The organism is Streptomyces sp. NPDC059355 (genome assembly GCF_042752335.1).
GTDB lineage: Bacteria > Actinomycetota > Actinomycetes > Streptomycetales > Streptomycetaceae > Streptomyces.
On the sequence record NZ_JBHYXN010000006.1, the window covers coordinates 112408 to 224676 of the forward strand.

Annotated in this window: 108 protein-coding genes, 1 tRNA gene and 1 pseudogene (2 of these 110 cut by a window edge); 44 read left to right on the plus strand and 66 right to left on the minus strand. The window is 72.0% G+C overall.

Annotated elements, in window-relative coordinates; all coding sequences use genetic code 11:
- The 6 genes from ACFXGI_RS08215 to ssd form a co-directional block, all read right to left on the minus strand.
- Positions 1 to 52 carry the 5' end (the start) of a TadE family type IV pilus minor pilin gene (locus tag ACFXGI_RS08215; protein WP_384704643.1) on the minus strand. It extends 326 nt beyond the left edge of the window, so the window shows 52 of its 378 coding nt (coding positions 1-52); its start codon is at positions 50 to 52; the stop codon falls past the left edge of the window.
- A complete protein-coding gene (locus ACFXGI_RS08220; RefSeq protein ID WP_107048229.1) occupies positions 39 to 236 on the minus strand; it encodes a DUF4244 domain-containing protein in 198 nt (65 codons plus the stop codon). Before ACFXGI_RS08220 ends, ACFXGI_RS08215 begins: the two co-directional genes overlap by 14 nt.
- Positions 237 to 354: 118 nt before the next feature.
- Entirely contained in the window at positions 355 to 1131 is a 777-nt protein-coding gene (locus ACFXGI_RS08225) for a type II secretion system F family protein (protein WP_384704644.1), read from the minus strand.
- Positions 1131 to 2006, minus strand: coding sequence for a type II secretion system F family protein (locus ACFXGI_RS08230; RefSeq protein ID WP_384704750.1), 876 nt, complete (start codon positions 2004 to 2006; stop codon positions 1131 to 1133). The genes ACFXGI_RS08225 and ACFXGI_RS08230 overlap by 1 nt, the downstream gene beginning before the upstream one ends.
- A 5-nt stretch (positions 2007 to 2011) precedes the next feature.
- The gene (locus ACFXGI_RS08235; protein WP_384704645.1) at positions 2012 to 3160 is read right to left on the minus strand and encodes a TadA family conjugal transfer-associated ATPase; all 1149 of its coding nucleotides are present in this window, start codon (positions 3158 to 3160) and stop codon (positions 2012 to 2014) included.
- Positions 3157 to 4299 (minus strand): septum site-determining protein Ssd, encoded by a 1143-nt coding sequence (gene ssd, locus ACFXGI_RS08240; RefSeq protein ID WP_384704646.1) that lies wholly within the window; start codon positions 4297 to 4299, stop codon positions 3157 to 3159. The genes ACFXGI_RS08235 and ssd overlap by 4 nt, the downstream gene beginning before the upstream one ends.
- A gap of 572 nt (positions 4300 to 4871) precedes the next feature.
- Between ssd and ACFXGI_RS08245 the strand changes: the two genes are divergently transcribed.
- The gene (locus ACFXGI_RS08245; RefSeq protein ID WP_030152694.1) at positions 4872 to 5708 is read left to right on the plus strand and encodes an HAD family phosphatase; all 837 of its coding nucleotides are present in this window, start codon (positions 4872 to 4874) and stop codon (positions 5706 to 5708) included.
- Between the two features lie 433 nt (positions 5709 to 6141).
- On the opposite strand, the gene ACFXGI_RS08250 is transcribed toward ACFXGI_RS08245, so the two are convergent.
- Positions 6142 to 6963 (minus strand): oxidoreductase, encoded by an 822-nt coding sequence (locus ACFXGI_RS08250; RefSeq protein ID WP_384704647.1) that lies wholly within the window; start codon positions 6961 to 6963, stop codon positions 6142 to 6144.
- 109 nt (positions 6964 to 7072) lie between these two features.
- Between ACFXGI_RS08250 and ACFXGI_RS08255 the strand changes: the two genes are divergently transcribed.
- Positions 7073 to 8092 carry an ATP-binding protein gene (locus tag ACFXGI_RS08255; RefSeq protein ID WP_384704648.1) on the plus strand — a complete coding sequence of 340 codons (1020 nt, stop codon included), beginning with the start codon at positions 7073 to 7075 and terminating at the stop codon, positions 8090 to 8092.
- On the opposite strand, the gene ACFXGI_RS08260 is transcribed toward ACFXGI_RS08255, so the two are convergent.
- Complete coding sequence (locus ACFXGI_RS08260; protein ID WP_384704649.1) at positions 8046 to 9353, minus strand: hypothetical protein; 1308 nt, start codon at positions 9351 to 9353, stop codon at positions 8046 to 8048. The genes ACFXGI_RS08255 and ACFXGI_RS08260 overlap by 47 nt on opposite strands.
- Before the next feature lie 232 nt (positions 9354 to 9585).
- Between ACFXGI_RS08260 and ACFXGI_RS08265 the strand changes: the two genes are divergently transcribed.
- The 5 genes from ACFXGI_RS08265 to ACFXGI_RS08285 all read left to right on the plus strand — a co-directional run bounded on the left by ACFXGI_RS08265 (position 9586) and on the right by ACFXGI_RS08285 (position 17478).
- Positions 9586 to 12105: a SulP family inorganic anion transporter gene (locus ACFXGI_RS08265; RefSeq protein ID WP_384704650.1), complete on the plus strand. Its 2520-nt coding sequence runs from the start codon at positions 9586 to 9588 to the stop codon at positions 12103 to 12105.
- Positions 12106 to 12317: 212 nt separating this feature from the next.
- Positions 12318 to 14315, plus strand: coding sequence for an acetate--CoA ligase (gene acs, locus ACFXGI_RS08270; RefSeq protein WP_384704651.1), 1998 nt, complete (start codon positions 12318 to 12320; stop codon positions 14313 to 14315).
- A 228-nt stretch (positions 14316 to 14543) separates the two neighbouring features.
- Positions 14544 to 15977, plus strand: a complete 1434-nt coding sequence (gene nhaA / locus ACFXGI_RS08275) for a Na+/H+ antiporter NhaA (protein WP_384704652.1) — start codon at positions 14544 to 14546, stop codon at positions 15975 to 15977.
- Positions 15978 to 16063: 86 nt separating this feature from the next.
- The gene (locus ACFXGI_RS08280) at positions 16064 to 16522 is read left to right on the plus strand and encodes a phage holin family protein (RefSeq protein WP_384704653.1); all 459 of its coding nucleotides are present in this window, start codon (positions 16064 to 16066) and stop codon (positions 16520 to 16522) included.
- Positions 16519 to 17478 (plus strand): alpha/beta fold hydrolase, encoded by a 960-nt coding sequence (locus ACFXGI_RS08285; RefSeq protein WP_384704654.1) that lies wholly within the window; start codon positions 16519 to 16521, stop codon positions 17476 to 17478. Before ACFXGI_RS08280 ends, ACFXGI_RS08285 begins: the two co-directional genes overlap by 4 nt.
- 350 nt (positions 17479 to 17828) lie before the next feature.
- On the opposite strand, the gene ACFXGI_RS08290 is transcribed toward ACFXGI_RS08285, so the two are convergent.
- From ACFXGI_RS08290 to nth, 3 genes are all read right to left on the minus strand, one after another.
- A complete protein-coding gene (locus ACFXGI_RS08290; protein ID WP_384704655.1) occupies positions 17829 to 19031 on the minus strand; it encodes a MarP family serine protease in 1203 nt (400 codons plus the stop codon).
- A 13-nt stretch (positions 19032 to 19044) separates the two neighbouring features.
- Positions 19045 to 19803 (minus strand): NUDIX hydrolase, encoded by a 759-nt coding sequence (locus tag ACFXGI_RS08295; RefSeq protein ID WP_384704656.1) that lies wholly within the window; start codon positions 19801 to 19803, stop codon positions 19045 to 19047.
- A 146-nt stretch (positions 19804 to 19949) separates the two neighbouring features.
- Positions 19950 to 20837, minus strand: coding sequence for an endonuclease III (nth, locus tag ACFXGI_RS08300; protein ID WP_384704751.1), 888 nt, complete (start codon positions 20835 to 20837; stop codon positions 19950 to 19952).
- A gap of 256 nt (positions 20838 to 21093) precedes the next feature.
- On the opposite strand from nth, the gene ACFXGI_RS08305 reads away from it, so the two are divergent.
- Positions 21094 to 21768, plus strand: a complete 675-nt coding sequence (locus tag ACFXGI_RS08305) for a Crp/Fnr family transcriptional regulator (protein WP_003981529.1) — start codon at positions 21094 to 21096, stop codon at positions 21766 to 21768.
- Positions 21769 to 21923: 155 nt separating this feature from the next.
- On the opposite strand, the gene ACFXGI_RS08310 is transcribed toward ACFXGI_RS08305, so the two are convergent.
- The 5 genes from ACFXGI_RS08310 to ACFXGI_RS08330 form a co-directional block, all read right to left on the minus strand.
- Positions 21924 to 22214 carry a hypothetical protein gene (locus ACFXGI_RS08310; protein WP_384704657.1) on the minus strand — a complete coding sequence of 97 codons (291 nt, stop codon included), beginning with the start codon at positions 22212 to 22214 and terminating at the stop codon, positions 21924 to 21926.
- Positions 22211 to 23056 carry an MBL fold metallo-hydrolase gene (locus ACFXGI_RS08315; protein WP_384704658.1) on the minus strand — a complete coding sequence of 282 codons (846 nt, stop codon included), beginning with the start codon at positions 23054 to 23056 and terminating at the stop codon, positions 22211 to 22213. Before ACFXGI_RS08315 ends, ACFXGI_RS08310 begins: the two co-directional genes overlap by 4 nt.
- Positions 23053 to 23952, minus strand: coding sequence for an NUDIX hydrolase (locus tag ACFXGI_RS08320; protein WP_384704659.1), 900 nt, complete (start codon positions 23950 to 23952; stop codon positions 23053 to 23055). Before ACFXGI_RS08320 ends, ACFXGI_RS08315 begins: the two co-directional genes overlap by 4 nt.
- A 236-nt stretch (positions 23953 to 24188) precedes the next feature.
- Positions 24189 to 24659 carry a RidA family protein gene (locus ACFXGI_RS08325; RefSeq protein ID WP_030866174.1) on the minus strand — a complete coding sequence of 157 codons (471 nt, stop codon included), beginning with the start codon at positions 24657 to 24659 and terminating at the stop codon, positions 24189 to 24191.
- Entirely contained in the window at positions 24656 to 24817 is a 162-nt protein-coding gene (locus tag ACFXGI_RS08330) for a DUF4177 domain-containing protein (protein ID WP_007264966.1), read from the minus strand. The genes ACFXGI_RS08325 and ACFXGI_RS08330 overlap by 4 nt, the downstream gene beginning before the upstream one ends.
- A gap of 72 nt (positions 24818 to 24889) precedes the next feature.
- Here ACFXGI_RS08330 and ACFXGI_RS08335 point away from each other — a divergent pair, with 72 nt between their 5' ends.
- Both ACFXGI_RS08335 and ACFXGI_RS08340 read left to right on the plus strand, forming a co-directional pair.
- Positions 24890 to 25870 (plus strand): ArsA family ATPase, encoded by a 981-nt coding sequence (locus ACFXGI_RS08335; RefSeq protein WP_384704660.1) that lies wholly within the window; start codon positions 24890 to 24892, stop codon positions 25868 to 25870.
- Complete coding sequence (locus tag ACFXGI_RS08340; protein ID WP_384704661.1) at positions 25867 to 27177, plus strand: ArsA family ATPase; 1311 nt, start codon at positions 25867 to 25869, stop codon at positions 27175 to 27177. The genes ACFXGI_RS08335 and ACFXGI_RS08340 overlap by 4 nt, the downstream gene beginning before the upstream one ends.
- Positions 27178 to 27206: 29 nt before the next feature.
- On the opposite strand, the gene ACFXGI_RS08345 is transcribed toward ACFXGI_RS08340, so the two are convergent.
- Positions 27207 to 27575, minus strand: coding sequence for a WhiB family transcriptional regulator (locus ACFXGI_RS08345; RefSeq protein WP_384704662.1), 369 nt, complete (start codon positions 27573 to 27575; stop codon positions 27207 to 27209).
- A gap of 397 nt (positions 27576 to 27972) precedes the next feature.
- Between ACFXGI_RS08345 and ACFXGI_RS08350 the strand changes: the two genes are divergently transcribed.
- Positions 27973 to 30297 carry a transglycosylase domain-containing protein gene (locus tag ACFXGI_RS08350; protein ID WP_384704663.1) on the plus strand — a complete coding sequence of 775 codons (2325 nt, stop codon included), beginning with the start codon at positions 27973 to 27975 and terminating at the stop codon, positions 30295 to 30297.
- A 107-nt stretch (positions 30298 to 30404) separates the two neighbouring features.
- On the opposite strand, the gene ACFXGI_RS08355 is transcribed toward ACFXGI_RS08350, so the two are convergent.
- On the minus strand, positions 30405 to 30866 hold the full coding sequence (locus ACFXGI_RS08355; protein ID WP_384704664.1) for a GatB/YqeY domain-containing protein: 462 nt from the start codon (positions 30864 to 30866) through the stop codon (positions 30405 to 30407).
- Between the two features lie 67 nt (positions 30867 to 30933).
- On the opposite strand from ACFXGI_RS08355, the gene ACFXGI_RS08360 reads away from it, so the two are divergent.
- Complete coding sequence (locus ACFXGI_RS08360; RefSeq protein WP_384704665.1) at positions 30934 to 31872, plus strand: metallophosphoesterase; 939 nt, start codon at positions 30934 to 30936, stop codon at positions 31870 to 31872.
- 102 nt (positions 31873 to 31974) lie between these two features.
- Positions 31975 to 32048: transfer RNA gene (locus ACFXGI_RS08365), tRNA-Pro, on the plus strand.
- A gap of 119 nt (positions 32049 to 32167) precedes the next feature.
- Here ACFXGI_RS08365 and ACFXGI_RS08370 read toward each other — a convergent pair.
- From ACFXGI_RS08370 to ACFXGI_RS08415, 10 genes are all read right to left on the minus strand, one after another.
- The gene (locus tag ACFXGI_RS08370) at positions 32168 to 33685 is read right to left on the minus strand and encodes a tyrosine-type recombinase/integrase (protein WP_384704666.1); all 1518 of its coding nucleotides are present in this window, start codon (positions 33683 to 33685) and stop codon (positions 32168 to 32170) included.
- A 766-nt stretch (positions 33686 to 34451) separates the two neighbouring features.
- Positions 34452 to 35993 carry a YfjI family protein gene (locus ACFXGI_RS08375; RefSeq protein ID WP_384704667.1) on the minus strand — a complete coding sequence of 514 codons (1542 nt, stop codon included), beginning with the start codon at positions 35991 to 35993 and terminating at the stop codon, positions 34452 to 34454.
- Positions 35994 to 36300: 307 nt separating this feature from the next.
- The gene (locus ACFXGI_RS08380) at positions 36301 to 37218 is read right to left on the minus strand and encodes a bifunctional DNA primase/polymerase (protein ID WP_384704668.1); all 918 of its coding nucleotides are present in this window, start codon (positions 37216 to 37218) and stop codon (positions 36301 to 36303) included.
- 143 nt (positions 37219 to 37361) lie between these two features.
- Complete coding sequence (locus ACFXGI_RS08385) at positions 37362 to 38039, minus strand: hypothetical protein (protein ID WP_384704669.1); 678 nt, start codon at positions 38037 to 38039, stop codon at positions 37362 to 37364.
- Between the two features lie 10 nt (positions 38040 to 38049).
- On the minus strand, positions 38050 to 38220 hold the full coding sequence (locus ACFXGI_RS08390; RefSeq protein ID WP_384704670.1) for a hypothetical protein: 171 nt from the start codon (positions 38218 to 38220) through the stop codon (positions 38050 to 38052).
- Positions 38221 to 38329: 109 nt separating this feature from the next.
- Positions 38330 to 38485 (minus strand): hypothetical protein, encoded by a 156-nt coding sequence (locus ACFXGI_RS08395; protein WP_384704671.1) that lies wholly within the window; start codon positions 38483 to 38485, stop codon positions 38330 to 38332.
- 17 nt (positions 38486 to 38502) lie between these two features.
- Positions 38503 to 38958 carry a hypothetical protein gene (locus ACFXGI_RS08400; RefSeq protein ID WP_384704672.1) on the minus strand — a complete coding sequence of 152 codons (456 nt, stop codon included), beginning with the start codon at positions 38956 to 38958 and terminating at the stop codon, positions 38503 to 38505.
- The gene (locus tag ACFXGI_RS08405; RefSeq protein ID WP_384704673.1) at positions 38955 to 41114 is read right to left on the minus strand and encodes a hypothetical protein; all 2160 of its coding nucleotides are present in this window, start codon (positions 41112 to 41114) and stop codon (positions 38955 to 38957) included. Before ACFXGI_RS08405 ends, ACFXGI_RS08400 begins: the two co-directional genes overlap by 4 nt.
- A gap of 13 nt (positions 41115 to 41127) precedes the next feature.
- Positions 41128 to 41520: a hypothetical protein gene (locus ACFXGI_RS08410; RefSeq protein ID WP_384704674.1), complete on the minus strand. Its 393-nt coding sequence runs from the start codon at positions 41518 to 41520 to the stop codon at positions 41128 to 41130.
- A 16-nt stretch (positions 41521 to 41536) separates the two neighbouring features.
- Entirely contained in the window at positions 41537 to 42007 is a 471-nt protein-coding gene (locus ACFXGI_RS08415) for a hypothetical protein (RefSeq protein ID WP_384704675.1), read from the minus strand.
- Positions 42008 to 42044: 37 nt separating this feature from the next.
- On the opposite strand from ACFXGI_RS08415, the gene ACFXGI_RS08420 reads away from it, so the two are divergent.
- Positions 42045 to 42215 carry a hypothetical protein gene (locus ACFXGI_RS08420; RefSeq protein ID WP_384704676.1) on the plus strand — a complete coding sequence of 57 codons (171 nt, stop codon included), beginning with the start codon at positions 42045 to 42047 and terminating at the stop codon, positions 42213 to 42215.
- A gap of 427 nt (positions 42216 to 42642) precedes the next feature.
- Here the strand turns inward: ACFXGI_RS08420 and ACFXGI_RS08425 are convergent, their stop codons facing one another.
- From ACFXGI_RS08425 to ACFXGI_RS08460, 8 genes are all read right to left on the minus strand, one after another.
- Entirely contained in the window at positions 42643 to 42858 is a 216-nt protein-coding gene (locus ACFXGI_RS08425; protein WP_384704677.1) for a hypothetical protein, read from the minus strand.
- Position 42859: 1 nt separating this feature from the next.
- Positions 42860 to 43483, minus strand: coding sequence for a hypothetical protein (locus ACFXGI_RS08430; protein ID WP_384704678.1), 624 nt, complete (start codon positions 43481 to 43483; stop codon positions 42860 to 42862).
- 38 nt (positions 43484 to 43521) lie between these two features.
- Positions 43522 to 43764, minus strand: a complete 243-nt coding sequence (locus ACFXGI_RS08435) for a hypothetical protein (RefSeq protein WP_384704679.1) — start codon at positions 43762 to 43764, stop codon at positions 43522 to 43524.
- A gap of 26 nt (positions 43765 to 43790) precedes the next feature.
- Positions 43791 to 44120 carry an RRQRL motif-containing zinc-binding protein gene (locus ACFXGI_RS08440; protein WP_384704680.1) on the minus strand — a complete coding sequence of 110 codons (330 nt, stop codon included), beginning with the start codon at positions 44118 to 44120 and terminating at the stop codon, positions 43791 to 43793.
- Positions 44117 to 45121, minus strand: coding sequence for a hypothetical protein (locus ACFXGI_RS08445; RefSeq protein ID WP_384704752.1), 1005 nt, complete (start codon positions 45119 to 45121; stop codon positions 44117 to 44119). Before ACFXGI_RS08445 ends, ACFXGI_RS08440 begins: the two co-directional genes overlap by 4 nt.
- A 56-nt stretch (positions 45122 to 45177) precedes the next feature.
- Positions 45178 to 45450, minus strand: coding sequence for a hypothetical protein (locus ACFXGI_RS08450; RefSeq protein WP_384704681.1), 273 nt, complete (start codon positions 45448 to 45450; stop codon positions 45178 to 45180).
- Entirely contained in the window at positions 45447 to 45716 is a 270-nt protein-coding gene (locus ACFXGI_RS08455) for a DUF6284 family protein (RefSeq protein ID WP_384704682.1), read from the minus strand. The genes ACFXGI_RS08450 and ACFXGI_RS08455 overlap by 4 nt, the downstream gene beginning before the upstream one ends.
- 467 nt (positions 45717 to 46183) lie before the next feature.
- Complete coding sequence (locus ACFXGI_RS08460) at positions 46184 to 46981, minus strand: GntR family transcriptional regulator (RefSeq protein ID WP_384704683.1); 798 nt, start codon at positions 46979 to 46981, stop codon at positions 46184 to 46186.
- Between the two features lie 29 nt (positions 46982 to 47010).
- Between ACFXGI_RS08460 and ACFXGI_RS08465 the strand changes: the two genes are divergently transcribed.
- The 13 genes from ACFXGI_RS08465 (at position 47011) to ACFXGI_RS08525 (ending at position 62559) form a co-directional block, all read left to right on the plus strand.
- Positions 47011 to 47454 carry an NUDIX domain-containing protein gene (locus ACFXGI_RS08465; RefSeq protein WP_384704684.1) on the plus strand — a complete coding sequence of 148 codons (444 nt, stop codon included), beginning with the start codon at positions 47011 to 47013 and terminating at the stop codon, positions 47452 to 47454.
- A gap of 219 nt (positions 47455 to 47673) precedes the next feature.
- Entirely contained in the window at positions 47674 to 48807 is a 1134-nt protein-coding gene (locus ACFXGI_RS08470; RefSeq protein ID WP_384704685.1) for a helix-turn-helix domain-containing protein, read from the plus strand.
- A gap of 38 nt (positions 48808 to 48845) precedes the next feature.
- Entirely contained in the window at positions 48846 to 49736 is an 891-nt protein-coding gene (locus tag ACFXGI_RS08475; protein WP_384704686.1) for a hypothetical protein, read from the plus strand.
- Positions 49737 to 50714: 978 nt separating this feature from the next.
- Entirely contained in the window at positions 50715 to 51311 is a 597-nt protein-coding gene (locus ACFXGI_RS08480; RefSeq protein WP_384704687.1) for a DUF4352 domain-containing protein, read from the plus strand.
- A 945-nt stretch (positions 51312 to 52256) separates the two neighbouring features.
- Positions 52257 to 54440: an asparagine synthase (glutamine-hydrolyzing) gene (asnB, locus tag ACFXGI_RS08485; protein WP_384704688.1), complete on the plus strand. Its 2184-nt coding sequence runs from the start codon at positions 52257 to 52259 to the stop codon at positions 54438 to 54440.
- A 26-nt stretch (positions 54441 to 54466) separates the two neighbouring features.
- A complete protein-coding gene (locus ACFXGI_RS08490) occupies positions 54467 to 55168 on the plus strand; it encodes a class I SAM-dependent methyltransferase (RefSeq protein WP_384704689.1) in 702 nt (233 codons plus the stop codon).
- Positions 55168 to 56022, plus strand: a complete 855-nt coding sequence (locus tag ACFXGI_RS08495; protein WP_327132970.1) for an isocitrate lyase/phosphoenolpyruvate mutase family protein — start codon at positions 55168 to 55170, stop codon at positions 56020 to 56022. The genes ACFXGI_RS08490 and ACFXGI_RS08495 overlap by 1 nt, the downstream gene beginning before the upstream one ends.
- Positions 56019 to 57131 (plus strand): phosphonopyruvate decarboxylase, encoded by a 1113-nt coding sequence (aepY, locus tag ACFXGI_RS08500; protein WP_384704690.1) that lies wholly within the window; start codon positions 56019 to 56021, stop codon positions 57129 to 57131. The genes ACFXGI_RS08495 and aepY overlap by 4 nt, the downstream gene beginning before the upstream one ends.
- Entirely contained in the window at positions 57128 to 57892 is a 765-nt protein-coding gene (locus ACFXGI_RS08505) for a metallophosphoesterase (protein WP_384704691.1), read from the plus strand. The genes aepY and ACFXGI_RS08505 overlap by 4 nt, the downstream gene beginning before the upstream one ends.
- Before the next feature lie 67 nt (positions 57893 to 57959).
- Complete coding sequence (locus tag ACFXGI_RS08510) at positions 57960 to 59285, plus strand: biotin carboxylase N-terminal domain-containing protein (protein WP_384704692.1); 1326 nt, start codon at positions 57960 to 57962, stop codon at positions 59283 to 59285.
- 6 nt (positions 59286 to 59291) lie between these two features.
- The gene (locus ACFXGI_RS08515) at positions 59292 to 60227 is read left to right on the plus strand and encodes a TauD/TfdA family dioxygenase (protein WP_384704693.1); all 936 of its coding nucleotides are present in this window, start codon (positions 59292 to 59294) and stop codon (positions 60225 to 60227) included.
- Entirely contained in the window at positions 60224 to 61273 is a 1050-nt protein-coding gene (locus ACFXGI_RS08520; RefSeq protein WP_384704694.1) for a methyltransferase domain-containing protein, read from the plus strand. Before ACFXGI_RS08515 ends, ACFXGI_RS08520 begins: the two co-directional genes overlap by 4 nt.
- A gap of 50 nt (positions 61274 to 61323) precedes the next feature.
- Positions 61324 to 62559 carry a GNAT family N-acetyltransferase gene (locus ACFXGI_RS08525; RefSeq protein WP_384704695.1) on the plus strand — a complete coding sequence of 412 codons (1236 nt, stop codon included), beginning with the start codon at positions 61324 to 61326 and terminating at the stop codon, positions 62557 to 62559.
- A 42-nt stretch (positions 62560 to 62601) separates the two neighbouring features.
- On the opposite strand, the gene ACFXGI_RS08530 is transcribed toward ACFXGI_RS08525, so the two are convergent.
- The 16 genes from ACFXGI_RS08530 to ACFXGI_RS08605 form a co-directional block, all read right to left on the minus strand.
- Positions 62602 to 63831 carry an MFS transporter gene (locus ACFXGI_RS08530; RefSeq protein ID WP_384704696.1) on the minus strand — a complete coding sequence of 410 codons (1230 nt, stop codon included), beginning with the start codon at positions 63829 to 63831 and terminating at the stop codon, positions 62602 to 62604.
- Positions 63831 to 64514 (minus strand): thymidylate kinase, encoded by a 684-nt coding sequence (locus ACFXGI_RS08535; protein WP_384704697.1) that lies wholly within the window; start codon positions 64512 to 64514, stop codon positions 63831 to 63833. The genes ACFXGI_RS08530 and ACFXGI_RS08535 overlap by 1 nt, the downstream gene beginning before the upstream one ends.
- 8 nt (positions 64515 to 64522) lie before the next feature.
- Entirely contained in the window at positions 64523 to 65062 is a 540-nt protein-coding gene (locus ACFXGI_RS08540) for a hypothetical protein (protein WP_384704698.1), read from the minus strand.
- Positions 65062 to 67014: an FAD/NAD(P)-binding protein gene (locus ACFXGI_RS08545; protein ID WP_384704699.1), complete on the minus strand. Its 1953-nt coding sequence runs from the start codon at positions 67012 to 67014 to the stop codon at positions 65062 to 65064. The genes ACFXGI_RS08540 and ACFXGI_RS08545 overlap by 1 nt, the downstream gene beginning before the upstream one ends.
- The gene (locus ACFXGI_RS08550) at positions 66992 to 68563 is read right to left on the minus strand and encodes a glutamine synthetase family protein (protein WP_384704700.1); all 1572 of its coding nucleotides are present in this window, start codon (positions 68561 to 68563) and stop codon (positions 66992 to 66994) included. Before ACFXGI_RS08550 ends, ACFXGI_RS08545 begins: the two co-directional genes overlap by 23 nt.
- Entirely contained in the window at positions 68560 to 70050 is a 1491-nt protein-coding gene (locus ACFXGI_RS08555; protein ID WP_384704701.1) for an amidase, read from the minus strand. The genes ACFXGI_RS08550 and ACFXGI_RS08555 overlap by 4 nt, the downstream gene beginning before the upstream one ends.
- Positions 70040 to 71776 (minus strand): hypothetical protein, encoded by a 1737-nt coding sequence (locus ACFXGI_RS08560; protein WP_384704702.1) that lies wholly within the window; start codon positions 71774 to 71776, stop codon positions 70040 to 70042. Before ACFXGI_RS08560 ends, ACFXGI_RS08555 begins: the two co-directional genes overlap by 11 nt.
- Before the next feature lie 78 nt (positions 71777 to 71854).
- Positions 71855 to 72259, minus strand: a complete 405-nt coding sequence (locus tag ACFXGI_RS08565; protein WP_030152790.1) for a GNAT family N-acetyltransferase — start codon at positions 72257 to 72259, stop codon at positions 71855 to 71857.
- Positions 72246 to 73553: an adenylosuccinate lyase gene (purB, locus tag ACFXGI_RS08570; RefSeq protein WP_384704703.1), complete on the minus strand. Its 1308-nt coding sequence runs from the start codon at positions 73551 to 73553 to the stop codon at positions 72246 to 72248. Before purB ends, ACFXGI_RS08565 begins: the two co-directional genes overlap by 14 nt.
- A gap of 82 nt (positions 73554 to 73635) precedes the next feature.
- A complete protein-coding gene (locus ACFXGI_RS08575) occupies positions 73636 to 75642 on the minus strand; it encodes a BTAD domain-containing putative transcriptional regulator (RefSeq protein ID WP_384704704.1) in 2007 nt (668 codons plus the stop codon).
- A gap of 64 nt (positions 75643 to 75706) precedes the next feature.
- A complete protein-coding gene (locus ACFXGI_RS08580) occupies positions 75707 to 76045 on the minus strand; it encodes a PqqD family protein (protein ID WP_384704705.1) in 339 nt (112 codons plus the stop codon).
- Positions 76045 to 76827 (minus strand): hypothetical protein, encoded by a 783-nt coding sequence (locus ACFXGI_RS08585; protein ID WP_384704706.1) that lies wholly within the window; start codon positions 76825 to 76827, stop codon positions 76045 to 76047. The genes ACFXGI_RS08580 and ACFXGI_RS08585 overlap by 1 nt, the downstream gene beginning before the upstream one ends.
- Positions 76828 to 77409: 582 nt before the next feature.
- Positions 77410 to 78018 (minus strand): DUF5956 family protein, encoded by a 609-nt coding sequence (locus tag ACFXGI_RS08590; protein ID WP_384704707.1) that lies wholly within the window; start codon positions 78016 to 78018, stop codon positions 77410 to 77412.
- Between the two features lie 109 nt (positions 78019 to 78127).
- Complete coding sequence (gene codA, locus ACFXGI_RS08595) at positions 78128 to 79423, minus strand: cytosine deaminase (RefSeq protein WP_384704708.1); 1296 nt, start codon at positions 79421 to 79423, stop codon at positions 78128 to 78130.
- Between the two features lie 9 nt (positions 79424 to 79432).
- Positions 79433 to 79666 carry a hypothetical protein gene (locus ACFXGI_RS08600; RefSeq protein ID WP_384704709.1) on the minus strand — a complete coding sequence of 78 codons (234 nt, stop codon included), beginning with the start codon at positions 79664 to 79666 and terminating at the stop codon, positions 79433 to 79435.
- A 93-nt stretch (positions 79667 to 79759) separates the two neighbouring features.
- Positions 79760 to 79927 (minus strand): hypothetical protein, encoded by a 168-nt coding sequence (locus ACFXGI_RS08605; RefSeq protein ID WP_384704710.1) that lies wholly within the window; start codon positions 79925 to 79927, stop codon positions 79760 to 79762.
- Positions 79928 to 80034: 107 nt separating this feature from the next.
- On the opposite strand from ACFXGI_RS08605, the gene ACFXGI_RS08610 reads away from it, so the two are divergent.
- Together ACFXGI_RS08610 and ACFXGI_RS08615 are read left to right on the plus strand one after the other, a co-directional pair.
- Positions 80035 to 81828 carry a prolyl oligopeptidase family serine peptidase gene (locus ACFXGI_RS08610; RefSeq protein WP_384704711.1) on the plus strand — a complete coding sequence of 598 codons (1794 nt, stop codon included), beginning with the start codon at positions 80035 to 80037 and terminating at the stop codon, positions 81826 to 81828.
- A gap of 55 nt (positions 81829 to 81883) precedes the next feature.
- Positions 81884 to 82753, plus strand: coding sequence for an SURF1 family protein (locus tag ACFXGI_RS08615; protein ID WP_384704712.1), 870 nt, complete (start codon positions 81884 to 81886; stop codon positions 82751 to 82753).
- Here ACFXGI_RS08615 and ACFXGI_RS08620 read toward each other — a convergent pair.
- From ACFXGI_RS08620 to ACFXGI_RS08635, 4 genes are all read right to left on the minus strand, one after another.
- Positions 82725 to 83813, minus strand: coding sequence for a hypothetical protein (locus tag ACFXGI_RS08620; RefSeq protein WP_384704713.1), 1089 nt, complete (start codon positions 83811 to 83813; stop codon positions 82725 to 82727). The two genes, ACFXGI_RS08615 and ACFXGI_RS08620, sit on opposite strands and share 29 nt — an antisense overlap.
- Positions 83810 to 84586 (minus strand): SigE family RNA polymerase sigma factor, encoded by a 777-nt coding sequence (locus tag ACFXGI_RS08625; protein WP_384704714.1) that lies wholly within the window; start codon positions 84584 to 84586, stop codon positions 83810 to 83812. The genes ACFXGI_RS08620 and ACFXGI_RS08625 overlap by 4 nt, the downstream gene beginning before the upstream one ends.
- 169 nt (positions 84587 to 84755) lie before the next feature.
- Positions 84756 to 85832 carry an aspartate-semialdehyde dehydrogenase gene (locus ACFXGI_RS08630; RefSeq protein ID WP_384704715.1) on the minus strand — a complete coding sequence of 359 codons (1077 nt, stop codon included), beginning with the start codon at positions 85830 to 85832 and terminating at the stop codon, positions 84756 to 84758.
- Positions 85829 to 87103 carry an aspartate kinase gene (locus ACFXGI_RS08635; protein WP_384704716.1) on the minus strand — a complete coding sequence of 425 codons (1275 nt, stop codon included), beginning with the start codon at positions 87101 to 87103 and terminating at the stop codon, positions 85829 to 85831. Before ACFXGI_RS08635 ends, ACFXGI_RS08630 begins: the two co-directional genes overlap by 4 nt.
- A gap of 243 nt (positions 87104 to 87346) precedes the next feature.
- Between ACFXGI_RS08635 and ACFXGI_RS08640 the strand changes: the two genes are divergently transcribed.
- Positions 87347 to 88261, plus strand: coding sequence for a hypothetical protein (locus ACFXGI_RS08640; protein ID WP_384704717.1), 915 nt, complete (start codon positions 87347 to 87349; stop codon positions 88259 to 88261).
- Between the two features lie 74 nt (positions 88262 to 88335).
- Here ACFXGI_RS08640 and ACFXGI_RS08645 read toward each other — a convergent pair whose 3' ends face one another.
- From ACFXGI_RS08645 to ACFXGI_RS08655, 3 genes are read right to left on the minus strand one after another with little or no spacing between them, the layout of a single operon-like run.
- A complete protein-coding gene (locus ACFXGI_RS08645; RefSeq protein WP_384704718.1) occupies positions 88336 to 89010 on the minus strand; it encodes a DUF5063 domain-containing protein in 675 nt (224 codons plus the stop codon).
- Positions 89003 to 89602, minus strand: coding sequence for a recombination mediator RecR (gene recR, locus ACFXGI_RS08650; protein WP_384704719.1), 600 nt, complete (start codon positions 89600 to 89602; stop codon positions 89003 to 89005). The genes ACFXGI_RS08645 and recR overlap by 8 nt, the downstream gene beginning before the upstream one ends.
- A gap of 40 nt (positions 89603 to 89642) precedes the next feature.
- Positions 89643 to 89987, minus strand: a complete 345-nt coding sequence (locus tag ACFXGI_RS08655) for a YbaB/EbfC family nucleoid-associated protein (protein WP_078621772.1) — start codon at positions 89985 to 89987, stop codon at positions 89643 to 89645.
- 267 nt (positions 89988 to 90254) lie between these two features.
- Between ACFXGI_RS08655 and ACFXGI_RS08660 the strand changes: the two genes are divergently transcribed.
- Positions 90255 to 91010 (plus strand): SLATT domain-containing protein, encoded by a 756-nt coding sequence (locus tag ACFXGI_RS08660; protein WP_384704720.1) that lies wholly within the window; start codon positions 90255 to 90257, stop codon positions 91008 to 91010.
- Between the two features lie 70 nt (positions 91011 to 91080).
- Here ACFXGI_RS08660 and ACFXGI_RS08665 read toward each other — a convergent pair whose 3' ends face one another.
- The 4 genes from ACFXGI_RS08665 to ACFXGI_RS08680 all read right to left on the minus strand — a co-directional run bounded on the left by ACFXGI_RS08665 (position 91081) and on the right by ACFXGI_RS08680 (position 96623).
- On the minus strand, positions 91081 to 91731 hold the full coding sequence (locus ACFXGI_RS08665) for a hypothetical protein (protein ID WP_030866298.1): 651 nt from the start codon (positions 91729 to 91731) through the stop codon (positions 91081 to 91083).
- Between the two features lie 201 nt (positions 91732 to 91932).
- Positions 91933 to 94464 carry a glycosyltransferase gene (locus ACFXGI_RS08670; RefSeq protein WP_384704721.1) on the minus strand — a complete coding sequence of 844 codons (2532 nt, stop codon included), beginning with the start codon at positions 94462 to 94464 and terminating at the stop codon, positions 91933 to 91935.
- A complete protein-coding gene (locus tag ACFXGI_RS08675) occupies positions 94461 to 95141 on the minus strand; it encodes a GntR family transcriptional regulator (RefSeq protein ID WP_384704722.1) in 681 nt (226 codons plus the stop codon). The genes ACFXGI_RS08670 and ACFXGI_RS08675 overlap by 4 nt, the downstream gene beginning before the upstream one ends.
- Before the next feature lie 99 nt (positions 95142 to 95240).
- The gene (locus ACFXGI_RS08680; RefSeq protein ID WP_384704723.1) at positions 95241 to 96623 is read right to left on the minus strand and encodes an aspartate aminotransferase family protein; all 1383 of its coding nucleotides are present in this window, start codon (positions 96621 to 96623) and stop codon (positions 95241 to 95243) included.
- 164 nt (positions 96624 to 96787) lie between these two features.
- Between ACFXGI_RS08680 and ACFXGI_RS08685 the strand changes: the two genes are divergently transcribed.
- The 10 genes from ACFXGI_RS08685 (at position 96788) to ACFXGI_RS08730 (ending at position 106717) form a co-directional block, all read left to right on the plus strand.
- Positions 96788 to 97471 carry a DJ-1/PfpI family protein gene (locus ACFXGI_RS08685; RefSeq protein ID WP_384704753.1) on the plus strand — a complete coding sequence of 228 codons (684 nt, stop codon included), beginning with the start codon at positions 96788 to 96790 and terminating at the stop codon, positions 97469 to 97471.
- Positions 97464 to 97952, plus strand: a complete 489-nt coding sequence (locus tag ACFXGI_RS08690) for a MarR family winged helix-turn-helix transcriptional regulator (protein ID WP_384704724.1) — start codon at positions 97464 to 97466, stop codon at positions 97950 to 97952. The genes ACFXGI_RS08685 and ACFXGI_RS08690 overlap by 8 nt, the downstream gene beginning before the upstream one ends.
- Positions 97953 to 98128: 176 nt before the next feature.
- Positions 98129 to 98752, plus strand: a complete 624-nt coding sequence (locus ACFXGI_RS08695; RefSeq protein WP_384704725.1) for a LysE family translocator — start codon at positions 98129 to 98131, stop codon at positions 98750 to 98752.
- Between the two features lie 334 nt (positions 98753 to 99086).
- Positions 99087 to 100100, plus strand: coding sequence for an alpha/beta hydrolase (locus ACFXGI_RS08700; protein ID WP_384704726.1), 1014 nt, complete (start codon positions 99087 to 99089; stop codon positions 100098 to 100100).
- Complete coding sequence (locus ACFXGI_RS08705; RefSeq protein ID WP_384704727.1) at positions 100093 to 101316, plus strand: acyltransferase; 1224 nt, start codon at positions 100093 to 100095, stop codon at positions 101314 to 101316. Before ACFXGI_RS08700 ends, ACFXGI_RS08705 begins: the two co-directional genes overlap by 8 nt.
- Entirely contained in the window at positions 101309 to 102646 is a 1338-nt protein-coding gene (locus tag ACFXGI_RS08710) for a sensor histidine kinase (protein ID WP_384704728.1), read from the plus strand. The genes ACFXGI_RS08705 and ACFXGI_RS08710 overlap by 8 nt, the downstream gene beginning before the upstream one ends.
- A 9-nt stretch (positions 102647 to 102655) precedes the next feature.
- The gene (locus ACFXGI_RS08715; protein WP_384704729.1) at positions 102656 to 103336 is read left to right on the plus strand and encodes a response regulator; all 681 of its coding nucleotides are present in this window, start codon (positions 102656 to 102658) and stop codon (positions 103334 to 103336) included.
- A gap of 87 nt (positions 103337 to 103423) precedes the next feature.
- The gene (locus ACFXGI_RS08720) at positions 103424 to 104776 is read left to right on the plus strand and encodes a sensor histidine kinase (protein WP_384704730.1); all 1353 of its coding nucleotides are present in this window, start codon (positions 103424 to 103426) and stop codon (positions 104774 to 104776) included.
- Complete coding sequence (locus ACFXGI_RS08725) at positions 104773 to 105432, plus strand: response regulator (protein WP_384704731.1); 660 nt, start codon at positions 104773 to 104775, stop codon at positions 105430 to 105432. Before ACFXGI_RS08720 ends, ACFXGI_RS08725 begins: the two co-directional genes overlap by 4 nt.
- 88 nt (positions 105433 to 105520) lie before the next feature.
- On the plus strand, positions 105521 to 106717 hold the full coding sequence (locus ACFXGI_RS08730) for a cytochrome P450 (RefSeq protein ID WP_384704732.1): 1197 nt from the start codon (positions 105521 to 105523) through the stop codon (positions 106715 to 106717).
- Positions 106718 to 106742: 25 nt separating this feature from the next.
- On the opposite strand, the gene ACFXGI_RS08735 is transcribed toward ACFXGI_RS08730, so the two are convergent.
- Both ACFXGI_RS08735 and ACFXGI_RS08740 read right to left on the minus strand, forming a co-directional pair.
- Positions 106743 to 108326 (minus strand): ABC transporter permease, encoded by a 1584-nt coding sequence (locus ACFXGI_RS08735; protein WP_384704733.1) that lies wholly within the window; start codon positions 108324 to 108326, stop codon positions 106743 to 106745.
- Positions 108323 to 109252 (minus strand): ATP-binding cassette domain-containing protein, encoded by a 930-nt coding sequence (locus ACFXGI_RS08740; protein ID WP_384704734.1) that lies wholly within the window; start codon positions 109250 to 109252, stop codon positions 108323 to 108325. The genes ACFXGI_RS08735 and ACFXGI_RS08740 overlap by 4 nt, the downstream gene beginning before the upstream one ends.
- A gap of 75 nt (positions 109253 to 109327) precedes the next feature.
- Here ACFXGI_RS08740 and ACFXGI_RS08745 point away from each other — a divergent pair, with 75 nt between their 5' ends.
- The gene (locus ACFXGI_RS08745) at positions 109328 to 109831 is read left to right on the plus strand and encodes a GbsR/MarR family transcriptional regulator (RefSeq protein ID WP_384704735.1); all 504 of its coding nucleotides are present in this window, start codon (positions 109328 to 109330) and stop codon (positions 109829 to 109831) included.
- Between the two features lie 210 nt (positions 109832 to 110041).
- Positions 110042 to 110784, plus strand: a pseudogene (locus ACFXGI_RS08750) (alpha/beta hydrolase).
- An 11-nt stretch (positions 110785 to 110795) separates the two neighbouring features.
- Here ACFXGI_RS08750 and ACFXGI_RS08755 read toward each other — a convergent pair.
- A complete protein-coding gene (locus ACFXGI_RS08755; RefSeq protein ID WP_384704754.1) occupies positions 110796 to 111602 on the minus strand; it encodes a diacylglycerol kinase in 807 nt (268 codons plus the stop codon).
- Between the two features lie 184 nt (positions 111603 to 111786).
- Between ACFXGI_RS08755 and ACFXGI_RS08760 the strand changes: the two genes are divergently transcribed.
- Positions 111787 to 112269: the 5' end (the start) of an adenylosuccinate synthase gene (locus ACFXGI_RS08760; RefSeq protein ID WP_384704736.1), read on the plus strand. It continues 801 nt past the right edge of the window; only the first 483 of its 1284 coding nucleotides appear in the window; the start codon lies at positions 111787 to 111789; the stop codon falls past the right edge of the window.

Consider the following 112269-nt stretch of genomic DNA (forward strand, 5'->3'; position numbering starts at 1 on the left):
TCACATATCCCCGGTCGTCCGGACCCCGCCGCCTTTCCTCAGAACGGCACATCGAGCGCCTTCCCGATGGTCGACTGAAGTGCCGTGGAGACCACGTCACTCGTCACCACCTTGTACAGAACGGCTGCGAATGCACACGCCGCGATCGTGCCCATGGCGTATTCGGAAGTGGACATGCCCGCGTCGTTCGCACGACCGCCCATCGCCGACCGCAGACGAAACCAGATGATCCTCATGACAACCTCCTGTTGATTCGGTTCTTGACGTGATCTCAGTGATGATCCGACTGGCTTTTTCAGGCACCGAGTTGAGGGGCACCGTGAGAGACGAGTTGCCGGAGTTTCTGATGTGACTTCAGGTGGCGGAGAGAAGGCCGGAGGCCATTCCGATCACCACCGGAGCCACTCCGACCGCGAGAAACGCGGGGAGGAAACACAGCCCCACCGGAGCGGTCACGAGCACCGCCGCCCGCTGCGCCCGGGCACCGGCCTGCCGCGCCCGGTCCTCGCGCAGGGCCGTCGCCAGGCGGGAGACCGGTTCCGCGGCCGGGGCCCCCGTCCGGGCGGCCCGCTCCAGGCACTCCGCGAGGGCCCGGGCGCCCGGTATCTGCGCCAACCTCCCCCACGCGGCTCCCGGTTCTCCTCCGAGCCGCAGCTCGGCCCCGGCCAGCGCCAGCCGCTCGCCGACCGGACCGCCCAGTGATTCACCCACCACCTCGGCGGCTGCCACCGGCGCCGCCCCGGCCGCGAGGCACGCGGCCAACAGATCGGCCGCGAAGGGGAGCTGGCGCTGCGCCTCCCGCGGATCCACCCCGGCCGGCGGCCGCGCCCTCCGCAGCCAGCGCCACACCCCGATCGCCGCACCGCAGCCGGCCAGCACCCCCGGCACTCCGCCGACCAGTACCCATGCCGCGAGCAACGCCCCCGCCGGGCCCGCCCACACCGTCACCACCGCCCGTATCGCGGACCCGAACACCGGTGCCCGCCGCGCCGGTGCGACCGAAAGCAGCGCGGCGATCCTGCGCCGGGCCGCCCGCGCCCGGATCCGGGCCGCGACCGCCGAAGCCGCCCACAGCACCGCCACCGCGAGGCACAGCGCCGTCCCCAGCCTGTGGATCACGAAGTCACCCATCACCGCTCCCCCGCCCGTACGATCCGCCGGCACCACAGCAGCCCCAGCGCCTCCAGCACCCCGCCGGCCAGCAGGCAGCCCCAACCGACCGGGGTGTGCAGCAGCACGCGCAGCGGGTCCGCGCCGAGCCCGGTGCCGATCAGCAGGCCGACCAGCGGCAGCAGGGCCAGCACCGCCGTCGTCGACCTGGCCCCCGCCAACTGGGCCCGCAGGGACTCCTGCCGGTCCCGCTCGGCCCGCAACGCCCCCTCCAGCCGGTCCAGTCCGGCCGCGAGCCCCGCACCCCCGTCCACCGAGATCGACCAGCACGCGGCCATCCCGGCCAGCCCTTCCGCCCCGGGCTCCCGCGACGCCTGCCGCAACGCCGCGGGAACGTCCCCGCCGAACGCCGCGGCGGCCAGCACCCCCGCCTCCGCCGGGCCCGGACCGCCCGGGCCCGCGACCGTCCGCCGTATCGCCGCCGTCAGCGCCTGCCCCGGCTGGGCCCCCGCCCGCAGCTCGCCCACCACCGCCCCGCACAGCGCGATCACCCCGGCGGCCCGGGCGCCCCGCTCCCGCTCCCGTCGGCGGACCCGCAGCCACCGCCGCACCAGCGGCACCGCCGCCGCGCCCGCCGCCAGCGGGATCACCGACCCGCCGAGCAGCGCAACCACGAGCCCGACCCCGAGGCAGGACCACTCCCGCCACCGCACGGCCCGTACCCGGACCGCGCTCAGCAGCCGCTCACGGCACACCGGACCACGGGGCACCACGGGCCCGCCCCCGGCCAGCACCACCCGGGCCCGCCGGGACACCCGGTCTCCCCCGGCCAGCGCCCAGGCGGCCGTCCCCGCGCAGAGCACCCCGGCGAACAGCGGCACCGGCGCCGCGGCCACGCCGCTCACCGCGCACCCCGCAGCAGCGGACGCAGCCGCTCCCAGCCCCGCTCCCGCGCGAAGCCCCGGGCCGACCAGCGCAGCGCCGGTACGGTGACCACCAGCCCGGCGGCGTCCCGCTCCAGCACGTGCACCTCGGCCACCCGGCGCCGCCCGGCCCGGTCCCGGACCAGATGGACCACCAGGGTCAGCGCGGCCGCCAACTGGCTGTGCAGGGCCGCCCGGTCGAGCCCGGCGGAGGTCCCGAGGGCCTCCAGCCGGGCCGGCACGTGCGCGGCGGCATTCGCGTGGACCGTGCCGCAGCCTCCTTCGTGGCCCGTGTTCAAGGCCGCGAGGAGATCGGCCACTTCCGCGCCCCGGACCTCGCCGACGACCAGCCGGTCCGGGCGCATCCGCAGCGCCTGCCGGACCAGATCCGCCAGGGTGACCAGGCCCGCGCCCTCCTGGTTGGCCGGCCGGGTCTCCAGCCGCACGACATGCGGATGGTCGGGGCGCAGCTCGGCCGAATCCTCGGCCAGGACGATCCGCTCACCGGGGCCGACCAGCCCCAACAGGGCGCTGAGCAGCGTGGTCTTGCCGGTGCCGGTGCCTCCGGAGACGAGGAACGACAGCCGGGCCTCGACCATGTCCCCGAGCAGCCGCTGCCCGCCGGGCGGCAGCGTGCCCGCTTCGACCAACTCGTCCAGCGTGAACGCCCTCGGCCGCACCACCCTCAGCGACAGGCAGGCCGAGCCGACCGCCACGGGCGGCAGCACGGCATGCAGCCGGGTGCCGTCCGGCATCCGGGCGTCCACCCAGGGCCGGGCGTCGTCCAGGCGCCGACCGGCGACGGCGGCCAGCCGCTGGGCGAGCCTGCGCACGGCATCGGCGTCGGCGAAGGTCACCCCGGTCAACTCGAGCCCGCCCCCGCGGTCCACCCACACCCGGTCCGGGGCGGCCACCAGGACGTCGGTGACCTCCGGGTCGGTGAGCAGGGCTTCCAGCGGGCCGGCACCGACCAGTTCGGACCGCAACTCGGCCGCCACCCCCAGCACTTCCGCATCCCCGAGCAGCCGGCCCTGTGCCCGCAGGGCCGCCGCCACCCGGGCCGGGGTCGGCTCCGCCCCGCTCTCGGCCAGCCGCTGGCGCACCGCGTCCAGGAGTACGGCGCTCATGCCGTCACCCCCTGGGCGGGGCCGAGCGCCCGCCGCCAGAAGCCGTCGCAGAACCGGGCCAGCGCTCCGCGCCCCTGCCCGCCCGGCGGTTCCCCCTCGGCGACCCGCCCCGGGAGCCCCACCTCGACCGGTACCTCCCCGGCGAGCGGCACCCCCAGCAGCCCGGCCACCGCCTCGGCGTCGAGCCCGCCCGGACAGCGGCCCCGTACGACCACGCGGACGTCCCGGGCCACCATCCGCACCCCGGCCGCGACCCGGCCCGCCGCGGCCACCGCCCGCAACTCGCCCGGCACCACCATCAGCACCAGATCCAGCTGGGCCAGCGCCTCGGCCACGGCTTCGTCCACCCGCCGGGGCAGGTCGACGACCACCACCCCGCCCCGGCGGCGCGCGGCGGCCAGCACCGAGCGCATCGCCGCGGGCGGCACGACCACCCGGTCCCCGCGGTCCCAGCTGAGGACCCGCAGGGCGTGCAGCTCCGGCAGGGACTCCGCCAGCGCTCCGGCGCCCACCCGGCCCCGCGAGCCCGCGAAGTCCGGCCAGCGCAGTCCCTCGGCGCTCTCGCCCCCAAGCAGTACGTCCATACCGCCGCCGAGCGGGTCCCCGTCGATGAGGATGGTCCGCTCCCCGGCGCGGGCGGCCCGGAGGGCGAGGGCGCACGCGAGGGTGGAGGCTCCGGCCCCGCCGCTGCCGCCGATCACCCCGACGGCGAGGGCCGGTTTGCCGGCGCCCTCCACCACATCGGCGATGCGGTCGACGAGCCGGCTCTCGGCGTCGGGGAGCCGGAGCACCTCCTCGGCGCCGATCTCCACCGCCCGCTGCCACACGAGGGGATCGTCCGGATCCCGGCCGACGAGCAGCACCCCGCCCCGACGCGGAGCGCCGCGCACCCGGCGGGCGGCATCGTCTCCGACGAGCACGAGCGGCGCGGACTCCCATCCGACGCTCCCGCCCGTCTCCAGGGCGGCTCCGGAACCGCTCTCGCCCCTCCCGGCACCCCCGCCGCCACCGCCTCCGCTTTGCTCGGGCACCGCATGGTGCACATGCGGCTCGGCGCCCGCGGCCGCGCACAGCCGCAGCAGGTCGTCGAGCAGCAGCGGGTCCTCGGTGATGATCAGTGGCCGCCCGCCACCGGGCACAGCCCCGCCCGGAGCGCCCAATGGCCTGATTCCGCCTGCTTCCACGCGCTCCGGCAGTTCACACGACTTCGATCCAGCCACGATCTCCGCCCCCTTCTCACTGCAAATCCCGGCACCGCGGACTTCGCGGCCGGAATCACCGTGAGGCCATCCGGAAAAAGAAGTGGATCTTGCCCGAAAACTGTGGACAACAGGAGCCCTGTGAATAACTCCATCACCCCGACAGGTGAGTTCAGAGCGCGGCGGAACCATTACGCAGCGTCACGAGTCTGGAAGGGTGAGGGCCTTCGCCGCGCAGGGCCCGCCGAGGAAGGGGGGCCGCGGGAATGGTCACTTGGGGCCGAAGGCAGGGACGCAAACCGCGTCCGGACATGCGACGACCCCCGCCGGGGGGGAGAGCGGGGGTCGTCCCCACGGTCCGACTCGGGGGGGGAGGAGCCAGACCGGGTTAGCACGGTCGCGAACGATCCGTGACTTCCATGGTGTACCCGAGAGCCTTCTCAGGCAAACCCACGCGCCACACCTTACGCCGAATGGTGGGCGCATATGCTCGGGGCGTGGAAATCCAGCCCTTGCCGCACTCGTCGCCCCGCACCGCAGCCTTCTTCGACCTGGACAAGACGGTCATTGCGAAGTCAAGCACTCTGACGTTCAGCAAGTCCTTCTACCAGGGCGGCCTGATCAACCGCCGCGCCGTGCTGCGCACCGCCTACACCCAGTTCATCTACCTGGTCGGCGGCGCCGACCACGATCAGATGGAGCGGATGCGTGAGTACCTGTCCTCGCTCTGCAAGGGGTGGAACGTCCAGCAGGTGCGGGAGATCGTCGCCGAGACCCTGCACGACCTGATCGACCCGCTGATCTACGACGAGGCCGCCTCCCTGATCGAGGCCCACCACACGGCCGGCCGCGACGTGGTGATCGTCTCGACCTCCGGCGCCGAAGTCGTCGAGCCCATCGGCGAGATGCTCGGAGCGGACCGGGTCGTCGCGACGCGCATGGTCATCGGCGAGGACGGCTGCTTCACGGGCGAGATCGGGTACTACGCGTACGGGCCGACCAAGGCGGAGGCGGTGCGGGAGCTCGCGGAGTCCGAGGGGTACGACCTCGCGCGGTGCTACGCGTACAGCGACTCGGTGACGGACATCCCGATGCTGGAGGCGGTCGGGCACCCGCACGCCGTCAACCCCGACCGGGCGTTGCGGCGGGAGGCGGTGGCGCGGGAGTGGCCGGTGCTCGTGTTCAACCGGCCGGTGCGGTTGAAGCAGCGGCTGCCGGGGCTGTCCATGCCGGCGCGGCCGGCCCTGGTGGCCGCGGCGGCCGTGGGCGCGGCAGCCGCCACCGCGGGGCTGGTGTGGTACGCCAGCCGGCGACGGGCCAGCGCATTGGCCGCCGCCGCCTCCGCGTGACCGACTCGCGGCGGCGCCGCCCGGCGCCGCCGCCGGGATCGAACCGCCCCTGAGCTGCACGAACAACCCCTGTCCGGTTCGCCCCACAGTGTCCTGGAAAGTAAAAAAAGCGGGCAGGGGTTCCGCTTGTCAGCGAAGCGGAGTACAAAGGAGTCAACGGCCCGCGAGACCAAAGAACATCCGAGAGGATCATCTTTAAAACGCAGTAAGGCCCACGGACCGAAGCATGAACGCCGAGCACCCACGCGACGTCGACCCGTCGATTACGGGCCAGCCGCACCAGGTGACGGGCAAAGTTCCCGACCTGATGGGCAACCATCGAGGACGCTTGGTAACTGGGCGTGAATGCCAGCGGCGACACCAAAGCAAGACGGTGTCGCCGCAACCCTGCGCCCGGGCGGAACGCCGGGGCACAACGCCGCGGCGGAGCCGCTTAAGCCGCGCCGCGCTGCAGCGCCTCACAGACCGCCGTCGACTCGCGGACACCCAGCTCGATCGCGCGGCCGCAGTGCGCGATCCACGCCGCCATTCCCTCCGCCGTCCCCGAGACGTAGCCCTCGAAGGCCGCCAGGTACGCGTCCCTCCCCTGCTCCGCGTGGCCGACCTCCGCCGGGCAGATCGCCTTCGGGTCCAGACCGCTGTTGATCAGTACGATCCGCTCCGCGGCCCGCGCGACCAGCCCGTTGTACGAGCCGAACGGCCGCAGCGCCAGCAGCTCGCCGTGCACCACCGCCGAGGTGATCAGCGCCGGGGCCGAGCCGCCCGCGATGATCAGCCGGGACAGGCCGTCCAGCCGGCCCGCCACCTCCTGCGCGCTCGGCAGCGCCGCGGTGACGAACGGTTCGTCCACCGGCTCGCCCGCCAGTCGCGGGCGGCCCACCACGTCACCCTCGGCCGTCGACCCGGACGCCACCAGGTGCAGACGCGCCAGCACCCGCAGCGGCGACTGCCGCCAGATGCTCAGCAGCTGCCCGGCCTCCGCCGTCAGGCGCAGCGCCGCGCCCACCGTGCGGGCCTCCGCCTCCGCCCCGAAGTCGGTGCGGCGGCGCACCTCCTCCAGCGCCCAGTCCGCCCCGGACAGCGCCGCGCTCCCGCGCGCCCCGCGCAGCGCGGCCTCCGAGGTGATCTCCCCGCCGCGCCGGCGCATGACCCGGTGCCCGTAGACCCGGTCCACGGCCTTGCGTACGGAATCCACGGATTCGGCGACGCCCGGGAGCGAACCCAGGGCGGCCAGCGGGTCAGAAGCGCTACTCATAAGTAGGGAGCCTACGCACTGCAGGTCCGCAGCACCGACCCCTCCTTGGAGTGGTCTTCTTCACTTACAGGCACCACGCACAGCGACAAGGCCACTACTCTTGGTGAACATGAAGATCGCTTTCGTGGGAAAGGGCGGCAGCGGCAAGACGACCCTGTCCTCCCTCTTCATCCGCCACCTCGCAGCCAATGAAGCCCCTGTCGTCGCGGTGGACGCCGACATCAACCAGCACCTGGGCGCCGCGCTCGGACTCGGCGAGGACGAGGCCGCCGCGCTGCCCGCCCTGGGCGCACACATGCCCCTGATCAAGGAGTACCTGCGGGGCTCCAACCCGCGCATCGCCTCCGCCGACACGATGATCAAGACCACCCCGCCGGGCGCCGGATCGCGCCTGCTGCGCGTCACCGAGGACAACCCGGTGTACGAGGCCTGCGCGCGGACGCTGATGTTCGACGGGGAGCCCGTACGGCTGATGGCCACCGGCCCGTTCACCGAGTCGGACCTCGGGGTCGCCTGCTACCACTCCAAGGTCGGGGCGGTGGAGCTCTGCCTCAACCACCTGGTCGACGGCCCGGACGAGTACGTCGTCGTCGACATGACCGCGGGCTCCGACTCCTTCGCCTCGGGCATGTTCACCCGCTTCGACATGACCTTCCTGGTCGCGGAGCCGACCCGCAAGGGCATCTCCGTCTACCGCCAGTACAAGGAGTACGCGCGGGACTTCGGGATCGCACTCAAGGTCGTCGGCAACAAGGTGCAGGGCACGGACGACATCGAGTTCCTCCAGGACGAGGTCGGCGAGGACCTGCTCGTCACCGTCGGGCACTCCGACTGGGTGCGGGCGATGGAGAAGGGCCGCCCCGCTGCGTTCGACCTGCTCGAAGCGAGCAACCGGCTCGCCCTCCAGGCCCTCCAGGACGCGGCCGACGACTCGTACGCCGACCGCGACTGGGAGCGGTACACCGCGCAGATGGTCCACTTCCACCTGCGGAACGCGGAGAGCTGGGGCAACGCCAAGACCGGGGCCGACCTGGCCGCCCAGGTCGACCCCGATTTCGTCCTGCGGGAGAGCCCGGAGTTCCCTACTCCTCGCCCGACTCCTCTTCGGCCGGCTCCGCAGCCGGCTTGACCGCGGGGGCGGCCGGCTTGGCCGGCGGCCCCGCCGTCAGGAACTTCGTCCAGCCCTCCTTGGGCGCCTCGCCGACGTCGAGGCCGCGCATCCACTCCAGGGCCTTCGGGTCCTGGGCGTCCAGCCAGTCCACCAGCTCGCGGAACGGCACGCAGCGGACCTCCTTCTGCGTGCACATCGACTCGATCGAGTCCTCGACGGCCTTCATGTACGTGCCGCCGTTCCAGGACTCGAAGTGGTTGCCGATGATCAGCGGGGCGCGGTTGCCGGTGTAGACCCGGTCGAAGGCCTGCTGGAGGCCCTCGCGCATCTGCTCACCCCAGTACGCGTGCTGCGAGGGGTCGCCCTGCGTGGTCGTACCGGACTGGTTGACCAGGTAGTTGTAGTCCATGCTCAGCGTGTCGAAGGCACGTCCCGGCATGGGAACGAGCTGCAGCGGGACGTCCCAGAGCCCGTCCGTCTTCTTCGGCCAGATCTGCTTGCTGATGCCGCTGGAGTCGTAGCGGAAGCCCATGTCCTTGGCCGCCAGCATGAAGTTCTTCTGGCCTTCGAGACAGGGGGTGCGGGCGCCGATGAGCTCCTTGTCGTAGTCGAACGGGAGCGGCTCCAGACCCTTGAGGTCCGGCGTGTTCGTCTTCCAGCTCTTGACGAACGACTTGGCCTGGTTGATCTCGCTCTTCCACTCCGGCACGGACCAGGTGCCGACGCCGCCGTCGGGGCCGCAGAAGTGGCCGTTGAAGTGGGTGCCGATCTCGTTGCCTTCGAGCCAGGCCCCGCGGACCTGCTCGGCCGTGTCCTTGATGCCCTGGACATCGCCGAAGCCGATGTCGGAGCGGCCGGACTCGTGCTGCGGGGCCGTATAGAGGGAACGTTTCTCCTCCGGGAGCATGTACACGCCGCTCAGGAAGTACGTCATCCGGGCGTCGTACTTCTTGCCGACCTCGCGGAAGTGCGAGAAGAGCTTCTGGCTGTCCTCGCCGGCCCCGTCCCACGAGAACACCACGAACTGCGGCGGCTTCTCGCCGGGCTTCAGCTTCTGCGGCTTCCGTACGTTCGGCTGCGCACCCGTGTACGCCGTCGAGCCGTCGCCGATGGGCCGGTTGACGCTCCCGGGAGCGGCCTCCGGAGCCGCCGCGCCCTTCTTGCCGTTCGGGCTGCCGGGGGACGGCTTGGCGGGTCCCGAGGTGCTGCACCCGGCGACGCCCAGCACCAGCGCCGTGGCGACCAGGCCGCCGGCGATCTTCTTCGTGGCGGCGATCATCCGTCCACCTCTCCTCGCAGTTCCATCGCGGGTCTTCCGTGCCGCAACGTCCCATGCGGTCCGCCGTGAAGATGATGTGACAAGCCGTACAAAATGCTTAATCACCCCTGGGCGCTAATTTCTAGGCCATTTGCGCCCATTCCCTATCGCGATCCTTTACTCTCCATTACCTTTCATTTACTGAGTGTTGAGACTCCCGCCGCTTCATCCCTCCCTAGAGGAGACGGGACCTATGACAGCCACCTCCCCCAAGGCCGAAGGCGCGCCGCACAAGGGCCACCGCGCCGATCTCCACGCCGACCTGTCCGCATCCCTGACCGTCTTCCTGATCGCCCTGCCGCTCTCCCTCGGCATCGCGCTCGCCACCGGCGCCCCGCTCCAGGCGGGCCTGGTGGCCGCGGCCGTCGGCGGGATCGTGGCCGGGCGCCTGGGCGGCACACCGCTGCTGGTGAGCGGACCCGCGACGGGACTCACCGTCGTCACCGCCGAGTTGATCCAGCACTACGGATGGCGCACCACCTGCGCCATCACCGTGCTCGCCGGCTGCTGTCAGCTCGGGCTCGCCGCGCTGCGCACCGCCCGCTCCGCGCTCATGGTCAGCCCGGCCATCGTGCACGGCATGCTCGCGGGCGTCGGCGTCACGATCGCGCTGGCCCAGCTGCACATCGTCCTCGGCGGCACCCCGCAGAGCTCCGCCCTCGCCAACGTGCTGGGACTGCCGGGCCAGTTGGCGAACCTGCAGCCGGCCGCGGTCGGCATCAGCGCCCTGACCCTGCTCGTCCTGCTCGGCTGGCCGCGGCTGCCCGGGCGGATCGGGCTCGCCCTGCGCAAGGTGCCGGCCGCGCTGGCCGCCGTGGCCACGGCCACCGCGTTCGCCACGCTGTCCGGGCTGACCCTGCCCCGGGTGGACCTGCCGTCCTGGCGCAGCCACGCCCTGCCCGAGCTGCCCGAGGGCCCGGTCCTCGGCATCATCGCGGCCGTCCTGACGGTCACCCTGGTCGGCAGTGTGGAATCCCTGCTGTCCGCGGTCGCCACCGACAAGCTGATCGCCTCGCAGCGGCGTACGGGCCACCGCCCGCCGCGCGCCGACCTCGACCGGGAACTGCGCGGTCAGGGCACGGCGAACGTGCTCTCCGGACTGCTGGGCGGGCTGCCCGTCGCGGGCGGGGCCGTCCGCAGCGTGGCCAACGTCAAGTCCGGGGCCGTGAGCCGCCGGTCGGTCATGCTGCACGGGCTCTGGATCCTGCTCGCGGCCGCCCTTCTCGTCCCGGTCCTCGACCTGATCCCGCTCGCCGCGCTGGCCGCCCTGGTGATGGCGCTCGGCGTGCAGATGGTGAACGCCACGCATCTGCGTACGGTCACCCGGCACCGCGAGATCGTGGTGTACGTGACGACGATCGCGGCCGTGGTGCTCGGCGGGGTCCTGGAGGGGGTCGCCGTCGGCATCGCGGTGGCCGTCGCGATCGCCCTGCACCGGCTGGCCCGGACCCGGATCACGGTCGAGGTGCAGGACGGTGTCCACCGGGTGTGGGCGCGCGGGCAGTTGACCTTCCTCGCGGTGCCGCGGCTGAGCCGGGCGCTGAACCAGATCCCGCCCGGCGGGCGCGTGGTGGTGGAGCTGGACGGCTCGTTCATGGACCACGCGGCGTACGAGACGCTCCAGGACTGGCAGCACGCCCACCTGGTGCACGGGGGCTCGCTGGAGGTCACCGGCCGCTCCGCCACCCGGATGACCGGGGCGGACCGCGCCGACCGGGCCCACCAGGGACACCCGGCGCACCAGCCGCACCGCGCCGATCAGCGCTCCCACCACCGCGGGGCCCATCGCGGCGGGCACCAGTGCTGCCGCCCCTGGACCCCGTGGATGAACCACTGCGACCACCGGCCGGCGGCCGAGCCCACGATCCCCGGCGCGGCCGCGGCTCCCGACGCGCTGGAGGCCGTGGAGGCCCCGGCCCCTGCCCCGACCCCGGCCCCGCGCCGGCGGGGCGCCGGCCAACTGGCCAGCGGGATCAGCGCCTTCCAGCGGGACACCGCACCGCATGTCCGCGAGGAGCTGGCCCGGCTGGCCCGGGAGGGACAGCGGCCCTCCCAGCTCTTCCTGACCTGCGCGGACTCCCGCCTGGTGACCAGCATGATCACGGCCAGCGGCCCCGGCGACCTGTTCACGGTGCGCAACGTCGGCAACCTGGTCCCCCTGCCGGGCGCCGAGGCCACGGACGACTCGGTCGCGGCGGCCATCGAGTACGCGGTGGACGTGCTCAAGGTGGACAGCATCACGGTGTGCGGGCACTCGGGCTGCGGGGCCATGCAGGCGCTGCTGAACTCCACGCCCGGGGGCCCGATGACCCCGCTGCGCCGGTGGCTGCGGCACGGGCTGCCCAGCCTGGAGCGGATGGCCAGCCGCCACCACGCCTGGGCCCGGATCGCGGGCCGGCTCCCGGCGGACGCGGTGGAGCAGCTGTGCCTGACCAACGTGGTGCAGCAGCTGGAGCACCTACGGGCGCACGAATCGGTGGCCCGGCGGCTCGCGGAGGGCACGCTGGAGCTGCACGGGATGTACTTCCACGTGGGCGAAGCGCAGGCCTACCTGCTGTCGGAGGGCGAGGACTTCTTCGACTGCCGGGTCTTCGACAGCGTCGGGCACCAGGCCGGGGAGCACTCCGGACCGCATGCCGAACCGCAGGCCGGCCGGCACCTCGGGCAGCACGCCGGACACCACACCGGCCAGCACGTCGGGCAGCACGCCTGAAAGATGACCGAATGATGACCGAATCGCCGTGACCGGCGGATCCTGATCATGGACGCGAACGAACCGGTACCCTCCGATATCCGTGTCACAGAGTGGCCCCTTCCCGCACCCTGCAGCGGGAAGGGGCCACTCTGCACGTCCGCCCGGCCGTGATATAGGTCTAAACCAATTTTCGGCTACCCCTTGTCACCAGGGCCGCTGACTGATGAGCTATGCCCGGGGACACAACGGACACCCTGGGAAAGGGAGATGTCGTGAGCAACGAAAGCCTGGCCAACCTGTTGAAGGAGGAGCGCCGATTCGCTCCTCCCGCCGACCTGGCCGCCGCCGCCAACGTGACGGGGGCTGCGTACGCACAGGCCGACGCGGACCGGCTGGGCTTCTGGGCCGAGCAGGCCCGCCGCCTGACCTGGGACACCGAGCCGACCGAGACGCTCGACTGGACCAACCCGCCCTTCGCCAAGTGGTTCGCGGACGGCAAGCTGAACGTCGCGTACAACTGCGTGGACCGGCACGTCGAGGCCGGCAACGGCGACCGCGTCGCCATCCACTTCGAGGGTGAGCCCGGCGACAGCCGCTCGATCACCTACGCCGAGCTCAAGGACGAGGTCTCCAAGGCCGCCAACGCCCTGACCGAGCTGGGCGTCCAGGCCGGCGACCGGGTCGCGGTCTACCTGCCGATGATCCCCGAGGCCGTCGTCGCGATGCTCGCGTGCGCCCGCGTCGGCGCCGCCCACTCGGTGGTCTTCGGCGGCTTCTCCGCCGACGCCGTGGCCTCCCGCATCCAGGACGCCGACGCCAAGCTGGTCATCACCTCCGACGGCGGCTACCGCCGCGGCAAGCCCAGCGCCCTCAAGCCGGCCATCGACGAGGCCGTCGCCAAGTGCCCGCAGGTCGAGCACGTGCTCGTCGTACGGCGCACCGGCCAGGACACCGCGTTCACCGAGGGCCGCGACGTCTGGTGGGACGAGATCGTCGGCCGCCAGTCCGCCGAGCACGCCCCGCAGGCCTTCGACGCCGAGCACCCGCTGTTCATCCTGTACACCTCGGGGACCACGGGTAAGCCCAAGGGCATCCTGCACACCTCCGGCGGCTACCTCACGCAGGCCTCGTACACCCACCACGCCGTCTTCGACCTCAAGCCGGAGAGCGACGTCTACTGGTGCACCGCCGACATCGGCTGGGTCACCGGGCACTCGTACATCGTCTACGGGCCGCTCGCCAACGGCGCCACCCAGGTGATGTACGAGGGCACGCCGGACACCCCGCACCAGGGCCGGTTCTGGGAGGTCGTGCAGAAGTACGGCGTCACCATCCTCTACACCGCGCCCACGGCGATCCGTACGTTCATGAAGTGGGGCGACGACATCCCCGCGAAGTTCGACCTGTCGAGCCTGCGCGTGCTGGGCTCGGTCGGCGAGCCGATCAACCCCGAGGCCTGGATCTGGTACCGCAAGCACATCGGCGGGGACCACTGCCCGATCGTGGACACGTGGTGGCAGACCGAGACCGGCGCCATGATGATCTCCCCGCTGCCGGGCGTCACGGAGACCAAGCCGGGATCCGCCCAGCGCGCCCTGCCCGGCATCGGCGCCACCGTCGTGGACGACGAGGGCCGCGAGGTCCCGAACGGCGGAGGCGGCTACCTGGTCCTCACCGAGCCGTGGCCGTCGATGCTGCGCACCATCTGGGGTGACGACCAGCGCTTCGTCGACACCTACTGGTCCCGCTTCGAGGGCAAGTACTTCGCGGGCGACGGTGCCAAGAAGGACGACGACGGCGACATCTGGCTGCTGGGCCGCGTCGACGACGTGATGCTGGTGTCCGGCCACAACATCTCGACCACCGAGGTGGAGTCGGCCCTCGTCTCGCACCCGTCGGTCGCCGAGGCGGCCGTGGTCGGCGCCAAGGACGAGACCACCGGCCAGGCCATCGTCGCCTTCGTGATCCTGCGCGGCAGCGCCTCCGAGACCGACACCCTGGTCGGCGAGCTGCGCAACCACGTGGGCGCCACGCTGGGCCCGATCGCCAAGCCGAAGCGGATCGTCCCCGTCCAGGAGCTGCCGAAGACCCGTTCGGGCAAGATCATGCGGCGCCTGCTGCGCGATGTCGCCGAGGACCGCGCGGTCGGCGACGTCACGACCCTGGCCGACTCCTCGGTCATGGACCTGATCCAGAGCAAGCTGCCGTCCGCCTCCAGCGAAGACTGAGCACGACCCTCCCGGGACGGACACGAGCTGCACCGACCGAGTGAAAGGGGCATCCGGCGCGTCGCGCCGGATGCCCCTTTCACACATAAAGTGAAGATCGCCGGATACGTCCTCGCGCAACCCTGTAAAATATGCGAAGCGTAAAGATGCAAGTCCACAGGGTGCGCCGGGAAGTCTGGTCGGCAACGAGTTCCACCATGCCGTCCAACCCACCCGGAGGTGTCCCCCGTGGCCGCGCCCAGCCCCACCGACCGCCACAGCCGCAAGTTCCTCGGCAGGCTCTCCCTGCCCGAACGGCGCTTCGTGGCCGACGCCCTGCGCGCCGAGACCGTCGGCGGCGTGCTCCTGCTCGTGGCCGCCATCGCCGCCCTGCTGTGGGCGAACATCCCCGCCGTCTCCGGCAGCTACTCCGACGTCAGCGACTTCCACATAGGCCCCGCCTCCCTCGGCCTGGACCTCTCGATCCAGCACTGGGCGGCCGACGGACTGCTGGCGATCTTCTTCTTCGTCGCCGGCATCGAGCTCAAGCGCGAGCTCGTCGCGGGCGATCTGCGCGAACCCAAGGCCGCCGCCCTCCCGGTGATCGCCGCCGTCTGCGGCATGGCGATGCCCGCGCTGGTCTACGTACTGGTCAACACGGCGGGCGGCGGCTCGATGGACGGCTGGGCGGTCCCGACCGCGACCGACATCGCCTTCGCCCTCGCCGTCCTGGCCGTCATCGGCACCTCGCTGCCGTCCGCGCTGCGCGCCTTCCTGCTGACCCTCGCCGTCGTCGACGACCTGTTCGCCATCATGATCATCGCGGTGTTCTTCACCAGCGAGATCGACTTCCTGGCCCTCGGCGGCGCGGTCCTGGGCCTGGTCGTCTTCTGGTTCCTGCTCCGCAAGGGCGTCCGCGGCTGGTACGTGTACGTCCCGCTCGCCCTGGTCATCTGGGGCCTGATGTACAACAGCGGCGTCCACGCCACCATCGCCGGCGTGGCGATGGGCCTGATGCTCCGCTGCTCCCGCAAGGAAGGCGAGGAGACCTCCCCCGGCGAGCACATCGAGCACCTCGTGCGGCCCGTCTCGGCCGGCCTGGCCGTCCCGCTCTTCGCGCTGTTCTCCGCCGGGGTCTCGCTCTCCGACGACTCCATCGCCCAGGTCTTCACCCGGCCCGAGACCCTCGGCGTCGTCCTCGGCCTGGTCGTCGGCAAGGCCGTGGGCATCTTCGGCGGCACCTGGCTGGCCGCCCGCTTCACCAAGGCCGAACTCAACGAGGACCTGGCCTGGCCCGACGTACTCGCCGTGGCCTCACTCGCCGGCATCGGCTTCACCGTCTCGCTCCTCATCGGCGAGCTCGCCTTCACCGGTGACGAGACCCTCACCGACGAGGTGAAGGCCGCCGTCCTGTTCGGCTCCCTCATCGCCGCCGTCGTCGCGAGCGTCATGCTCAAGCTCCGCAACCGCACGTACCGGGCCCTCACCGAGGACGAGGAGCGCGACGAGGACCTCGACGGCATCCCGGACATCTACGAGCAGGACAAGCCGGAATACCACCTGCGGATGGCGAAGATCTACGAGGCGAAGGCCGCGGAGCACCGGCGCAGGGCCGAGGCGGCCACGGCCGCCGCGCTCGAAGCGGCCACCGGGTCCACCGCCGAGCGCGACCGTCCGGCATGATCTGAACTGACGCCGTGACGGGCGAAGGACAGCCGCCGCGCAGGGCGTCGACAGCAGACGACGGCAGATGACAGAGGGAGAGAGCGATGAGCGCAGTGGACCAAGGGGCGCAAGGAGCCGAGCGCACACTCGGCCAGCTGGTCGCCTCGGCCACCGCCGAGATGTCCGCCCTGGTGCACGACGAGATCGCCCTCGCCAAGGCGGAGATCCGCCAGGACGTCAAGCGCGTGGGCATCGGCGGTACCGCCATCGGGATCGCAGGGGTGTTCGCCCTGTTCTCCCTGCCCGTGCTGAGCTTCGCCGCGGCGTACGGGATCCACAACCTCGGGCTCGGGCTGGCCTGGTCGTTCCTCATCGTCGGCGTGGCGTTCCTGCTGCTCGCGGGCCTGCTGGCGCTGATCGCCGTATCGAAGTTCAAGAAGGTCAAGCCGCCGGAGAAGACCATCGCCTCCGTCAAGCAGACCGCGGCGATCGTCGGGACGGTCAAGCCGCACCCGCGGTCGGTGAGTGACCAGGCCGTGGGTGTGGCACGCTCGTCCTCATGACAGCGCCCTCACCGGACTCCAGCACTCCGCCCACCGCCGCGACGGCGGTCCGGATCGATGTGCCCGGCGGGAGGACGGTGACCCACCGGGACGTCGCGGCCAACGGGGCCCGGTTCCACGTGGCCGAGATGGGCGACGGACCGCTGGTCCTGCTGCTGCACGGCTTCCCGCAGTTCTGGTGGACGTGGCGGCACCAGTTGACCGCGCTCGCCGACGCCGGATACCGGGCGGTCGCGATGGACCTGCGCGGGGTGGGCGGCAGCGACCGCACCCCTCGCGGCTACGACCCCGCGAACCTGGCGCTCGACATCACCGGGGTCGTACGGTCCCTCGGCGAGCCGGACGCCGCCCTCGTGGGGCACGACCTGGGCGGCTACCTCGCCTGGACCGCGGCCGTGATGCGGCCCAAGCTGGTGCGCCGGCTCGTGGTCTCCTCGATGCCGCACCCGCGGCGCTGGCGCTCGGCGATGCTCTCCGACTTCGGCCAGACCCGGGCCAGTTCGCACATCTGGGGCTTCCAGCGGCCGTTCATCCCGGAGCGGCAGCTCGTCGCCGACGGCGGGGCGCTCGTGGGCGAGCTGATCCGGGACTGGTCCGGGCCCCTGCCGCCCGCGGCGGAGGACCTCGAGGTGTACCGGCGCGCGATGTGCATCCCGTCCACCGCGCACTGCTCGATCGAGCCGTACCGCTGGATGATGCGGTCCATCGCCCGGCCGGACGGGCTCCAGTTCAACCGCCGGATGAAGCGGCCGGTGCGCGTGCCGACGCTGCACCTGCACGGCTCGCTCGACCCGGTGATGCGGACCCGGAGCGCGGCCGGCTCCGGGGAGTACGTCGAAGCCCCGTACCGGTGGCGGCTGTTCGACGGCCTCGGGCACTTCCCCCACGAGGAGGATCCCGCGGCCTTCTCGACCGAGCTGGTGAACTGGCTGAAGGACCCCGAGCCGGACCGCTGACCCGACGGGATCTCAGCTGACCAACCATCAGTGCGACTGTCTTACGAACATTCAATTGCCTCGCGCATAGGCCAATTGGCCGCCCGGGACGGGGTTACCGACCTTGGGGCCCGGGCACAGCTCGTTGTATGGGCTGGACGCACGACTACGGTGACACCGCACGCGAACACCGCCCGGCAGCGACGCCGGGCACGCACGGGAGGACGGGCCGGGACGGCCACGACCCCCGACTCGGGATTCCACGCATCCTGCGCCGCCGGGCCCGCTGGGTCTCGGCACGCCTGCGGCATCCGCGGACGTAGCCGCGGCCGCGCCCCGTCCCGTACGGGCCCCCTGCGGACCCGTACGGATCAGAGGGCGCAGCCCTGGCTGTCGGCCCGCCGGTCGGAGACCTTCCCGATCCGGATGTCGTCGCGGACCTCGTCCGCCGTCAGCGCGTACCCGGTGTTCGGGTCGTCGAGCGACTTCGCGAAGACGACCCCGTACACCTTGCCGTCGGGTGTCAGCAGCGGCCCGCCGGAGTTGCCCTGGCGGACGGTCGCGTACAGCGAGTAGACATCGCGCCGGACGGTGCCCCGGTGGTAGATGTCCGGGCCGTTGGCGTTGATCCGGCCGCGGACGCGCGCCGCGCGGATGTCGTACGCGCCGTTCTCCGGGAAGCCGGCGACGATCGCGTCACTGCCGCTCGTCGCGTCCTTGTCGGTGAACTCCAGCGCGGGCGCCTTCAGCTTGGGCACGTCCAGGACGGCGATGTCGCGCTCCCAGTCGTAGAGCACGACCTTGCCGTCGTAGAGCTTGCCCTCGCCGCCGATCTGCACGGTCGGCTCGCCGACCCCGCCGACGACGTGCGCGTTGGTCATGACCTTGCCGGGCGCGAAGACGAAGCCGGTGCCCTCCAGGACCTTGCTGCAGCTCGGCGCGGTACCGACGACCTTCACGATCGAGCGCTTGGCCACGTCGGCGACGGGGCTGCGGGCGAGCGCCGGATCGGGTGCCTTCACCTCGGTGATCGGCTCGTTCGAGAACGGGCTGAAGACCTGCGGGAAACCACTGCGCGCGAGGGTGGAGCTGAAGTCCGAGAACCAGGTGTTGGCCTGGGCGGGCAGCACCCGCGAGACGCCCAGCAGCACCTTGGAGTTGCGTACTTCCCTGCCCAGCGTGGGAAGCGACGTCCCGGCGAGGGCGGAGCCGATCAGCCACGCCACCAGCAGCATCGCGACGACGTTGACCAGGGCCCCGCCGGTCGCGTCGAGGGCGCGCGCCGGCGACCACGTGATGTGGCGGCGCAGGCGGTTGCCCAGATGGGTGGTGAAGGCCTGCCCGATCGAGGCACAGACGATGATCACGACGACGGCGATGACCACGACCGTGGTGGACACCTGGGTGCCGTTGTCGGTCACCCGGTCCCAGACCAGCGGGAGCAGGGACACGGCGATGAGACCACCGCCGAGGAAGCCGATCACCGACAGGATGCCGACGACGAACCCCTGGCGGTAGCCGACGATCGCGAACCACACGGCGGCGAGCAGCAAAAGGATGTCCAGCACGTTCACGAGGGTCACCGTCTCATGCGCGCCAGTCGAGCGGGACTTGCCTCGATCGGTCCCAAGGCAGCTCCCACCCCGCGAAATGCAGGATCCGGTCGATCACTCCGGCGGTAAAACCCCAGACCAGAGCCGATTCGACGGTGAAAGCGGGCCCCAGGTGGCCGCTCGGATGGACGGCCGTGACCCGGTGATCGGGATCCGTGAGATCGGCCACGGGAACCGTGAAGACGCGGGCGGTCTCGGCCGGGTCCACGGCGCCGACGGGGCTGGGATCGCGCCACCAGCCGAGCACCGGGGTCACGACGAACTCGCTGACCGGGATGTACAGGCGCGGCAGGACGCCGAAGAGCTGGACGCCCGCGGGGTCGAGCCCGGTCTCCTCCTCGGCCTCGCGCAGGGCGGCCCGCAGCGGGCCGGTGGTGTGCGGATCGCCGTCCTCCGGGTCGAGGGCGCCGCCGGGGAACGAGGGCTGACCGGGGTGCGAGCGCAGGGTCCCGGCGCGCTCCATGAGCAGCAGCTCGGGGCCGCGGGGGCCCTCGCCGAAGAGGATCAGCACGGCGGACTGGCGGCCCCGGCCGTCCTCGGGCGGCAGGAACCGGCTGAGCTGGGTCGGCCGGACCGTCCGCACGGCCTCGACGACGGGACCGAGCCACCCGGGCAGGCCCTGGGTGCTGACGCGCAGAGCGCCCTGGTCCTCGTACGGGCCCTGCGGCCTGCCCCGCTGCGGCGGCGCGGCCGCCTGGGTCACACCGCTCTCGTCCCGCGCTCCGCGCGTCATAGGCACCCCTGCTCCCTGCCGTCGCCGACACCGTCGCCGTCCCGATACGGGGACAACGCGGCCCCGGGCCGGATTCGTTCCTCCGCGGGCCGCCGTGCGGCGGCCCGCGGCCGTGCTGCGTGCTTCTGCGTTCCCGCGTTCCGGTCTCAGGAGCCGGTCGAGGCCCCCTGGGCGGCCTCGGCGGCCCGGCCCGCGCCCAGCGGCAGGGCCGGGAGGCCCGGGTAGTCCGGCGGCGGGCTCAGCCGCTGGCCGGGCTGGCCGCCCTTCTCGTACTTGAGCAGCTTCAGCGCCTTCTCCGGGTCCGTCTCGCCCTCCCCGTACGCCGGGCAGAGCGGGGCGATCGGGCAGGCGCCGCAGGCGGGCTTGCGGGAGTGGCAGATCCGGCGGCCGTGGAAGACGACGCGGTGCGAGAGCATCGTCCACTCGCTCTTCGGGAAGATCGCGCAGATCTCCGCCTCGACCTTCTCCGGGTCCTCCTGCTCCGTCCACTTCCAGCGGCGCACCAGCCGGCCGAAGTGGGTGTCCACGGTGATCCCCGGGACTCCGAACGCATTGCCGAGGACCACGTTGGCCGTCTTGCGGCCGACTCCCGGGAGCGTCACCAGGTCCTCGATCCGGCCCGGCACGTTCCCGCCGAAGTCGTCCCGCAGGGCCTGCGAGAGGCCGAGGAGGGAGCGCGCCTTCGCCCGGAAGAACCCGGTCGGCCGGATGATCTCCTCCAGATCCTCGGGCACGGCCGCGGCCATGTCCTCGGGGGTCGGATAGGCGGCGAACAGGGCCGGGGTCGTCTGGTTCACGCGCAGGTCGGTGGTCTGCGCGGAGAGGACCGTGGCGACCAGCAGCTCGAAGGGATTCCGGAAGTCGAGCTCGGGATGGGCGTACGGATAGATCTCGGCCAGCTCGCGGTTGATGCGGCGGGCCCGGCGCACCATCGCCAGATGCGATTCCGGTTTCTTGGCCGAACTTTTGCCCTGGGGGCTCGGCGGGGCCTTCCGGCGCTTCCCGGACGCCTTCTCGGGGGCTTGTTCGCCCACAGCTGAATTGGGCCCGCCCGTCACTCCTGCGGACCCCTTGGCCTGTGCTCTCACCGGCTTGTTGGACACCCGGCCAGCCTAAGGCCGGGCGCCGACACCCGCCTGGACCTCAGGTAACACCACTCTGATTGGCCTCTCACCGCACAGCACAGGCGTACGTCCGGCATCCTTGGTAGTGATTGATCGCACTGTTTGAGCCGTCCGGCAAAATAGGGGACCAGGTCCCCCTGAGCCGGTCGACATAGGAGAGACACTCGTGGACGACGTTCTGCGGCGCGCCCCGCTCTTCGCGGCGCTCGATGATGAGCAGGCCGCGGAGCTCCGCGCCTCCATGGGCGAGGTGACCCTCGCACGCGGTGACGCCCTGTTCCACGAGGGCGACCCCGGCGACCGGCTGTATGTCGTGACCGAGGGCAAGGTGAAGCTGCACCGCACCTCCCCCGACGGTCGCGAGAACATGCTGGCCGTCCTCGGCCCCGGTGAGCTGATCGGCGAGCTGTCGCTGTTCGACCCCGGCCCGCGTACCGCCACCGCCACCGCCCTGACCGAGGTCAAGCTGCTCGGCCTCGGCCACGGCGACCTCCAGCCCTGGCTCAACGCCCGGCCCGAGGTCGCGACCGCGCTGCTGCGCGCGGTGGCACGGCGCCTGCGCAAGACCAACGACCAGATGTCCGACCTGGTCTTCTCCGACGTCCCGGGCCGCGTCGCCCGCGCCCTCCTGGACCTGTCGCGCCGCTTCGGCGTGCAGTCCGAGGAAGGCATCCACGTCGTGCACGACCTGACGCAGGAAGAGCTGGCCCAGCTGGTCGGCGCCTCCCGCGAGACGGTCAACAAGGCCCTCGCGGACTTCGCGGGCCGCGGCTGGCTCCGCCTGGAGGCCCGCGCGGTCATCCTGCTGGACGTGGAGCGACTGGCGAAGCGGTCGCGCTGACCGCGCTCCGGATGTGCGTGGAGGGGTCCTGCCCGGTCGGGCGGGGCCCCTCTGCCGTCTCCGGGTACGGCGGGGTCGGACCTCTGCGGTCAGACCCCGGCGGGTAGGCGGTCCGACCTCGGTGAGCACCGCGGTCGGACCCTGCGGGGAGGCGGTCAGACCTCGGTCAGGGCCTCGACCGCCTGCTTCGCCTCCAGCAGACCGGCCCCGGTGATCCGCCGGTAGACCTTGATGGCCTCCACGGTGCGGCCGTCGCGCACGAGCGCCCGGACCTCGTCCAGCCCCGCCGGCTCCGGCTCCTCGATGCCGAAGTGGTCCAGGAGCAGGCCCAGCCGGCGCTCCAGCCGCTCCGAGCGGCGCTCCAGGGCCTTCATGCGCAGGGTCACCGAGGAAGTGATCCACGAGGCCGTGGCCAACAGCGCGAGCAGCAGGAAAAGTGTGTTCATTCGGGTCCCCCCGGGATCAGTCCGTGATCTTGAAGGTACTCCAGCTGCGCCCGTACGGACCATTCCGCGGCCGGCCACAGCGAGCGGTCCACGTCCGCGTAGACGTGGGCGACCACCGCCTCCGGGCTCGTGTACCCGTCCTCCACGGCGGTCTCGACCTGGGCGAGCCGGTGCGCGCGGTGGGCGAGGTAGAACTCCACCGCTCCCTGTGCGTCGTCCAGGACCGGCCCGTGGCCGGGGAGCACCGTGTGCACGCCGTCGTCGACCGTCAGCGAGCGCAGCCGGCGCAGCGAGTCCAGGTAGTCGCCGAGACGGCCGTCGGGGTGGGCCACGACGGTGGTGCCGCGGCCGAGGATCGTGTCCCCGGTCAGGACGGCGCGGTCGGCGGGGAGGTGGAAGCAGAGCGAGTCGGCGGTGTGGCCGGGGGTCGGGACCACGCGCAGCTCCAGGCCGCCGGTGCGGATCACATCCCGGGCGCCGAGCCCTTCGTCGCCGAGGCGCAGGGCCGGGTCCAGCGCGCGGACCTTCGTACGGGTCAGCTCGGCGAACCGGCCCGCGCCCTCGGCGTGGTCGGGGTGGCCGTGGGTGAGGAGGGTCAGCGCGATCCGCTTGCCGGCCTGCTCGGCGGCCGCCACGACGGCCCGCAGGTGGGCCTCGTCCAGCGGGCCGGGGTCGATGACGACGGCTTCCGCGGAGCCGGGCTCCGAGACGAGCCAGGTGTTGGTGCCGTCCAGGGTCATCGCGGAGGCGTTGGGCGCCAGGATGTTGACCGCGCGGGCGGTGGCGGGCCCCGAAGTGACGATTCCGCGGGGCTGTCCGGGCAGAGCGGCGGCATCCGTCACGGGGTGCCTCCGAGTCGGACGTGCTTGGTGAACTCGTCGTGGCCGGGCCAGCTGAGCACCAGCTCCCCGTTCTCCAGCGTGGCCTCGGCCAGTACGGGGGCCAGGTCCTGGGCGGTGGCCGCGGTGAGGGCGTCCACCGCGCTCCCGTACGGCTCCAGGGAGCGCAGCGTGGAGATGGTGGGCGGCATCATCAGCAGCTCGCCCTTGTCGTACCCGGCGGCGGCGTCCGCGGGACGGATCCAGACGGTCCGGTCGGCCTCGGTAGAGGCGTTGCGGGTGCGCTGCCCCTCCGGGAGGGCGGCGACGAAGAACCAGGTGTCGTAGCGGCGGGGCTCGAACTCCGGAGTGATCCAGCGGGCCCAGGCGCCGAGCAGGTCGGAGCGCAGGAGCAGGCCACGGCGGTCGAGGAACTCGGCGAAGCTGAGCTCGCGGGCGACGAGGGCCGCGCGATCGGCCTCCCAGTCGTCGCCGGTCGTGTCGCCCACGACGGTGTCGGGGGATTCGCCGGCGAGCAGGACGCCGGCCTCCTCGAAGGTCTCGCGCACGGCGCCGCAGACGATCGCCTGGGCGGTGCGGGGGTCGGTGGCGAGGCGGGCGGCCCAGTCGTCCCGGCCCGGACCGGCCCAGCCGACGAGGTGGTCCTCGTCGCGGGGGTCGACCCCGCCGCCGGGGTAGGCGTACGCGCCGCCCGCGAAGGCCATGGAGGCCTTGCGGCGCAGCATGTGCACGGCGGGTCCGGCGGAGGTGTCGCGGAGCAGCATGACGGTGGCGGCCCGGCGGGGTTCCACCGGGACGAGGGAACCGTCCATGAGCGCGCGGATGCGGTCGGGCCACTCCGGCGGGTACCACTGGCCTCCGGCGGGGGGCTGCTGCTGACCGTGCTGACCATTCGGCATGTCGGGATGCTACGGGTATCCGGCCCGATGTTCGAGAGCCCCCCGGGGCGGGCCCGGGCGGGTGTCGGGTCGGGTGGAAGAGGACTCCGGGTCACGGAGGCCGGACGCGAACGGCCCCGGCGGGCCGCCGGACGGAGTCCGGCGCAGCGGCGCGAAGCCGGCGAGGCCCGCCAGGGCCGGAGCGCGCGAGCGGCGCGTCAAGAGGGGGTACGGCGCCCCAAGAAGGGCGCCTCGCGTCAGGAAGCGGAAACCTCGACCTGGAGCTCGACCTCGACCGGGGCGTCCAGCGGCAGGACCGCCACGCCGACCGCGCTGCGGGCGTGGACGCCCTTCTCGCCGAGCACCTCGCCCAGCAGCTCGCTCGCACCGTTCAGCACTCCCGGCTGGCCGGTGAAGTCCGGGGCCGAGGCGACGAAGCCGACGACCTTCACGATGCGCTCGATCTTGTCGAGGTCACCGATCACGGACTTCACCGCGGCCAAGGCGTTCAGCGCGCAGACCGCGGCCAGTTCCTTGGCCTGCTCCGGCGAGACCTCGGCACCGACCTTGCCGGTCACCGGCAGGCTGCCCCGGACCATCGGGAGCTGCCCCGCGGTGAAGACGTACGAGCCCGACCGCACGGCCGGCTGGTAAGCGGCCAGGGGCGGGACGACGTCCGGCAGGGTCAGGCCGAGCTCGGCCAGCTTCGCCTCGACAGCGCCGCTCATGCCTTCTCCCGCTTGAGGTAGGCCACGAGCTGCTCGGGGTTGTTGGGGCCCGGCACGACCTGGACGAGCTCCCAGCCGTCCTCGCCCCAGGTGTCCAGGATCTGCTTGGTGGCGTGGACCAGCAGCGGGACCGTCGCGTATTCGAACTTCTTGGTCATGGGGGCGAGCGTAACGCGTGAGACAGAGGGCTCATGCGCAGCCCGAAGGGCGAGTGGTTAGGCTCAGACGCTGTGAGCAGGCTCCAGGTGGTCAGCGGCAAGGGCGGAACCGGAAAGACCACGGTCGCCGCGGCACTCGCGCTCGCCCTCGCGCGCGAGGGCAGACGGACGCTGCTGGTCGAGGTCGAGGGCAGGCAGGGGATCGCGCAGCTCTTCGGGGCCGAGGCGCTCCCGTACGAGGAGCGGAAGATCGCCGTCGCCTCGGGCGGCGGTGAGGTCTTCGCCCTGGCCATCGACGCCGAGCGGGCGCTCCTCGACTACCTGCAGATGTTCTACAAGCTGGGCTCCGCCGGCCGCGCCCTCAAGAAGCTCGGCGCCATCGACTTCGCGACGACCATCGCGCCCGGACTGCGGGACGTCCTGCTGACCGGCAAGGCGTGCGAGGCGGTCCGGCGCAAGGACAAGGCCGGGCGGTACGTCTACGACCACGTGATCATGGACGCGCCGCCGACCGGGCGGATCACCCGCTTCCTGAACGTCAACGACGAGGTGGCGGGGCTGGCCCGGTTCGGGCCGATCCACAACCAGGCGCAGGCCGTCATGAAGGTGCTCAAGTCCCCGGAGACGGCCGTCCACCTGGTCACGCTGCTGGAGGAGATGCCCGTCCAGGAGACCGCCGACGGGATCGCCGAGCTGGAGCAGGCCGGACTGCCCGTGGGGCGGGTCGTCGTCAACATGGTGCGGCCGCACCACCTGGACGAGGACGCCCTGCGCGCCGCCGCCGGCGACCGCCGGGCCGACGTGGCGAAGGCGCTGTCCCGGGCGGGCCTGGGCGGCGCGCGCCGCGGCGGGCTCGCGGAGCGGCTGGTGGACCCCCTGCTCGCGCAGGCCGCCGAGCACGCGAGCCGGGTGGAGCTGGAGCGCGCGCAGCGCACCGTACTGGAGCAGCTGGACGTGGCGACGTACGAACTCCCGCTGCTCGGCGCGGGAATGGATCTGGCCGGGCTCTACGAGCTGGCCTCGGAGCTGCGGAAGCAGGCGGGCGAGGAATGACCGAGGCCACGACCGGAACGAAGGCCGGCGCCCGCATGGACGCGGCCCCGCGGCTGCCCGTGGACCGGCTGCTCGACGATCCCGGGACGCGGATCATCGTCTGCTGCGGCGCGGGCGGGGTCGGCAAGACCACGACCGCGGCGGCCCTCGGCGTACGGGCGGCGGAGCGCGGGCGGAAGGTGGTCGTGCTGACCATCGACCCGGCGCGGCGGCTCGCGCAGTCGATGGGGATCGACTCGCTGGACAACACCCCCCGCAGGGTGAAGGGGGTCGAAGGCGCGGACGGCGGCGAACTGCACGCCATGATGCTGGACATGAAGCGGACCTTCGACGAGATCGTCGAGGGGCACGCGGACGCCGAACGGGCGGAGGCCATCCTCGCCAACCCCTTCTACCAGTCGCTGTCGGCCGGCTTCGCCGGCACGCAGGAGTACATGGCGATGGAGAAGCTGGGCCAGCTGCGGGCCCGCGACGACTGGGACCTGATCGTCGTGGACACCCCGCCGAGCCGGTCCGCGCTGGACTTCCTCGACGCGCCGAAGCGGCTGGGGTCCTTCCTGGACGGGAAGTTCATCCGGGTGCTGATGGCTCCGGCGAAGGTGGGCGGCCGGGCGGGGATGAAGTTCCTCAACGTCGGCATGTCACTGATGACCGGCACGCTGAGCAAGCTGATGGGCGCCTCGCTGCTGAAGGACGTACAGACGTTCGTGGCGGCGATGGACACGATGTTCGGGGGCTTCCGCACCCGCGCGGACGCGACCTTCCGGCTGCTCCAGGCTCCGGGCACGGCCTTCCTCGTGGTCGCGGCGCCCGAGCCGGACGCGCTGCGGGAGGCGGCGTACTTCGTGCAGCGGCTGGCCGCGGAGAATATGCCGCTGGCCGGTCTCGTACTGAACCGGGTGCACGGCAGCGACGCCGACCAGCTGTCCGCAGAGCGGGCGTTGGCCGCCGCAGAGAATCTTGAAGAAGGCTGCATTGTCGATCAGAGGTCCGGGAATGCTGGACTTCGTGACTCGGCCGCGGAAGCCGACGGGGCAGCGGCCGACGCGGCGGACGCCGGTGCCGGCGACTCCGCGGACGCCGACGCGGACGCCGACGTGGACGAGATCACCGCGGGACTGCTGCGTCTGCATGCCGAGCGGATGCAGGTGATCGCGCGTGAACAGCGCACACGCGATCGCTTCACCTCGCTGCACCCCGAGGTCGCGGTGGCCGAGGTGGCCGCCCTGCCCGGCGATGTGCACGACCTCGCCGGGCTGCGGGCCATCGGAGAGCGACTCGCGGCCGGGGTGCCGGCCGGAGCGTAGGCGTTCGCAGGCCTACCCGTTCGTACGGCCTACCCGGCTGCCGCGTACGTCTCGTACGCGACGTCGATGTCCGCCATATCCGCCATGTCCGCATCGACATCCACGGTGAGGATGCCCGTACTGCGCTCGTACTCAGTGCGGGCGGTTTCGAGTAGCCGTCGCCACGAGGTGACGGTGGGACGCCGGCGCAGCAGTGCGCGACGCTCCCGCTCGGTCATTCCGCCCCATACTCCGAACTCGACACGATTGTCGAGCGCGTCGGCCAGGCACTCGGTCCGCACCGGACATCCGGTGCACACCGCCTTGGCCCTGTTCTGTGCCGCTCCTTGAACGAACAGTTCATCCGGATCGGTAGTGCGGCAGGCTGCCTGCGCACTCCAGTCGGTAACCCAGCCCATCCCGGCGCCGTCCTCTCCCGAATCGAGGCTCCCCCACGGCGGTAGCGGCATATTCACCGCTGCCAGTTGAGGACGTTACGGAAGGCGAGCACAGTGCAACACCCCCGACGGGCCCAATCTTGAATGGTCCGAACGGACTATGGGTAAGCGGCAGATCACCCGACGGAGTGATCCGGCGACATGCCCGACCATTCCGGCAATTCGGATGGAATCGGCGGACCATGGACGAGCGACCGTCAGAGTGAGGGGCGAGATTCGGACATATGTCCACCCCATTCGGGAAGGGTGAAAATCAAGCCGAGGGGTTGATGTCGCACCGCACTGCTGTGACAGTTGAGGACAGCTTAGGCCAAGGCATTCGCGCGTGTCCGGCGAATGAGAACGTAGGCTGCCCTCCATGGGAAAGAAGCGCTCGGGCGCCGGGCTCACGGGGCCGCAGCAGGCGGCCAAGTTCCTCGGGGTGTCCGTTCTCTGCGGAGTTGTGCTGGCCGGCATCGCGATCCCGGGCGCAGGCGCCCTGGGGCTCGCCGCCAAGGGAACGGTCGAGGGATTCGACGAGATCCCGGCCAATCTCAAGACACCGCCGCTGAGTCAGCGCACGACGATTCTGGACGCCGAGGGTGGCTTGATCGCCACGGTCTATTCACGGGACCGGCAGGTAGTGCCGCTGACGGCCATCTCCCCGTACATGCAGAAGGCGATCGTCGCGATCGAGGACTCGCGTTTCTACGAGCACGGCGCGGTCGACGCGAAGGGCATCCTGCGCGCGGTCAACCGCAACGCGCAGGAGGGCGGAGCCGCACAGGGCGCCTCCACTCTCACGCAGCAGTACGTGAAGAACGTGTTCGTCGAAGAGGCCGGCGATGACGAGACCAAGGTGCGCGAGGCCCAGGAGAAGAGCCTCGGCCGCAAGATCCGCGAGCTGAAGTACTCGATCCAGGTCGAGGAGGAACTCGGGAAGAAGAAGATCCTCGAGAACTACCTCAACATCACGTACTTCGGCCAGCAGGCATACGGAATCGAATCCGCCGCTCAGCGCTACTTCAGCAAGCCGGCCAAGGACCTGACCCTGGACGAGTCGGCGCTGCTGGCGGGCGTGGTGCAGTCGCCGAGCCGGTTCGACCCGGTGAACGACGCGCAGGAGGCGACGAAGCGCCGGAACGTCGTCCTCCAGCGGATGACCGACATGAAGGACATCTCGCAGGCCGAGGCGGACGAGGCGAAGAAGAAGCCGGTGACGCTGAAGGTGACGCGGCCGAAGAACGGCTGCATCACCGCGGTCAAGGGCGCGGGCTTCTTCTGCGACTACGTGCGCAACACCTTCCTGACCGACCCGGTGTTCGGCAAGACCCGCGAGGAGCGGGCCAAGCTCTGGAACCAGGGCGGCCTGACCGTGCGGACGACGCTGGACCCGCAGTCCCAGGAGTCCGTCAACGAGTCGATCAAGGACCACGTCAACCAGGACGACAAGGTCGCCACGGCCGTCACCCTGGTGCAGCCGGGTACGGGCCGGGTGCTCGGGATGGGCCAGTCCAAGCCGTACGGCTTCGGGAAGAACGAGACGCAGATCAACTTCTCGGTCGACAAGCGGATGGGCGGATCGAACTTCGGCTTCCCGACCGGTTCGACCTTCAAGCCCTTCGTCGCGGCCGCGGCCCTGGAGCGGGGCGTGGCGCCGGGCAAGACGTACCAGTCCCCGCACGACATGGAGTACCCGAGCCCGGTGCAGACCTGCGGCGACAAGCCGTGGGTCAACACCTCGCACGACCGGGTGGAGAACGAGTCGGAGTCCGAGGTCGGCCCGTACGCGATGAAGGACGCGATGGCCAAGTCGGTCAACACGTACTTCGTGGAGATGATCTCGGAGAACGGGCTCTGCCCCGTCACCGAGATGACCACCAAGCTCGGCGTGATCCCGGCCGACGGGACGAAGCTGCCGGAGGTCCCGGCGATCGCGCTCGGCACCGAGGGCATGTCCCCGCTGACCATGGCGAACGCGTACGCGACCTTCGCGAACCGCGGCGTGTACTGCACCCCGGTCGCCCTCGAGTCCATCACCGACGCGCACGGCAAGGCGCTGGCCGTGCCGAAGTCGCAGTGCGACCGCGTGATGAGCGAGAAGACCGCCGACACCGTCAACACGCTGCTGCTCGGCGTGATCGACTCCGGTACGGGTACGGCGGCGGGCCTGACCGACCGGCAGAGCGCGGGCAAGACCGGCACCACCGACAGCCGCTACAACGCCTGGTTCGTCGGGTACACGCCGAACATGGCGGGTGCGACGTGGGTCGGCTCGGGCGGCGCGAAGCAGGTCTCGATGGAGAACATCACCATCGGCGGCCAGTACTACGACAAGGTCTACGGCGGCGGGCTGCCCGGCCCGATCTGGAAGCAGGCGGTCTCGGGCGCGCTGGACGGCCGGGAGGCGGCGAACTTCGTCACGGTCGGCCTCGGACCGGAGACCGGTGTGCCGACGGGCGGCGGCCGGCCCACCACCCCGAACCCGAACCCGAACCCGAACAAGCCGGGGAAGCCCGGCAAGCCGGGTGGCGACAACAAGCCCGGCGGCCGCCCCGGCGGCCAGACGGCGGCGGGTGCCACCGGCGGTGCGACGGGCGGCGCGACAGCCGGTGCGACGGGTGGCGCCACGGGCGGTGCCACGGGCGGCAACCATCCGACCGACCCGTTCCCGGGCGGCGTGCTCGGCGGCCTCGAGGACTAGAGGACAAAGGACCAGAGGACCAGAGGACCGGCAGGCAGGACGGAAAGACAGAGGGCCCCGCCCGCGCATCGCGTGGACGGGGCCCTCTTGCGTGCTTGCGCGTCCTCTCAGGACAGGTGCTTCTTGACGGCGGCGGCGACGCGGCCGCCGTCCGCCAGACCGGCGACCTTCGGGTTCACGATCTTCATGACGGCACCCATGGCCCGGGGCCCCTCGGCACCCGCGGCCTTGGCCTCCTCGACGGCCTGCGCCACGATCGCGCCGAGCTCCTCGTCGCTGAGCTGCTTCGGCAGGTAGGTGTCGAGGAACTCGCCCTCCGCCGTCTCACGCGCGGACTGCTCGGGACGACCGCCCTGCGCGAAGGCCTCCGCAGCCTCGCGGCGCTTCTTCGCCTCCTTGGCGATCACCTTGAGGACCTCGTCGTCGGAGAGCACACGCGCCTCCTTGCCCGCGACCTCCTCCTTGGTGATGGCGGTGAGGGTCAGGCGCAGCGTGGACGAGTGCAGCTCGTCGCGCGCCCTGATGGCGGTGGTGAGGTCTTCCTGGAGCTTGGCCTTGAGCGTGGTCATGACCCGAGTCTGCCAGGTGGAGGGGCAGTGGCGCCCGCCGGTTTTCCGCGTCTGCGACGATGGGGCCATGCGTGCGCGTTACGGAGTACCCCTGAAGGTCACGGCGTCGATTGCGGCGGTGGGGGCCGCAGGTGTGGCTTATGCCGCCGGTTTCGAGGCGCGGTCGTTCCGGCTGCGCCGGATCACCGTGCCGGTGCTTCCGGCCGGGATGCGCCCGCTGCGCGTCCTCCAGGTCTCCGACATCCACATGGTCGGCGGGCAGCACAAGAAGCGCGCCTGGCTGCAGTCGCTGGCCGGCCTGCGACCGGACTTCGTGGTGAACACGGGCGACAACCTCTCGGACACGGAGGGCGTTCCGGAGGTACTGGACGCCCTGGGCCCCCTGATGTCCTTCCCCGGGGTGTACGTCTTCGGGTCGAACGACTACTACGGGCCGCGGCTGCGCAACCCCGGGCGCTACCTGATCGAGAAGGTCCACGGGCGGCACGGGCTGAACGGCAACAAGCCGGTCGTCGGCGCCGTGCACAACCCGTGGGAGGAGATGCGGGACGCCTTCGACGCGGCGGGCTGGGTGAACCTCACCAACACCCGCGGCCGCCTGAAACTGCCCGGGCTGGAGCTTGCCTTCACCGGGCTCGACGACCCGCACATCAAGCGCGACCGGTACGAGCGGGTCGCGGGCGGACCGGAGGCGGACGCCGACTTCTCGATGGCCGTCGTGCACGCCCCGTACCTGCGGGTCCTGGAATCCTTCACGGCCGACCGGTACCCGCTGATCCTGGCCGGGCACACGCACGGCGGGCAGCTGTGCATCCCCTTCTACGGGGCGCTCGTCACCAACTGCGACCTGGACACGAAGCGCGTGAAGGGGCTCTCCACGCACGAGGCGAGCGGGCACCGCGCGTACCTCCACGTCTCGGCGGGCTGCGGCACGAACCGCTACACCCCGGTCCGCTTCGCCTGCCCCCCGGAAGCCACCCTCCTGACGCTGACCCCGAAGGCGTAGCGCCCCCGGCGCCCCCTCGCGAAAACCGGATTTCGTCTCCGGCCGAGGGTCCGCTAAAGTAATCGATGTCGCCAGGACAGCAGCAGCTGCCAAGGCGGCGATCGGGGTGTAGCGCAGCTTGGCAGCGCGCTTCGTTCGGGACGAAGAGGTCGTGGGTTCAAATCCCGCCACCCCGACGCTGAAGTACCAGGTCAGAGCCGGTGTCTTGCAAAAGACACCGGCTCTGCTTGTTTCTCCCCATCCTCTCGGGAGAATCCTGGGAGAAACCTCCGCTGGAACGGCTCTCCGCTCGCAGCTACGGGCGGCCCCTCAGTAGCGCGTCGAGGACGGTCACGGGTGACCCCGGCGCCATCCGCCGACGCGCGGCGAGCGACTCCTCCCACATGCCGGTCAGGCCGGCGAGAAGTTCGCGGCGCATCTCCGGGGTGATGTGGGAGTAGCGGGCCTGTACCGAACCGTCCTCGTGCCCCATCCGCTCGTCCTTGAGCTTCGGGGGCGTCCGCAGCTCGTCCATCATCGTCTTGTGGCTGTGCCTCAGCCCGTGGGGCGTGAGCCCGCGCGCGATCGGCAGCCACGACGCCTCGGTACGGTCGGACGCACCCCGCCCGCGGGCGGGGACGCCGGGCCAGGGGTCCGCGATCAAGGGCACCGGGCGCGCTTCCTGCGGCGCCTTCTTGGGGTACCACCCGGTCGCGGCCGGTTGGAACAGCCAGGTGGCGAAGCCGTTCCGTCGCCAGTGCGCAGCGTTCTCCCCGGACGGCCAGGCGCGGATGTACCCGAGGTCGGCCACGGCCTTCTCCACCGCGGCCCGCGTTGCTTCGGGGACCGTACCCGGGCGGTTCAGGACGTTCGAGGCCGTGCCGGTCGAGACTCCGGCCACGCGCGCGACGTCGGCCAGCTTGGCGCCGGGCCGGCGGGTCGCGCCGTTGGCGGCGCCGTGCCCGCTGAACAGGTACCGCAGCCCGTGGCACGCGCACGGCTTCTCGCCCGCCCTCGCGACCTGACCGGCCAGCAGTTTCGAGAGCCAGTCCGGCGCATCGATGGTCCGGTAGGAGTCGTCTTTAGGCGGGCAGCGGTGCATCTCGCCGGAGTCCAGCTCGTACAGCTGGTGTTCGACCCGTACGGCCGCGCGGCGGACGAACTGGGTCTCCAGGCCGACGATTTCGCCCCATCGCATGCCGGTGTAGCCCTTGAGTACGACGGCGACGAACTCGTCTTCTCGGCCGGACAGCAGGGCGGCCCGCTCGGCGATGAGCAGCACGCCGAGTGCGGACGTCACTACCTTCTCCGGCCCCCGGTTCCGGGACCGACCCGCCCTCTTACCGCGGCCCCGGCGGCGGGTGGCGGGGTTCGACTCGCGCAGACCCTCGTCGACCGCATCGGCGAAGATCAGGTGCAGCGTGCCCCGCCAGGTCTTGACGCTGCCTGCGGCGTACCCGCGGGCGCGCTCACTGCGCTCCCACGTCTCGATCTCCCCCGGCGTGATCTCGCTGACGAGCGCGTCCTCGAACTCCGGGAGCAGGTGCTCCTCGATGTGCCGGCGGTAGTTCTGCATGGTGGAGACGGCGAGATCCTGGCCTGCGTACCACCTGCTCGCGTAGTCCCCGAACGTGATCTGCTCGGGCTCCGGGGCCGCGGCGGCCCGGCTGGCGATGAGGGCTTTCTCCTCCTCCACGGCGGCTGCCTTCTCAGCGGCGCGCTTCGTACGGAAGCGGATGGTCTTGCCGTACTCATCTGCGACGGTGCCGTACTTGCCGGGCGCGATCTTGTACCGCCCTCGCCAGTAGTCCCCGCGGTTGTCTGCGAATCCCAAGGTGCTCTCTCTACAAGTGGGCCCCGCCCGGTCTGGCCGGGCGGGGCGGTCTTATGCGGCGTCCTGCTGTTGGTTCAGGCGAGCGGTGCGGCGCGGAGGGCGTGCCCGTAGCGGTGCGGTCGGCGCCAGCCTGGGCAGCTTGGGCGGCACCCCCGACGCACGTGCCGGGGCAGGCCTAGGCTGGCGGGGCGTGCTCTGACTGGCCGGTCCCTCGGCGTAGAGACGGAGGATCTCGGTGAACTGGTCGGCCGTGAACCGGTAGGCGCGGCCGGGTTTCGTGTACGGGATCCGGTGGTTACGTGCTTGCTCCTTGACCCACCACTCGGACATACCGAGCGCTCTGGCGACGTCGGCCGGGTAGTAGAGGTGAGGCAGCGGGTCTCGCTTCACGGGCTGGTCCTGTCCTCTCGGCGTGATGCTGCGGATTGCTGGTGAGCCGCTCTCTGCGGGCGGGCCATCGGGCCTCTTCAGCTCGGTCCGGGGCGCGGAAACCCCGGAAAGTACTGACAGAACTGACAGAACCTCGCCATGTGGCCTCTGACCTGGGCTTTTGGGTGGTTCGGGCCGCGTGACAAAACCTCAAAAAACTCTGACAGAACCTCGAAAACCTCGGTTCTGTCAGACCGTGCGGCTCGCCCGCGGCGAGGTTTTTGGAGTTCTGTCAGAGTTTTCGGAGGTTCTGTCAGAGCTCCGAAAGTGCTCGTTTGCGCAGGTCAGGCGGCTAGTCGGGAGGTTCTGTCAGTTCTGTCAGAGGTTTCGGGGGTTTTCAGGCGGCGCGAGTGGTGCGCGGATGGGTCTCGTAGCGGGGGGAGGGCGGCCGGCCGCCGCGTGTGGTGCGGGGCGGCGGGGGCTGCTGGCGGACCCAGCCGTGTTCTTCCAGGAGGTCCAGGGCGGGGTCGAGGTCGCCCATGGCGGGGAACTCGCTGCGGGGCATCGCGCGGAAGAGGTCGCGTTTGGTGAAGGCGGCTGTGCGGGTCTCGCGCAGGTGGGTCAGGACCGTGTGGGCGGCCCCTTGGGCGGGGTCGGCCTTCATGGCGTTGAAGACGTCGAGGGCGTGTGCGGTGAAGTAGTCCCCGAGCCGGGTGGCAGCGGCCATGGTCTCGGCGGTGATCGGCAGACTCCACGCATCCTCGGGGTGGGCGGCGAGGTGGAGGAGGCCTGCGATGCGGGCGACGGCGCCGTCGCGCTTGCTGGCCCAGTTCACGATGGGCGCGAGTGTGCCGTCCTTGCGGAGGCGGGATTCGGTGACGCGCTGGTAGGCGAGGAGAACGGCGTCCGCCTCGGGGGTGAGGGTGAGTTCGGCGGTCTCGGTCCAGGCCGCGAGGGTCAGGGCCAGGCTCCCGAGCTTGCGAGCGTAGGTGTCGGCGGTGTCGGGGTTGAGGAGTTCGGGGGTGAGGTTGCGGTATCCGACGAGGGATTCGGGCTTGGAGTAGAGGAACCGGGCGAGCAGTCCGCGGCCGTCGGCGCCCTTGATCTGCCCGATGGCGTCGAGGACTTCCGGCTGGATGGCGAGGCCCATGGTGATGGCGGGGTTCTCGATGTACTGGGGGTCTCGGGCCTGGCGGTTGACGCGGGCCATGTCGCCGGCGTGGCCCTTGAGGAAGATCCCCATGTTCGGGACGCCGGAGTAGCGTCCGGCGATGATCTCGAAGATCTCGCCCTCCGGGGACAGGATCGAGATCCGCCCGTCCTGCTGGGCGAGGAGGGTGGTGAGGCTTTCGGCGGTGATGTCGTCGGCGACGAGTTGGGGCTCGACTGGGACGACAGCCCGTTCGGCGGCCTCGGTGAGGGAGATGGCCTGGGCGGTCAGGCCGGCCAGCTTGTCGGCTTCGGCATTGGCTGCCAGCTTCTCGGCCCTTTCAGCGGCCGCCTTCGCGATGCGCGCGGAGGCAGCTGCCTCGGTCCGCTGGGGCGCGGTGAGCTCGATCAGGGCTTTCTCGGCGGCGAGTAGGGGTTTGGTCATGAGGCCGAACACGGCGCTCTTGCGGTTGCCGGGCGGCAGGGCGACGGCGGTGTAGAGGTTGACCGGCTCGCTCCACTGCCCGCGCACGTTCACGGTGAGGCGTCCGCCGGCGGCCGTGCCGACGACGGCGAGAGCGAGGCACCCGGCGAGGTCGACGGGTGTCTGCGTCTCTTCCGCGACGCCGGCCGTCATGGCGGCGAGCCAGTCGGGCAGGGCGTCCACGGGGAAGGCGGGGAGCTGCCCGCGGGGGTTGAGGGGTACGGGCTCGTCCCACACGGGCCCGGCCACGGCCTCCGGGGTCAGCTCGTCGAACCCTTCCCACAGCTCAGGGTCGTACGTACTCATGCGGCTTCCCTTCGCTGAGTGAGGCGGGAGCAAGACGTGCGGTGCTCTTCGTGGTCGGCGATGAGCGCCAGGGCTCGGGCGCGTCCGGCGGCGAACAAGTCGCGGCCGCAGGAGCACCAGGAGCGGACGGACGGGCTGGTCCCGTACGAGGGCGGGGCAACGATGTGGAGCCAGGCGACGGGCCGGCGTCCGTCGTCGGCGGGCTGGTCAGGGCGAACAGATGAAGGGACGCCTTCGGCGACGACCCTCGGCGCGCTACTGCAGTCGGGGGTGGGGGCCGGTTTGGCGGGGCTGGTGTGGTGTGGGGTCATCGGGCACCGGCCAGGGCGTTGCGGGTGCTGCGGCGGATGCCGTCGCGGATGGTGGACGCCGTCCGGGACTCGGTGAGGCCTTTGGCGAGGGCGGCGTCGGTGAGCTTGTCGGTGACTTCCTGCTCTGACACCGCTCCTGCGGCGACGAGGCGTCCGAGGGCGTACGCGGCTTTGTAGAGGGTGAGGTTGTGCTCGCCGTCCGGGGCAGCGGCCAGCTTGGCCAGCTCCCCGTCCATGGCGGCGGTGACGTACCGGTCCTTGCGTCCGATGCGGGCTCGCACCGTGGTCACGGACAGGGGGGCGGGTGCGGGCGGCGGGGTGAGGAGGTCAGAGAGCCACGTGGGGAGGGGGATCGGGTCCACCGCGTTGATGACCTCGTACGGCCGGCGGTGGACCACGCTGCCGGGGGCCACCACGTATCCGCCCCAGGCTCGAGTGTCGACCTTCCACCCCAGACGCCCTGCGCTCCCACGCAGCCGCTTTTCCTCAGGGGCGGTGAAGTACAGGTGCAGCCCGCCGCGCCCGGTCCGCACCGTGTACGTGTCGGTGGGCACCGGGTGTCCTGCGCGCTCGCAGACGGCGGTGAACACTTCGATCCCGTCCCGGAACCCCGCCCACTGGCCGGTCGGCGGTTTGTCAGCGGGCTTGGGGAGGTCCAGGTCGATGACGAGCAGCCCGGCGGGGCCGGTGGCCAGGCCGACGTTGTACGGCTTGTGCGTCCAACAGTCGGCGATCCGGGCGGGGTCGGTCGTGGCCCGCTGCTCGGGGGTCAGATGCCCGCCCGCGCATCGGCCGGTGGTGGGGCAGTGCTCCTCGGAGTGCCCTGCGGGACGCTTGTCCCCGGGACGGAGCGGGAACACCGGCCAGCCGCGCGTGGCGGCCGTGAGAGCTGCGGCTAACAGGTTGGCGCTCATACGGCGCCGCCCCGGCCGCCGTTGGGGTCTCGCCGGATGTCGGCGGTGTGGGTCATGCTGGAGTCCTCCAGTTCAGTTGGATGTGCTGGTTGACGAGGGCGGCCCCGGTTCATTGGCGTGAGAGGGGGCCGCCCTCGGCGTATCTAGCTGCGCCCGTGCTTGCGGCGCGGCTCCAGCAGGGCGAAGCGCAGCGCGGTCTCGGCGTTTCGGCCGTAGGCGTGCATGGCGTCGGGCAGGTCCTCGGCCACTCGGTAGGCGTCGTGCATCGCGGACGCCTCGTGGTCGGCGAGGTAGTGCTCCTGGTCCAGGTCGGCCGCGTATTCAGCGGCCGCTTCGCAGCGCTGCATCTCGCCCAGGGTGCGGTCGAAGTCGGCCTTGCCGCTCCACCGGCCCAGTCCCTCGAACGCCTCAGCGCTCGGGTAGGCCTCGCTCGGCAGGATGTAGAACCCCTGATCGCTGCGGCCCAGCTCCACCACCGGCGGCTGCTGCCCGGCCAGGACCTGCCGGATGGCCCAGGTGGCGCCGTAGGCGTAGCCCTGGCCGGTCTGGGCGTACAGGCGGCGCAGCCGGTCCGCCTGCTTGCGGTGGACGTCCCCGATGACGAACAGGGCGTTGTCGTGGGGCCGGAACGGCACGCTGCTCGGCCGGCCGGACACGGTGAGCGCCCCGTCGACGTGCTGGAGCCGGTCGAGGTCGTAGTGGGCGGCGGTGATGTGGGCGGCGTGGTAGGCACGCTGTGCTTCGCGGGCCGCGGCGCCCAGGGCGTACACGCTGTCGGTCAGAGTCTCGAACCACGGGACCGTGGTGCGGGTTGCGGTCATGGGTTCCTCTTCAATGGCGGGTGTGGTCGGTGGCCAGGCTGGTCAGCTGCTTCGCCTCGTCGGGGGTGACGTGGCGGTAGCGGATGGACACTCGGCATCCGGGGTGCGGGCAGCGCATGGTGCGCTGCCCGGTGAGGAGCGCGAGCGCGTCGGCGATGCGCTGGGGCAGAGGCTGGTTCACACGGGCCTTTCAGTGGTTGTTGAAGGTGCCGGTGGCTCGGCCGGACATGGGTGAGGGCGGCCCGGGCTCTGGTGAATTGGGGCCGCCCTCGTTGTGTCTGAGTGGGCGTTCAGCTGTTGATCTGCCTGCTGACCTCGGCGACGAGGCGGAGGATTTCGTGTGCCATGTCGGCGATCGCCTGCAGCTGCTCCTTCACGTCTGCCGGTTCGGTGAAGGAGAAGGAGCGGTCGTGGTCCGGTTTGGGGTCGGTGAACGAGAACGACAAAGGTGGCTCCAGCCGGGTCAGATGTTCGAGTGGTGGGCGCGCTGGATGGCGGCCTCCCACACGCTGCGGACCTGTGCTCCGGTGTGGGAGTCGTTCCAGGCCGGGATCGCCTCCCAGTGCTGGCCGTGCTGGCGGCGGGCTTCGTCCAGGAGGAGGTTGCCGGCGTCGCGGTAGGCGGCGTTGCGGGCGCCGGCGGCGGCGCGGAGTGCGCCGATGGAGCAGCGGGCGCCCTCGGGGTGGATGAGCCGGTGCTTGGCCCAGCCGTGGGTGTCGAGGAAGGCGAGGGCGTCGGTGAGGGTCTTCTCGACCGGGCCGGGCCGGTGCACGGGCTCGGCGGCGAGGATCAGGGATACCGGGGTGGGAGCGGCGGGGGCCGCAGGCTCGACGGGTTCCGGTGTGGGGTCGAGGAGCTGGAACGCTTTCGCGTAGAGGTCCAGGTCGATAGGGGTGAACTCGGTTGTGGTGCGGTTCATGCGGCCCTCCACAGTCCGTTCTCGTTGGTGACCTCGCCTCGCTTCTTCAGCTCGGACAGGCGCGGCTTGATCTTGTTCGCGGACGTGCCCAGCTTTCGGGCGATGATCTCGGCGGTCATGGGCATGGATCCCTCCGTCAGCAGTTCGAGGATTCGCGGCTTGATCAGCTCCTGTCCGTCAGAGGCGGCCGCGGGGCCGGTGGGGTCGGTCTGGACCCGCTGTGGCGGCAGCGGGGATGTCCCGTGCCGGGCTTTGGTAAGGAGGTCGGAGAGGCTGCCGATCAGGTTCTTGCCTCGCTGGTCGACCATCGGGGTCTGCGTTATCGCCGCTGCGTGCTGCCAGGCGTCGCAGTCCTCGACTGGGACGGGCTGCTGGTTTCCGGCGAGCGCGATTGGCGGGACGTCCAGGTACAGGGAGCGGAACTGGACGGCCTGCGCCCCGGGGGCCAACAGGTAACCGAGGCCGAAGGTGCCGTCCTCGGGGTGGGCGACGGCCGTGGTGTCCAGTCCGCTCATGTCCCGGTCGGCGACCCTTTGGGCCTGGCCGGGCCAGGAGTCGGGGATCATCGACAGGTCGATGCCCTCCGCGCCCTGGACCGCGTTCGCGCCTACCAGGGAGCCCTGGCCCTTGGCGCAGCGCAGGAACACCGCTCCGCCGCCAATCAGGAGCTGGGAGCGGATGATCGAGGAGTTGCCGAGGTCTTCGGCCAGGGGGGTCTGGGTGGCCAGGACCACGCCGATCCCGCGCTTGAGGGACCGGCGGGTGAGCTGCTCGACGATCGTTTTGGCCTCCGCGTGGTACTGGGAGGAGGCCGACAGCAGCATGTGTGCTTCGTCGATGACGATCAGGACGAGCGGGTCGGTGAAGGGGAAGGACGGGGTGCGGTAGCGGGCTTCGCGGTCGAGCATCAGCGCGTAGGCAAGGCGCAGGGCGCCCATTGCCTCGTCCAGCCCGTCGCCGCAGTGGGCGGCGAGCGGGGCTCCGGCGATGGTCCCGGCCTGCGGCGAGGCCAGGATCACCGCGATACGAGACTTGTGGGCCGAGAGCAGGACCTGTTCCAGCACTCCGGACTTCCCGGAGCGGGACCCGCCGACGAGGTAGAGGTGGCGGGCACCGGAACCCGACTGCGCCAGGGGGACAAGGGCGGCCTGGCCGTCGATGTAGGTGCCGAGGCGGACGTAGCCGCGTGAGTCCATGGCCAGTTCGCCGACGACCGTGGAGAGCATCGTGCCGTGCATCAGCGCGTGTTCCTTCATCACGCGCACGCCCATCTGCGAGGGCTTCTCGGTGGGGGCCAGGGCGATCTGGATGGTGGAGAGGGCAAGGTTCGCCGCGAGGTCTTGCAGGTTGACGGTTCCGATGGCCTTGCGGTCGCGGGTGGCGATGCCCTCCCAGTCCAGCGGCCCGTCAAAGCGGGTGAGGGTCAGCGTGGTTCCGGGCATCGCTCCATCCGGAACGGCGACGTGCGCGGCCCACAGCTCCTCCGGAGACGTCGGCGTACCGGCCACCATGGCGGGCGCCGCCGACGGCTGCTTGAGGTGCACCGTCACGGGCAGGGCGTTGGGGGCGTAGTGCTTGGGGTCTCCCATCTCCACCTGGCAGACGGGGACTCCGTAGACGGAGGCGATGTCTGCCGCCTTCACCCTCACCTGCTGTCCCTGGGGGAGGGTGATGATCCCAGTGAAGGACACGTGGTCCTCGCCGACGTCGAGGGTGAGGTGCGCGAGGCTGGCGCCGGGCTGGATGAGCTTGCGGCCCTCGGTCTGGGTCGGGCCGCAGATGAACTCCGCCCACCACGCCGTGATCACCTGCGCCTGCGAAGGCTCCCCCGCCGCGATCGTGGCGGGCAGGGCGGGTAGTGCACCAGCGGTGTTGCGGTGGTGGGCGAGGATTGCCGCTCCGGCCGGCACCGCCAGCCCGAGGGTAAACAGTGGATCCATCCCGCTCGCGAGGATCTGGTGGGCGGCGATGCCGCAGCCGGTGGCGGTGATCCCGCAGGCGATCAGGGAGCGCAGCGCGGGGGCGGAGGCGTCGATGGCCCACGCCCCCGCTCCGGCCGCCGCTGCGGCGAGAGCGGACCAGGGGCCGGCCGTGAGTGCCCCCACGGCGAGAGCGGCGGGCGCGTACTGGATGAACTGTGCTCGGGTCGGCCCCATGGTCCTTCTCTCCTTACTGCTGGGCGTAGAAGGCGGCTTCGGCCATCTCGACCGGGGACGTGTCCACGGCATCCGCGATGCCGCCGTGGTCGGACTCCGTGGTGGTCTTCGCGTCATCGGCAGCCGCGGCCGCAGTGTCCGCCGCGGCCGTGTAGGCGCCGGCCGCGTCCTTGGCGCCGGTCATGGTCAGGGCCGCGTCGGCGAACTCGGCGGTGGTGGCGTCGTCCACGGCCAGCGCCTTCATCGTCTCGGAGGCGTCCTGCATCTGCTCCGCCGTCTCATCGACGTCGGAGGCGAGCTTGGTGACCGTGTCGGCGTGGACGTGGACCTGGTGGGTGAGCCAGGCCAACTTGGTGCACAGGGCCGCGTACGTGGCGGCGTCCTTGAGGTTCTCTGTGGCAGACATGCAGGCCTCTCCTCGACTATCGGGCGTTGTAGAAGTCGCGTTCGGCGGGCTTGGTCAGCGGGGAGTCCGCAACCGCCCGGAAGATCTGGCCGTGACGTACCTCGGCGTTCGCGGACGCGGTCCGGCAAGCTTCCTCGCCGCCCTGGATCTGGTCGTGCAGCTTCTGTGCGGCGGCGGCCTGGAGGTCGAGCTGCTCCTTGAGGTGCTCGCACTTGCCGATCAGGTTGTCGCCGACGCCCTTCTCCGTGATGTCGGCGATCAGGACGTCACAGTCCGCGGCGAGCTGGACGGACTCGTCGACGAGTTCCAAGCAGGTGTCGGTGCTGGACTGGCACAGGGTGGCGGCGCCTTCGGCGAGGTCGATGACCTGTGTCAGGGTCATGACCTCACCACCGCTGTAGGTGCGGGACTTGCCGGCGGCCGTGGTGACGTGGACGCCGTTGGCGTCCACGGTCGCGGTGTGCGGAACGGGCGGGTTGGGCTGCATCGCGGGGTCCTTCCTGAGGTGATCCGGGAGGGGGACGGTGCGGGGCTGCGGGATCGTGCCCGGCGGCGGGATCGTCGGCCCCGCCGGAGGCGCGGCCGCAGGCGGAGCGGGCGGCGGCGTCGGGGGCGTGGTCGGCTTCGGCGGCACCGTGGGCTTCGGCGGCACAGTGGTCCCCGCAGCGGGTGCCGAGGGCCCCGACGGAGGCTGAGCGGAAGGCGAACCGGAAGGCTTAACGCCCGGCTTCTTCAGGTAGGCAGACCGCCACCCATCCCGAAGACCCCCGGCCCAATGTGCACCCGCCAGAAGCCCGTAATGCGTTTTCGCTGCGGCGTTGTAGGCGGCGTTCCGGAAGGTGTCCGGCGCCCTGGCCGGCGACCACTTGGCTTTCGGATTCGGCGGGGGCTTCTTGATTCCCGCCATCTCGTATTTGCCGTGGGTGTTGTCGACGCCAACGAGGTAGGTGATGGCGAGGAGAACGAGGAGTTCCACGACCCTCCTTCAGTGACACTGTGTAGTTGGAGGCGGTTACCGGTTACCGGTTACAGGCCCTACGGACGCCGTTCGGGCCCCCAGGGCGGTCAGAACCGGGCGTCTGCGGGCTGTAACCGGTAACCAGGAACCGTGCAGGAGATCGCCTAGCGTGACGTTCCGATGTTGTTGACCGTGGTGTTCGCCGTGTTGAAGACCGATTCGAGAGTGCCGCGGATCTCGGTGCTGAACGGCGTGTAGGGCAGGAAGATGCCGGAGACGATCAGCATCAGGCAGATCGCCATCTGCTTTCCCTTGGTCTTCTTGAAGGTGAAGAACAGGGCCCAGATGAACAGGGCCAGGGCGAAGAACTGGAGCGTCATTTCAGGCACCCTTCTCGAAGATGAATCCCTTGTCGTTCGCGGAGACGACCGCACCGGAACCGGAGGGCGCGGAGAGCTTCTTGTAGGCGAAAAGGCCACCGCCGCCGACGAGCGCCACCCACAGCCAGGGGCTGGAGGTGAGGGAGCCGCCGGCCCCGGTGGACTCCTCCTTGGCCCTGGGGGCCGAAGCACCGCCGAGGGTCGGGGCGGCGCAGGAGGGGATCTTCGAGACCTCCCAGGAGGCGGCCTTGGCCACCGCCGCCGCGCGGACCTTCATGCACTCCAGGTAGACGGCCAGCTCCCGCTCGTAGAGGGTCTTGGCCGCCGCTTCCTCGGTCTGCGCCCGCTCCTTGTCCACCTGTGCCTCAACCAGGGTGTTCGCGGCCTTCTCCTTGGCCCGCGCACGGTCCTGGGCTGCCTGCTCGCCCTGCATGCTGGTGACGGCCACGACCGTTCCGCACACCGCGAGGACGGCGATGGTGCCGCACACGGCGAGCGCGGCGGTGTTGCGGCGGACCCCGCCGAGCTTGCCGATCGTGGCGGAGAACTTGGATGACGTGCTGGGCTTCTCGGGGGCTTCGGTGTTCAGGCGGGTGAACTCCTCGTCCCAGTCGATACCGGACATGGCTGTTCCCTCCTTCCAGGGCTTGGGCCGCGCAGGGGTCAGAGCTGGTTGGGCTCCAGGCTGAAGAAGATCGTGTTGGCGGAGGCCATCTGCGGCTGCTGGGCGACGAGGTGCTCCTTGAGGGCGACGAACACGTCGTGGCGGGTGGCGCCGGCGGGCGGGGTCCACGTGCCGTACTGCGTGGTCATCTCGCGCCCGGGCAGTTCCAGGGTCAGCACCCAGGCGTGGGAGCCCTGAGAGGTGGCCTGGGTGGTGGTGGAGGTGGCGGTCTGGGAGGTCACTGGAACTCCTTGAAAAGTCGGTGTGTTCAGGCGGTGGGGCGCGGGGTGTCCGCGCAGGGGACGCACATGCCGAGGGAGGCCGGGATCACGTATCCAGCGTCCCGGCGGCAGGCCGGGCACCAGCGGCGGGCCGCGTTGGCCTTCGCGAGGGCCACGGCCCGGCGGGCGGTCATCGGCCGCACCGGCCGGGCCAGGTCGATCCGGTACAGATAGGCGACCAGCGGGCCGCGCCGGCGGCGGGGCCGCTCGACCTGGGCGGCGACGTCCTGTCCGCCGGGGCGCAGGCCGATGGCTCGGAGCTGTCGGCGGGTAGCGAGCCCGTCGGGGGCCAGGCGCCACCGGTAGACGGTGGTCACCGGGGGCTCTCTTCCTGGGCCATGAGGGTGGCCCAGGCACTGCGGATGCGGGCTTCGCCGCCGGTGAATCCAGACTCGCGAAACGCGGCGGCGGTCTGCCGGTAGGACAGCGGCGGATCCGCGGAGTACCGCAGATGGCGCAGGACGACGACGATCTGTTCGTCGGTCAGCGGCTCCCCGATCAGCGGGATGGAAACACCAGCGATGGCGGCAAGCTGGTCGAGCGTCACGGGCGTGACGGCGGGTGTGACGCCCTCCCCGTCCAGGCCGGTCAGCGAGTCGTTGACCTGCGTGTCTTCCCCGTCACACCCTCCCGTGACGGCCCCCTCCCCAGCACCCGGTTCGGGTGCCGGGGGGAGGGCGGGAGTCACGGCCGCCGTGACGGCGTCACGGTCACCTGTGACGGGGGCGGTGGGGGGTGTGACGGTGATCGCGAACATGTCGCCGAGGGCGACATCCGCGCCGGTGGTGATCCGCTCCCGCTGGACATCCAGCAGCCGCGCCCCGAGCGTGGTGTCGGCGGTGCCGACCTTGCGGGCCAGGCGCCACGACGCCCGGTCCGAGCGCTTGCGGATCTTCTTGTCGGGGTGGTTCGCGGCGCGGGCCCGGTGATAGGCCAGGGCCTGGACCACGCTCGCCGCCCGCGCTTCAGCCTCAGCGTCCCGGCCGTCGACATGCACCACGATCCGCCGGGCCAAGAACGCCATGCCCTCGGCCGACACCGACATGCCCAGGGGAGTGATCGCGTAGATCACGGTGCGGGGCCCGTCCGGGGCGGCGACGGCGGACATCGCTGATGCGGCGGCCGGCAGGGCCCACAATCCGGCGCGGACCACGGCCGGGGAGGACTGCCCCAGCATGGTCAACCCCAGCAACACCAGCGCCAGGACCGCGGTGGCGCCTTCACCCGCGGCGACCGCGCCGAGGGCGGTACCGGAGTTGTAGGCGCCCTTGATGTTGGAGTAGGTGCCGTAGCCGCCGGCCGCGCCCGTAGCGAGCATCGGGGCGAACGCGAGACCGAGGACAGCCCTCTGGGCTCCCGTCAGCGGGCGGCCGCTCACCACTCGCCCCCGTCCTTCTCGGCCTTGAACAGGGCGTAGGTGACGGGGTCCTCGGCGGCCTGGACGCGGATCGCGTCCGCAGCGAGCTGCGGGTCCCGGCTGACGACACGGTTCGTTGCGATGACGATCCGCACGGCCAGGGCCCGGCGTGCCAGCAGCCGGTAGTAGAGCCGCTCGTCCGCCTTCGCGATCGAGGGCAGCGGCACGTTGAGGGCTTCCACGATCGCGTCCAGCAGGTCGGCGTGAGCCGCTTCGGTGCACTCATTCATGCCGCGTCCCCCGAGACCTGCGTACCGGCGGCGCGGTTGGCCGCGTCCCGCCGGGCGGCCAGCACCCGGTGGTGGGCCCGGCGGATCCGGCGGCCGTCGAACTCCGACGCCGGCCGGTCCAGCAGGACGATCAGCGCGTCCAGCAACTCAACCTCGGCCAGGACCAGCGGCATCTCGGCCTCAATCGCGTTCAGCTCCGCGTCCGACGGCTCCAGACCGTCAGACCACGGCGTAACAACGTCCTGAAGTGCAGCGATGGACTTCATGGGTCTTGCTCCTTCGACAGAGGAACGGGACTCAGCAGCCCTCGGCGCGGGAACGCCGAGGGCTGCACTGCATTGCGGATGGAGCGGATGTACTCGGCTCCCTGCAACCCCGCCCGTGCCAGCGCCGAGGCGCCGCACGGGCGGAGGAGGCAACCGGCCGCAGCCCGGAGGCCGCGGCGGTAGATCGTTAGATGTCTCTTTCGGGGACGGACTGCCGGTTAGGAACAGCCCGCAATCCCCGTGGTAGGCAGAGACCTGCCGTCCGGACTGACAAGGGATCGGCCGCCTCTCGGCGGACGACTGTCCGGCACCCCTCCCCCCGTCCAGCGCGGGGCTCCTGGTCGTAACTCCTACAGTCAACTACTCATGTGCAGGAGTTACGAGTAAGAGAGTGCTGCACTCCTGTAGAGGAGTCAACCTGCAAGGCTGCTGGTCGCCTTACTGGCTGGCTCAAACGTGGCGGTTCGTCAGTCTGCGGCAGGGATGCGGTACTCCAGAACGAACTGGTCAGCGCTCATAAGGGTGTCGCAGACCTCCACCACTCGACCTGACTCAATTTGAGCATCCCGAGTGAGGTGGATGACCGGTGCGCCTGGGCTCAAACTCAGAGCGGACTGCTCCTCCTTGCTGGCAAGGCGGACGCGCACCGTCTCTCGGAACTCCACCAAGAGATCACCCCGCTCTTCGAGGCGGGCGTAGATGCCTCCCGGCCCCGGGTTCTCCTCCCTGAGCTGCGGGATGCTCTCGGCCAGGTCCCAGGGCAGATACGACGTCGCCTCTTCCGTGGGGATGCCGTCGCTGTAGTAGAGGCGGCGACGTGCGAGGACCTTAGTGCCGGCTGGCAGCCCAAGGCGGCTTGCCACCTCGGCGGGGGCATCGGTCTGTCCGACGAAGAGCACCCGGACGCTCGGCTTCGCCCCGGCCTGCTCAGCCTCCGCCAGGTAAGCGGCCTTACCTGCCTTCCTGTGCGACCGACGGAAGCGGTCACTGGACTTCCGCTGCACCGGCGGGGCCTTCCGGACGAACGAGCCCCGCCCGTGGTGCGTATCGACCAGACCGCGAACCCGCAGCTCAGTCATGGCCTTACGGACGGTTCCCTGTGCGACCGAGTAACGATCCATGAGTTCGGACTCGCTCGGCACCTTCGCCCCGGGGCGGAGCGTTGCCTGAGGATCCCCGAGGGCTTCCTGAATCTGCTGGCTGAGGTCGTCCGCGATCTGGAGGTAGCGGGGGCGACCTGCGTCACGTGCTGTCGAGAGAGGCATACGCTGCTGATTCTCCTAGACTCATGTATATGACTAACGCTACCGCCGAGAGGCCGTTGCACTCCGTCTCGGTCGCCGGAATCGTCATCCGGGACGACGGACGTGTGCTCGTGATCCGGCGCGCCGACAACGGGGCTTGGGAGCCGCCGGGCGGCATCCTCGAACGGGACGAGCGACCCGAGGAAGGTGTGCTGCGGGAAGTCGCCGAAGAGACCGGGATCGCCGTCGAGGTGGAGCGGCTCACCGGGGTCTACAAGAACCTCACCCTTGGCGTGATCGCTCTGGTCTTCCGGTGCCGACCTATCGGTGGGGAGGAGCAGCTGTCCGACGAATCGACGGCGGTCCGCTGGCTCACCCCCAGCGAGGTAGAGCAGTCGATGGAGGAAGTCTTCGCCGTACGCGTGACAGACGCCTTGGATGGCACGGTGCCGCACGTGCGGTCACACGACGGGGTTCGACTGCTCGCGGCCTGACGACGACGGATGACATGCCGAATGATCAGGGCGTGTGACCCTTCCTCCCTGGGTGAGGGATCGGGGCGAAACTTGCTTCCACCCGAATGTTCCCCTTATCAGCAACCTGAGACTTCAGAAAAACTTGCTTGGATACAGAACTTGCCTGAATCAGTACAGTGCGATTCTGAGCAACTTTTTCTGTGGTGCTGAGATCTTCTAGCGAGGGATGTGGCAGGAGTGGAACGACCTGATCCGGCGGGTGACGTGCTTGCCCAGGGCATGGAGGCGCTGCGTGCGCTGCTGGGAGAGGGATGGGCGGTGAGGGAAGAACCGGGGCAGGAGTCTGAAGGGCTCGGCACCCTCTTCAGCCTGGCGCCGGTGGGTGACGGCATCATTGCCCAGCTCCTCGTGGAGGACTGGCCCGCATTGACGCCACGTGAGGTCGAGAAGGTGCTGGGACCCAAGGCGCACCTGCTGCGCCACCTCAGGCACCACACGAATCTGATGGTGGTTGCGCCCTGGCTCTCGGCAAAGACCCAGCAACTCCTGACCATGAACGGCATCGGCTACCTGGACCTGACAGGCAACGTCGGACTGCGGATCTCGCGGCCTGCTGTCTTCATCCACACCGTCGGCGCTGTCCGCTCACCTCACCCAACGAGCCAGACGAACAAGGGCAGAGCAACTCTCGCGGGGCCCAAAGCCGGCCGCCTGGTCCGCCTGCTGACCGACGTCCGCCCGCCGTATCGCGCCGGGGAAATCGCTGAAGCGGCCTCCCTCAGCCTGCCGTACGTCTCCAGACTGCTGGACACTCTGGAGGAACAGCTACTGATCCAACGGAACGGGCGGGTCATCGGAGACGTCGACTGGCCCGGCTTGCTGCGGGCGCGCGCTGCCGAGACCAGTCTCCTGCGCCCGGACGCCTACTTCGGGATGGTGGCGACCAACGGCATCGAGTCAGTGCTCACCAGCCTTTCCGCACTACCGGCCGAGGAGTGGGACGGCCTGGCCGTGACTGGATCCATTGCGGCGCGCCAGGTTTCTCCCCTGACTGCAGGTGGGCAGCTGATGGTGTACGTAGCCAACCGGCTGGCCATCGATGAGGACCTAGAGGACGCCCTGGGCTTGCTGCCAGCGCAGGAATACGCCGATGTCATCCTGCTGCGCCCAAGCGATGATGTGGTCTTCGAGCGCCTCCGGCAGGTCGGAGGTCGACAGGAAGTCTCCTTGAGCCAACTCGCACTGGACTGTCTCTCGGGTCCCGGACGCCTGCCCGCCGAGGGTGAAGCAGTGATCAAGGAGATGCTGCTCCAGGAGAAGACATGGCGCGTATCCAATATTTCGGACCTGCGACAAAGGCCCCTGCCCTAGCATCGAGGTCCTGAACGGCACCATGAACGCGAGGCACAGTGGCACAGGTTCCCGAGGGCATCGACCCGCAGCAGCTGACGGTCGTTGCCCGCCGCGTTCTCCTCGATGGTCTGACCGCCCTTCAGGAGCACCTGCCCGCCCTGACCATCGTGGGCGCCCAGGCCGTCTACCTCCGCACCCCTGACGCGGCCATCAAGAACGCTCCCTTCACCTCCGACGGTGACCTCAGCATCGACCCCCTGCTACTCGGCAGCGATCCGCTCCTGGACGAGGCGCTTGCTGGGGCAGGTTTTTCCCTAAGGAACCAGAACCAGCCCGGGCTGTGGGAACGACCGGAGAGGATCGAAGGAAAGATCGTTCCCGTCGAGCTCGACCTGCTCATTCCAAGGCAGCAGGCTCCGAAGACCGGTAAGCGCAGTGCCACCGTTCCTCCGCACGGCAAGATGTCGGCCCGGTGGATCGACGGGCTCGAAGCGGCATCTGTCGACCGCTCTCCGATGGTGGTCGGTAGCCTGGAGGCCAGCGACACCCGCCGGATCACGGTCCACGTGGCGGGGCCTGCGGCGTTGTTGGTGGCGAAGGCCTACAAGATCAGCGACAGGCTCGCCGACTCCGAATCCAAGCCGCACCGTCTGGCAGATAAGGACGCCGGCGACGTCCTGCGCATCATGATGACCACTTCAGCACGCGAAGTGGCCGCGTCCTTCGCTGTGCTGGTAGAGGACTCCCGTGTCGGAGAGGTCGCGGTCCAGGGTCTGGCCAAGCTCAGGGAACTCTTCGGAGCACCGGCCACGCCGGGTGTCCAGATGGCCGTGAATGCTCTTCGCGGCGACGTGCCCGAGGAACGGATTCGCACGGTCGCCCCTGCCTTCACCCGACGCCTGACAGGACCGGGACGGCCTCTCGCATACCGCGCGCTGGAGCTCTAGCAGCGCGATCCGCCGGAGTTGTGCCGAGAGATGCCTGATGCGGTATCGGCGCTGGGAGAATCCTGGGAGAAATTCTTGAGAGGAAGACTCCTGGGAGCCTCCCGAAGCCAACGCTATCCGAGGCTCTGACCTGCAGATTCCTTGGAAAGGGAGTGTGGGCGTACGACTCGAACCTCATTCGGGACGAAGAGGTCGTGGGTTCAAATCCCGCCACCCCGACTTCGTAAGACCAGGTCAGAGACCATCTACTAAATTAGTAGATGGTCTCTTCTGCGTCTGGGTGACCAACTGAGTGGCTACTGGTTCGGAGCGGCGCCGAAGGTGCCGCCCATGGCCTTCGCCCTGGTCTCCCCCTTCGGGAAGACATGGTCCCGGGTGAGCCCCTGCATCTCCTCCATCCGGGTCGGCCTGAAGGGTGTGGACCCGGCCTAAGACGGGCCGGGCACGGGGGAGGGCGGCAGTCCCGAAGTGTGGAGCACCGGCCATCTGGCCCTGCCGCGCGGCGGGCTTCCCGCAGAAGGGGTGCAAGCGGCCGCGAGTTCGCACCTAGTTGGTGCGGTAAAAAAGTGTCCAGGGAGGCCTGCGCATCGTCGCGCCCGCCGACCGGGAAGCAGTGGGGGTTCTGAAGCACGAGATAGCTGTACAGGAGAAGCGGTTCCCGACCCGCGCTCCCACCCTCGGCGGTGTCCTTCGCTGCAGCCTCCATGAATGCGCTGCGGCTCTCGGCGGCCACTCTTTTGGCCCCTGCGCAGTCCGGGGAGTCGCAGGAAGCCCGGCCCGCCAGGCACGCGGTCACGGCAATGGCGGTGCCGCCAGCGCGCCGGTGCGTGTGGATGTCTCCGCCATGGCGGGATCGTAGGGGCGTGGCAGGCGACTGATGGTTGAACCTTCGATCGTCACGGTTTGGGTATTACCGCACGCGAGCAGTCACGCCCCCATACGGTGACCGGATTCACACCAGTCACCGTGGGGGTTTCCATGTCTCAGCAATTCCCGCCGCCTGGCCAGCCGCAGCCGGGGTACGGCTACCCACCCCCGCCTCCGAAGAAGTCCAACACGGGGAAGATCATCGGCTTCTCGTGTCTGGGCATCGTGGGGTTCGTCGTGCTCCTCGGCATCATCGGGGCGGTCCTCGGGGGCACGAGCAGCGACAAGGCGGCGAAGGAGTCCACGCCGTCGACCGCTGCGACGTCCGCGCCGGCGAAGGCACCCGAAACCAAGCCGTCCTCTGCTGCGCCGGGGAAGAAGGCTGCAGTCGACGTCGTCGCGAAGAAGGCGGAGTTCAAAAAGAGCATCATCGCGCAGGGCGAGGACTACACCAGCGTGTCCGTCACGATCACGAACAACGGCAGCAAGCCGATCAACGTGAACCCGCTCTACTTTGCGATCACCGACGCGAACGGCACCAAGCACGCGGCGGAACTCGGGGCCGACGAGAACCAGATCGCCACAATGGAACTGGCCCCGGGCGAGAACATGACCGGTGCGATCACCGGCAAGGGTGCGTTCACTGCGAAGACAGTGACGTACACAGACGGACTGATCGGCAAGGTGGTTCGCGCCGACGTGTCCTGATGCCCGTGGCTCTGCCCTACCTCCTGCGTCTGGGGGGGGGTAGGGCATTTTGCAATCAGGTCGCGACGCTCTCGCGTCCGGTCCACGGCTCCGCTGCAGGTGCACGATGCCAGCGAGCCCGCCGTCACATGTCCCAGCTCTCCGGGACGTCCGGACCAGATCGTCTGGATCGAGGACGTCGGCTCGTTCGACTACGTCCGCGAGGTCCGGGTGGACGACGCCGGCACTCGCCGCAGGTGCGTCTCTCGCCATGGGTAATTGCCTGAGTGACGGCCGAGGGACACGGGCCCGGACGTTCACGGTCTTCCGCCAAGGGAAAGGTCATCCGGTCCGTTCCCGATCCACTCGTCTCCGGCCGTGAGACGGTCCGGTCCCGGTGGTTCCCGAGCTCATGGCATGGGCCTTCGGCCCAGGGGGTCACGCAGCTTGTGGATCTCCGGGCGCACCTTGTCCACGAGGCCGTCCCTCAGCAGGGAGTTGAAGGCCCTCCGAGCGGCCAGCGCTTGCTCCTCGACCTCCATACCGCGCCGCAACTGATGCACGTAGGTCTGCCGCACCTGGTGTTCGGCCGATTGCGCTCTCCGTTTCGTCCTCCCCCACGGACACGCAGAGGCGTCGGTCAGCCTCGTCGCGGCCTTCTCGGTCTCCGTCTCATTCAGCTTCGTCCACGACGGTTCCGGCAAGCCCCGGAACGGGGCGCCGGGGCGCCACTGGCGGGCCACCGGGGGGACACCGGGGGTGGGGATGCTGTTCGGCAGTAGGTGACCGCTGACGCCGAGCGGAGGTGAATCAGATGAAGGTTTACGTCAAGCCGGAGGCCAAGAAGGTCGACCAGGGCACCATCGTCGCCGCTGTCCGCTAGCAGCGACCCCCATGCCACGCCTCCCGCTCGGGGGGCGTGGCATGTCCGCTCCAGTCACCAGCCAAAGGGGAATCGGAAGGCTTATGTGCGGAATTGCTGGATTCGCCCACACGGACGGAAGCGCTCTCGCCGGGTCCGCCGATGCGATTCTCCGGGACATGGCCCATGCGCTGCGGCCTCGCGGGCCGGATGACATGCAGTTCCACCACACCGGGCCGGCGTGCATGTCGTTCACGCGGCTCGCGCTGATCGACCCCGAGGGCGGGCGGCAGCCGTTCATCAGCGAGGACGGGAACGTCATCCTCGCCGCGAACGGGGAGATCTACAACTACCGGGAGTTGAGGAAGGGATTCGAGGGGCGGGTCCGCTTTCGCAGCGAGTCCGACTGCGAAGTGCTGCTTCATCTCTACCTGGAGAAGGGGCTCTCCTTCCTCGACGACGTGCGGGGGATGTTCGGCATCGCCGTCATCGATCTGCGCGAGCAGCGGCTGCTGCTCGCCCGCGACCGGCTCGGCATCAAGCCGCTGTTCATCCACCGCAACCGCGACTCCGTGCTCTTCGGCTCCGAGGTCAAAGCGCTCTTCGCGCACCCCGACTGCCCGCGTGAGCTGGACTGGGCGCGGGCCCTCGCCGACCAGGGGCTCAGCTCCGCGCCCGTGATGAGCCACGACGAGGCCATGACCTGGTTCGTCGGCGTCGATCAGGTTCCCGCCGGGGCCATCGTCGACATCGGCCTGCGCGGTGGGGAGACCCGCGTGCACCGGTACTGGGAGCTGCCCACACCGGCCGACGCCGGCGGGCTGCCCGAGAGCTTCTTCGTGCGGAGCATGGGCGATCTGCTCGCCTCCTCCGTACGGGAGTGCCTGATCGCCGACGCCGAGATCGGGGTCTTCCTCAGCGGGGGCCTGGACTCCGCCGCCATCACCTCGCTCGCCGCCCACACCGGACTGCACACCTTCTCCGCGCTGACCGGCGCCACCGTCGTCAACAAGGACGCGCAGTACGCCCGCGAGACCGCCGACCTGCTGGGACTGCCCAACCACCAGGTCGCCTTCGGGGCCGACCGGATCCCCTCCCCCGACGAGTGGCGGCGGCTGCTCTGGCTGATGGAGACGCCGCTGTGCGGCCCCGAGCAGTTCTACAAGAGCGAGATGTACCGCTTCGCGCGCGCCGCGCGCCCCGAGCTCAAGGCGATCCTGCTCGGCTCCGGCGCCGACGAGTTCAGCGGCGGCTACAGCGTCGCCCTCTCCGGCGGCGGCGACTGGGAGGACTTCGAGGGCAACCTGCGCACCATGGCCCGCCGCAAGGCCCTCGGCTCGCAGTCCGCCCTCTCCGTCTGGTGGGAGGGCACCGACCTGCCGCTGCTCAGCGACGACGCCGTCGGCGCGTACGCCCCCGGCGCGGTGGACGACCCGTACGGCTCCTACCTGGCCTGGAAGTTCCGGGACATGCAGCAGTACAACTTCTGGGTCGAGGACCGCACCGCCTCCGGCAACGGCGTCGAGGCCCGCGTCCCCTTCCTCGACCACCGCATCATCGAGCTGCTCGCGACTGTGCCGCGCGCCTACCGCAAGAGGCTGTTCTGGGACAAGCAGGTGATCCGCGAGGCGGTACGGGACATCATGCCCGCCGAGGTGATCAGCCGGCCCAAGCTGGCCTTCTACGAGGGCGAGGGCGTGCGCCACACGCACCGCACCTTCACCCGCATGCTCGCGCAGAACGGCGACGAGCTCGTCGAGCAGGCCCTCTCCTCCCCGCGCGCCGCCCAGTACCTCGACGGCGCGAACATGCACCGCGCCCTGCGCCGCCTGGAGCGGGACCAAGGCTCCGGGCACGTCGAACTGCTCCTGCGCGTGGTCAACCTGGGCATCCTCGACCTGATGGCCGTCGACGTCCCGGGCAGCCGCGCCCCGAACGGGCCGGCCCCGTACGAACTGCGCGTCACGGACTTCGAGGGCCCCGAGGTCCAGGAGCTCTTCCCACGGCAACTGATCGAGGAGACCTCGGTGTTCCGCCTCGCCGAGGGCGTCCTCGTGCTCGACGACGTGCAGGGTGCGAACACCTCGTACGTCGTGGTCGACGGCGGCATCCGCTTCGTCATCGACCACCTCACCCACGCGGACTGGCTGCGGCTGCTGCGTGGATTCGACGGGCGCCGGCCGCTGTCGGAGGCGCTCGCCGCCACCGGCTGCGCACTCGACGCGATGCGGCCGCTGCTGGACGGATCGCTCGAAGCCGGCCTCCTGGAGTCCGTCGACGCCCCCTGAAAAGTAATCACGAGTGAGGTCATCCGATGACAGCCCATCTCTACTGGGACGAGGTCTGGCGCACCGACAGCGGGCGCACAGGCGACTGGTCGCGGCCGCACCCGTGGGTCGTGGACGAGGCCGCGCGACTGCGCAAGCTCGGCGCGCAGGACGTACTGGACCTCGGCTGCGGCGTGGGCCGGCACGCCCTCTGGTTCGCGGAGGCCGGGTTCACCAGCTCCGGCACCGACGCCAGCGAGGCCGCGATACGCGCGGCCCGCGAGGAGAGCGAAAGGCGCGGGGTGCGGGTCGCCCTCGACATCGGCGACTTCGGCCGGCTCCCGTACGCGGACGACAGCTTCGACTACGTCCTCGCCTTCAACGTGGTCTACCACAACGACGAGGCCGGGCTCGGCCGCGTGCTCGACGAGGTCCGGCGCGTCCTGCGCCCCGGCGGCGTCTACCAGTCCACGATGCTCTCCAAGCGCAACGGCGAGTACGGGCGCGGCACCGAGGTGAGCCCCAACACCTTCCGCCAGCCCGGGGCAGCCGACGACAAGGTGCACCCGCACCTGTACGTGGACGCCACCGACCTGCTGCGCCTGCACCCCGGGTTCCGTCTGCTCGGCGCCACCGACGCCGAGCACGCCGCGCCCGGCTCCTTCCACTGGCACTGCGTGTTCGAGTCGGCGGGGGAGGACGTGGCGGGTACGCACCACGGCCGTTTCGCGCAGAGGGCCGGGGAATAGTGTCGAAGGCGACGCGACTGCGCGAACTGCTGGAGCGCAGGGCACTGGCCCGGATCGTCGGATCCCGGGACGCGCTGACCGCCCTGCTCGTCGAGGAGGCCGGGTTCGACGGCCTGTGGGCTTCGAGCTTCGAGATCTCCGCCTCCCGGGCCCTGCCCGACCTCGGCCTGCTGACCATGTCCGAGCTGCTCGAAGCCTGCTCGCACGTGAACCAGGCGACCGGGCTGCCGCTGCTGGCGGACTGCGACACCGGCTTCGGCGGCAACATCAACGTCGTCCGTACGGTCCGCCAGTTCGAGGCGGCCGATATCGGCGGCATCTGCCTGGAGGACAAGGTGTTCCCCAAGCGGAACAGCTTCCTCGGCGGCGGCCAGAACCTGGAGGACGCGGGCGAGTTCGCCGGCCGGATCCAGGCCGCCGTACGGGCCCGGACCACCGCCGACTTCACCGTCATCGCCCGCGTCGAGGCGCTCATCGCCGGGGCCGGGCTCGCCGAGGCGCTGCGCCGCGCGCACCTGTACGCGGACGCCGGGGCCGACGCGATACTCATGCACTCCAAGAAGTCCACGCCGATCGAGATCCTGGAGTTCCTCCAGGCCTGGCAGGCCCGCACGCCCGTGGTCGTCGTACCGACCACCTATCCGCACTGGGACCTCGCCGAGGCCGAGGCGGCAGGCGTCTCGATGGTGATCTACGCGAACCACGCGCTGCGCGCCTCGGTCTCCGCGATGCGCGACGTCCTCGGCGAGATCCGGCTCCAGGGCGGCACCGGCGGGGTCGAGGACACCATCGCCCCGATGAAGGAGCTGTTCGGCCTCACGCAGGTGAACCGGTGGGAGGAGTGGAGCGCATGATCAGCGCCGAGTTCTTCTGCGCGGAGCTGGACCGCCGCGGGTACGGGTTCTTCAGCGGGGTGCCGTGCTCCTTCCTCAAGGGCCCGTTCGCGGTGCTGGAACAGCGGGAGAGCTACGTACCGGCGCCCAACGAGGGCATCGCGCTCTCCATGGCCGCCGGCGCCGAGCTGGGCGGGACCCGGGCCGTGGTGCTGGCCCAGAACTCGGGGCTCGGCAACCTCCTCGACCCGCTGACCTCGCTCACCATGGCGTACGGGATCCCGCTGCTGCTCTTCGTCAGCCTGCGCGGCTGGCCCCGCGCCGAGGACGACGAACCGCACCACGCGGCCATGGGCGCCGGGACCATCGGCGTACTGGAGGCCCTCGGAGTCGCCCACGGCATCCTCGATCCCACCGAGGAGAGCCTGGGCGGACTCCTCGACCGGGCGGAGGCGGCCCGGCGCGAGAACCGTTCCTTCGTCGTCCTCGTACCCGCGAAGACCGTCGGCGCCCACCCGGCGGCGGCGCCCGCCCCGGACGCGCGGATGGACCGCCGCGACGCGGTGTCCTTCATCGCCGGGCACCTCGGCGACGCGCTGGTCTACAGCACCACCGGCATGATCAGCCGGGAGCTGTTCGGTGTCGTCGACGACCCGCGCAACTTCTACATGCAGGGGTCTATGGGGCATGCCATCGGCCTGGGCCTCGGCACCGCGCTGAACCGCCCCGACCAGGACGTCGTGGTCATCGACGGCGACGGGGCCGCGGTCATGCACCTCGGCGGGCTCGCGCTCGTCGGCGAGCGGCAACCGCCGAACCTGACCCACTTCGTGCTCGACAACGGCGCGTACGACTCCACCGGCGGCCAGCGCACCCGCACCACGGCCGTGCGCTGGGACGAGTTGGCCCTCGCGGCCGGCTACCGCACGGGCGCGGTCTGCCGTACGCCCGAGGAAGTCACCGCCCATCTGGGGGAGATCAAGGGGCGGCCCGGCCCGCATCTGGTGGCGCTGCACATCGGCAGGGGTGGGCCCACGCCCCCGCGGGTAACTTCGGCGCACACCAACGCCGAGGTCAGGGCCCGTTTCCAGGCCGCGGCGACCCGAGCCCGGAAGGAAGACCTGCCGTGACGACCACCGTCATCGCCCATGTCAGCGATCTGCACCTGGACCTCTCGGAGCGCGCCACGCAGCGCGCGCTGACGGTCATGAACCACCTGCGCGACATGCCCGGCCCCATCGACGCCGTCCTCGTCACCGGTGACATCGCCGACCACGCGACGGCGGACGAGTACGCGCAGGCCCGCAAGCTGTTCGACCTGCCGTACCCGGTGCTGGTGCTGCCCGGCAACCACGACCGGCGGGGCCCGTTCCGCGTGGGGCTGCTCGACGCCCCGCGCGAGGACCAGGAGCTGAACCAGGTCGTCCGCACGCCCGGAGCCGTCTTCCTGCTGTGCGATTCGACGATCCCGGGCAGCGACGAGGGCCTGCTCGGCGACCCGACCCTGCGGTGGCTGGACGAGACGCTGACCGCCGCGGGCGGGGAGCTGCCCGTCTTCGTCTGCTTCCACCACCCGCCGGTCGACCTGCACACCCCGTACGTGGACCGGGTCCGGCAGTTCGGCGAGGAGCGCCTCGCCGCGGTGCTGGAACGGCATCCGCAGGTCGTGGCCCTGCTGTGCGGTCACGCGCACGTCGCCGCGGCCACGACGTTCGCGGGGCGTCCGCTGCTCGTGGCGCCCGGGGTGGCCTCGACCGTCCCGCTGCCCTTCGAGGGGCGGCCCGCCGTGGACTACGAGCTGGCCCCGGCGCTGGCCTTCCACGTACTCGACGACCGGCGGCGGCTGGTCACGCACTACCGGGCCCTCGGGCAGCCGCGTCCCGAGCGCTGAAGCCACCGGGAGCCACCGCGAGCCACCGATTGCCACCGATTGCCACGAGAGGTGCTGGGAGAAGGCCATGAGAAGAGTCCTGATCGCCAACCGCGGTGCGATCGCGGCCCGGGCCGTCGACACCTTCCGCACGCTGGGCTGGTCGCCGATCGCCGTCGTCGCCTCATCGGACCCCCAGCGCCTCCACGCGCTCGCCGCGGACGGGTGCGAGTACCTCGAAGGCGACGGGCTCGCACAGACGTACGACCACGCGGGCCGGATCGTCGAGGCGGCCCGGCGCTGCGGCGCCGACGCCGTCTACCCGGGCTACGGGGCGCTGGCCGAGGACCCGGAGCTGCCCGAGCGGCTGGCCGCGGCGGGCATCGCCTTCGTCGGGCCGACGGCTCAGGTGCTCGCGGCGGCCCGCGACAAGGACCACGCGGTCGCCACCGCCGACCGGCTGGGCCTGCCCGTGCTGCCGCACGCGACCGGGCACGAACGGATCGCCAAGCTGGTCGCGGACATCGGCCTGCCGGTCATCCTCAAGCCGGTCACCGGGTGCGGGGGCCTGGGCGTGCGCATCGTGCGGACGGAGCCGGAGGCGGAGCAGGCGCTCGCGCTGATCGGCGCTGACGAGGGCGGCCAGGGTGATCAGGGCGACGGCTGGTACGCCGAGCGGTACGTGGAGCACGGGGCGGTGGTCGGGGTCACCGTCGCCGTGGACGCGGCCGCAACCGTGCACGCGCTCGGCGAGCGGGAGAGCCTGCTGGTCGACGGCAGCATGAAGCTGCTGGAGGCCTCGCCCGTCCGGGGCGTGGCCCCGGAACTGGTCGAGCGGATGCGTGCGGACACGGCCCGGCTCGTCACCGGGATGGGGTTGCGCGGCGTGGCGACGGTCGAGTTCATCGTCGGCTCGGCATCCGACGGGGGCGCCGGCGGCCGGCGCCACTGGTTCCTCGAGGTCAACGGGCGGCTGCCGCTGGCCTACCGGATGTGTGAGGCGCAGACCGGCCTGGACGTGGTGGCCCTCCAGATGGAGCTGGCCCGGGGCGCACTGCCCGCCCCCGGCAGCATCCGCGTCGACCGGGACGCGCACTGCATGGAGGGCCGCCTGTTCATCGAGCCGGCGGCGGGCGGGGCGCCCGGCCGGATCACCGCCCTGGAGCTGGCGCCCGAGCCGGGGGTGACGTACAACTGCGCGCTGGACGTGCGCAGTCCGGTCGTCCTCGACAACATCGTCACGCAGGTCCTGGCCCTGGGCGGGAACCGCGGGGCGGCGGCCGGGGCGGTGCTGCGGGCCGTCGAGGGCAGCGGGGTGTCGGGGGTCGGAACGTGCGCGGAAGAGATAGCCGTGTGGCTGCGGGGTTCGGGGCTGGTCCCGGAACGCCTCGGCAGCCAGGCCTTGGGAGTCTGATCTGAGATGAACAGCAGCGATCCGTTCTCGACCGTCCGCCACCCCGTCGACCGCGCGCTCGCGACGGCCGTCGCCGAGGGCGGGGAGGAGGACGTACGCGCGGACCGGTACCGGGAGTTCGGGGAGACCCTCGGGGACCACGTACGGCGCCACCTCGACGCCCGGCCCGGCTACTTCGTCCTGAGCGGCCTGGACCACCTGAGCGAGGAACAGGCCCGCCGGTTCACGGTCGCCGTCTCCCGGCTGGCCGGGGAGCTGCTGCCGCAGGACGGCGCGGGAGCGCTGCTGCGGGACGTACGGGACCGGGGGGTGCGGCTCGGCGAGGGCGCGACCGGCCGCTACTCGGACAGCAGGCAGGGCGGCAGCCTGCACACGGACGCGGCGCACCGGCCGGGGCGGCTTCCGGACATTTTCACGCTGTTCTGCGTCCGGCAGGCCTCCAGCGGCGGGGCCCTCGTCACGGTGCACGTCAGCGATCTGCTGGAGATCCTCCGGGGCCACCCCGAGGAGCTGGCGGCGCTGCGGCTGCCGGTCCACTTCGACACCCGGGACGACACGCCGGGGGTGCCGCTCACGACCGAGCGGCCCGTACTGGAGTTCAAGGACGGCCGGGAGCGCATGTACTACCTGCGGGACTACATCGAGATCGGACACCGGCACGCGCACGTGCCGCAGCTGACACCCGAGCAGGTCAAAGCGCTGGACCTGCTGGACTCGCTGCTGGAGCGGCGCGATCTGCAGACGCACGGGCGGCTGGCGCCGGGCGAGATGATCTTCATCGACAACCGGTCGATCGTGCACGGCCGGACCGCGTTCGACGAGGAAGAACCGGTGGACGGCGGGCGGCTGATGCTCCGCACCTGGATCGGACTCCCGGCGCCGGGCGGGTCCGACACCGGAGCGGTCGCCGGAGCCGACACCGACGCCGGGGCCGTCCGGTGACCGGGGTCGTCGCCGAGCTCGAACGGCTCGGCCTGGCCGAGTTCCTGGCCGACTTCCCCGGGGACTCGGTGGACCGCCGCCAGTGGGCCGCCGGCGCCCGCGGCCTCGACGGGGAGCTGCGCGCCCTCGCCGGGTTCCTGCTGCTCGGAGAGCCCGTGGCGGCCGACCGGCTGCCGCCCGCCCTCGCCGGGGCACTTCCGGCCCTGGTCGGGAGCGGGGTCGCGCACCGGCGCGGGGACGAGGTCCGGCTGCTCGACGTCAGCCTGTTCCGCTCCGCCGGGGTGTGGCTGTTCGCGGAACCGCCGAGCCCCTTCCCCGTTCGCCACTACTTCGGCCGGGACTCCGTCGCGCTGGCCCGGCGGACCGGGTTCCGGGCGGGGGCGCGGGTGCTCGACCTGTGCTCCGGGCCGGGGTTCCAGGGGCTGGTGGCCGCCCGCGGCGGCGCCCGGGCCACACTGGTGGAGCTGCTGCCCGAGACCGCCGAAGTGGCCCGGATCAACGCGGAGATCAACGGGGTGGCCGACCGGATCGAGGTCCTCGTGGGCGACCTGTACGAGCCGCTCCCGGCCGGTACGCGGCCGTACGACCACGTCATCGCGAACATCCCCTTCCTGCCCACCCTCGCGGCCCCGGGCGAGGAGGCCGCCCACGACGGCGGCGAGGACGGGTTCGGCGTCGGGCGCCGGGTCCTCGCCGGACTCCCCCGGCACCTGGCCGCGGACGGCACGGCCCATCTGACCGCGCTCCTCCTCCAGGCGGGCGAACGGCTCGTCACCGACGGCGAACTGCGGTCCTGGGCAGCGGAGAACGGCTACGGACTGACGGTCACGCTGACCGAGCGGATGGCGGTGGACGCCGACTCCGATCTCGTCCAGACCACGGTCTCGGACCACCTGGAGACCGACCCGCAGGCCGACCCCGAGGAGCTCACCGCGGCCGCCGTCGGCATGTACGCGAGCCGTGGCGCGACGGCCGCCCGACTGGCCTATCTGCGGATCGACGCCGGGATGGCCGACTTTCGTGTCCTCGACCGCACGGGCGGGTGAAGGTGGCTAGCGTGGCCGGCGCACTCGATCACGATCGGGAAGGACGCAGCGTGACGACGGCAGGGACGGCAGGGACGGACGGCGCGGGCAACGGCGGGACGCGGGGCACCGGCGACGACGGGAACGGCTCGCGGAGCCCCGAGCTCGTCGAGCTCACCTCGATACGGGACGCGGAAACCGACCGGTGGAACGCACTCGCGGGTGACGCCGCCCTCTACTCGACCCACCGCTGGCTGCTCTACGGCGAGGAGCTGGCCGACGCCGGCTCCCGCCACCTGGTCGCCGCCTCCGGCGGCTCGTACACGGTCGGGCTCCCCACCCACCGCTTCACCGGGAAGGTCCCGCACTTCTACGATCCCGCCGTCCTGTTCCCCGGCGCCGCCGAGCCGGCGACGCCCGAGCGCCCGCTGCTCCTCGGCGGCACCCGCCTCGGCTACACCAGCGAGGTGATCGTCGCCCCCGGCACGGCCGCACCGATCGCCGCGGCGGGCGTACGGACCGTACTGGAACGGTTCCGCGCGCTGGGCGCCGACGACGGCGGCCTCGCGGCGCTGCTCTACCTCACCGACGAGTCGGTGGAGCGGCTGCTGCCGCACCTGGGCCCCCGGGACCGGGTGGTGATGATGGACGCGACCGCCGTCCTGCCCGTCGACCCCGACGGCCTGGAGGGCTACCGCAGGCGGTTCACCTCGCACCAGTTCACCTCCATCCGCCGGGAGATGCGCCGCTACACCGACGCGGGCTGCCGTACCGAGGTCAAACGCCTCTCCGAGTGCCACCACCTGCTCGGCCCGCTCTCCGCGCAGGTGCTCATCCGGTACGGGCACCCCGTCACCGACGCGAGCGAGTCGGAGCGCTTCGCCCAGCAGGCCACGCTGTTCGACGACAACTGCCGGATCCTGGGCGCCTACCAGGGCGACCGGATGGTGGGCTTCACCCAGTACTTCTTCTGGGGGAGCACCATGTACGCCCGCTCGCACGGGCTGGACGACTCCATCGCCCGCGAGGCCAAGCTCTACTTCAACCTCACCTACTACGAGGCCGTGAAGTACGCGGCGGCCCACGGCTACCACTGCGTGGACCTGAGCTGCGACGCCTTCCAGGCCAAGGTGTCCCGGGCCGCCCGGCTCCAGCCCCTGTGGGGGGTCGTCCTCGACGCCCCGTGGAGCGGTCCGGTCCTGGACCGCGTGCGCGCCGAGGAGAAGGCGCGGCGCGAGGAGTTCGCCTCCCACGACCCGGGGATCGAGTCGCGGGTGGCGCACCTGGTGGACGCGCGCGGCCGGTAGCCCCCGCCGCGCCCCGAAGACGGCCCAGACCGGCCGCGACGCTCACCCGGCCGGTCTGGGCTCCCGTTCCCTCTCCCGTTCCCGCTGGTCACGGCCGCGCTCCGCGATCGCCGCCACCGGCGGCACCGCCGCCCCGGCCGCGACCATGAGCGTGACGAGCACCGCCCACCCCAGCGGGCCCGCGCTCAGGCACAGCGCGTTCAGCACGGTCGGCGCCACGGCGCCGCCGATGCCGACCCCGACGGAGAACACGCCCTGGTACTCGCCCTGCGCGTGCTCGGGGGCCAGCCCGAACGACAGCGCGTACTCCCCCGCCGTGAACAGCATCTCCCCGAAGGTCAGCGCCGCCGCGCCGAGCAGGATCAGCCCCATCGCCGCGTACATCGGCACGTGTGCGGCGGCGAAGACGATCCCCATCGCCAGCGCGATGACGGGGCCGCTGCGCCGCATGGCCAGCGCCCCGTCGCGCGGGGTCTCGACCCCCTTGGCGACCTTGGTCTGGAGCAGGACCACCAGCGCGCAGCTCAGCGCGAAGACCAGCGACACCGTCCAGCGGGGCGCCTTCGTGTACTCGGCGATCCACACCGGCATGAGCACCGTCATGAAGACGTCGAACATGACGAGGGTGCCCGCGAGCACGCTGACCGCGAGGAACGGGCGGTCCGTGAGCGCGTAGTGCCCTCTGCTCCCCGGCTCCTTGGGGATCGGCGGCAGATGCGGCAGCCGGGCCACCAGCACCGCCGCGACGAGGTACGAGACGACGTCGGCGCAGATCGCGATCACGTACGCGGTCCGGGTGTCGGCCTGCAGCGCCAGGCCGCCGAGGAGCGAACCGGAGACCATCGCGAGGTTCTGGAGGGAGTAGATCCGCGCCCGGTACGCCACCCGGTCCTCACCGCCGACGTACGCGATCAGCGCCCCGCTGATCGCGGGGAAGGCGCCGCGCCCCAGGGCGATCAGGGTGATCACCACGAGGAATCCGGTCATGCCCTCCACCAGCAGCAGCGCGCCCGCGGCGACCGCCTGGGCGATCAGCCCGGCGATGCCCACCTCGCGCGGCCCGAACCGGTCGGCGAGCCGGCCGACGACCGGCCCGGCGACCAGGCCCGCGAGCCCGGCCGCCGTCAGCCCCATGACCACGTTGCCCGTGGACAGGCCCACGGACCGGACGAAGAAGAGGACTTGGAGAGGGGCCCAGCTGCCCGCCCCGAGGTAGCGGACGAACAGTGCGGCCGCCAGGCCGCGTCTCAGGCTCCGTCCGTCGCGCAGCATCAGTGGCCCGCCGGGGTGTCGGCGACAGCGGTGCGGGGGTCGGCCACCGCGGGGCGGGGGTTGACCTCGACGCCCAGCTTGGGTGCCAGCAGTTTGCGCAGCTGCTGCGCCGCCGCCTCGGCGGTGTTCGCCCGTACGACGTCCCAGCCGCGCCGGGCCGCCCAGTCGAGCATGACGTCCCGGACGGCGGCCTGGTGCTTCAGGAAGCTCTCCGGCCGGCACTGCGGGTCCCGGCCGCATTCGTACGGGGTGATGTCGCCCTTCTTGCGGCGCAGTGCCTCCTCGGGGGTGACGTCGAAGAAGACGACGCTGTCCACAGGGGCCATGGCGTGCACGATCGCGTCCACCAGCTCCTCGGGACAGCCCGCCAGCAGTTCGGTCGCCGCGTGCTTGACCCAGTAGCCGTCGAGGACGACGAGATCCGCCTCGGCGGCTCGGGCGCGCTCGGCGGCCAGGGTGTTGAGCCAGCCGAGGAAGAGCATCCGGGCCGGGTTCGGCATCTCGGCGATGCAGACCCGCAGTTCGTCGAGGGTCGTGCCGCGCAGGAAGCGGGCCTGCGGCACCTCCGACTCCTCGAACACCTGCCACTTGCCGACGACGCGGAACGACAGGCCCTGGCTCTCGGCCCAGCTCTGCAGCCGCTTGACCTGCGTGCTCTTGCCCGCGCCGTCGGGTCCGTCCATCGCAACGATCACTGTTCGCATCCCTTCGGAAGATCCGCCACGGGCCATCGCCGTGCGGAAGTCATGCGGTGGTGGGGGTGCTGCCGCGGTGGTACGGCCCCGGCGGGTTCGGCCACCTCTGCGAGCTCGGTGCGGGCCGGGGTCTGCACATCGGTGGCGAACTTACCGAGCGCCGCCGCGGCATGCCCGAGGACGGCGCCCGTGTCGCCGATCGGCGTGCGCAGGGCGTGCCAGGGCAGAACGGGCTCCGCGGGCCCCGTCTCGGCGGCGAAGGCGGCGATCAGCTCCCCGGCGTCCGCACCCCCGTCCAAGTCTGCTTCCGCTCGTGCGGACACCGGCCGCGCGTACTCCGGATGGCCGGCGAGCGTGCCCAGCCGGGACCGGGCCGGGGCGGCTTCGGCTTCGGCTTCGGCTTCGGCTTCGGCTTCGGCTTCGGCTTCGAGCACCGCCTGGGCCCGGGCGGTGTCGGTGAGGGCCTCCCCGGTGGCGGCGGCGGCCCGGACCGGTGAGAGGAGACCGGTGTCGGGGGTCGTGCTCGGGCGGCCCATCAGGTGGCGCTCCTCGTCAGGGTGTCGTGGCGGCGGTCCGCCCCGCGGGCGAGGCCGAGGACGGCGCGGGCCATCGCGTCGGAGTCGCCGAGGATCACCGAGTCGACGCCCGGCCGGGCCCCGGCGGCCGTCACCCAGTGCACGCCCTCGGTCGGCACGCCGTACGCGAAGCGCCGCTCGTGCGCGGCGCCGGCCGCGTCGATGAGGTGGTACGGGCGCTCGGTGACCGCGATGCCGCCGGTCCGGTACGGGCCGCGCCCGTCGTCGATCACGTACGGGACGCACTGGCCGGTGGCGTACAGGTACCCCAGCAACGGGTCCCCGGTGCGCGCCACATCGGGCTCGGGCAGCCGCGCCTCGATGAACGCCCGCGCGTGCACCGCGTCCCCGCCGACGCGGGGCGAGCGGGCGGTGAAGCGGCCCGCGGCCTCGTCCGCGCCGAACTCCGCCCCCGGACCGAGGACGGTCAGCACACCGGCCTCGATCAGCGCGATCGCCTCCCGGATCCGGCGCGGCGGCGGGCCGATCGAGAGGTAGGCGTTCAACGGCCCGTAGCGGGCTGTCAGTTCGTCGCGGTAGTCCGCGCCGGATATCCCGCCGTGGTCGACCAGCAGCCGCACCTCGTTGCGCAGGTCGCGCAGTACGTCGAGGGCCGCCTTGTACGGGCCGTCGACGTTCCCCGCGTTCGCCTCGGCGACGTCCCGGCGCAGGTGCTCCAGCAGCCGGCCGGTGAACGCGGCGCGGTCGGCGAAGACGCCCTCCCCGCAGGGCCGGGCGACGCGCTCCCAGTCCCAGTACCGCCCGGGCGGTACGCCCAGCGCGTCGAGCAGCCGGTCGCGGTCGTACGGGGTCCAGGGCCCGGCCGCGCTCCGTTCGAGCAGCCGCGCCGCGGCCTCGGGGCGGCCGTCGGCCCGCAGCAGGGCCGCGTAGTAGACGGTCTCGACCTCCTGGGAGACCAGCGGCCAGATGTCGCGCCGGAAACAGGGCCGCCGCGGGCCCCGGCGCAGCCGGGCCACCGTCGCCGGGGTGAGGACGAGGGGGAGGTGGCGGCCGTGCGCGCCCTTCTGGTTCTCCCCTCGGGCCTGGTAGGGCACACCCCGGCGGGAGCCCGCGTACAGCACGGGTTCGCGCCCGGAGCGGTGGTAGACCAGCCCGGCGTCCTTGGCCTCGTACGCCCCGCCGCGGCCCTCGGTCAGCAGGGCCATGTGGTCGAAGAAGTTGAGCCCGAGGCCGCGCAGCAGGACCGGCTCCCCGGGTGCGATCCCGTCGAGCCGGGCCTCCGCCGGGTTCCCCGGGGGCAGGTAGCAGAGCCCGCGGCGGGCCGCGAACCGCGCGAGGGCGGCCTCGGCGGGGGTCGGGGAGACCGGCAGGTGCCCTTGGGCCAGGACCACCGCGTCGAGCCCGGACAGCACCGTGCCGTCGTCCAGGATCACCCGGTCGCGGCCCGGCACGGAGGTGTCCGCGTCGAGCCGCACAGCCCGCGCGGGGTGCGTACGGATGTCCCCCGCGCTCCGCCGGACCACCGTGCGCAGCACCCACTCCAGGTAGCGCCCGTAGAGGGCCCGGGTCGGATAGCCGTCGGGGCCCGGCACTTCCTCCCCGGCCGGGGAGGCCCCGCCGTGCAGGGCGGGGTCGGCGGCCCAGGCGGCCAGGTCGGGGCCGGGCCGCACCGGGCCGTCCATCGTGACGCTGTCGTCGGTGAACAGGGTCACCTGGGAGGCGACCGTGTTCATGAGCAGGTGCCGCGACTGGTCGGAGCGCCACACCCGGCCGCTGCCCGGGCGCGGGTCGACGAGGTGGACCCGCAGCCGCACCCCGGCCGGCAGCAGCTCGTCCGCGTTGGCCGCGAGCCGCTCCAGGACGGACAGCCCCCGCGGGCCCGACCCGATGACGCAGACCGTCAGCCGGCCCTCCCCGTGACGGTGTTCGTCAGTACGAGGCGAAGTACTCACGGTGCTCCCATGCGGTGGTCTCCCCCGGTCCGGCGGGGCCCGCGACGGCCAGCCACTCCCCGAACCGGGCCACCTCGCTCCGCTTGAGCTGCGCCAGGCAGTCCTGGAGCGGCTTGCCCAGCAGGTCCCGGGCCAGGGCGCTGCCCTCCATCGCCGCCACCGCCTCCGCGAGGTCGCGGGGCAGCGCGGCCGCCGTCGGGGCGTGCGGGTCCTCGGCGAGGGCGCCCGGCCGCAGCCCGCGCTCGATGCCGTCCAGACCGGCGGCGAGCTGTGCGGCGAGGTAGAGGTACGGGTTGGCGCAGGGCTCGCCGATCCGGTTCTCCACGTGCGTGGACTCCTCGCCGGGGCCGCCGAGGACCCGGACCAGCGCGCCCCGGTTCTCGGCGCTCCACACGATCCGGTCCGGGGATAGCGAGAACCGCGCGTCGAGCCGCCGGTACCCGTTGACGGTCGGAATGCAGAACAGCGCGGTGTCCGCGGCGTGTTCGAGCAGGCCGGCGACGTAGCCGAGGCCCTCCTGCGACAGCAGCGCGCCGTCCTCGGGCGACGGTGGCACGAAGGCGTTGCGGTCGGCCGCCGTGTCGAACAGCGACTGGTGCAGGTGCCAGCCGCTCGGGTCGAAGCGTTCCAGCCGGGGCAGTGACATGAAGGAGGCGTGGTGGCCGAGGCGGGCGCAGATCTGCTTGGCGATCGTACGGAAGAGCAGCATGGCGTCGGCGGCGTCGAGGCCGTTCATCGGGCTGAAGGTGAACTCCAGCTGTCCGGGCCCCGATTCGTGCTCTACGGTGCGCAGCGGCAGTCCGAGCTCGCGCAGGGCGCGCGCGAGCGGGGTGACGAGGTGCATCAGGCCGTCGGTGAGGGTGTCGAGGTTGAACTGGTAGCCGCCGTTGACCGGTTCGACGGCGGGCGGCTCGCCCTGGACGCCGAATCCGCCGACGGTCGCCGCGGCCCTCGCGGCGGCCCCCGGCCCGTGCTCCGCGCCGGTCAGCCGGGTCACGTACCACTCCACCTCCAGGCCGACCACGTACCGCCGGCCGCGCTCGGCGGCCCGGTCGCACTGGCGGCGCAGGACGGCGCGGCTGGACAGCGGGTGGGCGGTGCCGTCGCGCAGGTACTCGTCGGCGATGACCCAGCCGGTGGCCGCCTCGGTGTACGGGAGCACCTTGAAGGTGAGCGGGTCGGGGACGATCAGGAAGTCCCCGGCTCCGGTCAGTTCGGGTACGCCGATGCCGCCGCCGGGGGCGAAGAAGTCGACGCCCACGGCGTGCCCGGTGTCGAAGACGAAGGGGCCCGGGCTCATGTCGATGCCGTTGCGCAGCGCCGTGCGGAAGGCCTCGACCGTCAGGGTCTTGGAGCGCATCAGCCCGTGCGGATCTCCGAAGCCGACCCGTACGAACTCCAGGCCCGCCAGGGTCTCCTCCAGGGCCGCCGCGGCGGCCCGCCGGTCCGCGCTCCACAGGCCGTGGCGCTCGACGAAGCCCACGCTGCCGGTGGCGAAGCGGGCGTAGCGGCGCTCGTCGGCTTCGCGGGCGGTGATGGCCTCGGTCATGTCGTTTCCCTTTCCGGTTCCGGCTGCGGCGATCGCGCGGAGAGCGCCGCGTAGTGGTGGTGCCAGGGGCGGGCCTGTTCCAGCTGGTACGCGGCGGCCAGGACCCGCAGGTCCTCGCGTCGCCCGCCGACCAGTTGCAGGCCGACGGGCAGGCCCTCGGGCGAGAGCCCCGCCGGGACGGACACGGCGGGCTGGCCGGTCAGGTTGAAGGTGTAGGCCTCGGGGGCCCAGGCCAGCCAGGACAGGACCCCCTTGGGGACCGGGTCGGGCGGCTCGTGCCGGTCTGCGGCGAACGGGGCGATGGCCACGGTCGGCATGGCCAGCAGGTCGTACCGCTCCATCAGGGCCGTGCTGCGGGCCCGCAGCACGGCGCGCGCCTCGTACGCCCGGGCCAGCCGGGCGGCGCTGAGCGTGCGCCCGTACCGGATGACGCGGAGCCGGCCCGGGTCGAGGCGGCCGGCGACCTCGTCGAGGTCCAGGGGGTGGGCGGCCGCCTCCCAGCCGGCCAGGATCGTCTCCAGGGCCGCGTACGGGTCCTCGAAGGGCGGCGGGATCTCCTCGACCTCGTGCCCCCGGGCCGCCAGCGCCTCCACTGCCTGCCGGGCGACGGCCGCGATGCCGGGCCGCGGCGCGGGATCGCCGAGCGAGGGGATCCAGCCGATGCGCAGGCGGGGCATCCGCGCGGCCGCCTCCCCGGGATCCCCGGCCGGCTCGCCGGATGCGCCGTAGGACAGCGGGTCGGCGGCGTCGTGGCCGGACATCACCTGGGTGAGCAGGGCCGCGTCGGCCACGCTCCGGGTCAGCGGCCCCAGATGGGACAGCTCGTCCGGGCTCTGGGGCACGTACGGGATCCGGCCCAGCGAGGGTTTGAAGCCGACGACCCCGCAGAAGGAGGCGGGGATGCGGATCGACCCGGCGCCGTCGGTGCCGGTGGCGCCGACCCCGATGCCCACGGCCACCGAGGCGGCCGCGCCGGCGCTGGAGCCGCCGGGGGTCAGGGCCGGGTCCCACGGATTGCGGGTCGGGCCCTGCAGCCGGTTCACGCCGGCCGCGCTCCATCCGCCCTCCGAGGTGTTGGTCTTGCCGATGACGATCGCGCCCGCCGCCCGCAGCCGGGCCACGGCCGGGGCGTCCCGGCCGGGCACGGCGTCGGCGTGCAGCAGGGAGCCGCGGGTGGTCCGGATGCCCTCCGTCGGGGTCAGGTCCTTGACGGAGACGGGCATGCCGAGCAGCGGCCGGTCCCGCCAGACGGCGCTCCCGTACCGGTGGAGGAGCCGGTCCGCGGCCTCGGCCTCGGCGGTGGCGCGCTCGCGGGCGAGCGTGAGGAAGGCGCCGATCCGGGGCTCCCACCGGTCGAGCAGGCGGAAGGTGGCGGCCAGGTGCTCCGAGGGCAGCAGGCTGCCGTCCCCGTAGGCCGCGCGGAGCGCGCGGATGCCGGCGTACGGCGGTTCGGACGGGCCGGGTGCGGCGGGCAGGTCAGGCGCCATGGAAATCCCGGTACCAGCCGTTGTCGAAATCGCGGACCTCCAGGCCCCGGTCGGCGGCCGCCTGGTGCAGGAGTGCCTGGATCCGCCCGGCCACCATGGCCGCCCGCAGGTCGGCCCGCTCGAACTCGGCGCCCGAGGTGCGCAGCAGCCGCAGGTCGTAGAGGCCGGGGCGGTACGCGCCCTCCAGCACGATGCCGAGCGGGATGCGCAGGGCGTGACGGACGCCGAAGGTGACGTGCCCGGTGTGGTGCTGGTCGGACCAGTTGGTGATGTCGGCCGTCATCGGCGCGAAGAACCAGTCCTCGCGGCCCGGGGTCTCCTCGGTCCACGACATGCTGTGCGGCAGGTAGTGCCAGGTGTTGTAGCGCATCCGCGCGCTGTAGGCGGAGAGGGTGCGGGCGAGGGCGGCCCGGTCCTCGGCGAACTTCCGGGCGAACGCGGCGCCCGGTGCGACGCAGCAGTAGAAATCGCGGGTGGCCAGGGCGATCCGGTCCTCGGCCGGGTGGCCGCTGTGCAGGACGGCGACGCTCTTGGGGCCGCGGCCCATCACGACGTCGCAGTCCAGGGCTCCGGCCAGCGTCTCGAAGAACCGGTGCAGGAATCCCTCGTACGCGCTGGTGAACCCGGCGGGCGGGGCGAGCCGTACGACGCGCTCGACGACCTCCTCGGCATACGCCCGGACCGTCGCGGGCGCCGCCGCCACGGGGAAGGGGCGGCCCGCGGCGCCGGAGAGCAGGCCCGCCACCGGCGCCGGCAGCTCGTCCCAGCCGAGGGGCTCGGCCATGATCCGCTCGCGTTTGTGCAGCGAGGCGCCGTTGATCTCGCGGTAGAACACGGCGCCGCCGCGTAACCGCTCGGCGCGGGCGGCGGCGCAGGCCGCGGCCAGGGCGTCGAGGGCGGCGCCCGTCGGCAGGCCGGCGAGATCCGGGACCGGGGCCCCGTACGTCTCGATGCGTTCCCGGAGGAAGCCCGCGAGCAGGTCGGGGGTGAGCTGTACGCCGTTGAACTCCTCGGCCCGGACCGGGGAGCCCGAGCTGATGAGTGCGTGCAGGCAGACGACGAAGGTGGCGTCCTCGGGGGCCCACCGTGCGGCCGGGGCCTCCCGGAGCGCGGTGAGTACGGAACGCTCGGCCCCGGCGGCCAGCGAACGGCCGGGCAGATTGCTGAACTTGCCGAGGTTGCTGTAGAAGCGGTCGCCGACGTAGAGCAGTACGGGGGCCATGTGGAGCAGGGCGTGGCCGACGGCGTCGATCCTCGCCCGGACGCGATCGGCGTCCTGCTGCGCGAGCCAGCGGTGGACCTCCTCGAACTGGATCCGCTGGACGTCCTGGGCCAGCGCCCACAGCCGGCCCAGGGACTCCGGCCGGTTCTGCCATTTGAGGGTGCCGAGCGGCTCGGCCTCCTCGGGGCCGGCGGGCCGGGTGCCGGCCGGGACGACGCGCAGCCGCCCGGTCCCGGTCAGCACCAGCAGGTCCCCGCCGCCGTCGTCCGGCGTGGTTCCGGGGCCGCCGGTCGGGGCGAAGCCCGCGACCTGGGACTCGGCGATCTCCGTGTACACGCGCTCGCCGAGCCCCATGGCCGCTCGGCCGATCCGTTCGGGGACCATCCCGTCGAGGGTGGCCGCTATCCGTATCGCGTCGGCGGCCAGGCCGCAGGCGCGGGCCCGTTCGGCGGCCGCCTTGACCTGGGCATCGAATCCGGGCGTCTTCAGCTGCATTGTCGTCACCTACGGAACGTCATTCGACGGCGGTTCGGGATCGGGGCGGCGCGGCCGGCGGACCGTCCCGCCCCGCGGGGCCCGGGTTCAGCCGAGCGCATCGAGGGTCCATGCGGACTCGTGGCGGCTGAACCCGAGGTGCGGGTAGTACGCGACGGCGGCCGGGGCCGAGAGCAGCACGAGCTTGGCCTGCGGCGCGGCCTCCCGGGTGGCCCGGATCAGGTCCCGGCCCACGCCGCGGCGCTGGAACTCGGCGTCCACGGCGATGTCGCTCAGGTACGTGACGTACGAGCCGTCGGTGATCGAGCGCGCGATGCCGATCAGCCGCCCGTCGAGGCGGGCGGTGATCACGAGGTTGGCGCCGGCCAGCATCCGGGTGAACCGCTCGACGTCCTCGACGGGACGGCGCTCGCCGAGGGTGGACGCGCGGTACAGGGCGGTGACTTCGGCGACGTCGAGGCTGGCACCGACGACGGGCTCACACTTCCACATGCTGTTGCAGCTCCTTGCTCAGTTCGTCCAGTCGGGATTTGAGGTGGTCGCGGTTTCCGAGGAAGCGCCGCGGGTCCATGTGATCGGCGGTGACGTCCACACCGCGGGAGCCGAGGCCGTCGGCCAGGCTGGTGCCGCGCTCCCAGGCCTCGGTGGCGGCGGCCTGGACCAGCCGGTAGGCCTCCTCGCGGTCCCGGCCCCCGTCGACGAGGTCCAGGAACACCTCCGAGCTGTAGACCAGGCCCCGGGTGGTGTCGATGTTGCGGGCCATGCGCTCGGGGAACACCCGCAGCCCGCGCAGCAGTGCGGCCGCCGAGACCAGCTGGTAGTGGGCCACGGTCAGGCTGTCGGGCAGGATGACCCGCTCCACGGAGGAGTGCGCCAGGTCCCGCTCGTGCCACAGGGCGACGTTCTCGTAGGCCGCCCCGGCGTTGGAGCGCAGGATCCGGGCGAGACCGCACAGCCGCTCGCTGGTCGTCGGGTTCCGCTTGTGCGGCATCGCGCTCGACCCCTGGTAGGCGCTGGTGCGCGGCTCGTCGACCTCCCCGACCTCGGTGCGCTGCAGCATGCGCATCTCCAGGGCGAACTGCTCGACGACGGCCCCCGTCACGGCGAGCGCGGAGAGCAGCTCGGCGTGCCGGTCGCGCGCCACGACCTGGGTGGGCATCGGCTCGACGCCGAGGCCGAGCTGCCCGCAGACCCATTCCTCCACGTACGGGGAGATGTGCGCGTAGGTGCCGACGGGACCGGAGAGGGTGCCGACGGCCACGGCGGCGCGGGCGGCGGTCAGCCGGGCGATGCAGCGGTGGAGGGCGAAGGCGTGCACGGCGAGCTTCTGGCCGAAGGTGGTGGGCTCGGCGTGGATGCCGTGGGTGCGGGCGATGCACACCGTGTCCCAGTGCTCCAGGGCACGTTCCGCGAGCAGTCCGGCGAAGGTGCGGGCGGCGTTCAGCACGTGGTCGCACGAGCGGGCCAGGAGGTGTCCGAGGGCGGTGTCGACGAGGTCGTAGCTGGTCATCCCGTGGTGCACCCACCGGGCGGATGCGGCCGGCATCGGCTCCGTGTAGGCCGCGAGGAACGCGAGGATCTCGTGGTCGCGGGTGAGTTCCAGCTCGCGGACCCGTGCGACGGCGGGGACGGGGGCGCGGCGGATGTCGGCCAGGCTGGCCTGGTCCACGATGCCGAGTTCGGCCTGGGCCGTCGTCGCCAGTACCTCGACGCGCGTCCAGGTGGCGTACTTGTGTTCCTCGGTCCAGAGCTCGGCCAGCTCCGGAGTGGAATAGCGTTCGATCAAGGTCGGTTCTCCTCGGATCTCCCCGTCGGGCGGCATGGCGGGGGACGGGACGTGGGGGGTAAGGCTCGTGAGGCGTACGGGTTCAGGCGGTGAAACCGAGCTCCGGTGGCAACAGGCCGGCCCCGGCCGCGGCGACGGCTTCGGCGCGGGCCGCCGGGCCGCCCGCGGACGGGGTGGCCCGCAGCGGGACGAGCGCTCCGGCCGGTCTCGCGTACCAGGCGGCCAGCGCGTTCTGCACCGCCCCGTGCCGGCTCCGCATCGGGTCCACGTCGAAGGTGAGCTCCCGCGCGTACAGCCGGACCAGCGGGTGGTACGAGAAGCGCACCCCGCTGCCCTTGACGAAGTCGGCGTCCAGCAGGTGCTGCGCGGTCAGCCGCTCCAGGGTCTCCTCCGTACGGTCGTCCGGCAGGCCGAGCGCGGCCGCGGCCACCCGTACCGGGAACGAGGCCATTTCCAGCAGGCTGAGCAGCCGGAACGCCCTGCGCTCCGGGGCGTCCAGCGCCGCGTAGCCGACCGCCAGGCTGTCGCGCACGCCGAGGTCGCCGACCGCCAGCTCGTCGAGCCTCCTGCGCTCCGACTCCAGCCGCCGGGCGAGCGTCTCCAGCCGCCAGTGCGGCCGCTCCAGCAGACGCGCGCCGACGATCCGGATGGCCAGCGGCAGCCGGCCGCAGAACCGCACCAGGTCCTGCGCGGCCCCCTCCTCGGCCGCCACCCGCTCGCGGCCGATGATCCGGGCCAGGATCTCCCGGGACTCCGCCGCGGTCAGCAGTCCGAGGCGCACGTGCCGGGTGCCGCCCAGGGTGGACAGCATCTCCAGGCTGGTCACGACGGCCGCGCAGGTCGGCGAGGCCGGCAGCAGCGGCCGTACCTGCGCCTCGTCACGCGCCCCGTCCAGCACGATCAGCACGCGCCGGTGGGAGAGCAGCCCCCGGTACAGGGCCACCCGTTCGCCGAAGTCGGCGGGCAGCGCGCCGGGGTCGACGCCCAGGGCCCGCAGCAACTCGCCGAGCACGTCCGCCGGTTCGCGGAAGGCGTCGCCGCGCTGGAGCTCGACGTACAGCTGGCCGTCGGGGAAGGCGGGGCTGACGGCGTGGGCGACGCGGACCGCCATGGTGGTCTTGCCGACGCCCGCGGCCCCGTACAGGTCGAGGGTCTGCGGGACGGTGCGCTCCGCGCCCTCCCGGGAGACGTCGCGCAGCCGCCGGATCAGGTCCGCCTCGATGCCGGGCCGGGCGAACTCCGCGAGGCGCGGCGGAAGGGTGTACGGACGTCCCCGGCGGGCGGGGACGTCGGCGACGCCGCCCGGGCGGGGGCCGGCGGGGCCGGGCCGGGCCGGCACCGGGTCCGTACCGGACCGGGTGGGCCCGGCGAGTATCCGCCGGTGCGCGGCGCGGAGTTCCTCGCCGGGCTCCACTCCGAGCTCCTCCGCCAGCAGCCGCCGGGCCTCCTGGTACGCGGCGAGGGCCTCGCCCTGGCGGCCCGCCCGGTACAGGGCCGTCATGAGCCGGCCCCACGCGCTTTCCCTGAACGGGTGTTCCGATACGAGCGCCCTGAGCCGGGGCAGTACGTCGGCGTGACGACCCACCGCCATTTCCGCGTCGGCCCAGCTTTCCGTGGCATTCAGCCAGCGTTCAAGCAGGGCCGCCCCGTCGCCCTGTTGGAGGTATTCCGAGGGGATGTCGACGAGCGGGGTCCCGTTGCCCTGCTGCATCGCCGACCGGAACAACCGGGCGCGCTCGGCCGGTTCGGTGGTGAGTTCCGCCTTCTGCAGGAAGGTATTGAAGCGGTCGAGGTCGAGCCGCTCGGCTCCGATTGCGATCGCGTAGCCGGAGGCCCGGCTGACGACCGCATCTGCGCCCAGCAGTTTGCGCAGGCGGGCGATGTACCCCTGCAGGGTCTTGCGCGCGGTCAGCGGGGGTTCCCCGCCCCACAGCTGCTGGATGAGCTCCTCCGCGGTGAGCGTGCGGGGGGCGTGCAGCAGCAGGGCCGCGAGAACGACGCGGTGCTTGGCCCGCGGAATTTCCAATAATTCTCCGTTCCGCCGTACGGTCAGCGGACCGAATACATCGAACTGGAGATCGTCCAGCATGTGATGGCCCCCGTAATGTCTCGCCCACGGGAAAATGCGGAGGGGTGGTGGCCCCTGAGGGAATTCAGGCCCGGGATTCACCCTGGGCGATGTTCACGACATCGTGCCGCGCGAGTTCCGTGAAGAGCTCGACGATGTCCTGCACCACGGATTCCTGATCGATGTCGTATTCCTGGGCGATCAGCGCGGCGATATCGCTCACGGTGCGCCTCCCGTCGATCTGACGCCAGATGTGGGCGGCGGACGCGGTCAGCTCGAAGAAGTGCTCGTACCCGCCGACCACCGTCGTACCGCGATGGTTGCGGATCTTCACGTTCAACGGGAGTGAGGCCACCGAACCGGGGCCCACCTGCGCGTTCTTGTCGAGCGGCGTCTTTTCGAGCGGCGTCTCGTCGAGCGACATCAGACCGACACCTCCATGGAGATCCGCTGGCAGACGGCGATGGTCTCCTCGACCCACTTGCGCGGGTGGTCCGGATCGAAGGAGCGCATCGTCTCGACGGCCCAGTACGCCTCGAACGGCAGCAGGGCGGGATCGAGGATCTCCATCCGCCGGGCCCGCCACTTCGGCCACAGGCTGCCGAACTGGCCCAGGCTGGCCTGGAGCGCGTCCACGGAGTGGTTGAAGGCGTTCTTCGTCGCGAGGACCGCGCTGTACAGATCGCCCCGGGCGATCTGGCCGGCCGCGTCCTCTGTGTAGCTGTCCGCCTGCTTGAGCGAGTTCACGATCAGCACCGAGCGGTGGGCCGAGGCGGCGAGCCGCTCGCGGGTGCGCTCCAGCCAGGCCCCGTCGTCGGCGGCCGCGGCGTACGGGAGCCGCTCCAGCATGGCGATCTCGTGGTAGCTCAGGGTGCGCCAGGTGCCCCGGCCGTCGGCGAACTGCTCCTGGGAGACCTTCGAGAGGACCTGCTCGATCTGGGACGCGGTCCAGTACTCGACGTCCCAGCGGCGGCCGTCGACGAACGTGCCCTCGTACCGGAGCGTGTTCGGTTCGAGCGCCACGTGGTTGGTCTCGTCGATCGTGCTGGTCCAGAGGTCGCGGGTGACGACATGGACGTCGAGGTCGCTGGTGGGGTTGCCCCAGCCTCTGATCAGAGAACCGCTGGCGAACACCGTCTCGTACGCGTCCGGGAGCAGATTGCGGCCCTTGAGCTCGGCTATTACCCCGGAGGTGTCATACGTCATGAGGCACGACCCTTCCCCGTCTCGGCTCGCCGCGACCGAGATCATCGGATGACGGCGCGCTCTGGTTCTCCTTGGATCGCCGCCACGGCGTCGGAGCGGGCGGCACGCCCCGGAAAGGTGATCTCCGACCCCGGGGACAATTTCCGGCTCACCCGAAGAATCGGCTGGCCATGCAGAAGTACTGGACTTCGGCACGGTCCAGCATATTGACAAACCTTCAGTTGAGTCCAGAACAATCTGGTGGCGTGAATTGGCCTTTACATGCAGGGGCTTACTGTCCGTAAAGAGAGCATCAGGATGCGTGTACGGCCCAGTTGAGCCACGGGATTCCACGTTGTGCGGAGGAGCCGGCAGCGGCCGCGGGACGGCGCTCCCGCACGCGGCAGCGCTCGGAGGGCACGTCCGGGGCGGGGACAAACCACCGATTCTCGCCATACGCGAGCCCGCCGCGGGCCGGTGGCGGACAAGAAATATTTGCCTTCCCGGGGTCGCGGCTGCAATCTCGCCGACCGCGAGGCCGAGGTGGAGCCGGTTCTTCGCCGGCGCAAGGGCGTGAACCGGCGTGTTGCCCTTACGTGTTGCTCACCTATCGGTATCGGACTCGGACCCGGATGCGGACCCGGACCCGGATGCGGACCCGGACTCGGACTCGGACTCGGACTCGGCGGCCGGTGAGGCGAGTTCGGCGCGGACCAGTGCGAGGAAGTCGGCCGAAGGCCGGACCTCCACCCCGCGCTCCTGCGCCAGCGCGCGGAGGTGGTCGAGGACCGCGCCGAGCGTGGGGAGGGAGCCGGGCGGGCGCAGCAGCCACAGCCGCCCCGGCGGCCGGCGCGGGAGCCCGAGGGCCGTCAGCGCCTCCTCGGCCTCCCGGTCGAGGTCGTGCAGATCGGGATCGGCGAGTGGGGCCGCCTCCACGCCGGTGATGTGCCCGTGGCCGTCCAGCCGGGTCTCCACCGCCCAGTGGGTGGACCGGTCCGGGACCCAGGTCCGGTCCGCGGGGGGCCACACGTACGGGAGGAACACCCACAGCGTGTCCTCGGGCGCGGGCTCCCAGCCGAGCACCTCCAGCTCCCGGACCTCGGGCAGCCGGTCCGGCTCCTGCTCACTGCGGCCGGTGCGGCGCAGCGCGAGCGGGTGCGGTGTTCCGTCCTCGTCCCACGAGTCCCACGAGTCCCACGAGTCCCTCGCCATGCGCGCAGGCTACCGCCGGTCGAACGGGTCGGCCTTGATCCGCCGCCCTGCGCCGCGCCGTGCCGCGCCGCGCCGCTCGCGGCATGGGCCGCCGCACGGGACGTTGCGCCTACGAGCGGCGGAAGTCCACCTCCGTCGGCGGCTCCCCCGGCCAGTTCAGCCGGGTCGGCGCGGGCGGGGTCTCGGCGAGCACGGTCCCCCGCGCGACCACGTACCGCGGCCGGACCTGGCGCCGCACCGCCTCGGCGGGGTTCTCGGCCGGCAGCAGCACGAAAGAGGCCGGGGCGCCCTCGGAGATCCCGTACTCCGCCTCCGTCAGGCCCAGCACCCGCGCCGCGCGCTCCGTCACCATCTCGAACGCCACCGGGATCTCGTCCGCCCCCGTGAGCTGGGCGGCGTACAGCCCGACGAGGGCGGTCTGCAGGGGGCTCGCGGTGCCGAGCGCGTTCCACGGGTCCATCACGTCGTCGTGGCCGAAGGCCACGTTGACCCCCGCCGCCAGCATCTCCTTGACCTGCGTGAGGCCGCGCCGCTTGGGGTAGCCGTCGAAGCGGCCCTGGAGATTGAGGTTCGCGAGGGGGTTGGAGACCAGGTTGATCCCGGAACGGGACAGCAGCCGCTGGAGTTTGAAGCTGTACGCGCCGCCGTAGGAGCCCATCGCCGTCGTGTGCGAGGCCGTCGCCCGCTCCCGCAGCCCCGAGCGCAGCGCGAGCGCGGCCAGCACCTCCACGAACCGGGACTGCTCGTCGTCGATCTCGTCGCAGTGGGCGTCCACGCGCAGCCCGTGCTCCTCGGCCACCGCGAAGGCGACGGCCAGCGACGCGACGCCGTCCTCGCGGGTGTCCTCGAAGTGCGGGATGGCCCCGACGACGTCGGCGCCCCGGGCCACCGCCTCGCGCAGCAGCGCCTCGCCGCCGGGGAAGGAGACGATGCCCTCCTGCGGGAACGCGACGATCTGCAGGGTCATGAAGTCCCGGACCCGGTCGCGGACCTCCAGCAGCGCGTCCAGCGCGGTGAGCGCCGGGTCGGTGACGTCGCAGTGCGTCCGCACGTGCAGCACGCCCTGGGCCGCCTGCCAGCGCAGCACCCGCGTGGCCCGCGCGATGACGTCCTCGCGCGTGAGGGTCCGCTTGCGCTCGCTCCAGCAGGCGATGCCCTCCCACAGCGTCCCGGAGGCGTTCGGGCGGGGCTCCCCGGCGGTCAGTGCCGTGTCCAGGTGGATGTGCGGCTCGACGAAGGGGACGCTGAGCAGCCCGCCGTGCGCCTCGATCAGCACGCCGGTGGCCGGCGGCTCCTTCTGGTCGTCGTACGGGACCACCCGCGCGATCCGCCCGTCCTCGGCGACCTCCACGTCGGACAGGCCATCGGTATGGAGCAGCCGGGCACCCCGCACGATCATCCGCATACGGCCACCCTACGACCGTGGCCCGCGGTTTCCGGGGAAACCGCGGGCCACGACGTCCTGCACCGCGTGCCTGGCTGAGCCGCGCTTGGCCTGGGCCTTCTGCTGCATGCCCCGCGTCTTCGCGGAGACGGACTGCACGTCTCTGACCGCGGCTTTCGCGCGTGCCTCGGCCGCCGTGTTCTTCGCCCGCTCCCGCTCGCGCTCCGCGGCCTGTGACGTGCCGGCACGAGCCTTCTTGGCCATGATCACTCCTCCTCGGGACACATCGGGACGCACCAGAGGGCGTACGCCCTCCACTGTCCCGCCGTTCGGAGGAGGCGGCATCCGGAGCGAGGGTCAGCCGCGCCCGCCCTTGCGGCGCTGCTGCTCGCGCATCCGGTCTTCCTGCATGGCCATCTTCTGCGCCTCGCGCACGTCCTCGACCAGCATCGCCGGCTTGCTCGGCATCCCGGAGTCAGACGACCGACGGTCCTCGTGAGTCTGTTCCTTGCGCTGCTTCGCCATGATCACTCCTCACTGGAACTGGAATACGGCTGGGTGGGACCCCGCCCACGCTGCCCCCTTCCGCCCGCCACGACCATTCGACAGCGCCAATCGGGTTACATGGGGGTATGACTGACAACACGGCCGTGCCCGATTGGGAGAAGCGCTTCCGGACGCCGCGCGTCGGGCTGCCCGACTGGGCCGAGGACGCTCCGGACCGCTCGCTCTTCGTATCGAACGCCACCGGGACGTACGAGCTCTACGCCTGGGACCGGGCCACCGGCAGCCAGCGGCAGGCCACCGACCGGCCCAACGGGACCACCGACGGGACCCTCTCCCCCGACGGGGAGTGGATCTGGTGGTTCTCCGACACCGACGGCGACGAGTTCGGCACCTGGGTGCGCCAGCCCTTCGCGGGCGGCCCCGACGAACCGGCCACCCCCGGGCTGGAGCCCTCGTACCCCGCCGGTCTCGCCATCGGCCGGGACGGGACCTCCGTCGTCGGCCGGTCCACCGACGAGGACGGCACCACCATCCACGTCGTGCGGCCGGACGCCGCCGAGCCCGTGGTGATCTACCGGCACCGGGAGTCGGCCGGCGTCGGCGACCTCTCCCACGACGGCACCCTGATCGCGATCGAGCACACCGAGCACGGGGACGCCATGCACTCGGCGCTGCGCGTGGTCGGCCTCGACGGGGCCGCCGTCGCCGAGCTCGACGACTCCCGGGGCGGGACGGTGGAGCTGGGCCTGGAGGTGCTCGGCTTCGCGCCGGTCGCCGGGGACACCCGGCTGCTGGTCGGCCACCAGCGGCGCGGCCGCTGGGAACCGATGGTGTGGGACGTGGCCACCGGGGCCGAGCAGGACCTGGCGATCGAGCTGCCGGGCGACGTCAGCGCCGAGTGGTATCCGGACGGCTCCGCGCTGCTGATCGCGCACGGCTTCGAGGCGCGCAGCGAGCTCTGGCGCTACGACCTGGCCGCGCGGGAGCTCGTCAGGGTGCAGACCCCGCCCGGCACGGTCTCGGGCGCGACGGCCCGGCCCGACGGCACCGTGGAGTACCAGTGGTCCTCGGCGGCGGAGCCCTCCGCCGTACGGTCCACCGCGGGCGGGACCGTCGTGGACCCTCCCGGGTTCCGGCCGCCCGGCTCGGTGCCGGTGGAGGACGTGTGGGTGGAGGGCCCCGGCGGGCGGATCCACGCGCTGGCGCAGCGGCCCGTGGGCCGCGGCGACGGGCCCTTCCCGACGATCTTCGAGGTGCACGGCGGCCCGACCTGGCACGACAGCGACGCCTTCGCGGCCACCCCGGCGGCCTGGCTGGACCACGGTTTCGCGGTGGTCCGGGTCAACTACCGGGGCTCGACCGGGTACGGCCGCGAGTGGACCGACGCCCTCAAGCACCGTGTCGGCCTGATCGAGCTGGAGGACATCGCGGCCGTCCGGGAGTGGGCGGTGGCCTCCGGCCTCGCCGACCCGGCGCGCCTCGTGCTCTCCGGCGGTTCCTGGGGCGGGTACCTGGCCCTGCTGGGCCTCGGCACGCAGCCCGAGGCCTGGGCCGTGGGCCTGGCCGCCGTACCCGTCGCGGACTACGTGACGGCGTACCACGACGAGATGGAGGCGCTGAAGTCCCTGGACCGCACCCTCTTCGGCGGTACGCCGGAGGAGGTCCCGGACCGCTTCGCGGCGTCCTCCCCGCTCACGTACGTGGACGCGGTGAAGGCCCCCGTCCACATCGCGGCCGGCCTCAACGACCCGCGCTGCCCGATCCGGCAGATCGAGAACTACGTGGAGCGGCTTGCGGCGCGCGGTGCGGTGCACGAGGTGTACCGGTACGACGCCGGACACGGCTCGCTCGTCGTGGAGGAGCGGATCAGGCAGGTCCGGATGGAGCTGGAGTTCGTGCAGAAGCACCTGCCGCGGTAGGCCCCTCGGCCGCCCCTGCCCCGGTGATCCGGTGCACCCCCCGTACGGTGGTGGGGTGCACCGGTTTCTCCTGACCCCGCGCTGGTGGGGGATCAACGTCTTCGTCGCGCTCGCCGTTCCCGTCTGCCTGTTCATGGGGACCTGGCAGCTCGGCCGGTTCGAGGACCGCGTCGACAGCCACAAGGAGGCGACCGCCGGACGACCCGCCTCCGAGGCCGCCGCGCCGCTGGAGTCGCTGCTCCCGGTGGACAAGGAGACCTCCGGACGCCTCGCCTCCGCCTCCGGCGAGTACGCCGAGCAGCTGCTCGTCCCCGAGCGGCGGCTCGACGGCAGGACCGGTTTCTACGTCCTGACCCTGCTCAGGACCGACTCCGGCAAGGCCGTCCCCGTGGTCCGGGGCTGGCTGCCGGGCACCGCCGACGCGGCGAAGGCCCCGGTGGCGCCGACCGGGCGGGTCGAGGTGACGGGCGCGCTCCAGGCATCGGAGAGCGCCACCAGCAAGGGCGTGTACGCCGAGGGCGGGCTGCCGGCCGGGCAGCTCGGGGTGATCGGGGCGGCCTCGCTGGTCAACCTCGTGCCGTACGAGCTCTACGACGCCTGGCTGACGGTGCAGACCCCGGCGGACGGACTGACCCCGGTGCCCGCGCAGGCGCCGAGCAACACCGGGCTGGACCTGAAGGCCTTCCAGAACCTCGGCTACACCGGCGAGTGGTTCGTCTTCGCCGCGTTCGTGCTGTTCATGTGGTTCCGGCTCTACCGCCGCGAGGTGGAGACCCTGCGCGATGCCGAGGCGGGGCTGCTGCCGGAGACCGCCGACCGGTCGCCGGAGCCCGCCGCCGCGGCCCCGGGCACCGACCCGGCCCCGGGCACTGCCACGGCCCCCGCCACGACCGGCGCTACGGCTTCGGCGCGTCCAGCGGAATGACGCCCGTCCGGTAGACCGTTCCCCCGCAGGCCGCGGGGATCGTCGCCTGCGTGGTCGGCGCACCCGGCAGCGCCGTGTGCGGGGTGTGCGTCACCTCCACCCCGGCCGGCTCCGGGGCCTTGGCACCCGTGTCCGGCTCCTGGCCCGTGGCGTGGGCCGCCGCGCCCTGCCCGCCGTCCGGGGCGCTGACCGGGGGCTTGGTCACCGGATCGGGCGTGGCCGCCGGGCAGGACTGCGCGGAGGGCACCCAGGCGAAGCGCACCTCGTACGCCGTGTACGGCTGGAGCAGCAGCAGCGGCGTCTCCGCCGAGGGGTCGGGGAGGCCGGCCGCCGGGTCCCCCGCCGTGTGGCCGACCACGGTGACCCCCGAGGCCTGGCCGGGCGCCGACACCGAGGCCGCCGTCACGGTGTCCGGGCCGACGACCGTGCAGCCGCGCGCCGAGACGTTGGTGACCTTGAAACTGCCGTACACCTTGCCGTCGGCCTCCGGGGCCCTGGCGCTGCCCTGCACCCCGAGCTGCTCCGCGCTGCACCCGGGCAGGCCGGGCGCCGCGCCCACCGGGGGCTGCGGGCCGGTGCCGGCCGAGGCACCCGCCGCGGCGCCCGCGGTGTCCGGGCCGGCCGTACCGCCGCCGGTCGGGGCCCCGCCCTCCTGCGGGTCGGGCCGCGCGCCGCCGCCGGTCTCCGCGTCCTTGCCGGCGGCCTTGCCGGGCTGGGGCCGCGCGCCCGCGCCGTCCTGGTGCGGATCGGAGGTGCCGCCGCCGGCCGCCGTCCCCGGCTGCTCGCCGTGCCCGGCCATCGCGGAGCGGTCGGCGGCGGAGCCCTCGCCGCCGGTGATGTGCAGGTGCAGGGCCGCCGGGACGGCCGTCCCGGCGAGCAGCACGGCCGCAACCGCCCCGATGACGGCCTGCCGCTTGCGGGTCCGGCGTACGGGGACCGCGTACTGCAGCCGCTCCAGCGCCCCCGCGGAGGGCTCCAGGCCCTCGACGGCTCCGCGCAGCAGGCTCCGCAGCGCCTGTTCCTCGCCCGCCCCGTCCGGCGGGGTGTGGTCGTCCATCATGACTGCGCAGCCTCCATCGCCACCCGCAGCGCGGCAATGCCCCGCGATCCGTACGCCTTGACCGAGCCGAGCGAGACGCCGAGCGTCTCGGCGACCTGGGCCTCCGTCATGTCCGCGAAGTACCGCAGCACCAGCACCTCGCGCTGACGCCGCTGGAGCCCGCGCATCGCCTTGATGAGATCGTCCCGTTCCAGCTGGTCGTACGCGCCCTCTTCGGCACTGGCCATGTCCGGCATCGGCTTGGAGAGCAGCTTGAGGCCGAGGATGCGGCGGCGCAGCGCGGAGCGCGAGAGGTTGACGACGGTCTGGCGCAGATACGCCAGTGTCTTGTCCCGATCGCGAACCCGGTTGCGCGCCGAGTGGACCCGGATGAACGCCTCCTGGACGACGTCCTCGCAGGAGGCGGTGTCGTCGAGGAGCAGCGCCGCCAGACCGAGCAGCGAGCGGTAGTGGGCCTGGTAGGTCTCGGTGAGGTGGTCGACCGTGGTGCCGGCGACGACGACCGGCTCGGCGGCAGCGGCAGCGGGCGCGGCACCGGTGGACTGGGCGGTCGCCTCCTCCCCGTTCCCCGCGGCCTCCGCGCTATCGCGGGGCGCGGGCACGCGGCCGCCCCGGGTCGGTACGGCGGAGGGCACGGTGATCGGCGCTGCGCCCGCCGGAACGGGAACGATCACGGGGAACCCGCCGGCCGCGGGCGTGCGGGAAGGCCGGCGCGGCACACCGAGTGTGCTGCGCGCCGGAACGACGGCGAAGTCGAGAAGTGCCTCTGCCACGCCAGTTGGACACGCGTCCCCCCACCAGGGTTGTACGCGTGAGGCCGCCTCACCAGCAAAATCCCCATAGCCCTCATGCGCACCCGCTCTTCCTGATTGCCCCGCCCGTCCAGGCGGCAGTCAGGCCATCACCTTGATCAAGGGATCAGCTCTGATCCTACAAAGTGAATTACGCGAATTCACCAGCGATCAGTTCCGCGATCTGAGTGGCGTTCAGGGCGGCCCCGTTGCGGAGATTGTCCGCGCACACGAAGAACTCCAGCGAGCGCGGATCGTCGAGCGAGGCCCGCATCCGCCCCACCCACGCCGGATCCGTCCCCGCGGCGTCCACCGGAGTCGGGAACTCCCCGGCCGCCGGGTCGTCCACCACGACCACGCCGGGCGCGGCCTCCAGGATCTCCCGGGCGTGCGCGGCGTCCACCTCGGCCTCGAACCGTGCCCGTACGCTCAGCGAATGGCCGGTCAGCACGGGCACCTGTACGCAGGTCACCGCCACCGGGAGCGCGTCCAGGTGCAGGACCCGGCGGGTCTGCGCCCGTACGGCCAGCTCGTGCGAGGACCAGCCGCCCTCGCGCAGTTCGCCGGACCACGGCACGACGTTGAGGGCGAGCGGGGCCGCGAAGGGGCCGGCGTCCTCGCCGACGGCGCGGCGCACGTCCCCGGTCTGCTCGCCCAGCGAGGTCCCGGCGACCAGCGACAGCTGGCGGCGCAGGGTGTCGGAGCCGGCCCGCCCGGCCGCGCTCGCGGCCTGGTACGAGGAGACGGTCAGATCGGCCAGTCCGTACTCGGCGTGCAGCGCGCCCAGGGCCGCGATCATCGCGGCGGTTACGCAGTCCGGGCTCGCGACGATCCCGCGCGGCCGCATCCGTACGGCCTGCGCGTTGACCTCGGGCACCACCAGCGGCACCTCGGGGTCCTCGCGGAAGGCCGCGGACTGGTCGACGGCGACGGCCCCGCGCGTGACGACGACCGGAGCCCAGCGGGCCGAGATCTCGGCCGGGGTCAGGAACAGCACCACATCGCCCTGCCCGATGCCCTCGAAGGCGTCCTCGGTGAGGGCGAGCACCTCGCTCTCCTGCCCGCGCACGGCCAGCACGCGGCCGGCCGAGCGCCCGGAGGCGATCAGGCGTATCTCGCCCCAGACGTCCGCACGCTGGGACAGGATCTGGAGCACGACGGAGCCGACTGCTCCGGTCGCCCCGACCACGGCGAGCGCCGGAGCCGGGGTCGACCGGGTCTCCGTCATCGTCCGGTGCCTCCGTAGACCACGGCCTCGTCGCTGTCGGAGTCGAGGCCGAAGGCCGTGTGCACGGCGCGGACGGCCTCGTTGACGTCGTCCTGGCGGGTCACGACCGAGATGCGGATCTCGGAGGTCGAGATCAGCTCGATGTTGACGCCCGCGTCGGACAGCGCCTGGAAGAAGGAGGCGGTGACGCCCGGGTTCGTCTTCATGCCCGCGCCGACCAGGGAGATCTTGCCGATCTGGTCGTCGTAGCGCAGGGACTCGAAGCCGATGGCGCCCTTGGCCTTCTCCAGCGCGTCGATGGCCTTGTGGCCCTCGGTCTTGGGGAGGGTGAAGGAGATGTCCGTCAGGCCCGTGGACGCGGCGGACACGTTCTGCACGATCATGTCGATGTTGATCTCGGCGTCCGCGATGGCGCGGAAGATCGCCGCGGCCTCGCCCGGCTTGTCCGGTACGCCGACGACCGTGATCTTGGCTTCGGAGACGTCGTGAGCGACTCCGGAGATGATGGCGTGCTCCACCTTCGCGTCCCCTTGCGGATTCTCGTTGCTGACCCAGGTGCCCGGCAGTCCCGAGAAGGACGAGCGGACGTGGATCGGGATGTTGTATCGGCGTGCGTACTCGACACAGCGGTGCAGCAGCACCTTGGAACCGGAGGCGGCGAGCTCCAGCATGTCCTCGGAGGAGATCCAGTCGATCTTCCGGGCCTTCTTCACGACGCGGGGGTCCGCGGTGAAGACGCCGTCGACATCGGTGTAGATCTCGCAGACCTCGGCGTCCAGCGCCGCGGCGAGCGCGACGGCGGTCGTGTCCGAGCCGCCGCGGCCGAGGGTGGTGATGTCCTTGCTGTCCGCCGACACGCCCTGGAAGCCGGCGACGATGGCGATGTTGCCCTCGTCCAGCGCGGTACGGATGCGGCCCGGCGTGACATCGATGATGCGCGCTTTGTTGTGGACCGAGTCGGTGATGACGCCTGCCTGGCTGCCGGTGAACGACTGGGCCTCGTGGCCCAGGTTTTTGATCGCCATGGCCAGCAGGGCCATGGCGATCCGCTCTCCGGCGGTCAGCAGCATGTCGAATTCACGCCCGGCAGGCATCGGGGATACCTGTTCGGCGAGATCGATCAGCTCGTCCGTCGTGTCGCCCATCGCGGAAACCACGACGACCACCTGGTGGCCGTTCTTCTTGGCATCCACGATCCGCTTGGCGACGCGCTTGATGCCCTCGGCATCGGCTACGGAGGAGCCTCCGTACTTCTGCACGACAAGGCCCACGTGCGCTCCTCGCTCAATCCAGTACTGCGGTCGCGGGCCAGTCTAACGAGCGACCGCGATGCGGCCGACGCGTACCACATCATGAGACATTCGGTTCACCCCGTGATCATGTCGGGGGCGCCGCCGCATGGCCGGTGGGCCCGTCCGGCGTAAAGTGATCTGCGGCATGCCACGCAAGGGTTCTCCTGCCCGTCCACCCTGTCCCGGTTCTCTTTCCGACAGGAGGAAAGAAGAGGAAAGAAGATGAACCGCACGCGTCGCATCACGCTCCTGGCCACCCTGCTGGCCTCTTCCGTGGCCCTCGCCCCGGCCGCGGCCGCCCTGGGGACCACGGCGGGAACGGCCGCCGCGCCCAGCGGCGGCCGGTGCACCCTCCAGAAGAGCGGGGGCAAATCGGACAGCCACGCCCGCTACACGCTCACGGGCTCCGGGTTCAGCGGGACCGGCAAGGTCACCGTCACGTCCGACACCGGCCAGAGCAGGACGGCCGGGGTCTCGAAGTCGGGGAACTTCCGAGCCAAGAACCTGCCGTACGGCCAGTACAGCGCCGCCCCGGGCCAGGGTGCCGCGGTGAAGTGCACCTCACCGGCGAAGCCGGCCGGCGACACGGGCACCGACACGGGCAAGGCCAAGACGCCCGAGGAGCAGTACGCCGCGGGCCGCAAGGCCGGATTCGACTCGACGAAGGCCAGCTGCGAGACCAAGCCGAAGGCACCCGGCCTGGCCGCGGTCGACCCGAACTACGAGAAGGGCTACAACGACGGCTCTGCGGAGGCCCTCAAGGCCTTCTGCGGGACCGGGACGAAGCCGCAGGACCCCAACACGCCGGCGGCGCAGATCGCCTCGGTGACCGCCGTGGCCACGCCGATCAGCGGCTCGGTGAAATGCGACCCGCCCACGACGATCACCTTCAACGGGACCCTCACGTCCACGGGTCCGGGGCAGGTCATCTACCGGTGGACCCGGAGCGACGGCGCCATCGGACAGCCCGAGATCGTCAACTTCGACGCCGCGGGAGCCAAGTCGGTCACCACCACGTGGTCCAGGGGACCCCACCCGGCCGGCACCGTCGTGGACGGCTGGGAGAAGATCGAGATCCTGAAGCCCAACGTCCTCATGAAGTCCAACGAGGCGGCGTTCAAGCTGACGTGCTCCTGAGTCGCCCCGAGCCCCCGCAACACACCTGAGCGGTCCGCCCGCCACCTCAGCCGGGCGGGCCGCTCGGCCGTTCGCTACGCCCCGCCGACCGGCCGGCCGGCCGTGGCCCGGCCGATGGTGCCGAGCTCCTCGGCCATCACCCGCCCGGCCTGCTCGGCCAGCTCCTCCTCGGCCAGGTCCTCGTCGGTGTCCAGGCCGTCCAGGGCCTCCAGCGGCTGATCCAGCCGTACGTGGGCCACCAGCGACTGCAGGGCGCGCAGGGTCGCCGAGGCCGTCGGACCCCAGTTGGTGAAGTACGAGAACTGCCACCACCACAGCGCCTCGGTGGTCCGGCCCTCCCGGTAGTGGGCCAGCCCGTGCCGCAGGTCCGCCACCACGTCGGCCAGGTCGTCGGAGATCCGGTGCGCGACCGGGGCCTTGCGCGGCTCGTAGGGGTCGAAGACCTCCGAGTACACGTCGACCGGCTCCAGCATGTACGCGAACCGCTCGCGCAGCTCGTCCACGTCCGGCTCCGGGCCGAGGTCGGGCTCGTAGCGCTCGTCGGGCAGGACGTCCTGGTACGCGCCCAGCCGGCCGCCCGCCAGCAGCAGCTGGGACACCTCCAGGAGGAGGAAGGGCACCGCGCTGTCCGGGTCCTCGCCCTTGGCCACCTCGGTGACCGCGACGATGAAGGACTCGATCTGGTCCGCGATCTGGACGGCGAAGTCGTCCGGATCCTGGCCCAGGGCGTGCAGCGTTGCGTCAGACATCGAGAAGTCGCCTTCCTTCAAAGGCCCGCCCGAGCGTGACCTCGTCCGCGTACTCCAGATCTCCCCCGACGGGGAGCCCGCTGGCCAGACGGGTGACCTTCAGGCCCATGGGCTTGATCATGCGGGCGAGGTACGTGGCGGTCGCCTCGCCCTCCAGGTTCGGGTCGGTGGCGAGGATCAGCTCGGTCACCTCGCCGTCCGCGAGGCGCGCCAGCAGCTCGCGGATGCGCAGGTCGTCCGGGCCGACGCCCTCGATCGGGCTGATGGCGCCGCCGAGGACGTGGTACCGGCCCCGGAACTCGCGGGTCCGCTCGATCGCGACGACGTCCTTCGACTCCTCCACCACACAGATGACCGTGGTGTCGCGGCGCGGGTCGCGGCAGATGTTGCACCGCTCCTCCTGCGCCACGTTCCCGCACACCGCGCAGAACCGGACCTTGTCCTTGACCTCCAGCAGCGTGTGCGCGAGGCGGCGGACGTCGGTGGGCTCGGCCTGCAGGATGTGGAAGGCGATCCGCTGCGCGCTCTTGGGCCCGACGCCGGGCAGCCTGCCCAGTTCGTCGATCAGGTCCTGGACCACGCCTTCGTACACGGACTGCCTTCTTTCGATCGTGGATGTGGGGGTTGAGGGGTCAGAACGGGAGGCCGGGGATGCCGCTGCCGCCGCCCAGGCCCTGGGCGAGCGGGCCGAGCTTCTCCTGCTGGAGCGCCTGGGCGTTCTCGTTGGCAGCCTGGACCGCCGCGACGACCAGGTCGGCGAGGGTCTCGGTATCGGCCGGGTCCACCGCCTTCGGATCGATCACCAGCGCACGCAGCTCACCGGAACCGGTGACGGTCGCCTTCACGAGGCCGCCGCCGGCCTGGCCCTCGACCTCGGCCTGCGCGAGTGCCTCCTGGGCCGCGGCGAGGTCCTGCTGCATCTTCTGGGCCTGCTGGAGCAGCTGCTGCATGTTGGGCTGGCCACCACCGGGAATCACAGGTCACTCACTCCGTTGCGTCGGTCCAAGACTGGGGCAGCTTGGTCAATCCGAGCCTACGTGCTCCCCGCGCGGCGCGCTCTACGCCGTCAGGACCAACTCTTTCGAGTGAGAGACGGGGCGTGCGCGTACCTGATGGAGACCTCCTTGCGGGCGGAAAACCGGGGATTCTCCGCCCATCGGCCGCCATTCGAAGGTAGGAAGAGCATGCGCATCATTGCGCACACGCGCACCACCACACGTCAGCGCAGGCAGAGGGAGTGCCGGGTGAGCCAGCCGGAGATGCAGCCCGAGGGGCCACCCCGGGATCCCCGGGAACCCCGGGAGGAGGGCAGCGGACCGATGGCGGCGGGCGATCTGACCGGCGGACCGTTCCCCCTCGGGGACTGGGGCGAGCCGGCCGAGCGGCTGGACGAGCTCTACCGGCGGGTCGAGGCCGATGCGCTGCGCACCGCGGAGTGGTACCTGTCCGACCGGGCGTGGAAGCGCCGGGGCGCGCGGGTGCTGCGGGTCGGCGCGGCGGCGGGGGCGGTGGCCGGGGCCGCGATCCCGCTGCTGGAGCTGACGGGCTCGGCGCCCGGCGTGGCCCCGTACGGCTACCTCTCGCTGATGCTGGCCGCGGCCTGCCTGGCCTGCGACCGGTTCTTCGGGCTGACCTCGGGCTGGATGCGGGACGTGGCGACGGCGCAGGCGGTGCAGCGCCGTCTGCAGACCCTGCAGTTCGACTGGGCCTCGGAGAACGTACGGGAGGTCCTGGGGCCCACGGAGGGCACGGCGAGCGAGGCGGCGGACCGCTGTCTGACCGTGCTGCGCCGCTTCTCGGAGGACGTGACGGAGCTGGTGCGGTCCGAGACGGCGGAGTGGATGGTGGAGTTCTCCTCGGGACCGGCGCCGCTGGTGATGCAGTCGCTCGGCGCCCCGTCCTCCCGGGCCGAGGCGGGCCTGCCCCCGGCCCGTTTCCCCCTCCCCCCGGGAACCCGCCCCAACATGCCCCGCCAGCGCCCGCCGGAGCAGCCCCGCTGAATCCGTTCCGCCGGTGTGCGAGGGGTCGGGGGGCGAGGGGTCGGGGGGCGAGCCCCCGACCCGGCGCCGGTCAGCTGAAGATGATCATCGAGCCTTGGCCGAGGCTCCGCGTCGCCGCCGCGTGCAGCCCCAGCCACACGTGCCGCTCCCGCGCGAAGGGGCTCTCGTCGTACGGAATCGGCCCGGCCGGCTCCTCCAGGGACGTGGGCCGCCCCGGCGCCAGCGGCGCCAACGGCGGATTCCCCGGGTCGATCCCGATCGCCGGCGCCACCACCGTCAGCTCGCGAAGCAGCCCCTGCGCCGACCCCAGCGGGCCGCCCCCGGCCAGCAGCTCCTCGTTGGCCAGCGGAGCCGCGAAGTCCACCGGGACGTACGCCCCGGCGTGGTCGTAGTGCCACACCAGGTGCGACTGCTGCGCCGTCGGCTCGAACATCTCCAGCAGCTGCTCGTAGTCGCCGCCCAGCTCGTCCACCGGTGTCACCGGCAGCCCGCAGATCTGCAGCAGGTACGCCCGCCGCAGGAAGTGCAGGGCGTCGTAGTCGAAGCCGGCGACGGGGGCCACGTCCCCGCTCAGGCCCGGCATGTACGCGAACACGGGCACCGACGGGAGGCCCGCCTCGCCCAGCGCCTTGTCGTACGAGGCGATCTCTTCCGCGAACGGGTTGTCGGGGCTGTGGCACAGCACGTCGACAAGGGGGACCAGCCACAGGTCACAGGCCAACGCGGGCTCCGATCAGTCGATGCCGCCGATCCGGTCAGCGTAGTGCGCCGAACACCCTCCGCGAAGGGCTGCGCAGAACCTGGGGCGGAACCCTTGGCGCACCGGGGGCTGAACCCGCGGCCGAACCCGGTCCCCATCAGGCGGAACCCGCGCCGGAGCCGCCCGCTGGGTGCCTGGTCCGGCCTGACCCGCACGACACCCCTAGACCTGCCCCGGACCCACCCTCCAGACCCAGACGTCCTCGACCTTCTCCGGCTGCCGCCCGAGCAGCTCGCTGATCATGTCCCGCAGCTCCACTCCCCGGTCCTGGAACGGCAGCACGACCGCGCCGGCCTTCCAGAACTCCAGGTCCCGCCGTGCCTGCTCCCGCCACTGCGGGGTGATCTCCGGAGGCTGCTGCCCGTACCGGACGTCCCGCAGGAGGTTCGAGAGGTGGCGCGGGGTGGCCCCGTAGATGCCGATCCGGTCGGGTCCCCAGGGGCCGTTGAAGTAGCCCCCGGCCAGCCGGAAGCCGAAGTCCGCCTCGACCTGCCAGTGCAGCGCGTCCGCCTGTCCCGGGTCCGGCAGCGGTACCGGAACGAGTGCTTCCCCGTCCTTGACGTAGCCCTTCCAGGCCCCCGAGGTGATGAACGCCGGCACCGGCGCCCGCTCCCGTACGGCCAGCGGCAGCGGCAGCACCGGAATCAGCGCCGCCGCCACCGTGAGGAGGCCGAGCGTGCGCAGCTCGCGCGTGCGCGTCCGTACGATCCGGTCCAGCGCGAGCGCGAGCAGCACGCCCAGTACGGGGGCGCACACCATCGCCACGCGCCCCTCGATCACCGACTCGAACAGCGGCAGCTTCACCATCAGCCGCCAGGGCCCTGGCAGCACGACGTCCGTACGCGGGACGGGCACCCAGGGGCCGAGGGACAGCGCCAGCGCCACGGCACCGGTGATCGCGAGCGCTCGGACGACCCTGCGGCGCCACATCCACACGCACACGGCCACGCCGAGCGCGAGCAGCGGCCAGCCGTAGAAGGCGTTCTGCTCGGTGGTGTTCAGGGAGAGCCGCCCGGCCGTCTCGGCGTCGCCGAAGAGCGAGCGGGCCGCGTACTCGACCAGGGCGCGCGGGCTGTTGCCCGCGTTGTCCCCGTGGAGCACCGAGTGGTAGCTCTGCGGGCCGAAGAACTGCCAGTACAGCGGGAAGATCAGCAGCGGTGCGCAGACGCCCGCGGCGATGACCAGGCCGAGGCCCAGCGGCCGTGCGGCCGCGAGCGCGCGCCGCCGGTCGACCAGCAGGTACGCCGACGAGAAGATCAGCATGCCGAGCGCGGCGATGAGCAGCGGCTCCTCGCCGAGGAAGATCTGGTACGTGGCGAACAGGCCGAGCAGGACCCCGTCGCGGACCACGTTCCTGCCCTCGCACAGGCGCAGGGCCCGGTCGATGATCAGCGGGAGCATGAAGAGGACGACGAAGTTCGGGTGGCCGTTGGCGTGCGAGACCATCGGCGGCGCGAACGCGGCGAGCGCGCCGCCCGCGGCGGCGGCCCAGCGGCTCTGTACGAGGCGGCGGCGGATCAGCCAGTACCAGGTCCAGGCGCTGGCGGCCATGCCGAGCGTGAGGACCAGCGCGAAGGTGACCGTCTCGCCGAACAGGAGCGTGACCGGGATCAGCGGGACGGTCAGGCCGAGCATGGTGGCGTTGGCCATCAGGTTCACGCCGTCGGGCATGCCCTGGGCCAGTGTGAAGAGCGGATTGCGCAGGTGGACGATGTTGTCGGTGGCGACGCCGACGAACCACTCCCACTGGTTCTGGTCCTGGAGCGCGTCCTTGAGGTAGCGGCCGTCGAGGTCCGCCCACAGGCCGTGGAAGACGTACACGGAGAGGGCGATGAAGACGGCGGCGACGGCGATGCCGCCGGAGTTCAGCCGGAAGAGCTCCTTCAGCGCGCGGCGCCGGGCGCCTGCGGGTGTGGCGGCGGCTGCGGCTGTGGCAGCGCCTGCGGTCCGGCGGGGGCCGGCGGCCGGCTTCGGGGTGCGGCGGACGGGTACCTCGGCCACGTGCCAGCCCTGGCGGCGCACCCAGCGCAGCACCTCGGCGTCGATGGCCGGGCCGTCGAGGACGGAGGCGCCGAAGGCGGCGCGCGCCCGGTCCCCGTCGAAGAGGGCGAAGCCGCAGGTGTCGGCGCGGAAGCCCGGTATCCCGGGGATGCCCAGGGCGCGGACCAGGCGGTTTCCCGTCCGGCCGAGGGCTGCGGCCGGGGCCGGGTCCTCCTGGTTCCCGTGGTTCCCGCGGTCCCCCTGGCCCCCGCGGTTCCCCTCGCCGAGTGCCTGCTCCAGGCGGTCCAGCTCGGCCGGCGGGGTGTTGAGCCCGGCGTCGGCCAGCAGCACCCGCTCCCCGGCGGAGGCGAGGACTCCGGCGCGCAGCGCGGCGCCCCGGCCGCGGTGGTCCTCGGAGCGGATCAGCCGGATCCGGGGCTCGTCGGCGGCCGCGGCCTCGACGAGGCCGGCGGTGGCGTCGGTGGAGGCGTCGTCGACGACGACGAGCTCCCAGTCGCCGGGGCCGCTGCCGAGGCGGGCGTCCAGGTGGGCGCGGAAGGCGTCGAGGGCCGGGCCGATCCGGTGCGCGTCCTCGTGGGCGGGAATGACGACGGAGAGCCCGACGGCGCCCAGCCAGGCGGGGGCCGCGGACGGTTCGCCGGCGGCCCTCTCGCCGGTCGCTTCGGTCTCGCCGGCCGCGGTCGTGTCGGTCATGCGCCGACCGCCTTGAGGCCCGCGGCCCAGTCCAGCCCGTGCTGGTTGTACGCGTACACGAGGCTCCGCACCTCGTCGGCGTCGGCCCGGGTCACCGCGTCCACCAGCTCGTTGTGGCCCGACCACAGTCCGGTGTGCAGATCCGCCGCGGCCTTCAGGTGAGGTACGGCGAAGACCCAGCACTGCACCCGGATGCGGTGCAGGAAATCCGAGATGTACGTATTGCCGACCAGCCCGCTCAGCTCCCTCCAGAAGCGCAGGTCGTAGCCGATCAGCACTTCGAGGGAACCGCTCTGCGCGGCCCTGCACGCCTCCTCGGCACGACGGCGCACCGACACCAGCATTTCGCCGGAGCCGGGCGCGGTGCCACGCTCGACGAGCCGCCGGAAGATCCCGTCCACTATGAGCGTACGGGCCTCGATCATGCCCCGGTAGTCGTCCACGGAGAAGACGCGCACGCGAAAGCCCCGGTGCTGGACCGATTCCAGCAGCCCCTGGGCCGAGAGGTCGACCAGCGCCTCGCGTACGGGCGTCGCGGAGACCTCGTACTGCTCGGCGATCTGCTTGACCGTGAACTCGGTGCCCGGTGGCAGGCGTCCCGCCAGCACCTCGTCGCGCAGCGCGTCTGCGATCTGCTGGCGAAGTGTGTTGCGGGTGACAGCGCCGCTGCCTGGCATAGGGGTCCGTCTCCTCGGTAGAACTTTCGGACACCTTAGGCCAGGCAGCGAGGCCGAAACCGATCGAACGCCGGTGGTGTGCGTCTCGCGCGCCCCCGGTCAGGCGGAGGTGGTGTGCCGGTCCGCGACCGTCAGCGCCTCGTCCAGCAGGGCCAGGCCTTCCTTGGCCTCCGCCTCCGTGATGGTGCACGGCGGCACGACGTGCGTCCGGTTCATGTTCACGAAGGGCCACAGGCCGGAGGACTTGCAGGCCGCCGCGAATTCGGCCATCGGCGCGTTGTCGGCCCCTGCCGCGTTGTACGGGACGAGCGGCTCGCGCGTCTCCTTGTCCCGTACGAGCTCCAGCGCCCAGAACGCGCCGAGGCCCCGGACCTCGCCGACCGACGGGTGCCGCTCGGCGATCTCGGCGAGCGCCGGGCCGATGACGTTCGCGCCGAGGTGGGCGGCGTGCTCGACGACGCCCTCCTCCTCCATGGCGTTGATCGTCGCCACGGCGGCGGCGCAGGCCAGGGGGTGGCCGGAGTACGTCAGGCCGCCGGGGTAGGGGCGGGTGGCGAAGGTCTCGGCGATGGCGCCGGAGATGGCGACGCCGCCGAGCGGCACGTACCCGCTGTTCACGCCCTTGGCGAAGGTGATCAGGTCGGGGGTGACGTCCCAGTGCTGGGCGGCGAACCACTTGCCGGTGCGGCCGAAGCCGGACATGACCTCGTCGAGGATGAAGACGATGCCGTGGCGGTCGCAGAGCTCGCGTACGCCCGCGAGGTAGCCGGCCGGCGGGGTCATGATCCCGGCGGTGCCGGGCACGCTCTCCAGGATGATCGCGGCGATGGTCGCCGGGCCCTCGAAGGCGATGGTGTCGGCGAGGTGCGCGAGTGCGCGCTCGCACTCCTCGGCCTCCGTGGTGGCGTGGAACGGCGAGCGGTAGAGGAACGGCCCCCAGAAGTGCACGACCCCGGCGGCGGCCGTGTCGGAGGGCCAGCGGCGCGGGTCGCCGGTCAGGTTGATCGCGGCGGCGGTGGCCCCGTGGTACGAGCGGTAGGTGGAGAGAACCTTCTGCCGGCCCGTGTGCAGACGGGCCATGCGGACGGCGTTCTCGACGGCCTCGGCGCCGCCGTTGGTGAAGAAGACCTTGTCCAGGTCGCCCGGGGTCCGCTCGGCGATGAGGCGTGCGGCCTCGGAGCGGACGTCGACGGCGAAGCCGGGCGCGAGGGTGCAGAGCCGGGCGGCCTGCTCCTGGATGGCGGCGACGACCTTGGGGTGCTGGTGGCCGATGTTGGTGTTCACCAGCTGGGAGGAGAAGTCGAGGTAGCGGTTGCCGTCGTAGTCCCAGAAGTACGACCCCTCGGCCCCGGCGACGGCGAGCGGGTCGATCAGGGCCTGGGCGGACCAGGAGTGGAAGACATGGGCGCGGTCGGCGGCCTTGACGGAGGCGCCGGTGGCCGCGATGTCTGCGGGGTTGCCCGTGGTGACGTGAGGGGTCATGCGGCCACGCTAAAAGTGCGCAGGTGGGAAGGGATATCGGCGGACTGTCTGCGGGTGGGGGCCGGGTCTCGGCAGTCTGTCGGCACAGAAGGGGGAAGAAGGCAATTGACAGCACACTGTCGAAGTGACAGTCTGCTGTCATCTCGATGGAAGAGGCGATGAAGATGACGACGACCGGGGCGACGACCACTCCCTCCGCTCCCTCCGCTACCGCTGCTCCCTCCGCTCCCACCACCCGGCCGGTGCACCTCGCGGTGTACGACACGTACGCGGACTGGGAGACCGGCCACACCACCGCGCACCTGACCCAGCGCGGCCTCCAGGTCCGTACGGTCGGCTTCGCCGCCGGGGCGCCCGTCACCACCATGGGCGGCGTGCGCATCCAGCCCGACCTGGCCCTCGCGGACCTCTCGCCCGAGGACTCCTCCCTCCTCATCCTGACCGGCGCCTCGCTGTGGGACTCCGGCGAGGAGCTGGCCCCCTTCGCGGCGAAGGCGCGGGAGTTCCTGGCGGCCGGGGTACCCGTCGCGGCGATCTGCGGAGCCACGGCCGGCCTGGCCCGGGAAGGCCTGCTCGACGCGCACGCCCACACCAGCGCGGCCGCCGCGTACCTGGCCCAGCAGCCGGGCTACGCGGGCACCGGGCGGTACGTCGAGGCCGACGCGGTGACGGACGGCGACCTGATCACGGCGGGCCCGACGGAGCCGGTCGCCTTCGCCCGGGAGGTCTTCGCCCGGCTGGACGTCTACGGGCCGGAGGTGCTCGACGCCTGGTACCGGCTGTTCCACGACTCGGACGCGAGCGCGTTCCCGGTGCTGATGGCGGCGGCGGAGCGCGGCGATGCCTGAGGTCTCCGCTTCGTCGGCACGGGCCCGGCAGGACCTGCTGAGCCGCACCGCGCTGGGGGTGTTCGGCCTGAACGGCCGGTTCCTCGCGATCTCCGAGGAGCTGGCCGGGCCGGCCGGGCTGACCGCCGCCTGGTGGCAGGTGCTGGGGGCCGTACTCCGGGAGCCGCTGCCGGTGGCGGGGATCGCCCGGGCCATGGGCATCACGCGGCAGAGCGTCCAGCGCATCGCGGACCTGCTGGTGGGGAAGGGCCTCGCGGAGTACGTCCCGAACCCGGCCCACCGGCGCGCGAAGCTGCTGCGCCCGACGGAGGAGGGACGTGCCGCCGTCGCCCGCATCACCCCGGCCCACGCCGTCCTGGCGACCCGCCTCGCGGAGCAACTGGGCGAGGCGGGCTTCAGGGAGACGGTCGAGGTCCTGGACCGGCTCACGAAGGCGCTGGACACGCTGCTGGCCGAGGGATCCGGCGCCTCCGACGCCTGAGGCGCCGGGGCGGGGGCAGGGGGGCGGGGGCAGGGGGGCAGGGGGGCAGGGGGCAGGGGCGGACGCCGCGGCCGGGGATGCGGGAGCCGGGGCGGGGGATGCCTCGGCCGGGGCTGTGCGCGCCGCCCGGTGGAACCGCTCACGTCCCCTGGCCGAGCCGGTGGCAGACTGCCCCCGTGTTCCCGCAACTCCTCACAGCCACCGGCGTCCTGGCACTGCTGACCCTCGTCCCCGGCCCCGACATGGCCGTCGTGACGAAGCTCGCGGTCTCCCGCGGCCGGGCCGACGGGCTGCGCACCGTCGGCGGGATCGCCGCCGGACTGCTCCTGTGGGGCGTCGTCACCGTCGCCGGACTGGCCGCGCTGCTCGCCGCCTCGGCCGAGGTGTACCTGGCGGTGAAGCTCGCGGGCGCCGCGTACCTCTGCTTCCTCGGCATCCGGTCCCTGCGCCGGCCCGGCGCCGAGCCGCCCGCCGTACGCGGCCCGGCGCCGGCCGGACACGGCTCCGCGGGCAGCGCCTGGCGGACCGGCCTGGTCGGCAACGCCCTCAACCCGAAGATCGCCGTCTTCTACACCGGCCTGCTGCCAGCCCTCGCACCTCCGGGCCTGCGCCCGGCCGTCGGCATGGCGCTGCTCGTCCTGATCCACCTCGCCCTGACGGCGCTCTGGCTGGGCACGTACGTGTACGTCCTCTCGCGCGCCCGGCGCTTCTTCGCCCGCCCCCGCGTCCGCCGCGCCCTGGACCGCACGACGGGCGTGGTCCTCATCGCCTTCGGTGTTCGCGTGGCGACGACGCCGTAGCCCCGTACGCCCATCCCTGCGCCGGCCGGTCCGGCTCCTCCCCGACGGCGACGCGGGACGGTGGGGTTCTCGCCCCGATGTGCGCTGCCCGTACGGTCGTTGGGCCGGTCGCCGGGGTCTTTCCGGGAACCTGGTCCACCGTCCCGGGGATACATCCCGAGGACTGATCGACCGCTTCGGGCGTGGCTCTCAGGTCGGCCCTGTCATACCTGAGAGCTACCTGGAAAGGCCGCTCTGCAGCGGGACGCCGACGATGCCCCTCAATTCCTAACTTCGAGACCAGAGATGACGCGAGCACAGCCCTCTGGATCGAGCGAAGGAAAAGGGACCCGCCATGACCCGCGCCGCAGGACGCCCCGCAGGCCGCCCACCAGGACGCCTCGAAGGACGCACCGCAGGTCGCCGCGCCGGACGCCGCCCCGGCCGGCTTCGGCGGACCCTGCTGGCCGGGCTCATCGCCGCGGCGGTCGTGTTCCCCGTTTCCGCCGCCGCCTCTCCCGACGTCCCGGCCCCGCCGCCCGCCGCGCTCGCCGAACAGGCCCCGCTCCCGGACCGGTACGCCGCCAACCGCGCCGACCTCGCCGAGGCGGCCCGCATGGCGCGGGACGCCGGCCGCACCGGCCGCGCGGCGAAGCTGCGGGCCATGGAGGCGGACGGCACCGCCCGTTTCCTCGCCTTCGACGGCCGCGGCAGGGGCCGTGCCGTCGAGGTGCTCGGCGATCTGGAGACCGCCGACCGGGTCGCCGTCCTGGTGCCCGGCTCCGACACCACGCTGGACACCTACCAGCGGTTCCGCGCCGGGGCCGTCGCCCTGCAGCAGCGCCTCCGCGCCGAGCATCCCCGCTCCGCCGTGGTCGCCTGGCTCGGGTACGACACCCCCGGCACGGTCAGCGCGACCGTCCTGACCGCCGACCGGGCGGATGCGGCAGCCGCCGAACTGGGCCCCTTCCTCGACCGCTTGGGGCGGTCCGCCGCGCCCGGCGCCCGGCTCTCCCTCCTCTGCCACTCGTACGGGAGCGTGGTCTGCGCCCGGACCGCCACCGGCCCCGAAGTCGGCGACATGGCCCTGTTCGGCAGCCCCGGTACGGGCGCCGGCTCCGCCGCCGAGCTGCCGACCGGCGCCCGGGTCTGGGCGGGGCGCGGCGGGGCCGACTGGATCGGCCACGTCCCCCATGTCCGCCTCGGCGGGATCGGCTTCGGCACCGACCCCGTCGACCCGGCCTTCGGAGCCCGGCTCTTCGCCGCCGGCCCCGGCGGCCACAGCGACTACCTCAAGCCCGGCACCACGTCCCTCGACAGCCTGACCCGCATCGTGCTCGGCCATGCCCCGGAGGCCCCCCATGCGTAAGCTCCGTGCCCGCTGGTCCGTCCTCGCGGACCGCATCGAGGCCGGCACACCCGCCGACCGGGACCGGCCCGTGGACGCCCTGCGCTCCTTCGCCATCCTCGGTGTGGTGCTGGGCCACTGGCTGGTGACCGCCCTGACCACCGCCAACGGGGGCCTGAGCAACACCAGTCCGCTGGCCCACCTGCCCTGGCTGGCGCCGGTGTCCTGGGTGTTCCAGACCCTGGCCGTGTTCTTCCTGGTCGGCGGCCATGTCGCCGCCCGCGGCCATGCCTCGGCGCGCGAGCGCGGGGTGCCGTACGGGGTGTGGGTCGGGCAGCGGCTGTCGCGGCTGTTCCGGCCGGTCTGCGCGGTGCTCGCCCTGTGGACCGTGACGGCGGCCGGGATGCTGCTCGGCGGGGCGGAGCCGGGCACCGTCCAGACGCTGGTCAAGCTCGTCCTCTCCCCGCTCTGGTTCCTCCTCGTCTTCGCCGTGCTCACCGCCGCCACCCCGCTCGTGGCCCGGCTCAGCCCGCTGTGGCCGCCGGCCGTGGTGGCCGGTGTGGACGTGTGGCGGTTCGGCTTCGGCGGGCCGGAGTGGATCGGCTGGGTCAATGTGGCCGCCGGCTGGCTCGTCCCCTACACCCTGGGCGCCGCCTGGTCCCGCGGGGCGTTCGCCCGGCGCACCCCGGCCGCCCTGCTGCTGGGCGGGGGCGCGGCCGCCACCGTCGGACTCGTCCTGTGGGGCGGGTATCCGGCCTCCATGGTCGGCGTCCCCGGGGCCCCGATATCGAACCTGAACCCGCCGACGCTGGCCGCCGTCTCCTTCGGCCTGGCCCAGTGCGGGCTGGCGCTGCTGCTCCGCGGCCCGCTGGAGCGGGCCATGCGAAGGCCCCGGGCCTGGGCGAAGGTGGCGCTGATGAACCTGTCCGCGATGACGATCTTCCTCTGGCACCAGACCTCGATGATGGCCGTCACCGCCCTGGGGCTGCTGGCCCCCGTCGATCTGCCCGGGCTGCACACCGTGCCCGACTCCCCGCAGTGGATGGCCGCCCGGCTGCTGTGGCTGCCGGTGTTCGCCGCCGCGCTGGGCGTCTGCTGGGCCGCGTTCCGTACGGACGAGCAGGCGAGGCGGCCGCGCCGGCGCACATCCGCCCCGGCGGTCTCCCGACCGGTCACGGGCTCCCGCCCCACCCCCCACCCCCTGCGGGCGCCCGAGGAGGTGATCCGGCATGCCTAGGCTGAGCGACGTGAACGAGCGGAGCGGGGCGCCCGGTGTGGGAGTGGACACGGACCACGGCAGGACCGCCGCACCCCGCGGCCGGCTCCTGCGGACCCTGGCGCAGGACCTGCTCACCATCGAGCGGGACCCGCTGCCCAGGATGTCCCGGCCTCGCTGGCTGGCCCGGCTGCCGCACGCGCTGGTCATCTACGCCGCGGTCTTCTTCGCGTTCCTCACCACGGAGCAGCTGGGCGACCACTACCAGGTCACCGGCGGTCCGCCCCTGGTGGCGGCGCTCCTGACCGGGGCCTCGATCGCGCTCGCGATGTTCCGGCCGATGGCCGGCTGGTGGCTCGGCCTGCTGGCCGGTGTGCTGAGCGCGTGGCTGATCCGTCCCAACGTCGGCGCGGGGCAGACGTGGCCCTGGACGGCCGGGGGGTTGATCGCCTTCGCCCCGGTGCTGCTGCTGGTCGCCCTGCGCGTACCGCCGCGCGTGACCGTGTCGGCCGTGGGTGTCCCCGTCGCCCTGACCGGCCTGGCCGAGGTGCTCTGGAAGCCGGAGCACGGCCAGAGCACCGTGCTGACGGCGCTCCTCATCTACGGGTTCGTCGGACTGCTCGGGTACGCCCTGCGGGCCACCCGCCTGGCCCGCGGCAAGCTCGTCGAGCAGGAGACGATCACCGAGGAGGAGCGGGCCCGGCGCACCCTGCTGGAGGAGCGGAGCCGCATCGCCCGCGAACTGCACGACGTCGTCGCCCACCACATGTCGGTGATCTCCATCCAGGCGCAGGTCGCCCCGTACCTGGTGGAGAACCCCTCCGAGGAGCTCAAGGAGAACCTGGCGGGCATCCGGGGGAACGCTCTGGAGGCCCTGACGGAACTGCGCCGGGTGCTGGGCGTGCTGCGTTCCGAGCAGCCGGACGATCCGGCGAACCCGCACCATCCGCAGCCCACCCTCACCGAACTGGACGGCCTGGTGGACAACGTGCGCAGTGCGGGGCTGGCCGTCACCACCGAGATCGCGGGTGTCCGGCGGCCCCTCACCCCCGGTGTCGAGCTCACCGTGTACCGGATCGTGCAGGAGGCGCTGAGCAACTGTCTGCGCCACGCGCCCGGTTCCCGGGTCGAGGTCGGCATCGCGTACGGGCCGCGCGAACTGCACCTGTGCATCGCCAACAGCGCGCCGACCCGGCCGGCCCCGCCCTCGCACGGCGCCGGGCACGGTCTGCTGGGGATGCGGGAGCGGGCGGGCATGCTGGGGGGCGAGCTCGCCGCCGGCCCCCGCCCGGGCGGGGGGTACGAGGTGAGCGCCGTGCTCCCGATGGATCCCGAGACGAAGAAGGACTGAAGAGGACGCATGAGCACTCCGGCCGACCCGATCAAGGTGATGATCGCCGACGACCAGATGATGGTCCGGCAGGGATTCACCGTCCTCCTCAATGCCCAGCCCGACATCGAGGTCGTCGGCCAGGCCGTGGACGGGGCCGACGCGGTGGCGAAGGTCGCCGAACTCGGGCCGGACGTGGTCCTGATGGACATCCGCATGCCCGGAACGGGCGGCATCGAGGCCACTTCCGTCATCACCGCCGTGCCGGACTCCGCCGTCAAGGTGCTGGTGCTGACCACCTTCGACCTCGACGAGTACGTGTACGAGGCGCTGCGCGCCGGGGCCTCGGGGTTCCTGCTGAAGGACGCGTCGGCCGACCAGCTCGCGGAGGCGGTCCGGGTGGTGGCGGCCGGCGAGGCACTGCTCTCGCCGAACATCACCAAGCGGCTGATCACGGAGTTCTCCCGGATGGGGGCGCCGCGTGCGCCGTCGAGGGCGCGGATCGACGAGCTGACCGAGCGGGAGACCGAGGTGCTGTCGCTGATCGCGCAGGGGCTGTCCAACGCGGAGATCGCCGGGCACCTGGTGGTGGCCGAGCAGACCGTGAAGACCCATGTCGGGCGGATCCTGGTGAAGCTGGGCCTGCGGGACCGGACCCAGGCCGCGGTGTTCGCGTACGAGACGGGTCTGGTCCGTCCGGCGGGCTACTGAGTGGCCCGGGTAGTACCTGAGAGGGACGCCGGGATATCCCCATCAGCGGCGACGCGGACGAGGGGGCGGCCGACCTACGGTGTGGGTATGAGCGAGACGACCTCCCGGGCGAATCCCCGGACACCCGAGTTCCGGATGGCCTCCGGCCTGTTCCGGAGCCTGCGCCAGGATCTGATCACGGACGCCTTCGCCTACCGGCCGCTGGCGCCGATGCGCACCGACGGGCCGGTGACGCGGCGGCTCCCGGCGCGGATACGGCCGTACCTGGTGTATCTGCCGCATGCGGTGGTCGGGTTCATCGCCTTCTTCGTGGTGATGCTGACGTCCACGAGCAGCGGGGAGTACATCGCGGCGAGCAGCACCCTCGTGATGGGGCTGGTCGCGGCCACTCCGGTGCTGATGACGCTGGTGCGGCCCGTGGGGGCGTTCTGGGCGGCCATCACCGCCACCGGGGCGCTCGCGGTGATCGGCCCCGGCTGGAACGACGTGTGGCCCTGGTCGCCGGGTGCCTTCGTCTCCTACCTGGCGACGGTGACCCTCGCCGCGATGCGGACCAGGCCCCGGGCGGCCGGCTGGATGTGGCTGATCACCCTGGGGATCGGCATCGGGATACCGGTCGTGCTCGGCCGGGGGGAGCCGGTCGAGATCATGCCGATGGCCTTCCTCCTGGCGGTCTCGCTTCTGGTGGTGACGGTCCGCAACATACGCAGGGAAGCGGAGCAGGAGGTCAGCGCGCAGCAGGAGGTCACGGCCGTCGAGCGGGACCGGCGGACGCTGCTGGAGGAGCGGACGACGATCGCGCGGGAGCTGCACGACGTGGTGGCGCACCACATGTCGGTGGTGGCGATCCAGGCGGAGGCCGCGCCGTACCGGGTGAAGAACCCGCCGCCGGAGCTGGAGGCGGCGTTCGCCACCATCCGGGAGAACGCGGTGGCGGCGCTGACGGAGCTGCGCCGGGTGCTGGGTGTGGTGCGCTCCGCGGACTACGAGGCGCCGGACGCCCCGCAGCCGACGCTGGCCTCGCTGGACGGACTGCTGGCCAATGTGCGGGAGGCCGGGCTGAGCGTGGACAAGACGGTGACGGGTGCGGTGCGGGAGCTGCCGCCGGGCGTGGAGCTGTCGGCGTACCGGATCATCCAGGAGACGCTGAGCAACACCCTGCGCCATGCGCCGGGGGCGGCGGCCTCGGTCGAGGTCTCGTACGTACTGGGCGGGTTGGGCATACGCGTGGTCAACGCGGCGGGGACCGGGAATGTGCGGCCCTCGCCGGGCGCCGGGCACGGGATCACCGGGATGCGGGAGCGGGTGGCCATGCTGGAGGGTGAGATGACGGCCGGGGAGACCGAGGCGGGCGGGTACGAGGTGGCGGTGTTCATACCGGTTCGCGGCCGGCAGGGCGAGGCCCAGGACGCGTCGCAGGGGCAGGGGCAGTCGGCATGACGATCAGGGTGCTGATCGTCGACGACCAGATGATGGTCCGGGAGGGCTTCTCCGTCCTGCTCAACGCGATGGACGGCATCGAGGTGGTCGGCGAGGCGGTGGACGGCCGCGAGGCCGTCGCCAAAGTGGCGGCGCTGCGGCCGGACGTCGTGCTGATGGACATCCGGATGCCGGTGATGAACGGGCTGGAGGCGACGCGGGAGATCGTGGCCTCCGACACGGACGCGAAGGTGCTGGTCCTGACGACCTTCGACCTCGACGAGTACGTGTACCAGGCCCTGCGGGCCGGGGCCTCCGGGTTCCTGCTCAAGGACGCCTCGGCCCGGCAGCTGGCCGACGGGGTGCGGGTGGTGGCCTCCGGTGAGGCGCTGCTGGCGCCGACGGTCACCAAGCGGCTGATCCTGGAGTTCTCGAAGCTGTCGACCCCGCCGAAGCTGGCGGATCCGGCGGGGACAGGGGAGTTGACCGAGCGTGAGACGGAGGTGCTGGTGCTGATCGCGCAGGGGCTGTCCAACGCGGAGATAGCGGACCGGCTCATCGTCGCGGAGTCCACGATCAAGACGCACGTGAGCCGGATCCTGGTGAAGCTGGGCCTGCGGGACCGCACCCAGGCCGCGGTGTTCGCCTACGAAACCCGCCTGGTGACCCCGGCGTAGCCGGGGCCGGGGCGGGCGGGGCCGGCGGTGCCGCGGCAGGCCGTGGCGGTTTCCGGCCGCGCGCGGGGCGGTCTTCTACAGTGAGGGGATGGGCTTTGATCCGTGGGACGCCGCGTTCGTCGCCGATCCGTATCCCGCCTACCGCGAGCTGCGGGAGCAGGGGCGGGCGCTGTGGTGGGAGGCCACCGGGCAGTGGCTGGTGCCGCACTACGCCGATGTGAGCGCGCTGCTGCGCGACCGCCGGCTCGGCCGGACCTACCTGCACCGCTTCTCGCACGAGGAGTTCGGCCGCGAGGCCCCGCCCCCGGGGCACGAACCCTTCCATGTCCTCAACGACAACAGCCTGTTGGACCTGGAGGATCCCGCCCACGCGCGCGTGCGGCGCCTGGTGTCCAAGGCGTTCACCCCGCGCACCGTGGAGCAGCTCGCGCCCGCCGTGGACCGGCTCGCCGGGGAGCTGGTCGGCCAACTCCTCGCCGACGGGGGCGGGGACCTGCTCACCGTCGTCGCCGAGCCGCTGCCCGTGGCCGTGATCGCCGAGCTGCTCGGGGTCCCGGAGGCGGACCGGGCCCTGCTGCGGCCCTGGTCGGCGGAGATCTGCGGGATGTACGAGCTCCGTCCCGACGAGGAGACCGCGCGGCGGGCGGTTCGCGCGAGCGTGGAGTTCAGCGCCTACCTGCGCGAGCTGATCGCCGAGCGGCGCAAGGAGCCCGGCGAGGATTTGATCTCCGGCCTGATCGCCGCCCACGATGAAGAGGGCCGGCTCAGCGAGCAGGAGATGATCTCCACCTGCGTCCTCCTGCTGAACGCGGGCCACGAGGCCACCGTGAACACCACCGTCAACGGCTGGTGGGCCCTCTTCCGCCACCCCGAGCAGCTCGCCTCGCTCGATTCCGAAAAGTTGTCCACAGCTGTGGATGAACTGATGCGCTACGACACACCCCTCCAGCTCTTCGAGCGCTGGGTGCTCGACGACATCCGGATCGGCGACACCCTCATCCCGCGCGGAGCCGAGGTCGCGCTGCTCTTCGGGTCCGCGAACCGGGACCCCGCCCGGTTCGAGCGGCCCGACGCCCTGGACCTCGTACGGGACGACAATCCGCATCTCAGCTTCGGCGCCGGGATCCACTACTGCCTCGGCGCTCCGCTCGCGCGGCGGGAGCTGACCGCCTCGTTCGGGGCCCTGCTGGCAGACGGCGTCCCGCCCCTGAAGCTCGTACGGGAGCCTCGGTGGCGGGACGGGTACGTCATCCGCGGTCTGGACGAACTCCTCGTGGAGTTCTGAGAGTTACGGGCATTCCGGGCGGAGGCTACGCGGCCAGGTCCCGGCGGCGCAGCGCCGTCAGGCCGGCCGCCAGCAGGGCCGCCGCCAGCGCGGTCAGCACCAGCAGCGGGGCCCAGGCCAGGGCCTCGGCGCCCGGCAGCTTGGGCAGGTGGGCGAAGGGCGACAGGTTCAGGACGGCCTGCGGGAGGTTCAGCGCGGGGCCGATCCAGCCCAGCGTCAGCGCGCCACCGGCCACCGCCCAGGCGGTCACCGCGTACCGCGGGGCGGCTCCGTGCAGGAGGGCCGCGAGGGCCCCGATCACCCAGACCGCCGGGAGCTGGGCGAGCGTCGCACCCACCGCCGCGGCCACGCCGTGGAGGCCCTGGCCGTGCCCGATCCCCAGCCCGAGCCCCGCCAGCAGCAGGATCAGCGCCGAGCCGCCGAAGGCCACCGCCAGGTGGCCGCCGGCCCAGCGCAGCCGCCCGACCGCGTTCGCGAGCAGCGGTTCGGCGCGCTGCCCCGACTCCTCGCCGCTCAGCCGCAGCACCGACGAGACGATGAACAGGGCGGCGATCATGCCGAGCATCCCGGCCATCGTCGCGAGGAAGGCGTCCGCGATCCCGCTCTGCCCGCCCATCCGCTCGATGATCTCGCGGGTCCGTTCGTTGTCGCCGACCAGCTGCGTGGCCCCGTCCGTCATCCCGCCGAAGACCACCCCGGCCGCCAGGAACGCCAGGCTCCATCCGATCAGGCTCCCCCGCTGGAGCCGCCAGGCCAGCGCCCCCGGACCGGCGAGCCGGCCCTCCGCCGGGCCCGGGCGGGCCGGCAGGAAGCTCATGCCGATGTCGCGGCGGCCGGCCAGCGCGTACGCCGCCGCCACCTGCACCGCCACGGCCGCCGCGAACAGGGCGAACACCCACCAGCGTTCGGCCGCGAAGGCCCGTACGTGCTCCAGCCAGCCCAGCGGCGACACCCAGGTCAGCGCGCTCGAACCCCCCGCGCTCCCGGCGTCCCCGGCGGCGCGCAGCACGAACGCCGCGCCGATCAGTGCTCCTGCGAGCCCCTTCGCGAGCCGCGCGCTCTCGGTGAGCTGCGCCGCGATGGCGGCCAGCGCCGCGAACAGCATCCCGGTGGCGCCGATGCCGAGCCCGAGGGCCGACGCACCACCCGCCCCGCGCCCGGCGAGCCCGGCCGTCACCAGCAGCGCGGCGAGCCCGTTGGCCGTCAGGGCCGCCAGCAGCGCGGCCGTCAGCGGCGCCCGACGGCCCACCATCGCGGCGGAGAGCAGCTCCTGACGGCCCGTCTCCTCCTCCTCGCGGGTGTGCCGGACCACGATGACCAGGCTCATGATCCCGGCGAGCACCCCGGCGAAGACCCCGCCGCGCCATGCGGTCAGCGCGCCGATCGAGTCGCCGAAGACCGGCCCGTACAGGGCGCGCAGCGAGCCGTTGGTGTTCATCGTGCCGAGCAGCCGGCCCCGTTCGGCGGCGGTCCCGTACACCGACTCCAGCGAGGCGGGCAGGCTGAGCACCAGCAGCGCCACGACCGTGATCCAGACCGGCATCATCACGCGATCGCGGCGCAGCGCGAGGCGCAGCAGCGTTCCCGTGCCGGCCAGTTGGTTCCTCATCGCGACACGCCCGCCTTCACGTTGCCGCCGACGCCATGGCCGTGCACGTCGTCCTCGTAGTGCCGCAGGAAGAGCTCCTCCAGCGTCGGCGGGGTCGAGGTCAGCGACCGCACCCCGGAATCGGCGAGCGAGCGCAGTACGGCGTCCAGCTTGTCCGTGTCGGCCTGGAGGCGGATCTTCAGCCCCCGCACCTCCAGGTCGTGCACGCCCGGCAGCTGCGCGATGCCGTTCGGCGGGCCGGCGAGCTCGGCGCTGATCGACGTACGCGTCAGGTGCCGCAGATCGGCCAGCGTGCCCGTCTCCACGGTGCGGCCCTTGCGGATGATGCTGACCCGGTCGCAGAGGGTCTCGACCTCGCTCAGGATGTGCGAGCTGAGCAGGACGGTCCGCCCGGCGGCGCGCGCCTCGGCGACGCAGCCCTGGAAGACCCCCTCCATCAGCGGGTCCAGCCCGGAGGTGGGCTCGTCGAGGATGAGCAGTTCGGCGTCGGAGGAGAAGGCGACGAGCGCGACCTTCTGCCGGTTTCCCTTCGAGTAGGTGCGCCCCTTCTTGGTGGGGTCCAGCTCGAACCGCTCGATCAGCTCGGCGCGCCGGGCCCGGTCCAGGCCTCCGCGGAGCCGCCCGTGGAGGTCGATGACCTCGCCGCCGGAGAGGTTGCGCCACAGGGTGACGTCGCCGGGGACGTAGGCGACGCGGCGGTGGAGTGCCACGGCGTGGGCCCAGGGGTCGCCGCCGAGCAGCTCGGCGGTTCCGGAGTCGGCGCGCAGCAGGCCCAGCAGAACCCGGATGGTGGTGGATTTGCCGGAGCCGTTGGGGCCGAGGAAGCCGTGGACCTCGCCGGTGGCGACCGTGAGGTCGAGACCGTCCAGTGCGTGGGTGCGGCCGAACGCCTTGTGGAGCCCGGCGACACTGATTGCCTTCGTCACGATTCTGAACGTACGCTACTTTCACAAACTTGTGAAGCTAGGGAAACGTATAAAGTCGGAAGGGTGGCGGACGACATGAACACTCAGGCACCTGACGTACGGAGCGACGAAGCGGCGGTCTCCCGCTTCGTGGAGCGGTTCGCCGCGCAGCTGACCGAAGCCGGGATGCAGCGGATGGCCTCGCGGGTCTTCGCGCAGCTGCTCGCGAGCGACCGCGGCTCGATGACCTCGGCGGAGCTGAGCGAGGCCCTGCAGATCAGCCCGGCGGCGGTGTCGGGGGCCGTGGCCTACCTGTCGCAGGTGACCATGGTCAGCCGGGAGCGGGAGCCGGGCTCCCGGCGGGACCGGTACGTCCTGCACAACGAGCTCTGGTACGAGACGTTCACCCGGCGGGACCAGGTGCTGAGCCTCTTCGAGAAGACCTTGCGCGACGGCGCGGCCGGAGTCGGCACGGACACCCCGGCCGGCGCGCGCATGGCGGAGACGGCGGCGTTCTTCGAGTTCCTGCAAGGCGAGATGCACGCGATGATGGACCGCTGGCGGGCCCACCGGGCCACCCTGGACCTCCCCGCCTCCTAGGGAGTGTCGTCAAAGTGGCGTCGGCCGCCCGAAAGGGCGGGGCCGGCGGGGCCTGGTGCGTGCGATCGCAAGGCGGAGGAGGGAACCGACGCGCAGCGTCGGTGACCGACGACAACGCGGCGAGCGTGCGTGCCAGGCCCCGCCGGCCAGACGGGACTTTGACGACACGACCTAGGCCGCGTCCTTCGGACCAGGGCGGGCCCGTGGCGGTTGCGGACGGGCGCCGGGCGGCATGGCGGGCCATGGGCCGTCCGCCCAGCGTGGCCGGGGCCCGCCATCGTCCTGGTCCACGGATTCTGGGGCGGCGCCGCCCACTGGGCCAAGGTCGTCCCTGAACTCCATCGCCGCGGCTTCGGCCGGCTCCACGCCGTGGAGAACCCGCTGACCTCCCTGGCCGACGACGCCGAACGCACCCGCAAGACGGTCCGGCAGATCCCCGGGCCGGTGCTGCTCCACGGGCACTCGTACGGCGGAGCGGTCATCACCGAAGCCGGCGACCTGCCGAGCGTGACGGGGCTCGTGTACGTCGCCGCCTTCGCGCCGGACGCGGGCGAAAGCCCCGGCGGGATCAGCCAGGAGCAGCCGCCCGCCGCGCTGGAGAACACCGCCCCCGACTCCGACGGCTACCTGTGGATCAAGCCGGAGAAGTTCCGCGAGAGTTCGCGCAGGACCTGTCGACCGAGGCGGGGCTGGTCATGGCGGTGACCCGGAAAGCCCCGCTGGCATCGACGTTCTGGGATGCCGTCACCGCACCGGCGTGGCGGGTGAGGCCGACGTGGTACCAGGTGTCCACGCAGGACCGGATGATCCACCCGGACAACGAGCGCCGCATGGCCGCGCGGATGAATCCGCGCAAGACCGTGGAGCTGGACGCCGGCCACGCGTCGCCGGCGTCGCAGCCGCACGCGGTGGCGGACCTGATCGAAGCGGCCGCCTCCGCGTCGGGCGCATGAGGCGGGGCCGGTCAGCGCGGCAGCGTGAGCGACCACGCCCCCGGCCGGAGCGTCCACGTACGGCGCCGGACCGGCCCCGCCACCAGCGCGTCCGCCCGGTAGCGGAAGTCCGAGCCCGACACCGTCACCGAGGCCGCCCTCACCCGCAGCGAAGGGCCGCCGGCCAGCCGGACCGTCACCTCCGCCACCCCGCCGGAAGACGACACCGGCACCACGCGCAGGTCCTCCACCGCCCGGTCCACGTCCACCAGCAGCTGCCCGTCCGCCTCCACCCGCAGCCGGTGCCCCACCCGGGCACCCGGCGGGACCAGCGTCCGCACCAGCGAGCGGTACGCGCTCCACACCGACGGCCCCGACGGCCTGGCCGCCGCCCGGACGGGTGGAATCCGCAGATCCCCGAGCACCACCCCGTCGCTGTCGTCGACCAGCAGGTCCCGCGTCCGCGCGGCCCCGTCCAGCACCGAGTGCGCCGCCGCCACCGCCGACAGCGGAACACCGAGGGACCTCGCCAGCCCCAGCGATCCCACCTGCCCCACCGGAATCAGCGAAACGGCCCCGTCCCCGAGCCCGCGCTCCCGGTACAGCAGCCCCACGGCCCGTACCAGCGCCCGGTCGTCGCCGACGATCACCGGCTGCCGATGGCCCCTGCGGGCAAGAGCCCGCGCAAACTCCTCCTGCGAATCCGGGAGGCAGATTTTCGCCGCAGCTCCCGCTGACAGAACATCCTTCGCGATCCGCACGGACTCGCCGTCAAGACGGCGGGCGACCGGGTCGACGAGCACGAGCAGGCCGCCTACCGGCGCGCCCGCATGGCTCATGGTGGGCTCTGGAGCCGACACCTCGGTCCTTCCTCGGGTAGCATCTTTGTGCAAGAGGCCCTTGCGCTATTGCGCCAGGGCCTTCGTCTATTCCGGGGTACCGGTCCGACGGCTCAGCCTGCGGTGTACATCGTCGTACGCCCCCTGACCTTGGACATGCCCCATCCGGAAGAGGTGTACGCCTGTGCCCGCTCTTGTGCTGCTCGGAGCTCAGTGGGGTGACGAGGGCAAGGGAAAGGCCACCGACCTGCTCGGTGGTTCCGTTGACTATGTAGTGCGCTACCAGGGCGGCAACAACGCCGGCCACACGGTCGTCGTAGGCGACCAGAAGTACGCGCTGCACCTTCTCCCTTCCGGCATCCTCTCCCCTGGATGCACCCCGGTCATCGGCAACGGTGTCGTCGTCGACCCGGCCGTCCTGCTCTCCGAGCTGCGCGGCCTGAACGAGCGCGGCATCGACACCTCCAAGCTGCTCATCAGCGGCAACGCGCACCTGATCACGCCGTACAACGTCACCCTCGACAAGGTCGGCGAGCGCTTCCTCGGCAAGCGCAAGATCGGTACGACCGGCCGCGGCATCGGTCCGACGTACGCGGACAAGATCAACCGCATCGGCATCCGGGTCCAGGACCTGTACGACGAGTCGATCCTCAACCAGAAGGTCGAA

Coding starts and splice junctions, on each gene's coding strand:
- ACFXGI_RS08220 (WP_107048229.1), bottom strand. CDS start 236: ATGAGGATCATCTGGTTTCGTCTGCGGTCGGCGATGGGCGGTCGTGCG.
- ACFXGI_RS08225 (WP_384704644.1), bottom strand. CDS start 1,131: ATGGGTGACTTCGTGATCCACAGGCTGGGGACGGCGCTGTGCCTCGCG.
- ACFXGI_RS08235 (WP_384704645.1), bottom strand. CDS start 3,160: ATGAGCGCCGTACTCCTGGACGCGGTGCGCCAGCGGCTGGCCGAGAGC.
- ACFXGI_RS08250 (WP_384704647.1), bottom strand. CDS start 6,963: ATGAGTAGCGCTTCTGACCCGCTGGCCGCCCTGGGTTCGCTCCCGGGC.
- ACFXGI_RS08255 (WP_384704648.1), top strand. CDS start 7,073: ATGAAGATCGCTTTCGTGGGAAAGGGCGGCAGCGGCAAGACGACCCTG.
- ACFXGI_RS08260 (WP_384704649.1), bottom strand. CDS start 9,353: ATGATCGCCGCCACGAAGAAGATCGCCGGCGGCCTGGTCGCCACGGCG.
- ACFXGI_RS08265 (WP_384704650.1), top strand. CDS start 9,586: ATGACAGCCACCTCCCCCAAGGCCGAAGGCGCGCCGCACAAGGGCCAC.
- acs (WP_384704651.1), top strand. CDS start 12,318: ATGCCCGGGGACACAACGGACACCCTGGGAAAGGGAGATGTCGTGAGC.
- ACFXGI_RS08280 (WP_384704653.1), top strand. CDS start 16,064: ATGAGCGCAGTGGACCAAGGGGCGCAAGGAGCCGAGCGCACACTCGGC.
- ACFXGI_RS08285 (WP_384704654.1), top strand. CDS start 16,519: ATGACAGCGCCCTCACCGGACTCCAGCACTCCGCCCACCGCCGCGACG.
- ACFXGI_RS08295 (WP_384704656.1), bottom strand. CDS start 19,803: ATGACGCGCGGAGCGCGGGACGAGAGCGGTGTGACCCAGGCGGCCGCG.
- ACFXGI_RS08310 (WP_384704657.1), bottom strand. CDS start 22,214: ATGAACACACTTTTCCTGCTGCTCGCGCTGTTGGCCACGGCCTCGTGG.
- ACFXGI_RS08320 (WP_384704659.1), bottom strand. CDS start 23,952: ATGCCGAATGGTCAGCACGGTCAGCAGCAGCCCCCCGCCGGAGGCCAG.
- ACFXGI_RS08325 (WP_030866174.1), bottom strand. CDS start 24,659: ATGAGCGGCGCTGTCGAGGCGAAGCTGGCCGAGCTCGGCCTGACCCTG.
- ACFXGI_RS08330 (WP_007264966.1), bottom strand. CDS start 24,817: ATGACCAAGAAGTTCGAATACGCGACGGTCCCGCTGCTGGTCCACGCC.
- ACFXGI_RS08340 (WP_384704661.1), top strand. CDS start 25,867: ATGACCGAGGCCACGACCGGAACGAAGGCCGGCGCCCGCATGGACGCG.
- ACFXGI_RS08345 (WP_384704662.1), bottom strand. CDS start 27,575: ATGGGCTGGGTTACCGACTGGAGTGCGCAGGCAGCCTGCCGCACTACC.
- ACFXGI_RS08350 (WP_384704663.1), top strand. CDS start 27,973: ATGGGAAAGAAGCGCTCGGGCGCCGGGCTCACGGGGCCGCAGCAGGCG.
- ACFXGI_RS08355 (WP_384704664.1), bottom strand. CDS start 30,866: ATGACCACGCTCAAGGCCAAGCTCCAGGAAGACCTCACCACCGCCATC.
- ACFXGI_RS08360 (WP_384704665.1), top strand. CDS start 30,934: ATGCGTGCGCGTTACGGAGTACCCCTGAAGGTCACGGCGTCGATTGCG.
- ACFXGI_RS08375 (WP_384704667.1), bottom strand. CDS start 35,993: ATGAGTACGTACGACCCTGAGCTGTGGGAAGGGTTCGACGAGCTGACC.
- ACFXGI_RS08380 (WP_384704668.1), bottom strand. CDS start 37,218: ATGAGCGCCAACCTGTTAGCCGCAGCTCTCACGGCCGCCACGCGCGGC.
- ACFXGI_RS08385 (WP_384704669.1), bottom strand. CDS start 38,039: ATGACCGCAACCCGCACCACGGTCCCGTGGTTCGAGACTCTGACCGAC.
- ACFXGI_RS08400 (WP_384704672.1), bottom strand. CDS start 38,958: ATGAACCGCACCACAACCGAGTTCACCCCTATCGACCTGGACCTCTAC.
- ACFXGI_RS08405 (WP_384704673.1), bottom strand. CDS start 41,114: ATGGGGCCGACCCGAGCACAGTTCATCCAGTACGCGCCCGCCGCTCTC.
- ACFXGI_RS08410 (WP_384704674.1), bottom strand. CDS start 41,520: ATGTCTGCCACAGAGAACCTCAAGGACGCCGCCACGTACGCGGCCCTG.
- ACFXGI_RS08415 (WP_384704675.1), bottom strand. CDS start 42,007: ATGCAGCCCAACCCGCCCGTTCCGCACACCGCGACCGTGGACGCCAAC.
- ACFXGI_RS08425 (WP_384704677.1), bottom strand. CDS start 42,858: ATGACGCTCCAGTTCTTCGCCCTGGCCCTGTTCATCTGGGCCCTGTTC.
- ACFXGI_RS08430 (WP_384704678.1), bottom strand. CDS start 43,483: ATGTCCGGTATCGACTGGGACGAGGAGTTCACCCGCCTGAACACCGAA.
- ACFXGI_RS08445 (WP_384704752.1), bottom strand. CDS start 45,121: ATGCTCGCTACGGGCGCGGCCGGCGGCTACGGCACCTACTCCAACATC.
- ACFXGI_RS08450 (WP_384704681.1), bottom strand. CDS start 45,450: ATGAATGAGTGCACCGAAGCGGCTCACGCCGACCTGCTGGACGCGATC.
- ACFXGI_RS08455 (WP_384704682.1), bottom strand. CDS start 45,716: ATGAAGTCCATCGCTGCACTTCAGGACGTTGTTACGCCGTGGTCTGAC.
- ACFXGI_RS08460 (WP_384704683.1), bottom strand. CDS start 46,981: ATGCCTCTCTCGACAGCACGTGACGCAGGTCGCCCCCGCTACCTCCAG.
- ACFXGI_RS08465 (WP_384704684.1), top strand. CDS start 47,011: ATGACTAACGCTACCGCCGAGAGGCCGTTGCACTCCGTCTCGGTCGCC.
- ACFXGI_RS08480 (WP_384704687.1), top strand. CDS start 50,715: ATGTCTCAGCAATTCCCGCCGCCTGGCCAGCCGCAGCCGGGGTACGGC.
- asnB (WP_384704688.1), top strand. CDS start 52,257: ATGTGCGGAATTGCTGGATTCGCCCACACGGACGGAAGCGCTCTCGCC.
- ACFXGI_RS08490 (WP_384704689.1), top strand. CDS start 54,467: ATGACAGCCCATCTCTACTGGGACGAGGTCTGGCGCACCGACAGCGGG.
- aepY (WP_384704690.1), top strand. CDS start 56,019: ATGATCAGCGCCGAGTTCTTCTGCGCGGAGCTGGACCGCCGCGGGTAC.
- ACFXGI_RS08510 (WP_384704692.1), top strand. CDS start 57,960: ATGAGAAGAGTCCTGATCGCCAACCGCGGTGCGATCGCGGCCCGGGCC.
- ACFXGI_RS08515 (WP_384704693.1), top strand. CDS start 59,292: ATGAACAGCAGCGATCCGTTCTCGACCGTCCGCCACCCCGTCGACCGC.
- ACFXGI_RS08530 (WP_384704696.1), bottom strand. CDS start 63,831: ATGCTGCGCGACGGACGGAGCCTGAGACGCGGCCTGGCGGCCGCACTG.
- ACFXGI_RS08535 (WP_384704697.1), bottom strand. CDS start 64,514: ATGGACGGACCCGACGGCGCGGGCAAGAGCACGCAGGTCAAGCGGCTG.
- ACFXGI_RS08540 (WP_384704698.1), bottom strand. CDS start 65,062: ATGGGCCGCCCGAGCACGACCCCCGACACCGGTCTCCTCTCACCGGTC.
- ACFXGI_RS08550 (WP_384704700.1), bottom strand. CDS start 68,563: ATGACCGAGGCCATCACCGCCCGCGAAGCCGACGAGCGCCGCTACGCC.
- ACFXGI_RS08555 (WP_384704701.1), bottom strand. CDS start 70,050: ATGGCGCCTGACCTGCCCGCCGCACCCGGCCCGTCCGAACCGCCGTAC.
- ACFXGI_RS08565 (WP_030152790.1), bottom strand. CDS start 72,259: ATGTGGAAGTGTGAGCCCGTCGTCGGTGCCAGCCTCGACGTCGCCGAA.
- ACFXGI_RS08575 (WP_384704704.1), bottom strand. CDS start 75,642: ATGCTGGACGATCTCCAGTTCGATGTATTCGGTCCGCTGACCGTACGG.
- ACFXGI_RS08580 (WP_384704705.1), bottom strand. CDS start 76,045: ATGTCGCTCGACGAGACGCCGCTCGAAAAGACGCCGCTCGACAAGAAC.
- ACFXGI_RS08585 (WP_384704706.1), bottom strand. CDS start 76,827: ATGACGTATGACACCTCCGGGGTAATAGCCGAGCTCAAGGGCCGCAAT.
- ACFXGI_RS08590 (WP_384704707.1), bottom strand. CDS start 78,018: ATGGCGAGGGACTCGTGGGACTCGTGGGACTCGTGGGACGAGGACGGA.
- codA (WP_384704708.1), bottom strand. CDS start 79,423: ATGCGGATGATCGTGCGGGGTGCCCGGCTGCTCCATACCGATGGCCTG.
- ACFXGI_RS08600 (WP_384704709.1), bottom strand. CDS start 79,666: ATGGCCAAGAAGGCTCGTGCCGGCACGTCACAGGCCGCGGAGCGCGAG.
- ACFXGI_RS08605 (WP_384704710.1), bottom strand. CDS start 79,927: ATGGCGAAGCAGCGCAAGGAACAGACTCACGAGGACCGTCGGTCGTCT.
- ACFXGI_RS08610 (WP_384704711.1), top strand. CDS start 80,035: ATGACTGACAACACGGCCGTGCCCGATTGGGAGAAGCGCTTCCGGACG.
- ACFXGI_RS08620 (WP_384704713.1), bottom strand. CDS start 83,813: ATGATGGACGACCACACCCCGCCGGACGGGGCGGGCGAGGAACAGGCG.
- ACFXGI_RS08630 (WP_384704715.1), bottom strand. CDS start 85,832: ATGACGGAGACCCGGTCGACCCCGGCTCCGGCGCTCGCCGTGGTCGGG.
- ACFXGI_RS08640 (WP_384704717.1), top strand. CDS start 87,347: ATGAACCGCACGCGTCGCATCACGCTCCTGGCCACCCTGCTGGCCTCT.
- ACFXGI_RS08645 (WP_384704718.1), bottom strand. CDS start 89,010: ATGTCTGACGCAACGCTGCACGCCCTGGGCCAGGATCCGGACGACTTC.
- ACFXGI_RS08670 (WP_384704721.1), bottom strand. CDS start 94,464: ATGACCGACACGACCGCGGCCGGCGAGACCGAAGCGACCGGCGAGAGG.
- ACFXGI_RS08675 (WP_384704722.1), bottom strand. CDS start 95,141: ATGCCAGGCAGCGGCGCTGTCACCCGCAACACACTTCGCCAGCAGATC.
- ACFXGI_RS08680 (WP_384704723.1), bottom strand. CDS start 96,623: ATGACCCCTCACGTCACCACGGGCAACCCCGCAGACATCGCGGCCACC.
- ACFXGI_RS08685 (WP_384704753.1), top strand. CDS start 96,788: ATGACGACGACCGGGGCGACGACCACTCCCTCCGCTCCCTCCGCTACC.
- ACFXGI_RS08690 (WP_384704724.1), top strand. CDS start 97,464: ATGCCTGAGGTCTCCGCTTCGTCGGCACGGGCCCGGCAGGACCTGCTG.
- ACFXGI_RS08700 (WP_384704726.1), top strand. CDS start 99,087: ATGACCCGCGCCGCAGGACGCCCCGCAGGCCGCCCACCAGGACGCCTC.
- ACFXGI_RS08705 (WP_384704727.1), top strand. CDS start 100,093: ATGCGTAAGCTCCGTGCCCGCTGGTCCGTCCTCGCGGACCGCATCGAG.
- ACFXGI_RS08710 (WP_384704728.1), top strand. CDS start 101,309: ATGCCTAGGCTGAGCGACGTGAACGAGCGGAGCGGGGCGCCCGGTGTG.
- ACFXGI_RS08715 (WP_384704729.1), top strand. CDS start 102,656: ATGAGCACTCCGGCCGACCCGATCAAGGTGATGATCGCCGACGACCAG.
- ACFXGI_RS08720 (WP_384704730.1), top strand. CDS start 103,424: ATGAGCGAGACGACCTCCCGGGCGAATCCCCGGACACCCGAGTTCCGG.
- ACFXGI_RS08725 (WP_384704731.1), top strand. CDS start 104,773: ATGACGATCAGGGTGCTGATCGTCGACGACCAGATGATGGTCCGGGAG.
- ACFXGI_RS08730 (WP_384704732.1), top strand. CDS start 105,521: ATGGGCTTTGATCCGTGGGACGCCGCGTTCGTCGCCGATCCGTATCCC.
- ACFXGI_RS08735 (WP_384704733.1), bottom strand. CDS start 108,326: ATGAGGAACCAACTGGCCGGCACGGGAACGCTGCTGCGCCTCGCGCTG.
- ACFXGI_RS08745 (WP_384704735.1), top strand. CDS start 109,328: ATGAACACTCAGGCACCTGACGTACGGAGCGACGAAGCGGCGGTCTCC.
- ACFXGI_RS08755 (WP_384704754.1), bottom strand. CDS start 111,602: ATGAGCCATGCGGGCGCGCCGGTAGGCGGCCTGCTCGTGCTCGTCGAC.